The organism is Ekhidna sp. (assembly GCF_965228795.1).
In the GTDB taxonomy this organism is placed as follows: Bacteria; Bacteroidota; Bacteroidia; order Cytophagales; family Cyclobacteriaceae; genus Ekhidna.
The window spans coordinates 403,700-519,042 of the sequence record NZ_OZ245839.1 but is presented as its reverse complement, the minus strand read 5'-3'; the positions used below and the strand labels follow the sequence as shown (position 1 = coordinate 519,042).

Sequence of the window (115,343 nt, the reverse complement as noted above, 5' to 3'; positions counted from 1 at the left end):
ATAATTGTGTCCCTGACCGTGGTTATTTATAATTCGAAGAGACGATAAGTCCCGTGCATCTCCTTTTGAGCTGACCGGTACTGCACCTCTATCTGACATGATTCTTGCCAACGGGTCATCGAATTGTTCAAGACCAACATAATTAGTACTTACATCATCCAGGTAGTCTGTAAAAGCATATCGTAAACCAAGCTCAAGCGCTGCAGTAAATTGAGTGCCCGGAAGTCTCATTTGAGCACCTACTGCTACCGGAACCGCAAAAGAAATTGATTTATACGGTTCAACTATCCCTAAATTTTGACCTTCAGTACCTAGCGGTCGTAGCTTCACCCACTCACCCGCCTGTGGTGCTGCTGTGGTTGCATCGGTACCTTCACTTTGATAATCAAAGTCGGGTACCTTACCCATAGGTTCGTGATGGAAAACTGTACCTCCAATTGACAAATAGGCATTGAATGGCAGACGTGCGTTTGGTCCTCCATAATTTGGTATTAAAAATATTTGAAGGGCTAAGCGGAATTCTTTTATATCGTTTCTAAAACTGAGATTTCGGGCATATCGTGGAAATCCATCTTCCGATCCCGGGTCTGAGGCAAAATCATCTCCAAAAATTCGCACCCAATTCAGCTCTGCAGTTACTGCCATAGAGTGATGAAACTTATATCCACCTAACAAACCGAATCCGGGACGTGTAAATGAGATGTCCGTACTGGCTGCTTTATTCACAGGTGCTAAATCACCAAAGTAGTTTCCGGCGTTTATCTGAGCTCCAACGAAAATGTATGGTTCAAATCGTCCGTATCCACGAACACCACCCTTATAGTGTGATACCTTTCTATTGGTCTGTCTTCTTTTTTTGTATTTATTCCTGCGCTGAGCCTCAGCTTGATCAGCCAGACCTATCATCACGATAGAAAGAATAATTACTAGTAGGTTTCTGAGTTTCATAATTCACTCTTTATAACACAAAAATACGAGTTAGATTATTCTAATCGTATTTAAACTGAACAAAATAGCTGATTGTCAAAGCTTAAAACTATGCAATCCATTGTCTTTTTCATCCCATTTTTAGGATGATTCGACAAAAAGAACCTAAAAATTACATTTAATTTCTCTTATCAAAGCCCCATCCCAGCTTATTTCTAATGGTATCCGGAAAGTTTATTCCTTCAATACGAATCAATTTCGCTTTGAAGGGAGCCTTTTTTACAACGATATTTACGTCATTTTCAATGGTCTCGGATCTGGAATCAAGTGATATCAGAAAGCTTCGGTTTCTGGTTTCTATTTCAAATCGCAATTCTGAATCATCTGAAACTATCAATGGGCGCACATTCAAATTATGCGGACTTACTGGCGTGATAACAAAATCTTTTGAATCAGGCATCATTAATGGTCCTCCACAACTTAAAGAGTAGCCGGTGGAACCAGTTGGAGTTGCTACCATTAATCCATCCGCCCAATAGGTATTTAGGTATTGGTCATTGATGTAACACTTGACCATGATCATTGCAGAAGAATCCTTCCTTAAAATAGCGCATTCGTTGAGTGCATAGTTTTTGCCTTCAAATAGATCAAGGTTGGTTTCGAGAGAAATCAATGCTCTGCTCTCAATCTCATAATTTCCTTTGAATAATAAGTAGAGTGACTCCTTGATATATTCTTTAGCGATTGAAGCCAAAAAACCCAGTCGCCCCATGTTTATCCCGAGGATTGGTACTTCTGTCGCTCCTACCCAAAGCAATGTTTCCAGGAATGTACCATCTCCTCCAAGGCTGAAAACTGCTCGAAAGTCCGATGATATTTGATCAACGATTTTGTCACCTTTGATGAGCTTTTTGTTCCTTGATTTAAAGAGAGATGTAAACCAAATTTCAACACCTTCTATCTCCAGTCGGTCTATGATTTGAGTCAGGTATTTTTCAGAATCAGGCTCTAGCACAAGTCCATGCAAAGCAATTTTCTTTACGTCGCTCATGGATCCAAAAATTTCATTAAGAGTCCAAATCTATCTTTTTCATCAAATGAGTTGTCTTCTGTATTGAATGATGATGTCACTTTATAGCCACTTTTAGCTAAACCGGTAGCGATCTGATTGACATCCTGGTGATTAATTCGCAAAACGATCTCTATCAATGAGGGATCATCCTGGTCAGGCTTTACGTTGGCTCCCAGCAGGGTAGAGCCATTCATCTCAACAACGCGAGAGATTTCTGAAAGCGAGTAATCATTCAAGCTTGATTGCAATGTCACAATTGCCCCTACTGAATTAACAATTGCTGTTTTTGCAAATTCTCTCAAAATATCTGAGATAAGGACCACACCCAGGAATTTGTCTTCCCTAATGACAGCCACCATATCCATTCGATGCTCATTCTGCACTTTGAGTATGTCATAATAATGACTACTAGCAGCAATTAAACACGACTGTCCAATTAAGGGATACGCGCCTACCTCTGAATGAAAAATCTTTGAATCATATAATAATTCTTCAGACACGAACCCTAACAGTTTTTCACCCTCTACAACAGGCAGTTCTTTTACTCTGAATTCATCCATCCACTGCTTAGCACGCGCAATGTCATCGCTCGGCTTCAGTGGTGGTACCATATAATTTATGAGTTGCTCGGCAATCATTTTATTACATTTTGAGTGATATATGTATCCTTTTCTGGCAAATTATCCATTGAATCAATCAGGTCTCTAATGAACGGCAAAACCTGACTTAACCATTCAAATATTGTAGGACCTATATCTACAATATACGGAAAAATGATAGTATCGTCTGCATATCTTCTTTGGATTTCAAAACCTACAGATTCAAATACCCAAAAGACAATGCTTATTATAAAAGCCCATTTTACGACCCCTGCAAAAGCACCTACCAAATTGTTTAATGATCCAAAAATGGTCATATCGATCATGCTCTTTAAGGCCTTGGCTCCAGCTTTGATCGCCAGGCTTAGGAGAACAAACAATCCAATAAAAACCAACACTGCAGCTATCTCAAAATAGCTGCTCCCACCAAATAATCCTTTGGAAACAGGAATAGTTAGTTCTAAAGCCAGAAAAAGACCAATGAAAAACGCTGCAAATGAGCATACTTCTACAATAAATCCTCTGGTGTAACCCTTAAACGCACCAAGACCTAAGAGTGCCAGAATAATAATATCGAGTGTCTCCAAATTAGCTTAGCAGTTTTTTAGCTAACGTAGAAATCATTTTTCCGTCTGCTTTGCCGGCCAGTTTTTTTGTTGCAGCTCCCATCACTTTTCCCATATCCTGCGGACCCGAGGCTCCCACTTCTTCGATTACTTTTTTGACTTCAGCTTCTACCTCTTCTTCAGAAAGTTGCTTTGGAAGAAAGCTTTCAATTACAGCCAATTCAGACTTTTCCGTTGCAGCTAGATCATCTCTTCCCTGCTGTTCGAAAACTTCGATGGAGTCTTTTCGCTGCTTTGCAGCTTTTGTCAAGAGCTTCATTTCTGCATCTTCAGAAAGCTCTCCACCTCCTCCTTTTTCCGTTTCAGCTAATAGAATCTGGGATTTAACTGCCCGTAGTGCTCTCAGACGGTCTTTGTCTTTGTTGAGCATCGCTTGTTTTATTTCTGATTCAATTGTGGATTTTAAACTCATAATCATTGTTTTTAAATGAACAACTTTGCGAAGAAAAACATTCTTAAGCTATGACCCAACTAAGTGTAAATATCAACAAGTTCGCAACCCTTAGAAATGCAAGGGGTGGAGACAACCCAAACGTGGTTCAGGTGGCTAAGGATTGTGAGCGTTTTGGTGCTCAGGGAATCACTGTTCACCCCCGACCGGATGAAAGACACATTACTAAACAGGATGTTTATGACTTGAAGGATGTTGTCACAACCGAGTTTAATATTGAAGGATATCCTGATGATCGGTTTATGAAAATCATTGAAGAAGTACGGCCTGCACAGGCCACCCTGGTGCCCGATCCGCCAGATGTGCTGACCTCCAATGCCGGCTGGGATACAATCAAAAATGAGAAAATGTTGTCAGAAATCATCCGTCAGATCCAAAGCTGGGGAGTGAGAACTTCCATTTTCATTGAGCCGGAAAATAAACTGATGGATGGGGCTAAGAAGTGCGGTACTGATCGAGTGGAGTTGTACACAGAGATGTATGCTTCAGCTTATCATGCTGATAAAGAAAAAGCCATTGCTGATTATGCACAGTCATCTAAACATGCGCGTGAGATTGGTTTGGGGTTAAATGCCGGCCATGATCTGGACTTAAAAAACCTTAACTTTTTAAAGCTACAAATTCCGTATCTTGAAGAAGTTTCAATTGGACATGCACTGGTTTGTGATGCCATTTATTATGGATTGGAAAACACCATCCAGATGTATTTGCGAGAGTTGAACAAATAATTTTGCTAAACATTTTAGTAAAATGCTTATTTTTGATTGATGGAAATTTCTAGCTTGATTTTTTTAGTGGTGGGTTTAGCCATTGGGGTGCCAATGGGTTGGTTGGTCTATAGAGTAAAAGGTAACCGGAACGTTCCTGAAAGTGATGAATTGAAAATTCAGCTGAAGCTCGAAATGGAGCGCTCAAAGAAACTGTCTGAAGAGCTTCAGGAAATCAACCAAGAACTCAGACGAGAACGAGAAGAAGTTATCCATCTGAACAATCAGAACGCTACCTTAAAAGCCAATTATCAAAACCTTCAAACCAGACTTGAGGAGCAAAAAGGAGAGCTGGGTCAGCTTCAGGAAAAATTCACTACTGAGTTTAAGAATCTCGCAAATGAGATTTTCGAGGAGAAGAGTAAGAAGTTTACTGATCAGAATAAAACGAATCTACACGAACTCTTAAATCCGCTTGGTCAGAAACTAACGGAGTTTGAGAAAAAGGTAGAACAGACTAATAAGGAAAGTCTGGAAAGAAGTACGGCACTTCGAGAGCAGATCATCGGATTACGTGAGCTAAACGATCGAATGACCAAAGAGGCTGAGAACCTAACCAAAGCACTCAAGGGAGACGTAAAAATGCAGGGTAATTGGGGTGAGGTTATTTTGGAGCGAATACTTGAAAAATCCGGACTTGAGAAAGACCGGGAATACTTCGTTCAGGAGACACTTCACTCTGAAGCCGGCAGAAGATTACGACCTGATGTAATCATCAAATTACCTGACAACAAAAATCTGGTCATCGACGCGAAAATGTCTCTGGTTGCGTACGAGAAATTCATGAATGAGGAGGATGAGGCTAGAAAAGAACAACATCTGAAAGATCACATCCTATCTGTAAAAGCGCATGTAAAGGGACTGGCCGAGAAGAATTATCATCAGCTATTCGATGGTGGATCGTTGGATTATGTACTGATGTTTGTCCCAATTGAATCCGCTTTTTCATTAGTAGTTCAGCATGGCGGAGAGCTTTACAATGATGCACATGAAAAGAGCATTATTATCGTTAGTCCGGCCACTTTGGTTGCCACGCTTCGAACCGTTTCCAGCATTTGGAAGCATGAATATCAAAATAGAAATGCATTGGAGATTGCCAGACAGGGTGGGGCGCTTTATGATAAATTCAAAGCGTTTGTTGATGACCTGATAGAAGTTGGGAAGTCTCTGGATAAATCAAAACAGCAGTATGGTCAGGCCATGAACAAGCTGGTCGAAGGAAAAGACAACCTCATTCGAAAAACAGAACGACTCAAAGAGCTAGGCTCCAAGACCTCAAAATCGATGGATGAAAAACTCTTACATCGTGCTGGAGCCAAAGACGATGAGGACACTCCGGAGTTGTTTTAATCGTAAGTTTGCACTTTAATTTTTTGAGATGGAATTGACTTCAGACAATAAGCTGAAAAATATCATTGTGGTAGGTGATCGTGTATTGATCAAACCTGTAAAAGAGCCCCAAAAAACTTCCAGTGGGATTTACCTTCCTCCCGGGGTTCATGAAAAAGAAAAAGTACAAAGCGGATACATCGTAAAAGCCGGTCCGGGATATCCGATACCTCATGCTGTTGAAGAGGAAGAATGGAAACCTGAGGATGAAAAAATCAAATACATCCCTTTGCAAGCTAAAGAAGGTGATTTAGCAATTTTTCTTCAGAAAGGAGCTTTCGAGGTGCAATACAATCAGGAAAAATACTTCATCGTTCCACAATCTTCCATTCTGATGTTGGAACGGGAAGAAGACTTATTCGATTAATTGTAATTTCCTGCCATTTCTTAAGAGATTATTCGGTTAATTCTTACTTTTATAAAAGATTAACCGAATGAGAAGATGCGAATCCTAATTGGCCTTCTAATTCTATGTGCAACCTACCCGTTATCTGCTCAGGACGAAAAGCCATTTCAGGTATTGGTTGCCAAATATGCCAATATTTACGGTACACCTGTAGAACCACTTCAATACGTTGATGATGTAACTTCAATCGAGATAGCTGATGGTGGATTTGTAAGCCTGGTTCATGAAGGAGGAACCACATATGAACATACTGAAACAATTTTCACCTTCTACCTAAAACCGGAAAAGTTTAAGGATCGGAGTGAGCGTCCGATGTTGGATGTCTTGTATAAAGACAGTACCGTCTTTGACCCTACTAAAATAATTACCGTATTATATCCCCCTTTTGATCGGTCGGGTTATCTGGTTTGGAATGAAAATGATCCATTTGAAGTTTATTGGCACCTGTATGATGAGCCGGTTGTCAACTATGTACTATCCGTCAGTGATAACAATGGAAACAAAATTCAGGATTTCAGAACTCAACCATCACGCTACCAACTTAAGCCAGAAACTTATGGATTGAGTGACGGAATTTTCAACTTCAAAATCAGTAGCACATTTGCCGGAGAGACTATTGAATCCAAAAATTACACGGTCAAATTAGAACCCGGGAAGGTCTATGAAAAAAAAGCTGCTGACTTAATTATTAAAGCATTGGATTTGGAACTTAGTCCGGAGCTCGCCTTACCTGTCTGGCAAGAAGCATTGGAAATGCCAAATGGAAAATTCTATAAATCGCTATTCGTAAAGTTTTTGATTCGAAATGCTGATGCACTGACGGCTAATGGCCAAGATGTGCAGCAGCTTCTTTCGCAAAATAGGTAAGGATCATATCTGCCCCCGCTCTTTTAATAGAAAGTAGCGATTCCATCATTGCCCTATCAGCATCCAACCATCCTTTTTCTCCGGCTGCTTTTATCATGGCATATTCCCCGGAAACATTGTAGGCAGCAATCGGAATGTTAAAATTTGATTTCAATCGCTGAATGATATCCAGATAAGCAAGCGCAGGTTTCACCATTAACACATCGGCCCCCTCATTGAAATCAAGCTCCGCTTCGACAATTGCTTCATCACTGTTTGCCGGGTTCATTTGGTAGGTTTTCTTGTCGCCAAATTTTGGAGCTGAGTCCAAAGCATCCCTAAACGGACCATAAAATGCCGAGGCATATTTGGCAGTGTAGCTCATGATGCCTGTATTAGTATAGCCCTGTTCGTCCAATACATTTCTCAAATAGCCGACACGAAAATCCATCATGTCCGAAGGGCCGATCATATCCACTCCCGTCTCCGCCTGAGCCAGAGCCATCTGTCCTAAGATATCGAGCGTTTCATCATTGAGGATTTTGCCGTCCTCCACGATTCCATCATGGCCATCGCTACTGTATGGATCCATGGCCACATCAGTAATGATGAGTGCCTCCGGAAACTCTTTTTTGATTTTGGTGAGCGTCTTCAGGTAGAAAAAATCAGGGTCGTAGCTTTTGGTTGCTGTCTTGTCCTTATACTTCTCTTCCACGACAGGAAATACATCAAACCCTTTAATGCCCATTTTGAGACATGCTTCGATCTCTTTCAGCATCAGATCTTCAGAAAGTCGATAAATACCAGGCATGCTTTCAACCTCCGATTTCTTTTTAGTTCCCTCCAAAAGGAACAGTGGGAAGATGAAATCATTCGTAGTAAGTGTGGTTTCCTGCGCCAGGTCTCGGATTGCAGCAGATGCTCTGTTTCTTCTTGGTCTTCTCACCAGATAGCTTCTTTTAAGTTTTTCAAAATGGTACGATCCCGCGTTATTAACGTATGCTTTTTCTTGCTATGCACTTCAGCAGAGATCAGTAAATCAAAAGGATCCCTTGTCCAAGGAATGGTAAGAGCATTATACGTTAGTTCATCAATAGAGTATGGGCTTTTTAATATACCAATCCTATTTTCCATATCATGAAGGAGCCTTATAGCAGGCTTAGTAATCTTTCCTCTTTGATTAAGGTAATGAATTTCGACTCGTGATATTGTAGAATAGAAAAGATCATTTTCCCTAATCAAGCTCAGTGTCGAATCAGAAAATTTATCAAACTCCTCTTCATGGAGCCACAAAATTGCGTGAGTATCAAGGAAAATCATTGCTTGCCATCCAAAATATCAGGTTCTATCCATTCATTGATATCCCAAACTTTAATTTCAGCAAGATCATCAGAGTCACCTTTGATAATACCCTCTTTCTTAAGGTGACTAAGTTTTGATTTTTTGGATGATAACGGCTTAAGCAAAAATTTCTCTCCTTTTCGAGAAACCTCAATAGGCTTCCCAGTCCTTTGTACTTCGTCAAAGACTTTAAAGATGTTCTTTCTAAGTTCTGTTACAGTCATCATTACAAATGTACGCTTTATATTAAAAACGTACACTATTGAATTTTGATTCGCAAAATTTTGCCATCGGTACCGCTGGCATATCCAACTTTTCCTTTCATGCTGATCGCCCAATAGTTAGCTGAATCAAGTTTGATCCAGTTTTGACCCTTATCAACGGTGTAGTCTATACCGCTCGGACCACAGATAAAGGCAAAGATTTCATTGTCAGTTTTGGTGATTGCACTTCCATAAAAAGCGCCTACAGTTTGTGGTTGGCTGGCTAGCTCCCACGTACTTCCACCATCTGTGCTAAACGCACAATTATTTGTGTATTCGTTGGGTTTTAAGAGATCTCCACCCGTAACAACCCCAGAATCACCAACGAAGGAGACGGAGGTGTTTCCGGCAGCATCACCGGTCACTAATGGAGAGTCTACTTCCTTCCATGACTGACCATAATCTTCTGTGGTTAGGAATCTGCAGTTGCCTCCGGCACCTGTTGCTATCCAGGCTTTGCCATTATCACCGGTCGTGACACAAGTGCCACTGGCTGCAAAACCACCTTCGCCTTTGCCTGCTTTGGGCATGTTGGTTGAATCCGCTCTAATCCAGGATTTTCCTCCATCCGATGTAAGTAAAATGTAAGGATAGCTATCAATTGCATCGCCATAAGCAATCCCCCTTTGATCATCCCAAAAACCGATGCAATCAAGAAAGCCTAGCGAATCTTGCATCACAAAATTTTCTTCCCATTTATCTGGTGCGGTAAAAGTGAAAATCCTGGATAGGGGGCCTGATCCTGCACACATCAAGACAGCTTTGTTTTTATTAAACCCATGCACATCTCTAAATTGAAGTGAGTCACCTGTTGGGTGATTGAAAAGCTCCCAAGTATCACCGCCATCTTGTGTTCTGACGAATGTAGCGTCATGCCCACTAATCCAGGTAGTGTTTTCGTCTACGATGCTTATGGCTTGCAACAGCGACTTTGTTGGTGATTCTATGTTTACTATTTGTGGCTTAACCTCCTTTTTAGAACAGCTCACTATTACTAAAGAGATACTTATGAGCTTTAGAAATTTCACGCGTATGCTGGTTTAGTTTGAGTGGATTTTTGAATAGCTGCTACCCATTTTTCGAAGAGTCTTTGCTCGAGTGATAATACATAGTCTGCATGATTTTTCCAGTCACCAAAGAAGTCATCCATCTGTTGGATCATTTCCTCCAGATGCCCTTGCTCTTCTACAACAATCATCCGAACACTTATTTTGCTTTCATTTTCTCGCAGTACCTCTTCATAGATAGGGTACAATTCATCAGCGCGGACTTCAATCGCATACGTCACGAGGAGATAAGCTGCATATTTGAGTTCTTTACCAGAAAAACCAAGCTCATTTTTCAGATACCTACTTATAAAAGTGTCTAGTGCGTGTAAGTATTGGGCGCTTTGTACGGGGGCCAAAAGCTCATGAGATAGGTAGGTTTTACATCCTTCGAATCCGGTTTTTTTAATCTGGCTTTTTAGATAGTAGGCATGGCGTGCCTCTTCTGCGGCATGCTTCAACACAATTTCGTTTACCAAATGATCATGTTCGGAAGCGGAGATTTTTCTGGCTCCAGTATTCTCCATCATGGAGAGGGAGTTGAGCCATTTGGCATGTAGTTTGGGAGAGGATACTATTTGTTTGATGAGTTCTTTAAGATCCATATAGCTTGTTTTGAATTGATATTCAAAGCTAGTGAAGGAGAATGATTGAACAATTTACTTTAGTGTGAAAATAAGTGACTCTATAGGGTTTTGAAGAGCACAGCGATTTGAAGATTAGGTGATTGATTGATTTTAGATTGAAGATAATCATTTTTAACTCACCCCTGAATTTCTTCAGAAATTCCTTCCCCTCTCTAATATTAGAGAGGGGTTAGGGGAGAGTTGATAGGTTTGGCTTTCGAAGGGTATTACGGAGGAGGAAGGAGAGTGGCATCAATAAAGCTCCTTATTCACAAATGGAATGAGCGCCAAAATCACTGCCTGCTCGTAATACTCCGTCCTGCCCAGTAATCCGTTAGTAAGAGAACTGACTGCTCCTCCTTTTTGCTTGGAGTTGTGCTCTTCAAACACCTGATCATTGGCATGACCCAGCTCTACACCCTTAAGCACTAATTCCCTCACTTTTGGCGGAAGGAAAAACGAACTCGTTCGGGAATGGCCCGTTTGATCGTTTGATAAAATGACCACCCAGGCAAAGGCCTCCATACCGTCTTCGGTATCTTCAATTCCTCCCTCTATGCCTACCCAGAAACTTGCTCCCGGGTATTCGTTTTTAATGTGCTTCGCTCGATTTTTGGCCCCTTGTAACGTTTCCTCATTGGTCATGGGTTGGTCGGAGACACCAGAAGGTGCTGAATAACCAATGAACTCTAATGATACCTCAGGAAATACTTGACTAAACCCGTTTTGGGTGCTATTAATTTTGACAGGATTTTTAGAAGCGACAATGATTTTCATCGACCAATTTTTCCGTCGTTATCAATGTCCTGACCCACATGCTTTTCAAGCACGTGTAAGGTGTCCATTAGCAGTTTTCGTGTGCTATCAGCTCTTTTTCAAGCATGTCTACTCGCTCTTCCAACGAAGCTGACTTTACTTTCTGATTTTCAATTTGATCTTGCTGTATTAAGTCCCAAAAAAGTCCCATGTGATTGTTATTGATGTGAAAAGTTATTTCATGTTAGTCTATTCTAACTCAACGTTAATCAAATATATAAGACCTTCTGCTTCCGCTTTACACCTCTGCATCAACCGAATATATATGGTATTAAACTCCAATAGGTTCCTTAAGTGAAAACGATATTCAGTTGAATTTTTTAGTCGTTTGATATCAGTAGGAATCTGACATCCCTCATAATCCGGGCTTGTAGAATCTACAAAGAAGCCATCAAAAAATGAGGGGTCGATGGTTTTCAATTTCAACAGCATCCACTCATTGTAAATATGTTCCATTTCATCATGGTAATCGTAGGTATTCTCATAGAGATGCACCAATACATTTTTTAAGCTATCGTTACTTAAAATGCCAACACCATTAGACTTCAGCGTTTCAAAAGCCTCATCATTTGATACGAACGCAGTAAAAACATTTGTTGCTGCAAAATCAATGCAAAGAGAATCTACAATGGGGTCATCAGATTGGAGCCAGTTGAGGATCTTTTGCTGTGCCTTTACAGACTTCTGATGTTGAGAAATATTGTAGTTGAGATCACTGATATCTTTTTCCAGCCCTATTTTGACTTGTTCAAGGATGCTTCGTTCAAATATTCTTTCTTTTCGGTTTTCATTCCAACTGTTGAGAGCGAAAGCCCCAAGGATACCAATGGTGATGACCAAAATTTCAAGTAAATACTCAGCCCATTTTTCAGAGAGGGTGGTTAAGATGCGTTTCATTCCGAAGGATTTTCCATGCTTTCTAACACTTCTTTCCAATAAGGTGTCTCAGGATCCATCTCCACTATTTCCCTGACACGCTGGATTAATCTGGTGCTGTCTCCTCGACTTTCAATTGCATAAAGTTGATTGTACCATGCTGATCTTTTCTCTTCCATCGTGTTAGCCATCGCTTCAAATTGGAGAGCAACCTGCTCCAGCTCTTCATTTCTGTTTCCTTCTTTTAAAACTTCATATAAATCGGCTTTCTCGCTCATGTGAAACTTTTCCCTAAGAGAGGAATTTGCAATGCCATTGTAAGCCTTCATCATTTGCTCTACTGTCTCATTTTCAAAGACTGATCGAAGTGTGTCTATCAATAGCTTTTTCGGTTTAGATACCCGCTTTATTTCAATAGGATTAAAGGTTAATGTAGAGCCTCCGGGCAAGCCTCTGCTGTCCGATTTTCCATAAGCGATGGAGTCAGGCATTATGGCAACCACCTCATCACCTTCCTTCAATAAAGGGTACAATTCCAGGGCACCTTTGATCAGCGTAGTTCTTCCTTGAATAAATGTGAAAACTGAATCTTCACTTGTATCCGTTGACCAAAATACTGTATCTACATCATTAAGATACAATCGCATGTAGGCCTCAACCTTTGAGCCTTCTTCGATCGGTTTTCCTTCTCCTTTTTTCAGGTAATAATATTGAAGTCCGCTTCCTGTTTGAATGGTGTCAATGGGAATTAGAGCGCTTTCATTTTTTGATTGATTTTGACTACAGCCAATAGCAATGGCAACAATGACCAGGTAGCGAAGTTTCATGTTGGTTAGGTTTAAATGAAACTTTTAATATCGCATAATTTTATGACATCTGAGTAATCAAAGGATGTCTCACAGCACAAGTTATACTGAGATTCTTCCTTGGTCAGAAGGGCATCCTAATATTAATAAGACCTTTGAAAACAGCATCAATCCTAATCTCGTAATGCAAAATCTGTATCAGCTAGTGGACTAACGGCATTCCGACCGAAAAAACGCTTTATAATTTTTCAATAATTCCGATAGAACCTTCTGATATGTCCGACGGCCTGATCGTAAATAGGGCTGCAGAATTGTTCAAAGAGAAACTGTGGCGGAGGACTTGGTGCTTCTTTTAGATTAATCTTTGCAAGCTGTTCACGGCTCAAAGCTCTTTTGTCTCCATTAAAGCTAGCCCACTCGGATAGCCACTGGTACTCACCAGGCATCTTACGTTGAAGCAACACTTTATTGGTACGGGCATCATAAATCTTCATGTCCAGCAATCCGCGCGAATCCAGATATTTAGCATATTCTGTATACTCCGCTTCGACTGTCCCGTACACATCTTTTGTTTCCCCGTCCACATCAACGGTACCAACGACTACACTGTCTTGCTTTAATTGCCGTGTAGATTCTTTGACGTAAGTCTGGCCTACCACAAAATCGTCAAACTGTAACACAATGACATGATCCGGCTGATCAAGCCCTTCATTATTCGCTTCGACCGGACTATAAAACCTCACGAATTCATTGAAACCGCCTCTCTGCACAAACTCATAAAGCTGATTTTGGAAAAATTCATGACTTAGACCTAACGATCTTGAGTGCACTGGAATTTGATCAATGACCACTTTGAGCGTAGCATAATATCTTGCCTCCTCAATTTTTTGCGGAGTGTCTTTATAATTCGGTCTTAGTTGCTGCACCCGCTGAAAGTGCCCATAGGCATCAATAGCCGCTTCCCTGGTTCCTTTTTGTAGTTCCTCGATACCTGCATCGTATCGTTCATCAGCTGCTAATACAGCTGCTTGCTCAAATTCTGAACGATAATTCTGCACATTTGGCAAAATTTCAAGACATGCCGGACATCTCCAGATTTGTTCATACATCTGATTGAGTCTGGCATAAGATGACGTAATCATATCCCACTTAAATCTATCCTGAGAAGATTTTAATCGCTTGATGCGATTTAAATTAACCTTCTGTGCCATTGGGTATGCTTTTTTCAAAGTCTCCCGAGCCTTTTTATTACCGGGACTCTTTTGAAGCCTGTTTACAGCAGTGGAAACAGATGCTTCATAATTACCTTTTTCAAACTGTTTTTTTCCGCTTGAGCAGGCACTTAAAACAAGGATCAGAAAGAGAGGTATGAGATGCTTCATGGCTCAATAAGTTTTACAATGACTAAGTCAAAGATTACGCCATTATTAATATAAATCTATGAAATTGATCATATTGTGGATGAAATGATTTCGAAGGATAGATGCAGAAGTGTGCTTTGGAATGGTAGTAATGGTGATTATTTATAATGTTGTTCTGTCAGTGCCAAACGATAAAAATTGACAGCCTTAAGATTCATACTTTTTATTCTTGCCCTTCTTGGAATTTTTATTTCAGGAGCGCTCTTTTTCAGAAAGCCATGGCTGAGAAATCGTTCTATAGCACTTTTTATCACATTATATAGTTTTCAAATTCTTGAGTTCTTGTATGCCACCAGCGAAATTCTGGAGCTATATCCCCAGTTTGTTGGGTTGTATATTTTTCCAAGTGGTCTTTTATATGGACCCGTTTTTTACTTCCATGTCCGTTCTTTTGATGCGAGTAGAGATGGCCTCAAGGCGAAACACCTACTCCACTTTATCCCTTCAATATTGATGGTGGTTCTAATGAGAGATGTGTACCTGGAGTTTGATGGAAAAGCGCGACTGGAAATACTTACAAGTGAATTTTTCCCCCGATTCCTTTACTATAATTATTCCATCGCAATACATGTAAGCATCTATGCAATCATCTGTTTCATAACCATAAGAAAATTCTTCTCTTCACTTGAGATAACCAATAAAGTTTACTTGTCTGCAGTCTTTTGTATTTACATCGCCTGTGCATTGCTTTTTTCATTTTTTGTTGAATTTGCAAATAATTGGCGGGATTTCACCCCCTACTATTTTTGCGTTTCATTGTTCTTCCTGTTTATTGGCTTCCTGCTTTACAGCAATCCAAAATTCCTCACACAACTCGGGGGAAAGTATTTGTCATCAACACTGAGTAAAGCAGAGATGGAAATAATTGTAAATCGCGTAATAAACCTGTTTGAGACAGAGAAGATTTTTTTGAATAAAGACCTTAGCTTATCTGAAGTTGCTACATCCTTGGATATACCTTCTCACAAAATTTCTCAGACACTCTCCAGGCTGCTTAATACAAATTTCAACGAATTTTTAAATGACTTTAGAATCAAGTTTTCAGTAGGTCTGCTGTCAAACCCCAAGTACGACCATTACAAGATTGAAGCCATTGCGATAGATTCCGGATTCAATAATAAAGTCACATTCTACAAGGCATTTTCCCGCGTGCACAATGAAACCCCGGCATCATTTAGAAAATCCATAAAAAGAGTAAAGGAAAATTAAAGCTTACTTCTTGGTGTGTATTTGCGCTTTTTTAACGAGCACCATCCGCTAGATTAGCCACCTACTTTTCAAAAGAGCCCCTGTTTAGCACATTAAATTAAGTGTGAATATGAAGAGGATTAAGCGGGTTCATTTTGAGTTGTATCATAAGCAGGGGATAAATACTAATTATTTATCTCCTGTCTTTTTCATAAGCAATCACACTTTCATAAAACAGTAATGAAAATCAATCGAGCTCTTCCGTTAATCATTTTATTTATTGCACATCAGGTATCATCTGCGGCCCAAGAGACCAACCTTGACAGCTTGCTCCAAGTAGCTGTGCAAGCAAATGATCCAAATAGAGTTAGTGAGCTAATAGCCGCCGGTGCAAATCCGGACATGAAGTTCAGTTCCAGCCTGCAAGCTACCCCTTTGATGTATGCCAGCGGTTTCCAAGACGGGAAAATACTGGACCTATTAATTTCTTCCGGAGCATCACTGGATGAGGTAGATACCAATGGTGATCCTGCAATCAATTGGGCCACCTATTATGGTTACGTACAAAACATGAGAAAACTGATTGATGCAGGCGCAAACCTTCAAATCAAAAGTAAGCATGGCGATGCTTTGGATGTAGCTTTTAGACTCTGGCATACGGATTCGGTCATTAATGTTTTCAGGGGCTCTGTTCTTGATCAAGAAACTGCTGCCTCCACTCGGCAACTCATGGATTTAATCAGGGAAAAAAAATATGCTAAGGTTGAATCCATTATTGGTAAAGGAACAGATCCTAATGTTGCCGATGGGCTTGGGATGTCTGCGCCACATCATGGAGTAAGATCCGGCGACTTGAAAATGGTCAATTTGCTATTAGATCTAGGAGCAAATCCTAATGCATTGAATAAAGTAGGGCAATCTCCGCTTACAATTGCAGCAAGAAGTGGAAATTCAGATATCGTAAAAGCACTCTTAAACAATGGAGCAGACGTAAACAGAGCCGGTGAAAAATACCGGTTAACAGCATTAATAGGAGCTGCAGTAGGGGGCCACACAGAAATCATTAAACAACTGGTGGATGATGGTGCGCTTATCAACCAAAAAGACATCATCAATCAATCCACCGCACTTCATTGGTCCATTTTTTATCAAAACAACGAAACAGCCAAACTTCTTATTGAGCTTGGTGCCAGCTATTCCACAAAATGCCTGGAAGATCAATATACCGCCTACACATTGACCATCGCTTCGAATAATAAAGAACTAAAAAATTATATAGAGTCTCACCGGTCCAAGGACAATGAGCTTATTGATTCATGGAAAATGGATGAAATCCATTACATCTACGAAGACACCACGTACAAAGTGGATGTCCATCAAGGCAGTTTATTGATTGATGAAAAGCGATATAGCATCATGTACAATCCTTCCTGGGCTCCCCGAGTACCTTTCAAAAATCTATCGAAACCAACTGATAGTGAAATCCTAGCCGGATTCAAAAGTATCGTTTTTAACACGGGTCCATATGAGTTAACCGATGATAACGTAATGTTGGCTTTACCAGATATTGCCAAAGTTCCCGGCTTTGAGGGAGGTAAACAGTATTATAAATATCGGATCGATGGTGATAAACTATACTTTCGAATGTATGATGAAACCTACCCAAATGGTGAGAAGCCGGAGTGGTTTGGAAAAGTGGAAGTTCAGTTTATTCTTTCAAGTGAATAGCTGAAATTGTACTAAAGGTTATTCACAAAAGCGACTGATCAATCATGTTTGAATTAAGGGCAACTAAGTGCCAAGGAAAACATAGAGTTGAAAAAAGAAAATAAAAATTAAAATACAGGCAATTGAGAGTTTGGCATTAGGTGTTTGTTTTACAAAAAGAAATAAAATTCCCAACACCAAAACAAAAGGAATCAAGAACCCAAACATATCATAGAGCCCTAAAATCTGCTCGAAAAACACTTTTTGATCAGCAATCACGATTTCACAAGATCGAGGAAGATTAAAAATTTGTGTCGTCACCACAACACCAGAAGCAGCACTTTCAACCTTAGACGCAGATCCTTTGGCTACCAAAATGCTAACACGCTCAAAGGTGATTCTATCATAAGAGTAGTAACTCGTATTGCGAGATCGCTCATAGATGTGATCTAAAGCTATAATTCTTTGCTCATCCACTTTCTTAGGAAGTAGCCAATCAGTCAGTAGCAACACATTAAAAATGAACAGTGGGATAATGAAGAACCTGCACACACTGTTAAACTTTTTTACTAATTGAAGCTGATATAAAGCCTTTTCATAAGCAGCTCTTTTCTGTTGTTCACGAGCGGCCTTTCTCCACTTTTCGTAAGCAGATTCTTGAGTTTGGGCATAATGAGTCTGATGAGCCGACGGTGCAGTATGATGGTCCTTCTCTGAACGATAATCCAACAAATAATCGTAAGCCTTATCTATTTCAATGAATTTCTCCGTGGCATTCGGATCTTTTGATAAATCCGGATGGTACTTTTTTGAAAGCTTTCGATAGGCTTTCTTTATTTCAGTCTTGGAAGCACCTGCTTTCAATCCAAGCTTTGCCAGATAATGTTCTTTCATCCTATTGCTGCATCCATCCAAATAATTCCATCAGCCAGGCAACACCTAAGTGAATGAATATCCCTCCCCAGATATTTCGGCTATTGAAAGCAATAATCCCGAGGATATAACCTCCAAAAATTGAGCTTATCGTTTCTCCCATGGGTTTGCCAAAATGCAAAAAAGCATAGGTCACGACCATCGGCAAAACGGCATACCCTCCTAGCGTGCGATGAAAAGCAAAAATCAGAAACCCTCTAAATATCAATTCTACTGAAATGAAATTGCTGCCATAACACAGTTCATAAAATGCTACCAGCCAGCCTTCCGCAACATTTGGATTTGCATGCAAGTATAATTTTGCTCCGGAGGCTTTGTATCTCGGATAAAAATCCTGGATATCTCCTATAAACGATCCTATTCCAATGAATACAGCTGCAATGCCAAGCAAAATCAGGTACGGTTTAGGATCAAATTTTCTCCAACTCATTCCGTAAAAGTTCCTCAGCTCATCTTTCTCAAGAAATGGATACAGAATCATCATGGGAATAACCACCAGAATGAGACTAGATGCCCAATGCACGCACCGAATCACAAAGTGATACTCAAGTTTAGGCAGTGCCTTGAACCATTCATCAAATCCATAAAATGATCGGTCCAGTGCGAGCAATCCAAAACCGATTATGAACTTCACCCAGTAGCTTTTACTCGTCAGCCATGCTTGTTTCTTCCCGAAGGCATAAAGAATAAGGCATACAATAAAAAATGGGCTCCCATGAAACAGGAACATCCATAGCCATTTGATTGGCTGTCCGGTATAAGAATCGATTACTCCATCCTCAAAATCAAAACGATAATTTAATGCGATGCAAATGGTAGTAAATACCAAAATGGTCCCGTATAGTTTCCAATCAAAATGCGATCGTTGATATTCTTTGAGGTAGCGAAGAACTTGCTTCATTGAGACGGTTTATAAAAATGAAATCCTAAATTAGATATTCAAAACCAAAGCGAAAGCCCTTATGTGCTTAATCACATTTGCCTATAAAGCCCACCCTAAATACAAACTGATATTAGCCGCTAATAGGGACGAATTCTATGCACGACCAACAGCTATTGCTCATTGGTGGATTGACCACCCTGAAATTTTAGGAGGAAGAGACCTTGAGGCCAAGGGAACATGGATGGCGATAAATAAAAATGGTCGGTTCGCTGCTGTTACCAATTACCGCGACATTCAAAACATAAAAGCTGATGCTCAGTCCAGAGGAGACCTGCCGGTAAATTACCTCCTCGGTAAAGAAAAGCCCTCCACCTATTCCAGAAAGGTGCTGAACGAAGGGAATAAATACAATGGATTTAATCTTCTTACCATGGATCATGAGCTTGCGCATGTAAGTAACTATGACAAAGGCGTCAACCTTTTAGACCCGGGAATTTATGGCCTTAGCAATGCGCTATTGGATACTCCATGGCCTAAAGTTGAACGAGCCAAACGAAGCTTCGGCACCCTTATCAAGCAACCCTTTCGAATGGAGCAAATGATTGAAATGATGCAGGACACACAAACTGCACCTGACGATCAACTTCCTGAAACAGGTCTGGATTATGAAAGAGAAAAAGCCATTTCTGCAATGTGTATACAAACCCCCGATTATGGAACCTGCTGCACCACTGCATTAACCATAGATTATGACGGCAATGTCAAGTTCATGGAAAAAAGCTATCCGGTAGGCAATCGAAAAGAAGGGGCGGTATCGTTTGAATTTAGAATTGATTAGGAATGACTGCCGAGCACTTTAGCAAACTAGAACGAATGTACCTTTCAGCGAATGTTAACACTCAGCTTTTTGATACCACCACCGTACATATCACGCAAGGGAAGGCTGAAATTGGGCTTACTGTGGTCGCCAAATATTTTCACGCACTTGGAGCCATGCATGGTTCGGTATATTTCAAGCTACTGGATGATGCGGCTTTTTTTGCGGTAAATTCCGTGGTAGAAGATGCTTTTGTCTTGACAAAATCTTTTGAAATCCACTTCAAACGACCTGTTACTGACGGTCAAATTCTGGCCAAAGGAGAACTACTAATTGAGGATAATGGCTCCTATACTGCCAAATCAGAATTACTAAATGAAGCAGGAAAAGTAGTGGGTTATGGTCAGGGTATTTTTGTGAAAAGTAAGGTGAAATTATCTCCTGAAATTGGATATAAATGAAAGGAATAAAAAAATACTTCGGCCCCAGCACACTCGTAACTGCCGCATTTATTGGTCCTGGGACATTAACTGTATGCACGCTTAGTGGTGCCAACTTTGGGTATACGTTGCTTTGGGTACTGCTCTTCGCGACCATATCTACCATCATCTTACAGGAAATGACAGCCAGATTGGGATTGATCACCCAGAAGGGTCTTGGGGAAGCCATTCGGTCTCAAATTGAAAGCCCGGTAGCTAAAACATTCGCAATTGCCCTGGTTTTCACTGCCATTATTATTGGAAATGCCGCTTATGAGGCTGGAAATATTTCGGGAGCTGTTCTTGGCATATCGGGAATTTTTGGAGAAACTATTCCATGGGCATTGATCATCGGAGCAATCTCATTTGGCATTTTGTACATTGGAAAAGTGAAGATTATAGAGCAAATTCTTATTGCACTTGTGATCTTAATGAGCCTGGTTTTCTTAATCACAGCTGTGATGGTTCAGCCGGATTTTTCAGCCATTCTCAAAGGGGTTTTCGTCCCTTCTCTAACCGAGAAGAATCAATTGGCTATTCTAGGACTTATAGGAACCACCATTGTTCCGTACAACCTGTTTTTACATGCTTCTTCCGTCAGCCAAAAATGGACATCTGCAGATGACCTCAAAGATTTACAAATAGAAAATGGTATTGCAATTGGATTGGGAGGACTCATATCGATGGCTATTGTGATTACCAGTGCCGCTACCATTTTTGGAAAGGGAGTGAGTGGAATCAATGAGATGGCTATGCAGCTTGAACCGCTGCTAGGGAGCTGGGCCAAGTATTTTTTAGCGCTCGGACTTTTTGCAGCAGGTATTTCTTCAGCCATTACTGCCCCACTGGCTGCTGCCTATACTGCTAAGGGTATTTTCGGTTGGGATACCAGTTTTAAGAGTGGTAAGTTCCGAGTGATATGGATGTTTATTCTTGGTGTCGGAACACTTTTCTCACTGCTTGGATACAAACCAATTGAGGTCATTCAGGTGGCCCAGGTTGCGAATGGCATTCTTTTACCGGTCATTGTATTTTTCCTGATTTATCTCTGCAATAAAAAGGCATTACTCAGTTCATACATTAACAAAACCTGGCAAAATGGGCTGGCACTTTTAGTGATAGCCGTCAGTTTGGTCGTTAGCTTCCGAAGCTTGAACAGTGTGTTTGAGTTTATTTAGTATCAAACTGTATGTCACCCTGAACTCGTTTTTAGTGTCCATCAAGCTTATTTTTTTCCCGAATATGATGAAGATGCTGAAACAAGTTCAGCATGACCTTCACTTTTTTTAAATTGAAGCATGCTAACTATCGACCTAAACGCAGACCTGGGAGAACATCCCGGAACAAATCTGGATGAGCAAATCATGCCTTACATCTCTTCGTGTAATATCGCTTGCGGAGGACACATTGGGGATGAGCAGTCTGTACGACAAACAATCAGATTAGCATTACAACATAAAGTGGCAATTGGTGCACATCCCTCTTATCCGGACCGTGAAAACTTTGGAAGAAAAATTCTTCAAATACAACCAAGCGAGCTTGCTGAAAGCATTTCTCAACAGATTGAACTTGTAAATCGTATCTGCGAGGAAGAGGACGCAAATCTCCATCACATCAAACCTCATGGTGCATTGTATAATCATGCTGCGGCTGATACGTTCATCTCTGAATTGGTATTGGAAGTATTGAAAGAAACAGCACCAGGTATTTACTGGATGGGACTAGCCAATTCAATCACAGAAAGTGTAGCAAACAAACACAATCATCCTTTCATCGCAGAGGGTTTTGCGGATCGTAAATATGAGTCCGATGGGTCACTACGCTCACGCGCATTGGAAGGAGCGGTATTAAAGAAGCAACAGGTAATAGAACAAGTTGAGCAGCTCGCACTTCATCATAGAGTCATGGCAGACAATTGGCTTGAGATTAATGTCCAATCCATCTGCTTGCACAGTGATACAGAAGGAGCCGTAACTTTAGCCAAAGAAATTAACAATCACCTTGTCAACAAAGGAGTCCAAATCGCTGCAGTTTAACGAAGTTTCCTGGAAGGCATCTTACCTGGGAGAACAGGTGATATTATTGGAATGCCCCAAAGACACACCCATTGAAATTATCCACCGCAGTGTCCGTATTATTGAAGCGGAACTTCAGAATGGACTAAAAGATATTGTTCCGGCATATCACTCAATTGCCATATTTGGTGAATGCTCCATTGAAGATTTACAGGAAAGGTTGTCTGGAAAATCAAGTAAAGCAACTCATGAGAAACAATTCCGGAAGACCATCAAATTACCCATTTGCTATGAATTAGGTCTGGATTTGGATCGAGTGTCAAAACATACCGGCCTATCTGTAGAAGACATCATTGACATGCACCTAAAAGGCACTTATCGGTCCGTATTTATTGGATTCACACCCGGCTTTATATATGCTGACGGACTGAATCCTCAGATAGCATGTCCCCGGTTGGAGAATCCAAGACAAAAAATTCCGAATGGTTCTGTGGGCATTGCAGGCAATCAAACAGGTATTTATTCATTAGCCAGTCCGGGTGGATGGAACATCATCGGCCGAACGCCAAAAAAAATATTTGATGTTTCAAATGACCCGCCCATGTTAATCGATGTTGGAATGAGCTACAAGTTTTTTCGAATCACGAAAGAGGAGTTTGAGGCATGGGAAAAATAAGAATTACTAAAACAGGCCCTCTGACATCCATTCAAGACTTTGGCAGGTTTGGATTTCGAAGATATGGTATACCTCAGTCAGGAGCGATGGATAAAGAATTCATGATCGTCGCAAATCAACTAGCCGGTAATCCCAATGAGTTTCCTGTAATTGAATTTGCCATGAGTGGTATTGAATGCGAAGTGTTGGAAGATACATTCATCGCAACTGTAGGTGCAGATTTAATGGTGAACGATGAACGGTCAAAACCTAACCGACAGCTTAGAAAAGGAGATCAGGTAAAAATATCGGCCCCTGAGTACATGTATGGATACCTCGCATTAAGTGGGCTGCTATCCGCCAAACAAGACTTTGGAAGTTTTTCTACATATCAGCGTGCGGGATTTGGAGGAATAGAAGGTAGAAATATTCGCAAAGGAGATATGGTGACAACCAGCAAACATTCACCCATTTATAAAAATGGGGCTATCCCTAACCGTGGTGATTCAGGAGTAACAGAAATAAGAATCATGAAAGGGCCGGAATGGGAATTATTAAAAGAATTGCCAGCGTCAAAAGTTTTCCAAATAGATGCCTCAAGTGACAGGATGGGCGTTCGACTCAAAGGAGCAAACCTTGAGTGCGATTATCATGAGATTGCCTCATCTGCAGTGATCCCCGGTACCATTCAGTTACCACCTGATGGTCAACCGATCATTTTAATGAATGACTGCCAAACAACCGGTGGATATCCGCGAATTGGCAAAGTTGTTGATGAAGATTTGAGTAGAATTGCCCAAATCAGGGTTGGCAAGGAAGTAATTGTTAAAATGAAAGATGATTAGTTCAACGGATCGCCTAATTTCGAAAGCATGAAAATTCTGAGGGTGCTGTTTTTGTTCTGGTCTGTTAGTTCATTCTCTCAAACCCCTTGTGAAGATGGCAAAGCAGGAAGTTATGATTGTTTAGGAATCGATCTGCAATCCAGAGTTTCGGTTCTTGATTTGGGCGCAGAAGAATTGGATGGACGCTGGTTAAATGATATTTGGGGCTGGGTAGATCCAGAGACGAATCGAGAATATGCGCTGGTAGGAATGACCAATGGCACCTCATTTGTTAATATCTCCGATCCGGCCAACCCGGTTGTGTTGGGCGTCCTCATTGAGCACAATTCTCAAAACAGTTCGGCCAATCAAACCTTGCATGATGGAGCAAAGTCTGTTTGGCGTGACATCAAAGTATACCAAAACCACGCGTACATTGTGAGCGAAGATCCCGGTCATGGCTTGCAGGTGTTTGATCTGACTGAACTTAGAGATGTTGCTAGCCCATCAAAGGATAATCAATTCGCAGAAGCAGGACACTATGCCGGAATTGGAAAGGCACACAACATTGTGATCAATGAAGAAACAGGATTTGCTTACGCAGTTGGATTTAATACTAATGACGGAAGCACCTGCTCTGTCGGAGGTTTGCATATCATAGACCTATCGGATCCTAAAAACCCCACTTTTGCCGGCTGCTTTGATGATGATGGGTATACGCATGATGCCCAATGTGTGATTTATCAGGGACCCGATCCGGATCATCAGGGAAAAGAAATTTGCTTCAATTCCAATGAGGAAGATGTTGTAGTAGTAGACGTCACTAATAAAAACGACATCACACTTATTTCTAAAAACGGATATGAAGGGGCTCGATATGTGCATCAGGGCTGGCTCACACCGGATCATCGATATTTTTTATCGAATGATGAGCTTGACGAGGTTCAGCTTTCCCAAAAAACACGAACCTTCATCTGGGATATGGAAGACCTGGATGCTCCTAAATTCCTCGGCTATTATGAGCATGAGGACAATGCAATAGACCACAACCTGTATACATTGAATCAGTATGTATTTGAAGCCAATTATACGAAAGGATTGCGGGTACTGGATACTGCAGGCATTAGCAATGGTACACTAAAAGAAGTGGCTTATTTTGATACTTACGTATCTAATGATGCCACGACATTTGATGGTGCATGGAGCAATTATCCTTATTTCCCTTCCGGGAATATTGTGATCTGCGATATCACCAATGGGCTTTTTGTGTTGAAAATGCAATCGGTTTTTATTTCTGAGCAACCACAAGATGTAACAGCCTGTGTGGGTGAACACCTGGACATCCCTTTAGTGGCCTTTGGTGATGATCTATCCTATCAGTGGCAAATTAATGACGGGTCTGGATTTAAAAATATTGAGAATTTTGAACGATATAAAAACACTCAAACCACAACAATGCACGCCCATACATTGGAGCTATCTCAAAGTGGAAATCAATATAGATGCGTGGTTACTAAGGGTATGGATGAAGTAATCTCTCACCCAATAACACTTACAGTTATCGATAGCCCAAGAGCTGACTTCAGCTATAATATCACCAGCATTACCGGTGACATCACGTTTGAGAATAACTCTATAAATGCTGAAGAATTCGTCTGGAATTTTGGAGATGGTATGTTTTCATCAGTGGAAAACCCATCGCATTCATTTGCCGGAGATGGTATATTTGATGTGATGCTTATTGCATCAAACGAGTGCACAAGTGATACCACTATTCAGAGCCTGGAGCTGGTGGTTGCCGGCTTAGAGGAAGCACGTTTTGACACCTATCCTTCAGTAGTTAGAGAAAGCCTGACGATTGAAAGTCAACACTATGGATCTTTTGAAGTGCAGATTTATTCGATGCAGGGCAAACGGGTTCTATTCAAAAGCATTCAAAATAATCGCGCGCAACTTTCTATGAGCAATTTTCCCGAAGGGATGTATGTGTTGAATATAAAGGCTGGTAATACGTTGATTTCCAGAAAGTTTCTTGTAAGTCGATAAATACTGACAATTAGTTTCATCAACTAATCAAAAGCCTACACTTTCCAGTCGAATGACTCTTAAATGGCACTAAAAATTCCATTCTAGCTCTTCAGCATTCTTTTATTTCTGACAATCCTAATTGCAGCGCTTGATTTTGGTTTCATATCCTTTAGCCAATCAGCTTTTGAAACAGCCATAAATCCAAGATTTCATTGTGATTCATCGACAGTCTCTGAGCAAGAGATATGAAATTCTATTGAATAATTCGGGATAAATGAAATCCTACAAATCCAAAACATTCACCTTCTACGTAGGTTGACTAAGAACCCAAAAAATAAATTATTTTATGAAAAAATTGTATTATTTCTTTAGTCTAATAATTACCAGTGCTTTCTTGATAAGCTGTGGTGATGACGATGGTGTTACAGCCCCACTTCCAACGGGCAACACAACGGTATATGTTTTAGGAGAGTTGGATGTTGATGGTATTAGCGGTACAGCAGAGTTTGTTGAAAACGATGACAACTCGGTGACTGTGAACCTATCATTGAACGGAACGCCTGATGGTGGAACACACCCGGCACACATTCATTTCAATACAGCAGCAGAGGGCGGAGGCATTGCGGTCTCACTAGGAGCGGTAGATGGAACCACTGGTGAAAGTTCTGTTACATTTTCCACATTGGACGATGGAACATCGATCACTTACAATGAACTGTTAAATTTTGATGGATATATTAATGTGCACCTAAGTGCGGAAGAACTTGGAACGATCGTGGCACAAGGCGATATCGGTCAAAATGAACTGACCGGAACAAGTAAAGTCTTTGATCTTGAAGAACGAGCGGTTGCAGGAATCAGTGGTACAGTTACATTCAGTGAGCGTGTAAACGGCGAAGCATTAGCCGTAATTAGTCTGATGAACACACCAGATGGTGGATCACACCCTGCGCATATTCACATGAATACTGCTGCAGAAGGTGGAGGCATTGCCTATACATTTACCCCGGTAGATGGAACATCAGGAATGAGCAAATCGAATATTGCTTCCCTTGATGATGGTGCTGCTTTCGGTTACGATGATATTCTTGAGTATGATGGATACATCAATGTACACCTGAGTGCGGAAGAACTTGGAACGATCGTGGCACAAGGCGATATCGGTCAAAATGAACTGACCGGAACAAGTAAAGTCTATGACCTGGAAGAACGAGCAGTTGCAGGAATCAGTGGTACAGTTACATTCAGTGAGCGTGTAAATGGCGAAGCATTAGCCGTAATTAGTCTGATGAACACACCAGATGGCGGATCACACCCTGCGCATATTCACATGAATACTGCTGCAGAAGGTGGTGGTATTGCCTATACATTTACGCCGGTTGATGGAACATCAGGAATGAGTAAATCGAATCTTGCTGCCCTTGATGACGGAACATCTTTCGGTTACGATGATATCCTTGAATATGATGGATACATCAACGTACACCTGAGTGTAGACGAGCTTGCTACTATTGTAGCGCAAGGTGATATCGGTCAAAATGAATTGACCGGTGAGTCTATGACGTACACACTTAATGAAAAAGATGTAGCAGGGATCAGCGGTGACGTTGTTTTCTCTGAAAGAGTAAACGGCGAAGCGCTTGCTGTAATAACATTGACAGGAACTCCTGAAGGTGGCTCACATCCGGCACACATTCACATGAACAGCGCTGCAGAAGGTGGAGCCATTGCATATACTTTCACTCCGGTAGATGGAACCACCGGCATCAGCATGTCAAATATTGCAGCCTTGGATGATGAATCAGCCTTTGGATATTCTGACATCCTTGGATATGATGGATACATCAATGTGCACTTGAGCGCAGACGAACTTGCAACTATTGTAGCGCAAGGCGACATAGGTTCAAACGTCAATTAATTAGCATTAATAACAAGATTTAAAAGGGGTACCCAAACGGTACCTCTTTTTTTCTTACAATCTAGTCGCCCTACAACTTTGAGTGGTGGGACGACTTTCATGGTTGTTGGTGTTCTGTCAGCCACGATTCATGCCCTCACGAAACGAAAGCGATATTGGCTTGTGAAGACAGAAACCACGGCGGGGAGAGAATTGATTCCATCTTTCGGAAAGTTTGAAACTTTCCGAAAGCTTAGAGAGGCTTTGCCGAAGCATCCCACGATTTATAAGATCGCTTCGTTCCTCGCGATGACGATTATAATTTTTTTCTTCCCCACTACCTTGTTTTGCGACTACTATAACACCCCATCCCCTTGTGAAACGACGAAAGAGCGAGACTTGGGGATCTCAAAATGCTAAATCTTACTTTTAGGGCTTCCCGCTCCTATGCCTGCAGGCATAGGCAGGAATAAATCCGGGACATTCCTCTTTCCCACATTCTTTTTTTATCTTCAAGCGTTAATTACTAACCTTTTAAATATTCTGAAGAACATTCGCCGACACAATGCCTAAAACTTACCTAACCATTATTTGCTTTTTTGTAAATGGATTTCTCTTTTCCCAGGATACTTTAACTAAAGATTCTACTCATACACGTGAGACCAAACGATTAACAGAACAAGAAAGTAAACCTAAAATTGACCTGGACTCAATCGCAAGCCTATCTCGCCAGATCGAACTAAACACCCAACCATCCTATTTCAATGAACGAAACTGGGATGAGTGGGTGATTCTTATTCTTTCCTTAATTGCGGCAGTTGGTACATTTCTAACATGGCAGGGAACGCAACTGACAGCAAAATCTGTGGAAGAAGAGAATAGAAAAAAGCTGATTAAGTCAGACATTCAGGAGAAGATTCTAATAGATCTGATTAGGCATTTCTTTAGAAATAAAATTGTGCTTTGCGCCATGGAGCTGAAACTGCGCAAGGAAGGCTTTGGAAAATTTTATCCGTCAGAAGAGCACCTTTTAAAGCTTAAGGTTTTACCTGAAGATCAGCGATTTGATCGGTTTGATAATATACCCCAGCACTATAATGAGTTACATAAGCTTGAACTCATGTTTCGAAATTTCAACATAGAGGCTGATGTGTGCCTGGTCCACCTTATGGATCCAAAGATGCCTGAAGCAACCAAATTAAAAGATCTGGACACGCTCGAGTTTAAAATGGAATTTCTGACTCGAAAGATCTTAGACCTGATGAAGTCCTTGGGGTTCGATCACTCTACTAAAAGAATTAAAGAATTTTTACTGAAAGAATCCAACAGCTATAAGGATGATAAATCTGAGAAGGAACGAGCGAATATTGAAGTACCTCCAAGACGAGAAGAAAGAAGGTATTATGATGATGAGCTGGGACTAACCGAAATAGTAGATAATGATATCAAAATCGAATATCCAATAATCAAGCTTATTGGCTTTCATTAAATCAATTTGAAACTCAGGTTGCGCTACTCAATGAGCTTTGAAAATTTCAAGCTCCTCCGCCCCGGTTCGTGCCTTCACTGTGAAGATACAAACCACGGCGAAAAAAGTAAATAGTGCATTAAACCTAACTTTTGGAAGTTTGAAACTTTCCAAAAGCTGGTCGTTTCAAAATGTCTCTTTTTAATTCGGCCGAATCGAATGGGCTCATAAGAAAATGTAACACGCAATCATTGTTACAATTAACAGTGCCATAAACACATAGAGGAACAAATTACTCTCTTTATTTGATTTCATGATTTCACGGATTTTTGGACCAGCCTTTACATGGAGCCTAATAATGCTTGAATCTTCCCTGCTAGCATCTCAGCAGCCTTTTCATTCTTGCGAAACCACATTTCTGGTTCCACTAGCTCCAGTTCTGATATGGCCGGATTGCCGTCATTGTCATTAACAATATCCACCCTGGCGTAAATTGGCATGGTCTCGCATGCGTTCACGGCAGCAATCGCAAGGTCTTTTTCAGCCTTGGTAGGTTGGTAATCCTTCACTGTCCCCCCAAAATCATCCTGCACCCTAAAATCTCCCGGCTTGGCTACTTTGAGTACCGCATGGGTATATTCATCGCCAATTAGCATGAGAGACAATTCTCCTCTCTTGATGACGTCATCCTGAAAGGGCTGCAGCATCATGGATTCATCTTTGATGAGGTAGGCATATCGATCCTCATATGCTTCGAGTGTCTCTGGCGTAAGTTTAAAAGTGTCTTTTGCTGCTGCTGATATTGCTGGCTTTAAGACTGTATGCTGCCACCCCAACTCGTCATGCAACTCTTGAAGTGTCCGTTTGTCCCCCGGTTCTATAAAGTAGGTCTCAACGATATTTACTCCCTCGTCTCTTAAATCATTCAGGTAATGCTTATCCAGGTTCCAGATGATGGTGCCATAGTCGTTGACCAACTTGGTTTTCACTGATACTTCCATGAGCCAATCGCTGAATTCTGTAAACTTCTCGGCATAATCCCAGGTGGTTCGGAATACCGCGACCTTTGTTTGTGTCCAGTCAAACGAGGAGTCTGACCATGCCACTTTTCTGGCCTTTAACCCGAGCTTTTCCAATGCATCCAGAACCAACTGATCCTCTGTGATTACATTGTTTATGTACTCATTGGTTTTCTTGGGGTTGACGTACCGCTCATCGGTTAGAATAACAACATCATACATTGTCTAATTGGGATTTTAAAATGGCTAATCCTTCTTTAAAGCTAACAGGATCGTATCCTAATTCCCTTTTTGCTTTATCTAAAATAAATCCTGTTCTTGGCGGTCGTTTGGCAGGTTGAGTGAAAATAGACCCGTCTGCCTTTTCTATTAGCGATTTGTCCAAATCAAAAAAATCTGCAGTTGCCATAGCCATATCATACGGAGTAAGTAAATCCTCCCCTGATATATTCCAAACGCCTTCCGCTCTCTTCTCTGCAATAAGTGCACATCCTTTGGCCAGATCTTCAGCTAGGGTCGGTGTTCGCCACTGATCGTTTACTACCTTAATTAACTGTTTCTCCTCCAGGCTTTTCTTAACCCACAGAATAATGTTGGATCGACTCATGTCATGGACAATTCCATATACAAGCATGGTTCTGACAATCGCGTGTCTTAAACCACTGGCTTGTAAGAGCTTCTCAGATTCCAATTTACTCTCTGCATATTTGCTTAGTGGGTTAGGCGAATCATCTTCTTTGTATGGACCGTCTTCTCCATCAAATATGAAATCCGTGGATAGATGGATCAGGAAACTATCCGTTTGCTTGCAACCCTCTATAAGGTTTGCCACTGCATCTACATTTAGTTCTTGACAGGTGACAGGATCCAGCTCGCACTGATCCACATGGGTCATTGCAGCAGTATTGATCACCACATCCGGCTGATGCTTGGAAATGATTTTAGCAACTTCACTTGCGACAGTGACATCCATCTGCTCATACGTATATGATCCAAATGGATTTCGATTCGCTCCTCGAGCAGATGCAATTACATCTACATCTTCGTTGCTTTCATAAAGCTTCACCAACTTCTGGCCAAGCAAGCCATTCGCTCCTGTGATTAAAACTTTCATTATTCCTCAGAATCCGGATACTCGTAACCGTACTGTTCCGTCACTTCCTTTTTCTTCATCTCCACCACTTCCATGGTTAGAAATACATCTTCAACCGGGGCAGATTGCTCTCCGGTCGCAGGATTTCTTTTCGTTTTAACTTCAGCTATTTTATCAATTACTTCCAGTCCATCGATCACCTTGCCGAAAACAGTGTACTCACCATCTAATGGAGGATATCCTCCAATTCCATGATAAGCTTCCGGATATTCTGACGCGTCTACACTTAGATCAACTCCATACTTCTCCTCCACTAGCTCTTTATTGGCTATCGATAATGCAGTCATTCCTGCGTTATCTCTATTTCTGGCTAGCTCTTGAAATTCCTTTAACAAATCACTATAGGCAGTATCTTGAAGCAATTCACTCATTCGCTGATTCAATTGTCTTACATCGGTAGTCATAAACTCCCATGACATTCCATCGATAATGTAGAATTGAGAAGCGGAAGATTTTTTCTCTGGATTGTTCGCATCCCCCTGGCGTGCTGCAGCTAAGGCCCCTTTTACATGGTACAGACCATCTACAATTTCAGCAGGAATTCTATCACCTTCATCTTCTTGTACACCTTCTTTCTCAGCCACATTTCCTCCCTGTATCATAAAGTCCTCCACAATCCTGTGGAAGTTGGTACTATCGTACTTCCCGGACCTGGCCAGTTCCAAGAAGTTCTTTTTGTGCAGTGGAGTCTCATCGTAAAGAACCACCAGCATATCGCCATACTCCGTTTTGATTTTCACCAGATAGTCTTTGTTTTTATCACCACACCCTGCAAAAACGAGGACGATCAATAAGCTGAATAATATTTTTTTCATGTTCTTCTTTATTTCTAAAGTCGCAAAAGTATCAAAGGTGACTCAGACTACATGAAATCCGTGATTTGACATCCTTTTGAGTTATTTATTTAAAGCTGATTTGATATCATCAAGCACCTTTTTCCCGCCACTTTGCAAAATCTCTTCTGCCAGTGATGTGCCTAGTTCCTCAGGATCACTTCCATGCATCGTTCGCTGAATCAGCTCTTTTCCGTCCAGACTTGCTATTCCCCCCTTTAAAATGATCTGCCCATCAGATTCCATTTCCGCATGGCCAAAAACAGGAATGCTGCACCCTCCATCCATTCTTCTAAGGAATGCCCGTTCGGTTAACAGCATTTTTTCAGTTAGTGGGTGATTGGTTGCCATCTTGATCCTGGAGGCTACCTCTGAATCCATGTTGGCATGGATTTCAATTGCCACCGATCCCTGACCTACCGGTGGAATAAATCGCTCGGTATCGAACCAGTATTTGACCAGGTCGTCATAGTGCATCCGACGAACACCAGCATAAGCAAGTACCAACCCATCCATAATGCCGGACTTCATTTTTTCCAGCCTGGTTTGAAGATTACCCCTCACATCTACCGTGGTGATGTGTGGGTAGTAATGCTTAAGCATCGCTATCCTGCGTGTACTGGAAGTGCCGAGTATCAGTTTAGGGTCGTTAAGATCAACCTCTTTATCAGATACAATCACATCATCAGGTGATTCTCTTTCGCAGAATGAAAGCACACTGAATCCTTCCGGTAATTTTGACTGAAGGTCTTTTGCACTATGAACCGCTATATCAATCTGCCCTCTGCGAAGCATTGATTCCAGTTCTTCAGTGAACACCCCCTTGCTACCAATTTTGGAAAGCGCAACGTTTTGAATTTTGTCTCCTTTTGTTTCAATCGGTACCAACTGTGGTTGAAATCCGCCTGCATCCAATAGGTCAGCCACATAATTTGCCTGCCACATGGCCAGCTTACTTTTCCTTGTACCAATTTTAATAACCGTTCGCTCCATTCAATTCTGAGTCTTTTTTTCGTAGGATAAATTTTTTTGAGATACGTCTACAATGAATTTATTAGTCAAGACTTTTCTGCCTATCAAAAGAGGGTTTTTCATTTCGCTACGATCCGTAAGTGATATGGAAGCCATATAGTTTCTTCCAAATATTTTCATTCTGGTTTTAATGACGTAACGCTTTTGGGCTTTCCCATTCGAACTTTTTACAATCTTCTGCGCCCAGTCTTTGGTTGCATATTCTTTGTAGCCGCTATCGGTATGAAGGGTGAAGTAGAGCATTCCATCTTCCTCATGCACTTTCTTGCAGTGTAGTGAAGAACGGTAAGCTCCCGTATCAATTTTAGCATGAATATCCTGAACCCCAAGGTCAGGGAGATCTATCACATCTAATCTTCCGATTATTCGCTTTTCTCTTTTTTTAGCCATTCAATGCCCTAATGATATCCAGGGACAAATTTAAGTGAGTTATTCGAGGGTTCGAGTTTCGTTCCAAATGAATAAGTGATTCGTTTATTAGTGCATATACCTTTTCCAGCTTCTCCAATCCCAATTTATCTGAAAAGTTGCCAATGAAAGTACCTTCCGCTTCGCTTTGAACAGGAGGTTTTTGCCCGGATACATGTATAACTGCATTCCTAACCAGCGCAATTGCAAAATTCAAGGTGTTTTTTTGAGCTGCTTTACCTGACTTTGAAAATTCTTCGCTTCTCTGGACAAGTCCGACAAGGTTCTTTTTCCAGCATTCCACCATCCACTTTTGAAAGTCCTCGTATTCCTGTGACTCTCCTGCCTCTGCAAGGTGAAGCGCTAACCCGATTTTTCCTTCCGAAAGTTTTGAAACTTGCTCCGCTTTGGCTGGCTCAACTTCCTTACTTTCCAAATAAGCCTTTACCTCTTCGAAGGTATTTGGTGGTACGTTTACCAGCTGTGTTCTTGAAGTGATTGTTGCGAGAAGGTTGTCGTAATTATATGAAACCAACAGATAGAGGGTCTTCTCAGGTGGCTCTTCCAATATCTTGAGAATGGCGTTGGCTGAACTAGGGTTCATCAATTCAGGCACCCAAATGAGAAGAATCTTGTATCCTCCCTCAACTGACCGCATACTTACATTCTTAAGCATTTGACGGCTGTCCTCTCTACTTATAAGCAGGTTTTTGTTTTCCTGACCATACTTTCTGGTCCAGGATTCCAAATCACCAAAAGGCGTTTCAATGACGAACTCCCTAAACCGAGGGATGGCTTCCGCTATTACCTTATCGTACTTGCTTTCATTCGCAGAAATCTTAGGGAAGTGGAGATGGATATCCGGATGCACCAATTTTTTTATACGCACACAATTTGGACACGAGCCACAGCTATCTGCTTCTTGCTTATTCTCACACATCAAATAGCTGGCATACCCCAGCGCCATGGGCAGAACAGCAGTCCCGGGTCTGCCAGCGAAAAGTTGTGCATGTGCTACTTTGCCTCTTTTATGCGCAGAGATAAGCTGATTTTTTAACTCTTCTAGACCCGGTATTTCTGAAAACTGCATCGATTATTTCTTCTCCCAAACCCGATTTTCGGCGGTGATCTCAAAGATATGTGAAAGCATTGCTTTGTCTGCTTCCGAAAACGTTTTGTTTCTACGTTTCATCACCAATTCTGCAGTTTCAAATGCCTTTCTGGTTTGATAGGTGGTGAAGCCAGAAGAGCCACCCCACGCAAATGAAGGAATGATGGTTCGTGGAAAGCCATCACCAAAAATATTAGCCGACACACCTACCGTTGTTCCGGTATTAAACATGGTATTAATCCCACACTTGGAGTGATCCCCCATGATCAACCCACAGAACTGAAGCCCTGTGTCTTTAAATCTGCCTGATGCAAAATCCCACATTTTCACATTGGCGTAATTGTTTTTCAAATTGGAGTTATTCGTGTCGGCACCCAGATTGCACCACTCACCAATTACAGAATTTCCTAAAAACCCTTCATGGCCCTTATTGGAATACCCAAAAATGACGGAGTTTGACACTTCTCCACCGACTTTACAATGAGGACCTATTGTTGTGTCTCCTTTGATTTTTGCTCCCATATTAATGGTGGAATGATCACATAGTGCGAAGGGGCCTCTTATAAGCGCGCCTTCCTGAATCTCTGCGTTTTTACCTATGTAAATAGGTCCATTCTCAGCATTGAGAACGGCTGCTTTTACCCAGGCTCCTTCTTCAAGGAAAATTTGATCACCATATGTTTTGGTGTGAGTGTCATCAAGTGATTGGGATGTTCGCTCCTTTGTAAGGAGTTCAAAGTCATGTTTGATCTCCTCTCCATTCATACGAAAGATGTCCCATGGATGGACCACCTGCTTCACTTCAACTGCTATCGGCTTCCTTTCTCCAAGCTCAAAAGATTCGTCTGGCGCATAAAAGCCGGCTATCATTTGATCTTCGTAAATAAGGCCTTCATCTTGCTTCAACCCTTTAATAGCAGCTAGCAAATCAGATGTAGGCAATACATTTCCAAGGATAGTCAAGGATTTTTCCTGTGGTGGTTCAAACAACTGACCAAGATAATCCTGACTCCTAAAGGCGAGCTTTTCTGCCGATAGCGCCTTGCTCCATTTCTCATGGATTTTGAGTATTCCCACACGAGCCTCTGAAACGGGACGTGTATAGCTTATAGGAAGCATTTGCTTCCAGCTCTCTTCCGTATCAATGAAGGTAATTTGCATGGATCAAACTTAGCTTGTTTTGAGAAATGAGGATAAGAATAAGAAATCTTTTTAATAAATTGCACGTATTATTTTTATTAAAAAAACACGTATGACTACCAAGCTTACATTGACTGTAGATAAGGAAACGATCGAACAAGCAAAAAAATATGCTAAAGAGCAAGGGAGAAGTTTATCAAGTATTGTAGAAAACTACTTGAAGTTACTTTCTTCAAAAGATCGAAACATAAAGGAGTCATCTGATTCTAAGATTATCAAATCACTAAAAGGCTCTTTGAAATTGCCAAAAGATTTGGATTATAAAAAAGCACGCCAGGATAGCTTGATGAAAAAGTATTTGAATGACTAAAGTCTTGATTGATACTGATGTCCTGATTGATTTTTTGGCAGAAAGACAACCACATGCAGATTTTGCAGAGCAGATTTTCTTAGTTGCTGCACGAGAGGAAATTTGTTTGTTCACTACTGGAGATATTTTATCTAATGCATATTATGTCTTAAGAAAGATTTTTTCGCACAGTAAAATACTTGCAAAATTCTCTCAATTACTCCGCTATATGGAAGTCATTGACATTAACAAACAAGTGATCTTAAACGCTATAAGTTCTGGTTTTCGAGACTTTGAGGACGCTCTCCAAAATTATGCCGCAGAGCATTCGGGAGAAATAGACATTATCGTCACCCGAAATGTTAAAGACTACAAACACAGTTCAATTAGTGTCATGACACCTTTGGATTTTTCGAAATCGCTGTAAGAAGGCATAAAAAAAGTCTTCGAGTAAACCCGAAGACTTTTGAATCTCTTTAGGTACAGAATTACTTCTTCTTGTACTTTTTGTTGAATTTCTCCACTCGACCAGCAGTATCCAAGAAGATTTTCTTACCGGTGTAGAATGGGTGTGATGCAGAACTTACCTCTACTTTGATCACTGGGTATTCGTTTCCATCTTCCCATTTAATCGTCTCCTTAGACGTCATTGTTGATTTCGTCAAAAATTTGAAATCACTTGTGGTATCAAGAAAAACAACGTCGTTGTACTCAGGATGTATGTCTTTTTTCATGTGTCTTATATTTCTTTCAATTGTCACATGGAATTCGTGCATTTTCATGCACTCATTTCACTTCTCTCGTCCCTTTTTCAAAAAGGATGGCAAAGATAGGCATTATTTTATCTTCTTCAAACCCATTCATTCAACTAAAATCGAATATGTTTGATTTATGAGACAAACACTCTGGATTCTTAGTCTGCTCATTGCCAATATTTTATGGGCGCAATCTACAGATTTCACATTAGGACACCCGGCTTATCGCATCGTGGAGCTGGAAGAAATAAGAGCTTCTAAGAGCTTTAGTTCTACCGTTAAGCCTTTTTCCAGGTTGTCAGTGTATCATTTGATGGGAAATGAAGGCGGTCTATACCTGAATAAAGAGCTGAGGGATTATACTTCTGATTCCGTCAGATCGAGGACTCCTATCCTGGGAAGATTTTTTCAGTATCCAGCCGACTTTTATTATTACGAAGATGAAAGTTTGGAACTCCATGTAAATCCGGTGATGCATTTTTCCTTTGGAAAAGCGAATGATGCCATTGGGTCTACCTTTATTAATAGCAGAGGTGCGGAGATTAGAGGAAGAATTGACAAGAAGGTGGCATTCTATACCATGCTTACCGAGAATCAAGCCAAGTATCCCGAGTATGTAAACGATATAAGAGACAGCACTTTAGTTGTTCCTTATGAAGGATTCTGGAAGCAGTATGCTACCACAGGTGTAGACTTTTTTAGGGCGCAGGGGTATATCGATTTTGGACTATCAAAAAGCATTTCAGCACAGCTGGGATTCGGTAAGCACTTTGTTGGAAATGGGGTTCGTTCCCTTATCCTTTCCAACTACTCGAATAACTATCCTTATCTAAGGATCAATACATCCACTAAAGTTTTTGATTACACCAACATTTTCGCTGAGCAAATAGCCGGAGTAAGGGGCGGTAGTTTTGGGTTAGAAGGGACGGGAAGCTTCCAGAAAAAATACATGGCATTCCATCATCTCAACATGAAAATAAAGCCTAACCTACATATCGGCCTGTTTGAATCTGTCATGTATGGTGACTCTACCCAGGGCCTGAAATTAGAATATTTAAATCCGGTCATTTTCTATCGGGCGGTCGAACAGCAAGATGGCAGTGAGGACAATGCAATTATCGGTTTAGACTTCAAGTGGAACATTAAAAACCGGGTTTCTCTTTATGGCCAGCTGGTAATTGATGAAATGATCGTCAGTGAGGTGCTTGCCGGTAATGGTTGGTGGGGGAACAAGCAGGGATTTCAATTAGGAGCAAAGTATGTTGATCCTTTTGGGTTGGAGAATGCGATTGTACAAGGTGAAATTAACCGGGTACGCCCCTATATGTATGCACATGAAGATGGATTCACTAGCTACAGTCATTACAACCTTTCTCTCGCTCATCCCCTTGGTGCTAACTTCACTGAATACATTGGTAGATTAAATTATCGGCTCAATGATCAATGGAATTTTGAAGGAGTGCTAATGATGGCTACTTATGGAAATGACATAGGTGGTGTGAATTATGGACGAGACATTTTAAAGGACTATACAATTCGTCGACCGGACGGAAATGGTGGTAGTCTCGAATTTGGGAATTCGCACCTCCAGGGCAATCAAACGGATTTGATGATGGCATTTTTTAGGACATCATATATGTGGCGGCACAATGTTTTTATTGATGCAGATATTACAATTCGTAATGAGTCTGACACAAATGGGTATGTCGACCGATCCACTTCGGTGTTTGGATTGAGCTTCCGATGGAACGTGCCCTCACGAAAGTATTTATTCTAATAAGGTGATCGTTTTTTGAATTGGTTACATCAATAAATCCATCTGTTTAATCATATCCTTCTTTTAAAACTTCAAAAGTTTCCTAACTTTCAGCACGACTCTACTATTTATGAAAAGGTTTAAGCTCATTTTCCACGGCATCTATATTCTGATCTTTCTGGTCATCCTCTACTTTTCTGTGGATATTTTAATGAATACCGAGCAGTATCTCTCTAAGATCAAGCTCTCCTCGTACATTAAGTTTCCTAAGTACGTAATGAGCCTGTTCTTATTCGTCTCCGTACTTATGGCGGTAGAATATATTATGCAGCAAATGAGAATTCACAAACTCAAAAACGATATTGGAGAACTGAAAGGGGAAGTGACCGAACTAAAAGCCAAACTTTACGATAAATCCCAGGAAGCAACAGCAATCGCAGAAGAGATTTCCTTCGATGATGTGGACAAAGGAGATGAGGATGCGGATGAAGATGATGAGGATTAATTAGACATCCTTCACCCACAAAACAGTTAGGTTCTGCTGTAATTCCTATATTTAGGCGCTTAATTGAGAACCAACCTTTCTATGCTTGCTAAAACCTATGGAAGTGCCGTCTATGGCGTAGATGCTTACAAAATCACCGTTGAGGTTAATGTTGGTCAGGGTACCAAGTTTTTCATGGTAGGCTTACCGGATTCTGCGGTGAAAGAAAGTGAGCAACGGGTAGAATCAGCCATCAAGAACCTGGGCTATCGGATGCCACGACAAAAAGTGGTAGTAAATCTTGCTCCGGCAGACATTCGGAAAGAAGGCTCGGCTTACGACCTTCCCATTGCGCTTGGAATTTTAAAAGCATCTGAACAAATCATTGCAGAAAAACTAGAAGACTATGTGATCATGGGTGAGCTGGCGTTGGACGGGGACCTACGCCCGATAAAAGGGGCGTTACCGATTGCTATAGAAGCAAGAAAAAATGGCTTTAAAGGCTTCATCCTTCCAAAAGAAAATGCCTCTGAAGCAGCTATCGTAGATGGGCTGGATGTCATAGGAGTGAATAATATCAAAGAAGCCATTGATCACCTGGAAGGTGAAGTGGTGATTCAACCAACAGATTATGATACCCGGGATGTTTTCTTCAGTGAGCTAGATAACTATGCTTCTGATTTTGCAGACGTACAGGGGCAGGAAAACATCAAACGAGCAATGGAGATCGCTGCTGCCGGAGGACATAATGTAATTATGATTGGCCCACCGGGTGCTGGCAAGACCATGCTGGCTAAAAGACTTCCATCCATCCTGCCTCCATTGACATTGCACGAAGCATTAGAAACCACAAAAATTCATTCGGTGGCGGGGAAGCTTGGAACAGATGCCAAGCTAATTTCCAACCGACCATTTCGTCAGCCTCACCATACCATATCGGATGTGGCCCTCGTTGGCGGAGGGGGTATTCCACAGCCGGGAGAAATTTCCTTGGCTAATAATGGAGTGCTGTTTTTAGACGAACTTCCGGAATTTAAACGTACCGTACTGGAAGTAATGCGTCAGCCATTAGAAGAAAGAAAAGTAACGATCTCAAGAGCTAAAGTTTCATTGGACTACCCATCCAATTTTATGCTTATCGCCAGTATGAACCCTTGCCCGTGTGGCTACTATAACCACCCCGAAAAAGAGTGCGTTTGTGCGCCCGGTGTAGTGCAGCGATATCTCAATAAGATCAGCGGCCCACTGCTGGACCGGATCGATCTACATGTGGAGGTCACGCCAGTCTCCTTCGATCAAATGACAGAAACTCGCAAAACAGAATCCAGTTCTGAAATCCGAGAACGAGTGATTAAAGCCAGAGAAATCCAGGAACAACGTTTTAAAGATCAATCGGGAGTATTCAACAATGCCATGATGAGCTCTAACATGGTCAAAGATGTTTGTCAGATCAATGAAGCAGGAAAGACGCTGTTGAAAACTGCCATGGAACGCTTAGGGCTATCAGCAAGGGCTTATGACCGGATCTTACGTGTTTCAAGAACTATAGCCGATTTAGCAGGTAAAGATGAAATAGCCATCGAGCACCTGGCTGAAGCCATTCAATACAGAAGCCTGGACAGAGAAGGCTGGGCGGGGTAGTCAATATCCTTCCGTCATGAATTAACTATCCATATATAAATGTAAAAAAATGAAATAAATCTAACATACCATTAGCTTTAAATTAAAACCCATTCGTTAACTTTCATATATGAAACATCTTTCTCCACTTTTACTTTGGGCACTATTAGTTACTGGCTTTGGTTCCGGCTCATTGCTTATTTCCTGTAGCCCTGATGAAGTAGATACCACATGCATCGGAGCAGATACCCCATGTGAGGGTTTTTCCTGGAGCTTTGTTGATCCTGATACCTATGAAAACCTGATGGGGAAAGAAGGGCAGCCTATCCACCCAGACACTATTGTCATCCTTAACTTGAGCCAGGATACAATGTATCATGAATTGTTTAGCTATCAAGCCATTGATTGGTGGACAGTGCAATTTATACCAGGCCCTTATCAGGAGCTGAATTGCTTTAATCAATGTCTGCTGGATTCAGCATTCAGCAGGTACTATTATATCTATGTGGGCAATGATGATTGGGATACCGTAGAGGTTCATTTTCCTGCAAATACGAATAGGGCCACCGTCATGGAAGTATATTTCAATGACAAAGATGCTAGTGTTCCAACTGATAGACCCGATTGGACTATTGAATCCTCCTATTGGTTTCAAAAAGATTTTAACTAACCCATACTACTATGAAAACTCACTATCTAGCCTTTTCATTTCTTGCTATTCTTTGTTTTAACTCATACAGCCAGTGCAAAACGTACGGTTCAGATTCAGATAAGTTTATAGCCAACCCCTGGTATGGAAACAACCAGTACCTGACGGATTACCTGACTGACAGGGGTTACATTGGGGACGGATCAAATTATCGTACGTCCTGTCCTGGACCAAGATATCAACTACCGGTGCGTATGGTTGTTTTTAGAAATGGGAGCAACTCTTCTAGTAGTGCAATCAACCAAATCCAGGCAGAAAGTTATCTTCAGGGAGCTAACCAAATGTTTGAAGATGCGGGAACTGGTATCCATTTTTATTTAGAACAATTTGAATTTATCGCAGATAATCAGGCACACAGTGGCATAGATGGTCTACTTGATACCAGCAATGACCCCAACTTCTTTTCATCAATAGAGCTCTTCTTGCGAGATCGGGTAGATGGGATGATCAATATTTACTTTGTGAAAAATACCAGTTCTTCGGAGACCGCAACAGGCACGGCTACTGTTCCTTTTTCAAATCAAATTCCTGCCGAGTTTCCTGGTGCATTATGGTCATGCTGGGTAAAAACTCATAACGGGTCCTCGTTTAGAGGTGAAGATAATATAGTGAACACCTTGGCTCATGAACTTGGTCATGTATTGGGTAATGTTCATACGCACCACCCTGGCAGCCTCAGTATATTCAATCCAAACTTTGACTCAGATAATGCCGAGCAATCTGCTTGCTTTCAGGAAGTAGTAAGTAGAACGCAAACCACAAACTGCATTGGAAATCCAAGTGGGAAAAAATGTGAGGTGAATGGTGATGGACTCTGTGATACTGCCGCTGATCCTAACTCTGCAACTGAGCGGAGTGGAAGTGTACTATTAAAGGGTGTGTCAAACGCTCCTGGCTGTGTTTACTCCGTACCAAATTATGATAATAGATATAAACGAGACAGGAACAATGTGCTATGGAATCCACCAGTTCATAATATTATGTCTTATGCAAATAATACTTGTCAAGATGAATTTAGCAACGGACAGATAGCTATCATGTGGGATCGAATCGAGACAAGGTTTAAAGATTATTTTCAAGGAGATTTTACTGCACCGTCGCTAATCTGTACAAACGGAGGAACAGTAACCATAAACAATTCACCTCCTAACATGAATATATCATGGACTGCAACTCCATCATACCTTTTCCATTCTACAACTCGCTCTGGATTGGGGACATCAGCATTTGTAAAAGCAAAGGATAGTTCGGTAAGTGGTTGGGGAACCATCAGTTTTCACGAGGGGGATAATTGTGATTTTTTTAGTAGTTCGTATAAAGTTTGGATTGGAAAGCCTTCAATTCCATCTGATATAACAATAGTTAGTCCGCAATGGAACTCACAAAATCAAACTTGTCCAAATACGATCTTAGAATTAGTGGTCAATGATCAAAACAATCAAGCTAACATCACCAATTATAATTGGTCTATACAAGGCGCTTCACTCCTCTCGGGTCAGGGTACAGAGTCAGTTTTTGTTAAAATTCCTAATCACTTTGGTACTCGCTATTTAACATTTTCAGTAAGAGCTCAAAATTCATGCGGTTATTCTTCGTACAATTCTCTCTATGGTACATCCAATTCAAACTATGGAGGTTGCGGGGATGGTGGAGGTGGTCCTATGCTTCTAATGTATCCTAATCCGAGTAGTGGAGAATTCGATCTAAATTTCTCTAATCCAGATGAAATGGAAGATTATGTTAGAGTAACAAATACTACAGTTCAGGTCACTATTTCAGATTTAATGGGTGAAAAAGTATTTCATGGAGTCATAAATAAAAACGGATTGCATGTGAACCTTAAGAATTCTAAAAAGGGTATGTATTTAGTTACCTTAAGCGGAAAAGGTTTGGAGGAGAAGGCAACTCTTATTATCGAATAATTACTTTTTAGAGAGCAATTCGTTAAGATTCCTCCTAGGAATTACTTTTTTTGTAACTGTATCAATATTGCAGTATAGTTTACATTGTCTGATTAAGTCCCTTGATAATATCCAAATCCATCATTCGAAAATCAGCACTTCAGTTTCGGAACTTGTTATACAAGGAGGAGTATGAGGATAGAAATAAGGCCTTGCTAGATACCATACTACGTTTCATACAAAAGAAGCATGTAAGAACTATTCATACCTTTTTAGCAATCAAAAAGAATAGAGAACCGGATATATCCCTTTTATTCGAGAAGCTATGGTCGAAAAGTATAGTACTATTTGTTTCTAAAACTGATTTTAAATCTAAGCAGTTGCGTCACTATCGGCTTGATGATCAAACAATACTGGCCAATAACAAAATGGGAATCCCCGAACCTACCAATGCTGAAGAGGCTTCAATTGAAGATCTTGATATCATTTTAGTTCCTTTGCTGGTCAGTGACAAGGAGGGATATAGAATCGGCTATGGCGGTGGATACTATGATCGCCTCCTCAAGGAAACAAAAGCGCTAAAAGTTGGGTTATCCTTATCTCCTCCGGTGGATGAAATTTTGCAACGCGAGGATTGGGACATCCCATTGGATTATTTAATTACACCTTTTAAAATATATAATTATGGCTAAAATCACACTAGGAGGCACAGATACGACTACTATTGGAGACCTTCCTGCGGTTGGCACTGCTGCCCCTGACTTTACTCTGGTATCAAAAGACATGAAAGAAAAAACATTGGCTAGCTACCATGGTCAAAAAGTAATATTGAACATCTACCCAAGTATTGATACCGGGGTTTGTGCCATGTCCACAAAAAAATTCAATGAAGAGGCTTCTAAGCTGGAGAACACACGGATCATTTGTGTTTCAATGGATCTGCCTTTTGCCTTAAAGCGATACTGTGATGCAGAAGGAATTGACAATCTTGACAGTCTTTCAAACTTTCGTGATAGTGGAAGTTTTGGCAGACATTATGGCGTAGAAATCTTTGATGGGGCTTTTAAAGGATTAAATGCTCGTGCTATTGTGGTTATTGATGAAGCCGGGGTTGTTAAATACACCGAAATGGTTCCGGAAATTGGTCAGGAGCCGGATTATGAAAAAGCTTTGGCTGCCATTTAGGGAGTCAAAGCAACCATTCACCATCTTTTTGCATTAAGTAATTGTTATTTGCCGATTCTGACGAAACAATTTGGATAGTTGTGCGTCTTTCGAGAGGTCAATCACTTAAATAACCACTGTTTTGAAAAAACTTTTACTGCTATTAGCAGTCATTCCGCTATTTCTGACAGCACAGGAGAAATACACCATTAACGGATATGTAAAAGATGCCGCAAATGGGGAAGCCTTGATAGGGGCTACCGTGCTAATTAAAGAACTGGGAACCGGTAACATTACCAATGTTTATGGCTTTTATTCGATTACACTTCCGGCCGGAGACTACACCGTAGAATACCGATACATTGGTTTTGTTACACAAACCAGAACCCTCTCACTTTCTGAAAATACTAGGATAGACATAGAGTTGAGCGAAGAAGAAACTCAGCTGCAGGAAGTGGTGGTAACTGCACGACCGGAAGACGAAAATGTAACCTCCACTGAAATGAGTGTGGCAGAAATCGACATCCAGACTGTTCGAAAAATGCCGGCCATTTTAGGGGAAGTAGATATTATTAAAAGCTTGCAGCTTCTTCCGGGAGTATCTACGGTAGGTGAAGGAGCCTCCGGATTCAACGTTAGAGGGGGAAGTGTTGGGCAAAACCTCATTTTGCTGGATGAAGCACCGGTCTACAATTCATCTCACCTTTTGGGATTCTTTTCGGTTTTTAACCCCGATGCAGTTAAAGATTTAAAACTCTATAAAGGGGCTATTCCGGCTCAATATGGAGGGCGTCTTGCTTCCATTCTTGACATTCGAATGAAGGAAGGAAACAATAAGGAAGCGGAAGTGAACGGTGGGATTGGTACGATATTCAGCCGCCTGGCCATTGAAGCTCCGATCGTTAGGGAAAAATCTTCATTTATCATCGCAGGGCGCAGGTCCTATGCAGACATTTTAGCTCGCCCATTTGTACAGGAGTTGAGAGATGGTGCAGCATTAAACTTTTACGATCTCACATTGAAAACGAACTATCAATTTTCAGATAAAGACCAGATTTTCCTTTCCGGCTATTTTGGAAAAGACAATTTCATGTTTGATGCTGACCAGGGGTTTAGTTGGGGTAACCGAACTACTACTTTTAGATGGAACCACCTTTTCAATGACCGACTATTTTCAAACTTCACGGTGTTTTTTAGTGATTATGAATACGAACTGGCATTCGGAGACAATCCGAGGGATCGATTCGAATGGAACTCTGACATCAACACGCTCACTTTCAAACCCTCTTTTACTTACTTCATTGACCAAAGAAATGAACTGACTTTTGGAGGAGAAATCTTCAAATATGGATTTGAGCCTGCCCGGGCCAGAGGCATTAGTGACGGAGATGTGATTGATATAAGCGTACCTGATAAGCAGGCCATAGAGTCAGCAGTGTACATCAACAATGATCAAAAGCTCAATGACAAACTCTCGGTGCAGTATGGTTTGAGATTCTCATATTTCAACCTACTGGGCGATGGAAATAAATTCATCTTGGGGGATACCATCCCGGGAAGAAGAAGGCCGATTGAAGATGTGATTGAAGTAGACAAAGGTCAGTCCATTGCCAGTCATCATGGCTGGGAACCACGACTCTCATTCAGATACCAGCTTAATAAGACCACTTCGGTAAAGGCCAGCTACAATCGAATGCTTCAATACATTCACTTGATCTCAAACACTACTGCAGCCAATCCGCTGGATGTATGGACACCTAGCTCTAATAACCTGAAGCCTCAGATTGGTCAGCAGTGGGCAATGGGGCTCTTCAAGAATCTGCGAAACAATGACTATGAAACTTCTGTAGAATTATACTATCGAAAAACAGACAGACAGCTAGAGTACATTAATGGTGCTGATCTACTGATCAATGAAGCGTTAGAGTCAGACCTACTGGCGGGTGAAGGAAGGGCATACGGAATGGAGCTTTATGTCAAAAAGAACTCAGGAAGATTAAATGGCTGGGTAAGCTATACCCTTGGAAGAACCGAATTACAGACAGAGGGAATTAACCGAGGAGATTGGTATCCAACTCGATTTGATCAAACACACAATTTAAAAATTACCGGGTTTTATGAATTAAACGAACGTTGGTCATTATCCTCCACTTTTTCATACATCAGCGGAGCACCTACTACTTTCCCAACCAGCAGGTACGAGGTGCAGGGCATTACTATTCCACACAATGCCAATGACTCACGAAATAATGTGCGCCTCCCTGATTATCATCGATTAGATTTTTCCGCCACTCGCAAAGGCCGGGCTGTTCGCAGGGATGGTACCCCTAGAAAAAACAGAGACGAGCTCGTGTTTACCATTTACAACATTTACAATCGCGCCAATCCATTTTCCATCTACTTCTGGCAAGGTGAGGATCGGGTGGATCCCGGAGCATTGGCAGATACCAGAGCGACCCAGGTTTCAATCTTTGCTTCGTTTATTCCATCCATCACCTACAATTTCAAGTTCTAAGTCATGAAAAAGCTATTAATCATATTATCTGCTGTTATCATTCTCTCATGTGAGGACGATATTAATGTGCAACTAGCTGATGCAGAACCAGTGCTAGCATTTGATGCGTGGATCTACCGTAAGGCGGAGAAGCAAACCATCAGAATCACCAGAACCAATACATATTTTGATGGGTCCACACCGGCAGGTGTATCGGGGGCGTCAGTAGCCGTAGTTGATGCCGATGGAACGGTATTTCCATTCAACGAAGAATCCCCCGGTATATACAGCTGGCTACCAGCTAATGAGGCTGACTCTTTTGGAACGGTTGGGCAAACGTATTTTTTGGATGTCTTAATTGACGGCAAGCAATATGGGTCTGTTAGTAAAATGGGACGTGTTCCGGAAATAGACAGCATCACCTGGCGGTTTGAAGAAGGCTCTTTTGGTTCGGAAGACTTCTATGTCGCTGAGTTTTGGTCAAGAGATTTTGAGGGAGAAGGAGACGCCTATTGGATTAAAAGCTGGAAAAATGATACGTTGCTTAATAAGCCGAATGAAATTAATCTGTCATTTGATGGGGCATTCTCTCCTGGAGGCAATGCAGATGGATTAACGTTTATCCAGCCAATCAGAGATGGAATCACCCCCTTTGAAACAGATGAAAATGATGAGTTTATACCTCCATTTACCGGACCGGGTGAAGATAGTGTTTACGTAGAAATCAACTCAATCACGCCTGAGGCATGGTTCTTTTGGAATCAGGTCATCATCCAAACGGATCGACCTGGTGGCTTTGGAGAACTTTTCGCAACCCCACTTGCGAATGTAGAATCAAACATTCAAACCACTGATGAAGAACAAATCGTTGGTTTTTTCTGCGTGTCTGCTGTAAAGGGGCTTGGGAGAAGATTCACAGAATATGCGATTCGAGAAGTGCCTGAATAATATTTACATATCAGAAATCCAATCTCATTAGAGAGTTCGTAAGTATCACTAAACAATAATATACATCGCGTGTGATCGCGATTTATAGCTGGTTGGTGATAGATGCCCCGACGGTAAAACGTCGGGGTTTTCTCATTTAGACAAGCGTAACATTTGTTACGCTCACATTAAATTGATTACTCCAATTTTGAGGTAAAAAGAAATGAATTTTAAGAATATTGAAGTAAGTGAGTTTGAGCAACTGATGTCCACCCCGGATCATGTTGTTTTAGATGTAAGGTCTCCGCAAGAATTGGTGGAGGGCTCCATACCCGATCATGTGATGATCAACATGTTTGAGCCATCATTTATGCAAAAAATTGAAAAATTGGATAAGTCCAAAGCGTATCTTGTCTACTGTAGAAGTGGTAATCGAAGTGGACAAACCTGTGCAATGATGTCCAAAATGGGATTCCCTAAACTTTATAATCTGAATGGAGGCATTGGTGCCTGGAATCAGCATAAAGTCAAAGCAGATGAATAAGAAACCTTCATTATTTATTCCGATAGCTCTGGCCCTTACCTTAGGACTTGCCCCCTATTCCCCTGAGCCACATATATGGGGGAAAATTAAATGGGTGCTGGGAGGGGCTGAAGGCATGCAGCCCATGGACTGGTTTGATTTGATACTGCATGGTGCCCCCTGGATTTACTTGATTGTTGCTATGGTCAGAGAGTTTAAAAGAAAGTGAGTGGTTCTCTAAACTCACACTCTGTTAGAATTATAAATCATACTTCACCGTAAACAACCCGTACCGCTGCTGGATCGCGTAAGAAAATGTGCTGACGTGTACTTAGAGAATAAAACACATTCCTAATAAAATGTTAATGATTCCTAAAAACGGAATCTACTTATAAGACCTTTCGTATTTTACTGCTCAACAAAAGGTTCAGCATTTTGAAGAGACTAATCACCGTGATGTTGCTCATTCAGATATTTGGATGTGAGCAGCAATCATCTAATCACCCCGTCTTCAAATACTTTCCTCCTGAAAATGTATTTGAAGATGGCTATGTAAGCAAGTACTATTATCATTATTATCCTGACAATCCCGACAAACGAGCTGGTACGGAAATTCGGTACACGAAATATGTTAAGCTGGATGATACCCATTACCTGACTGAAAACTATAATGCAGGGTATGATTTGGTCAGCACCCGACATTATTTGGTTGAGGGAGATTCGATTGTTCTTGAAAAAGGATTTGGTATTAACGCTCGTGAAGTGACTGATACCACTGAAATGAAGGTACTTGACAATAACATCTCTGTCTGGGAAAGTGAAGCGAAAAGTCCATATCGGGTAAGCTATACTTTTGGAGATGAAGAATATATATACACAGAACACCAAGCTTCTGTAGCCGACACTGTTATTGATAATAACCCTGCCAAAGCATTTTACTCAATCTGGAATTATAAAAATGCAGTGTCTGATTCTATCGTATCAGAAGGCGAATCGACATCCTACTATGTTAAAGATTTAGGGTTTTTCGGTTCAATGATTATTGGATCGGATTATTCCAGACATATTGAATTAGTGGAGCAGATGTCGATTGAAGAGTTTGAAAAACGAGCCAACCACGGTGAACACCGCGTTGCATGGATCGATCCGGAGAATACCATAAGTGATGATTCAGATTTTAGCATTTGCGACCATGAAAGAAGGATCGCCGACTATTATAATTCTACTCCTTCAGGAGAATACATACATTCCAAGCGAGCCCTATTGGATACCGTTTTTTCCAACCTTGACAAGTCAAAGTTGTTCGATCAAAGTGGACGACTTGTTTTCCGTTTTGTGGTAAACTGCGAGGGTAGAGCTGGAAGGTTTATTGCGGAGGGGTATGACCTAGATTATCAAACAATGGAGTTTGATCCAGAGACAGTTGATCATCTATTTGGGATTCTCCAAAAACTGGAAGCTTGGAGACCTGTAGTGTTAAATGACAAACCGCGAGACGCATATTTCTACATCACATTTAATATTGAAAATGGTGAAATCATCGATATACTCCCTTAGTTTAATTTCTATATTTAGTCTGGTGTCTTGCTCCGAAAAGGAGTGGTACAAAAAGTCCTTTTCAGAAGAAGAAATGAAGCAACTAAGCCCACAACTTCGCGGTGGTCGAGGATACTATTATCAAGGTTCAGTTCCTGAGCAGTTTCAGCTGAAAGAAGCTTTTAAAATGGACTCCACCGATGCGGATCTATGGAGGGAATTTGGGACTGCCCGTGTCAAACGGGGTATACTGGATGAGATGTATCGCTACTATAATGAGGCCGTGAAACGAAAACCAGAGAAGTGGGCTGGGTTTAGGGGATACCTCTATCTCTACTTTTATCGTGATTATGAGCGAGCCATAGCAGATTTTAATTTGGGGGATGAAGCGAATGGTCAGGTAGATTATTCACAGGGACAAAGCCACGATTATATGCGGGGCATTAGTTACTATGGGCTTAAAGAGTATCAAACCTCACTTGACTATTTGGACCGCTACATCGATAAAGTTACAGAGGAGGAGGGTGAATCATGGGTGGATGTATATGCCATACTGTACAAAGGGCTTGCACTAATGCAACTTAATCGTTTGGATGAAGCTATGTCAGAATTCGATCGGGTCTTGAAGTACTATCCGAACCTGTCTGACTGCTTCTATCACAAAGCTCAAATCTATGTGGCTCGAGGACAATTTAATTTAGCTATGCAAGAATTGGATATGGCTGAGGAGTATTTCACAAAGGGGTATTTCCACCAACGTCCTTATGTAGAGGTACTTGAACAGATCTATTTGCAAGACATTCAAGATTTAAAAAAAGAGATTTCCAGCATTTAGTATTGCTGATATGAGCCGTTCATATATTTAAATCATCCTAAATGAGTGCTCATTCGTACACTACATATGGCTCAAATCATAAATACGGTTAAAGCTCATCGGAAAACAATTGCAGTTTCCATATTTATTGGTTTGCTGATAGCGACGATAGCTTTCGTTTCAAACTGGCTCATGCTTATCCATAGAGGAGAAGCACCAACTCCCCTGCAACTTATCGATATATCTTTTTATTTTTTTGTGCCTATAGTGACCTGGACCGTCCTCACAATCCTAATCATTCATATTGCTCCCAAGTGGAGTAAGCTTCAAAAGAACCTAAAGACATTTCTACCAATTTTAGTAGGAGCTGTACTATTAAGTCCACTCATCCGGATAATCGATATCTTGATTGATTTTAGTATTAAAAACCTACTTGGGATGATTGAAGCGAATCCCTTTAGTGTACTTGCAGATGTGTGGTTGGTGGTGATATCGTCTTCCCCGTCAGCATTTTTGAAATTGCTAATTATTGGCGCAATTGTATGCTATTTCATGTATGGTAGGTCCTTAAAAAAGTCGCTTACCATTCGGGCCGGCGATGGTACTTATCATGTGCTTAGAAAAAATTCGATTCTTTATTTAACATCCAGTGGCAACTACCTAAACATTCACACGTCTGATGGAACCCACCGTACACGCATGACCTTGAAGTCCCTTATTTCAGAGTTAGGAGAACCATTTATCCGTATTCACAAATCCACCATTGTTAACATCGAGCATATCAGTCAGTTGAGTCATTGGCGCAACGGGGAATACCTGGTTGTGATGTCTGACGGAAAGCCGCTCAGCTCTAGCAAGACCTACAAGGAATGCATTGACCAGATAAAACTGAACTTGAACGATAACAAATCGGTCATAATTGATCCCACTTCAGAAATAGTTCATCCCACAATGGCCTAATTGACATTCAAAATCTGAGATAATAGAGCATCTTTAAGAATAAAAGGATGGCTCTATTTAAAAAGATTTTATTGTTTCTGATGTCGGCTAATTATGCCAAAACTTTTATCTCTCATGGTTGGGAAAAGTTTGATGCAGAAGGATTTTGGTCTACCGCATTTATTGAGCGTTGGGGATATGGGCTCTATTTCATGTACTTCATTGGTGTTTTAGAGTTTCTCGGTGGAATCGGAATTCTATTGCCCAAAACAAATAAGTATGCAGCTTTCACACTAGCTGTAGTGATGCTCGGAGCGATCATCACCAGAACCGTTTTTGGAACCAGTCTGGATGATGTTATCTGGATAGGTTTTACAATGATTACACTTCTCTACATCTCATTGGAAAGAGGAATGGATGCTGAGCTAACACGGTTATATTCTAAGCTGAAAAAGAATTGAAGACCATACTGGTTCTAAATCCGAGATCACATTACCCAAAGGTCAATAGTGAATCAGCAAGTGCACGATCAGCAATGCGTGCAGCTGATTCTCCGGAGATCATTGCCGCATTGAGAGAACCATTGAGGTTATGGTCCCCTGCAATTGCTACTTTATCTGTAATCAAAGATTCTGTGTCATCCACTTCGTATTGAAGATTGTTTAGCTGAGGAAGGGCGCTAGTGATATGATAGTGATGCAAAAATTTAGCCTGACTTATCCCAAAATCTTTTTGTAGCTCGATGTGGACTTTTGCAATGAGCGCTTCCTTTGTATGATTGTGGGATCGAACAACCGTGACAGAAAGTAGCTCATCTGTTCCTCTGACTTCAGCATCGATACTGGTGGGAAAGAAAATGTTATTGATTAGTGATCCTTTGCGACTATTAAGGCCAATGATCGGTTTAGCTGTAGTTCTGTCTTTGACGGTGAAGTAAAGATTATCGCACGATTTCCAATTCAATGAAGAAACATAATTGGGCAGCATTTCGCTTGGGTCAGTAGCGATGATCGTAAAATCTGAGTCAAGGACCTCTCCATTTTTCAGAACAATGGATTCATTTTGCACCTTTTCAACCGGCGTTTTGAGTCGTATAGTTGTGCGGTTCAAGTTTCGTTCCAATTGATCAGGAATAGCCCCAATTCCTGCTTTCGGTATCAGTGCCCCTCCTTCTCCAAACAACTTATATACATACGTAAACATTCTACTGGAAGTGGCTAAATCAGGCTCTAAAAAGATTCCGCTAAAAAATGGTCGAAAGAAGTTTTGGATGACGCCATCACTAAAGCCAAATGCTTTTAAGTACTCATGCGTAGTTTGTTCTTCTTCATCAAACAATTCTTTCAATGAAGAATTTTCAAGCTTTTTCTTAAGTTGAAATATTTTCCACTTATCGGCAGTCGAAGCAACTGATGAAAAAAGCGTAGAAAAAAGCAAACTGCTGTCTCGCAAAGGATCACCAAAAATTGTTGAGGACCCTTCGGAAAAGATCATTGCACCGGGTATGAGTGATTGCAATTCCAACGTGTCATAGTTAAGGTATTTCTGAGCCATTGGATAGGCCTCCAGCAGCACTTGAAATCCACGGTCAAGCTGATAACCATCGATTATATCTGTCACCACACGACCACCAATTCGATCGGAAGCTTCCAGAATTACAGGGTTGTACCCTTTATCCTCCAGGTTTTTTGCAGCAATCAAACCGCTTACTCCAGCACCGATGATATAAATTCGAGCACCTTTTTCTTCTACATTCATATTCTATCAACCAAAAGCGCACATTTGTGTTTACACTCTAGCATGACTTCCGAAGAAATCACTGAAAATTTCCAGCTTCAAATTGATCTCCTTAAAAAGGAGAAAAAAGCAGACTATGCGCTTTACCAAGAGCGGATGATGAACACCTCGATTCTGGAACGAGAAAAAAATGGAGTTACCTGGTACCCAATCCAGACGGTACGGGACTTTATCAGCACAGGAGAGCGCATTACCATAGAAATAAGAAAGCAAAAGAATGTAAATCAGAAGCATGCGTTTCAGGTAGGTTCCGTCGTAGGTATTTTTTCAGGTTCAGAAGAAAAGGAAAAAGTACTTGGCGGAGTGATCAGTTACCTGAAAGACGAAATCATGCGAATCGCTTTAAATCAATCATTCCTGCCGGATTGGATCAACGAGGATAAATTAGGAGTCAACCTGCTTTTTGATGACGGGACTTACAGGGAAATGAACAAAGCATTGCATAAGGTCATGACCTCCAAAAACGACCGTTTAGCTGAACTTCGGGACTTGCTTTACGGGTTAAAAACGGCCGCATTCACTGATGGTCATACGTACGATTTACCAACACTTAACACCGTACAAAATCGTGCATTTTCAAAAATAGTTGACGCTGAAGATGTCGCTTTTGTACATGGACCACCAGGCACTGGTAAGACTACCACACTGGTCAAATGCATCAAAGAAACAGTACATAAGGAAAAGCAGGTGCTCGTATGTGCTCCAAGCAATGCAGCTGTAGACTTGCTGGTCGAACGATTGGTCGAAGAAGAGGTCAATGTTTTGCGTCTGGGTCATCCGGCACGACTAACTCCTGATGTTGTAGAAAACAGCCTGGATGTTCGAATAAGTAAACATCCAGATTTTGGCCGGCTCAGAGAAATGCGAAAACAATCGGAAGAGTACCGAGCTATGGCTGGAAAGTATAAACGTACCTTCGGACAAAAGGAGAAAAAGCAACGAGACCTTCTTTATAAAGAATCTAAGTCGCTAAAAAGAGAATCTCGCCACCTTGAAAATTACATTTCTGAGAACCTGGTGGATAAAGCACAGGTAATTGCCTGCACCCTTACAGGAAGTAGTCACTCCCTTATACAAGACAGGTTGTTTAAGACGGTTTTCATAGATGAAAGCTCACAGGCGATGGAAGCTGCAGCTTGGATTCCCATTCTTCGTTCACAACGAGTGATTATGTCCGGTGATCATTATCAACTTCCTCCAACGATCAAATCTTTTGAAGCAGCTAAAGCTGGACTTGAGGATACGCTATTTGCTAAAGGCCTACATTCACAGCCTGATGCTGTTGTAATGTTGGAGGTACAGTATCGCATGCATCCAAAAATTATGGGATTTTCGAGCCAACAGTTTTACCGTGGAAAACTTAAAGCAGATGAAAGCATTCTTCAACGACCGAACCCATTTGATAAAGTGATTGAGATGATTGATACTGCGGGTGCGGGATATGAAGAGCGGATCAAAGAGGAGACACTAAGCACGTACAATCTTGGTGAGGCAGACCTGCTGGTTCGGATAATGGAGCAAGACAACCTTGAGGATTTATCGGTTGGCGTTATCGCCCCATATAAGGCACAAGTAGAAGCACTCAAAAAACGTATCAGCCAGTCTGAATCTCTGACGCCTTACATGGAAAATATAACAATCAACAGTGTGGATGCCTTTCAAGGACAGGAGCGTGATGTTATCTACATTTCACTGGTGCGATCAAATACAGAAGGAATCATTGGGTTTCTTCAAGAATACCGAAGGCTGAATGTTGCGCTTACCAGGGCGCGCTATCGATTGGTGCTTGTTGGAGATTCCTCCACCCTGGGCGTTGATAAATTCTTTTTAAAACTCATCGAATATATCCAGTCCTGTGGGCATTATTCTTCCATATACGAACACCCGGAGTTGATGCAGTATTCCTGAGTACAAAATGAAGTGTCTTTATTTCAAGCCATTTTCAAAACCAATCGTCTCTTTTTCAGAATCAAAATTCCTATTACAAAAATGATCAGGTTTGTGGTATACAGCCAGAAGTTAACCTGGCTGATTATGTAGGACTCTATCCCGCCAATATTCATTGAGATTGTGATTGCTAAAAGTGTTCGAGCAATTGCATACACAATTAAGAGGATGCCCCAGGCCTTAATGAACCTTACCAATGATTGCTTTTTATAAAACCAAGAGTAGCCCATTCCTATCAGGAAAACAACTGCAATTGGTACTAGTACAAGATTTCCCAGTGTCATTAGATAAAATGCCTTCCAGGCAAGCATCGCAAGTGTGACGAATATCAACATCCAAATTTTAGTAGTGTCTAGTGCGATTTTCATAATGATTTATTTGTCTAGTGTTACCAATACTTCACTCATCAGCCTGGTCATCAAGGTCAAGAACTCAAAATCAACCGTCTCATAGGTATCTGTTGGTTTGTGAAGATGCTTCGTGATATCGCCAAACACCCCTACGGTAGGAAATACGCGTTGAAACGATTTGTTGTCGGATGATCCTCCACTTGTGATTCGTATCTCAACCTGAAGTTTTTTGGAAGCTTTCAAATAAATCTCCTTCATGTACTTATTCGATGTTTGTATGATAACTGCACCATCACCATCCTTATCCCATCCTGCAAGATCTGTTACATGAACTGAGTGAATGCCCCACTCCTTCTCTTCAATGAATTCAGCAAATGCCTTGCTACCCAATTCATTATCCTCCTCCTGATCAAAAAAGACGAAAATGTAATTGAATGGGAGGGCATCATGTGCTTTTAAAATCTTAGCGAGCGATGCAACCAAGGCGACACCTGAGGCATTGTCACCGGCACCCGGACTTCCGGGCTCTGCATCGTAATGGGCACCAATCACCACATAATCATTCTTAGGGTTTGACTCAAGGATGGCATAGATATTCGTTCCTCTCGCCGGGCCAAAAAACAGATCCGGAAAAATCATTGGATGAGAAGAAGTATAATCATGGGACTGTGATTCTAGGCCTAGTTCATCAAAGAACCCCCACAATATTTCGGAAGAAATTTTACGCCCTGAAGGAGTGCTTCTATCATTCAAAAATGAAGTACTCTCATAGGGAATCATACCGGTCAATACCTTGATGACATTCTCTTGAAATGGGTGCAATTCATTACTCTTTTTTTCGTGTTGGCCAGCTAACATAAAGACTGTTTGTAACAAGAAGCTGAATAGAATAGGTCTCATCGCTAATTTGTTTCTTGAATTGAAAAACCGAATCAATATTATCTGCTTTCATCAAGCTCCTAAAATTCTTTTGACCTATCAATCGATTATGGAATTGAATACCTTCACATCAGTGGTAAATGCTATTCATCACCCGTTAAACAATGTTTGTGCTTTCGGTAATCCTGTTTGTCAACTGTTCTTTGCCCAAAAGACATGAATATCTAATTTAGAAAGCGTGAGAGCAAGAAAATTTTTCAGAACCGGTGCTGTTCTCTTATTGATCATTTCTTCAATTATTACGATGGTTGAATTAAAGGGGCGACTGGAGAATGCAAGAGTGAGCGGATCCGAAGATATAGCCATTCTGAGGACATACTTTTGGATAGCAGTAGCTGTCTTAGTTTGCACCTTAGGGTATGTAGTGATTCAGTGGCTCTTTGTAAGGTGGAGAGAATACCGGGAGCTAAAGAATCAGCGAGTAGAAACCGAACTTCAATTACTAAAGAACAAAATCGATCCTCATTTTTTCTTTAACACCCTCAACAACCTCTACGGCCTGGCAAGAGAAAAGTCTGAGGACACACCTGAGGTCATTCTAAAACTTTCTGATATCATGAGGTACGTCATCTATGAGGGCGAAAATGAAAGAGTGCTCTTATCTGATGATGTCGAATATCTGGAAAAATACCTGGAACTTCACCGTATTCGACATCAACATATGACTAAACTAAATTTTCATAAAGAAGTGGATCAATGGGATATCGAAATCGCGCCACTTCTTCTGGTCATACTGGTAGAAAACGCAATAAAACATGGAATTGAACAGGTGGCTGAAAACACTTTAGATGCAAAACTTAGCGTTGCTAAAGGACAATTGTCATTCGAGGTTCGAAACAAACATGATTATGAGGAGATGTCTACAAAAGGTACGGGCTTGAAAAATCTAAAGAGGAGATTAGAACTTATCTATCCACAAAGACACAGCTTGGAGACCCAGATGAATGGTGATGAATTTCTTGCTAAACTTGAAATCAAATTAGTATGATATCATTTGCAATCATTGATGATGAACCCATTGCCCACAGAATAATCGAGGGATACTGTGAAGACCTCAAGCATTTAATGAAAGTAGGTAACTGCTACAATGCTGCTGAAGCAATAGAGGTCCTTCACCGAGAACAGGTCGATCTCATCTTCCTGGATATTAAGATGCCAAAAATGACCGGATTAGCATTTTTGAAGTCCATTTCAGATCCACCAAAGGTCATCATCACTACCGCATTCAAGGAACACGCGCTGGAAGGTTATGACCTGAATGTTGTTGATTATCTTCTCAAACCATTTTCGTTTGATCGGTTCATCAAGGCTGTAAACAAAATTCCAGCTCCGAAAACGGCACCACCTAACCCCAATAAAGCTTCAAGTCAGATATCAGTTAAGGTGGATAAGAAACAGCACATTATTCACCTCAATGACATCCTTTTTATAGAAGCTTTCGGCAACTATTGCAAGGTTCATTTGAAGGAAGAAACCCTAACGACCCATCAAAAAATTTCCTCATTCGAAAAAGAGTTACCAGCCGATTTCATGCGTGTGCACAAGTCATTTATAGTAGCCAAGCACAAAGTGGAGGAAATTGATGGAAACAGGCTTAAAGTCTCTGGAAACGAGGTGCCAATTGGTCAAACCTATCGAAGGATGGTTAAAGAGTGGTTGGATAATTTTTCGAAACTAAAATAGTGTTAGTATCAGGTAATAAGAAAAAGTTAGTCGAATGACTATAGTGAACAACTACACTACAAGCTTTAAAGTCTTGTATTTGATGTATGGGCTATCTTTATAGTAGAGTTTTAGAAAAAAGAAAGTGAGATACTTCAAGTGGCAATCTAAGGATCAATTGTTCTTGGTAGAAAAGTTTGTTGGAACTTTTACTCCAGAGTTCGTTGAACTCTCGGACAAATACTTACTTGATTACAACAAAAATCTTCTCGAATTAAACCTGATATCTGATGTCTCTGAAGCTTTTTTTCATAGTCTTAATCCACTCGAAGCAATCTCGATTGCCAATAAATTTCTAAAATCAGTGCCTGATAAACTTCAGGTAAAATTCATGCTTGTTGTGGGGACAGAAAAACGAAAAGATCAATCACTTATTCAATTATATGCCAAACAAATTGAACAGGACGAAAGGGTTTATTTTAAGACTTTTAATGAAATGAGTTCTTCCTTTAATTGGATCAAACTCGACCATGAAACTACTACTGAAATAAATGAAGAAATAAAACAGTGGAACAATCAGGAATTATGACGCAAACTGGCACCTCAACTCACTGCTTTTTCTCTCTTTTGAATGCCAATTTATCATCGACTGAGGCCTCCTCATCAAAATAGTAGCCCTCATAATCAAACGCCCTCAAATCATCCGGATTGGTGATTTGGTTTTCAATCATGAATCGGGACATCAACCCGCGAGCCTTCTTCGCATAAAATGAAATGATCTTGTACTTCCCATTCTTCAAATGCTTGAATTCAACATCAATTACTCGAGCAGGCATGTCCTTTTTATCAACCGACTTGAAATATTCGTTAGAAGCAAGATTTAATATGATGTCATCTCCCTGATCTTTCAAATCATCAACAAGTAAGTCCAGGATTTTACGATCCCAATATTCGTAGAGCGTACTGTAATCATCAAATGCAAGTTTTGTTCCCATCTCCAGCCGGTAAGGTTGAATGAGATCTAAAGGGCGAAGTAATCCATAAAGTCCTGACAGAATTCGGAAATGCTTTTGAGCAAACTCCATTTTCTTTTCATCAAATGTCTCTGCTTGCAGTCCTTGATATACATCTCCATTAAATGCAAGTGCAGCCGGTTTTGCATTTTCTTTGGAATGCTCAGAGTCAAACTCTTTGAAACGATGAACATTTAAACCTGCGAGCTGACGGCTGATACTCATCAGTTCTGAGACTTCATCTACAGATTTCTTTCGCATTACATTAATCAACTCATTGGTGCATTCCATCAACCGTGGCTGAGTAGTAGACGTGTCGTATTTCGTTTTGAAATCAAGATTCTTTGCCGGGGAAACAACTGCGATCATAATTCAATGCTTTTGTGATTTAACCAACTAAAATTAAAGATAGTTTAGGCAGTGCTCACTTTCAACGCTCACGCTTCATCAGTTTGTCGAAGAAATCTTGAAGTTGTTTTTTCCCTTCCGGTCTGGCCTCTAAATTATTGAGGAGTGAGAATGCTTCATCGTAATAACCGTTCATCTTTTGCTGAGTCAAGTCAAAAATGCCGATCTCTTCATAGATCGCTTTAACAGCCTCCACTTTTTCCTCCACATCAAAGTCCGAGGCAGACAGCCATTTTTCGAGCTCTTTTCTTTGAGATGAAGTGGCTAATTCGAGGGCTTTAATTAATAGGTATGTCTTCTTGTTCGAGGCAATATCACCTCCTACCTGCTTACCAAATTTGGCTTTATCTCCATACACATCCAGCAGGTCATCCATGAGTTGAAAGCCAATTCCCGCTTTCTCACCAATTGCATTCAGTTTAGCTAATTGGTCATCATCCATACCTGCCAGGAGTCCGCCGTACTCCAAGCTAAAACCGAGCAGCACCGCAGTTTTCAGTCGAATCATTTCGATATACTGATCCTCTGTCACCGTTTCAAATTCCTCGAAATTCATATCAAGCTGCTGCCCTTCGCAAACCTCCACTGCACACTTATTGAATTTTCGCACGGCTGTGGCCAGGGATTCTTGAGGTCCTGTAAGCAACTGATCATAGGCCTTCACCATCATCGTGTCTCCGCTGAGTATTGCAACTGTATTGTTCCATTTTTCGTGTACGGTTGGTTTGCCACGACGAATGGGAGCAAGGTCCATAATGTCGTCATGCATCAAAGTGAAGTTATGAAAAACCTCTACCGTCAGAGATGGCTCAATGATTGATTCCATATCTTCATTCTTCAATCCATACCCTAGCAAAACCAGCATTGGCCTGAGACGTTTCCCTCCCAGAGACAGGATATATCTTATCGGGTCGTACAGATTTTGAGGATGCTCACCAAGTGGTAAATTGGCAAGCGATGAGTCAATTTTTTCGAGCAGATCTTTCATTGGCTGCAAGATAAAACCACAAACGCATTCGGTTGTTTTATTCTTTCTCTAACTCGGTTCGATTCATTACTTCATTTTGGTGCTCGATGGATTCCTGGTGAATGGCATTGAGATAGCGAATCATAAAGTTTTTCGATAGCCCTTGCAGCTTTCCTGTTTCAGAGGCTTTTTCAATGATTTCTTCCCATCTATTGGTTTGAAGGATTGTAATTCCTTTTTCTCTTTTCACCAGACCGATTTCTTCGGCCACTTTCATTCGTTCGCCCAGGAGTTTAATCAAATCATCATCAATGAGATCTATCTGACTTCTGAGCATGGAAAGCTTCTGAGAAAGATCTGCATCTGAAATGTTGGGCCGCCTCACCACTAAATTGTCAATGATGATCTCCAAATCCTTTGGCGTCAACTGCTGATCTTTATCACTCAGTGCATGGGATGGATCAATGTGAGCTTCCAGCATGAGCCCATCAAAATCCATGTCCAGCGCCTGCTGCGAAACGGCATGAAGCAAATCCCTTTTTCCACAAATGTGGCTTGGATCACAAACCATGGGTATCTCCGGAAACCTTCGTTTCATCTCAATGGCAAGCTGCCATTTCGGATCGTTTCGGTAGACGCTGTTTCCATATTGGGCAAAGCCTCGATGAATTAGGCCCAATTTAGTAATGCCAGCACCATGTAATCGTTCCAATGCTCCCGTCCACAACTCAATGTCTGCATGAACCGGGTTTTTAATCATCACCGTTGCATCCGTACCCTTCAGCGCATCTGCTATCTCCTGAACCGAAAAGGGATTCACCGTGGTTCGAGCACCCACCCAGAGGATATCAACTCCTTGTTTCAGTGCCTCAAAAACATGATTGAAGTTCGCTACTTCTACTGCCGTGGGTAAACCTGTCGCTTCTTTCGCTTTTTTCAACCATTGCAGCCCTTCAGCTCCCACCCCTTCGAAACTATTGGGCCGGGTTCGGGGCTTCCAAATGCCTGCTCGCAGGATATCTACCTTCCCGGATTTTGCAATGGCAGTGCAGGTTTCAAGTACCTGCTCTTCGGTTTCCGCACTGCATGGACCGGAAATGATAACCGGTCGTTTTTCTTTAAAAATTCCTATCGGTGATGTCTTCATTTTGTTTCGTTTAGGCGGTTTAGTGTTTCATTCCACACGCTTTCCGGACTACAAAGTGAAAAGCGAATGTACCTTTTTCCATTGGATCCGAAAATGGAACCAGGTGGAACAAAGATTTTATATTGATCCAAAAGCATATCCGAAAATTGTTCAGCATCCATTTCAGTATCTGGAATTTTGCCCCAAACAAACATGCCCGAGGAGTTGGTATGATAGCTGCAGTTCAAAGCGTCCAGAATTTTATGCACCATTCGTTTTCTTACACGGTAAACTTCATTTAACGCATCAAACCAACTTTCATTAAGGGTCAGTGCTTTTATCGCGGCTTTTAGCATGGGCTTAAACTGACCGGAATCTACCTGACTCTTGAATGTTAAAACTGTTTCTATGAGCTCCTGGTTTCCTACCAGCATCCCCACCCGCCATCCTGCCATATTATGTGACTTGGACAAGCTGTTCAATTCAAGTACATGATCATCTGGAGAGCAGGTTGCCAGCATACTCATCGGACGATCAGTCAAAATGAAAGCATAGGGGTTGTCATTAATCAACACAATGTTGTGCTTCCGGGTGAACCGAATCAAATTCTCAAATAGCTCGGTTGAGCCTGCCGTTCCGGTGGGCATGTGCGGATAATTCACCCACATAATTTTTACCGAAGAAAGATCCATTTCTTCCAACGCATCAAAATCCGGTTGATATTGATTTTCCTCCTTCAAGTCATAATGAATAATGTCTGCTCCGGCCATTTTAGATGCTGTTTCGTACGCAGGGTATCCAGGATTTGGAATCAAAACACTGTCGCCATCATCCAGCAAGGACATACAGATATGCGTAATGCCTTCCTTAGAACCAATCAGAGGCAGAACCTCTCTATCTGGATCAAGTTGACAATCAAAGAACCGCTGATACCAGTTTGCTATGGCTGATCTAAGCTCTGGAAGCCCTTTATAGCTCTGATATTGGTGTGCACCATTTTCAAGAATGGCGCTATTAAATTCGGCAATCACGGAGGGATGCGGTGGAAGATCCGGACTTCCGATACCCAGGTTTAGCACCTCCGTTCCTTGCTTCCGAATGGCATCAATTTGTTGAAGCTTTTTGGAGAAATAGTATTCACCAATACCTCGTATTCGACGTGCTGAAACTACATTATTCATAAATTTTACCCTTTTTGTAAACCCCTAAATTTTCGATCACCTCAGACAGGCTTGCTAGTTCATAAAACACCTTTCGTTTTTGGCCAGGATCAGAGAATTCTAAATCCATGAAGAAACCATAGGTGCGTTCCCAACCCGAAACCGGATGTGATTGCAGCTTGCTAAGGTTAACCCCCAGATCGCTGACAGCCGTAAGCACTTTGGCTAAAGCCCCCGGCTCATGCTTAGTTTCCAAATAGATGGATGCTTTGTCTATTTCTTCCTCAGGCTGGTTTGATGCTTTGGTCAAAACGAGAAATCGTGTGAAGCTCTCCTTGTTTTCGATTCCGCTCTGAAGAATGGTTAGGTCATAGATTTTGGCTGCCAGGGAACTTGCTATAGCTGCCACCTGACTCAACTTGTTTTCTTTAATGTAGCATGCACTTCCTGCAGTATCGAAGGATTCAACTACCCTCAGCCTTTCATGATTGTCCAGAAAGTAGGAGCACTGACGAATCGCCATCTGATGAGATTGGATCTCTTTAAGCTCGGAAATACTAGTTCCATTGTAGGCCATCAGGTTCATTTTGACCTGAAGGATTACTTCTCCACAGATTGTCAATCCACTCTGACGAAGCAATGCATAATTGGGAATGATGCAGCCAGCTAACGAATTCTCTATAGCCATCAAACCAAAGTCAGCCTCGCTCTCAAACACCTGATTGACCACACCCCTGAACGTCTCGCATTCATTCAGCATAATTTGATCTCCGAAGTAATGGAGTGTAGCTTCATGGTGAAAACTTCCTTTTAATCCCTGGATTGCAATTCGTTTCATTGTCTTACCTTCTTCATTGGATGTCGGCCCTGCCGACAATAAAAAAGGCCTCCCTTTTGGGGAGGCCTCTGTAAAATTTCTTTACACCAGATATACTATAGCCACCCCATTATCCGCTTTGGATAAAAGAAATAGTAGCTAAAATAAAATGATACCTGTGCGTTCATACGTGAGTAAATAGAAGCGAGAAATTTTTTAAATGCAAGTCATAAAAGAAATTAATTTTGAATAAGTTGACTTCCTTAGAAATAAAATAAATTAATGAAGCAATCAAATACCAATGATATCGAAAAGCTAAAACGATCTGAATATGTTAAATCTTACCAAAATCTTGGCCAAGATAAGTACATAATGAGTATCGCAGAGGAAGGAATTGAGGATTACTTTGATCAGTTAGATGAATATCAAGTGAATTCTAGTTCCAATTTTTCAAGCCCCTTAATTGCCTGATCATGAAACTTTCTGAAATCCTCTTTTGAACCAAACCAACTTTGCACTTCTTTCCTCTTTAATCTGGTTAGTTTATCTGAAATCATGGCATGATAGCTACTATGTTCCCAGTCAGCGATAGATTTAGTAAATCCGTGATGCAGAGGATTATGATGGATATAGAAAATTACATTGGTCAAATAAGAATCATTCTCGATCTCCTTTGCCTTAAATGGTCGATTAAATAAAGATCCTCTCCTGTCATACATTTTGTTGTAAGCTTTTGCATAGCTGACAAATAGGTTGCTGAATTTTTTGGATAGGAAATCAGACAGGTTTTGAAAACCTGTCTGATCTAATTTCTCAAGATTTTCTTCATCCTTTATTCGAACCAAAAAGTGAAAATGATTCGGCATTAAGCAATAGGCATAAGAGTCTGCAATAGGTTCAATGTGGTGACTCCACTTTCGTAAAAAGAAATTGTAATTCTCATCATTTCGAAAGAGGTTCTCGCTTCCATTTGCATGATTGTAAATGTGATAAAACTTGCCTGCTTCCATCTTGCTTATTTAATCCTGACAGGTCTCAAAGACCTGTCAGGATTGAGTCAGTCAGAATTGAATCTTTTAAAAATCACAACTCCCAATCGGTGAGCCATCCGGTGCTTTGATCGGATCAGGGATTTTGAATTCATCAGGTTCTTCCAGAAATCGATCGATTTGGCTTACCACGTATTGATAGTACGTACCATCATCATTGGTACTTCTTCCAGTTCGGCCGGAAGCATAGGTCTTGATCGCCTTTATTTTTCCCAGTGCTTTTGCTCTTACCTCGCCATAAGCTCGATCATTTACCGCAAGTCCCATGAGTTGCTTCAGCATTTCCATTTCCACCACTTTCTGAATCGTTCGATCCTGAGCATTTGAGCTAGGGCTCATCCATACTGCAGTGGTTATTCGGTCCAACACCGCATCTACACCCGGCTGCTTTGCATCTCTTGCTTTGTAAGTCAGCAATCGATTGAATCTATCTGCATTGAAAATGAATCCGAATGGCAAGCTTGCTGCAGTCTCCACTGCTGCCAGGTAATCAAAAGCCGGTCCGGTTCGCGACTGGAAGGTCTCTCTTGATCTTCCATAACCAAATGCTCGTGGTGGAATTTGACCAAGCAATTCTTCTGGTAGCTTTAAACTCTCTGCTTTCACCGTATTCAGCAAAGCCTCAAGTGCCGCCATTTGCTCATCAGCTGAAAGCATCTCCGTTACTACCTGATCCCCACCTCTCACCGCATAGCTATAGTTTAGTCCACCAATCAATTTTGAAGTAGCATCTACCTGATATCGGTGAAACAAATACATTGGCACCAACACCTCCTCAATGGAGCTCATCGGGGTACCCGTTTTGATTGCCTTTGCTGAAAACTTATCAAGAATGGTTCTTCTGATTTTCATCATTCGGTTCAGTTCCACAGCTGCATTGGTGCCATTGTCCCACAGATGTGCTTCTGGGTGTAATCCACTCGCCGGACGAGCATCCTGATCGGTGATGTATCTCAAATCACTATCAAAGGCTTCATCAAGGATTGCGTTTAGCTTCTCTCCATTTTCCCCCTCAGGAAAATCGCTGTAACCATAAGTGATGGTCACTTTATCCCATGCACCAATCTTATCATCGTAAGCCTCACTTAAATCAATATTTCCCTGATCATCCATCTTCACGTACGGGTGCGGGTAATCCATTACTGAAGCACGATCGTTCACACTTGCGGCGAAATTGTGTGCCAGGCCAATCGTATGACCCACCTCATGTGCAGAAAGCTGACGCAACCTGGCCAAAGCCATTTCTGTCATGGCATTCGGTGTTTCATCCCCATTATCATAAGGCTGCAAAAGACCGGTTGCAATCAGAAAATCCTGGCGCACGCGTAACGAGCCCAGGCTAACATGCCCTTTGATCATCTCACCGGTTCGTGGGTCGGTGATCCCACTGCCATAACTCCATCCTCGTGTAGAGCGATGAACCCATTGTATCACGTTATATCGAACGTCCAATGGATGGGCTCCTTCCGGCATTACTTTCACCTGGAAGGCATCTTTGTATCCGGCTGCCTCAAACGCCTGGTTCCACCAGCTGGCTCCTTCTATCAAAGCGGAGCGAACCGGCTCTGGTGCGCCGCGATCAACATAGTAAATGATCGGCTCTACCGGTTCACCTATCTCTGCATTGGGATCTTTTTTCTCTAGTCGGTGACGAACAATAAATCGCTTCACCAGTGGTTCCTCAATTGGCGTGGCATAATCCTGGTAAGAAATATTGAAGAACCCACATCTTGGATCAAACACGCGAGGGGTATAATTATCATCCGGCAGCTCAATAAATGAATGGTGTGTACGAACGGTCACAGCATCCGGGGTAGGAGTCACAGATCGCAACCACCAGCCTGTGGCATCTCCGCTAAATGTTAATAGCGTTTCGAATTCTGTGTTTTTAGGAAAGTTGAAGGTCGCATCCATGTAGATGGCAGACCTGGATTTGTCTACTTTAAAGTTGCCTTGATTTGACCCCTTCAATCTCCCACTCACATCATGAGAATCCCTCAGCAACCAATCGGTGATGTCAATGAGATATGCACTTTCATTTTTGGTTTTGATTTCAAACCCACCAATCACTGAACTGGCAAAGGCTTCTGCCACCGATTTTACTTCATCCTGATTTTCGCTTACGGCACGATAATCATAATTCGGCTGGATAAGTAACAGTTTATTTCCATGTTTTTCAAACTTGACTACCCGTTCATTTCCTAACTGACCTCTGTCTAGCCCAATGTCGTTGGAGCCAATGCCTGCTGCTAATGAATTCACATACAGAAACTCCTGATTGACTTTATCTACCTCCAAAAACATTCGTCCAACTTCATCATCATAGTAATAATTGAAAAAGCCATCTTGCTTTTGCATGTCCAAAGTAAAATCCGCTATCGTGCCTGACTGAGAAGATGCAGAGGATGACGGTGTGTTTGCCGATTGGCAGCCAACCATGAATGAGACAAGAATGAAGGTTAGAAAAGTGTAGGTTCTCATTGTTGTATATTTATAAAGCTGTTCGATAATCAATCCATTAAAGTAAAGCATTGATCACCACAATCATAGTAGTAATTGTATCAATCTATGTTATCATTAATGTAGCGGCATATTTCTTACAGGAGAAGTTTTTATTCAAACCTGAAAAGCTTCCTCCTGATTTTGAATTCAAGTATGCTGAGCAAAATGTGCAAGAGCACAACCTCTACATTGGCGATGATGTTCGAATCAATGGGGTTCACTTTAGCGTGGATAAACCCAAAGGGGTGGTGATGTATTTGAAGGGGAATTCACGCTCAATAAAAGGATGGGGAAAGTTTGCCATTGATTTCAACCGTTTGGGGTTTGATGTGGTCATGGTGGATTATCGTGGGTTTGGAAAAAGCACAGGAAGAAGATCGGAAAAGGAAATCAAGGGAGATTTGCAAAAAGTGTATGACATCCTGAAAAGCAAAGTACCGGAAAAGTATGTCATCATCTATGGCCGTTCAATGGGCTCGGGGTTTGCGGCCAAGCTTGCCAGCAACAATGACCCCAAAATGCTGGTGCTGGAGTCTCCTTATTACAGCATGAAGAAAGTGGCCAAAAGATATATCCCATTTTTGCCCGCATCGCTCATTCTAAAGTTTCCACTAACCACTTACAAATGGATGAAATACGTGGATTGCCCCATTAAGATCATTCATGGCACCAAGGATAAACTAATCCCCTATAAGTCCAGCCTTGCACTGGCTGAGATCAACCCATCGTTGACACGGGTTTATTCTGTGATTGGCGGAGGACACAACAACCTGCATACGTTTGAGGAATACCACCGTATGCTTGAAGAGGCGCTGCATTCTGCTGAGCTGAAACCCATTGATCCTGAAAAATCCAGTTTAAATTTTAGTCGTAAGAAAAATTAAAATCGAGAAATTGTCTGCATTACGAATACTTGCCGTTGCGTTACTATGCATCTATGTGCTGATTGGGTTGGCGATATACCTACTCCAAGAAAGCCTGATCTTCTTACCGGAATCTTTGCCTGATGATTATGAATATTCTTTCGAAAAAGATTTTGAAGAGCATAATCTGAGGATGAAGGATGGGGCCATAATCAATGCACTATTTTTTAAACTACAGAACTCCAAAGGGTTGATTGTCTACTTTCATGGCAATGCCGGAAACCTGGACCGATGGGGAGAGGTGGCTGAACCTTTTGTTGATTTGGGGTATGAGGTCTTAATTACTGATTACCGTGGTTATGGAAAAAGCACAGGAATTCGATCAGAAAAAAAGATGTTGAACGACGCTCAAGAGATTTATGCATTTGCCAAAAAACTGGAGCGGGAAGAACGAATGGTTATCTTCGGTCGATCACTGGGTACCGCATTTGCCTCTTACTTATCGTCCAAAAACAATCCCAATAAACTTATATTAGAAACACCTTTTTTTAGCCTGACAGATGTTGCTAAGAAACTGTTTCCTATCTACCCAACGAAGCTGCTTCTCAACTATCGATTTGAAAACTTTAAATACCTAGAAAACTCCAATGCTCCCATCTCCATTTTCCATGGAAATGAAGACGAAATAGTCCCTTATGAATCGGGACAAAAGCTATATGAGACAGTTGAAGAACAGGCCACACTTTTTACGATAGATGGTGGACACCACAATGATCTGGCAGCTTTCGATAGTTATTGGGAACACATGAAAAGTGTCTTGATCGATGAGTGAATCCCTTTATTTTATCGCAGTTCTCCCTCCGGAAGAAATTCAGGATGAAATTACTCATCTTAAGCATGAGGTGGCAGAAAAATTTGATAGCAAGCACGCCTTGAGATCGCCTCCCCACATCACGCTGCACATGCCTTTCAAATGGAAGGATAAACGATATGAAGAGTTAGTAGATGTGATAAAAAACCTGAACAGTGACCTAATGCCATTTGAAGTCCGGCTTAAAAACTTTGACTTTTTCGAGCCACGAGTGGTGTTTGTGGATGTCGTGGAAAATGGTAGGCTGGAAGAGCTACAAAAGAAAGTGGTAGATGCTTGCAGAAAAGAGCTAAAGCTGGATAATGCTAATTATAAAAACAGACCATTTCACCCTCATGTCACCATTGGCTTTCGTGATTTGAAGAAGCGACTGTTTTATGAGGCGAAAAAGGAGTTTGAGGAAAGAAACTATGATTCTTCTTTTCAAGTGGATCAAATCACACTCTTAAAACATGATGGCAAGAAATGGAATACGATGGATTTATAACTAAATCACACTATATTCGTGTACACTAGAAAAGTGTACAATGAAAAACATAACGCTATCTGCAGACGAAAAGCTTATTGAAAAGGCACGAGAACGAGCCAGAAAGGAGCATACAACTTTGAACCAACGATTTAGGGAGTGGTTGGAAGATTATTCCAGAGTTCAGACTGAAAAAGACATTAAAGAACTATTGGAAAGTATGAGTACTGATATTGGAGGCCCATTTACACGCGATGAACTCAATAGAAGAAGGTAAAATTTTCATCGATACGAATATCTTTATCTATTCGGTAGATAATAGAGATCAAACAAAGAAAACATTTGCTCAAGAGCTTATTGACAAAGCTTTTAAGGGTCAACGTCTTACTATAAGTTTTCAAGTAGTTCAGGAATTCATTAACACAGCCATTCGATTAGGATTATCCAAACCTTTCAACTTAAATTCTTTCTGTCTTAATGTTTTGTTTCCTGTGTGGGAAATCTACCCAACCCGAGACCTCTATTTGAAAGCGATTGAAATTCAGGAGCGCTATCAGTATTCATTTTATGATTCGATGGTCATCGCTGCAGCACTGGAAGGAAACTGTAAGACGCTTTATTCAGAGGATTTACAGCATGATCAAAAAATTGAATCCTTAACGATCATCGATCCTTTTAAAACATGATATGGTGGTCTTATCTTACAAATAATTTGCACGATCAGGAGTTGCTATTATAGCTATCCCTGTAGCAATTTGAATAATTATTAATACAATTGTCTCCTGACGAACTTTTTTGATTCTAAATGCCAAGTGCAGTGGCAAATGCACCATTATTGCCAATAATGAAAAAACAATTTCATTGAAATAAGATTGCTCTCTAATTAAATAAATGTAGCACCCTGCTATACCAAGTGATGTAATCCACTGCGCTCGACTATCGTAATTCATTACGTCAAAATCATTATCAGCATTGTGAAGTTTGATTGGCTTGTATGTTGACCAATAGAAAAGAGCCAGGCAAACTACATATATAAGAAAGAGAACTATCATCACTCCCACTCAAAAACCTCAGTGTCCTCTCCAGCAAACAACCTCGCACTCTGCACATCGTCAAAAGCACGGAAGTGTACCAGATTTTCCTGGTCGCTCCAGACTTCATGTAGAATAGCGTTCCAGACCTTAACCTGTTTTAGCTTCTTCACTTTTTCAATCTCGATATAGCACCACATCACATCCTCCTCTATCTCCGCACCAATGTAGTTGAGCTCATATTCACGTCCTTTTTCATCCCACAATTTCATGCGATCCAGTAGGTATTTTTCAAGATTTGTATTGATGAAATCCCAGCTTCCTTCATCCATGATATCCAGCTTTTCATTGCCGGTAAAAGCCCTCAGTGCGAGTTCCAAATCATCCAAAAAAATACGTGTGCTGATCTGTATGGCTTTCTTATCTTCCTTGTATTTGATGTCGGAGACACTGACATGAAACGGATGAAAAACCGACTGAAAAAGAATGAGTGCAAGTGTAATCATTAGTCAAATCTAGACAAAGAGCATGCCTGGTTCCAATACCGTTCATCAAATCATACGATAAAGGAAAACAACACATCGTCAGCATGAATTATATTCGCTACCCCATGAGTGAATTTAGGCTGTACTATGGATTAGGTTTTGACCATATTCTGGATATAAACGGATATGATCACATCCTTTTTGTGGTTGTTTTATGTGCACTATATCAGTCAACTGATTGGAAAAAAGTGCTGATACTCGTTACCGCATTTACGATTGGTCATTCCATTACCTTGGCATTGGCCACCATGCGCATCATCAAGATCAATGCAGACCTGATTGAGTTTCTCATTCCTGTCACAATTTTGATTACAGCCATTTCCAATTTATTCACAAAAGAAGACCGAATCGCAGAGGGTAAAATCTGGAGAAATTACGGCTATGCTGGATTCTTCGGACTTATCCATGGATTAGGGTTTTCTAACTACCTCAGAGCACTTCTGGGAAAAGACGAGACAATTATCCTTCAGCTTTTTGCCTTTAATGTAGGATTAGAGATCGGTCAAATAATAGTTGTTGGATTATTCATGATCATTAGTTTCATTTTCGTCGGATTAGGTGGTGTGAGCAGAAAAGATTGGAAAATGATCATCTCTTCAGCAGTGGGAGGAATCGCCCTCATGCTTATGCTGGATACTAATTATTTAAACTGAAAGAACATTAATAACTAAACGTAACTATGAAGAATAGCATTCTACTAATCGTAACGTTTTTGGTTGCATCCATTGCAATTGGACAGGACCGAAAACAAAAAGACACAGAGTGGGAGCAAAAATTTGAGCAGCTTGGAACGCTGCTGCCTACTCCAAACGTGTACCGTACCGCATCCGGAGCTCCGGGACACCAGTACTGGCAGCAAAAAGCGGATTACAAAATGAAGATTGTGCTGGATGACAACAACCAGACAATCACCGGTAGTGAAACGATTACATACTATAACAACTCACCGGACGACCTGGAATACCTGTGGGTTCAATTGGATCAAAACATGCGAGCGCGTGATTCAGATTCACCATTGATCGGTCAGAGTAGCATGCGAGACACATTGAGTGCGTTTGCTGTTTTCAGACTGACGGGTGATGAAGCATATGACGGTGGATTTAAAATCAAATCAGTAAAAAGTGCCGGAAAGGACATGGCCTATATGATCAACAAAACCATGATGAGGCTTGATCTGGAAAAGCCGTTAAAATCAGGTGAAAACATGACCTTCAGCATCGACTGGATGTACAACATCAACAACCGTATGACGGATGGTGGGCGTTCCGGCCTTGAGTATTTCGAGGAAGAAGACAACTACTTATACACGATTGCACAGTTTTTCCCAAGAATGGCAGTCTATATCGACAATGAAGGCTGGCAAAACAAGCAGTTTTTAGGTAGAGGGGAGTTTGCCCTTACTTTCGGGGATTATGAGGTAGACCTTACCGTTCCTTCCGACTTCATTGTTGGGGCAACAGGAGTACTCCAAAACCCTAAAGAGGTGCTCACTGAAGAACAGATGGAGCGATTTGAGCAGGCCAAGAAAAGCTATGATGAGCCAGTGATCATCGTGACAGAAAAAGAGGCTAAGAAAAATGAGAAAACAAAAGCTACGGGCACTAAAACATGGAAATTCAAAGCAGAAAATGTAAGGGATTACGGTTTTTGTGCTTCCAGAAAATTCATCTGGGATGCAATGGCTGTAAAGCTTGAAAATGGAAGCGAGCCGCTTGCCATGTCTTACTACCCAAAAGAAGGAAATCCGCTCTGGGAAGAATGGTCGACTTATGCTGTTGCTCAAACGCTTAAGACGTATTCAAAATTTACCATCGATTACCCATATCCGGTTGCGATCTCCGTTCATACCGCATCGATAGGTATGGAGTACCCGATGATCTGCTTCAACTACGGAAGACCACAGCCCGACGGCAGTTACACAGACCGATTAAAGCATGGAATGATTTCGGTAATCATACATGAGGTTGGACATAACTTCTTCCCGATGATCATCAATTCAGATGAGCGTCAGTGGACATGGATGGATGAAGGCTTGAATACGTTTGTCCAGTATCTGACTGAGCAGGAATTTGCCGATAGCTACCTTGATTATGAGTATCCGTCCAGAAGAGGACCTGCTGCAAACATCGTCCCTTACATGAGTGGGGAGAGAGGCTTGGTTAGGCCAATCATGACCAACTCCGAGCAGATCAGACAATTTGGTAGTAATGCATACGCTAAGCCTGCTACCGCCTTGAACCTGCTAAGAACAACGGTAATGGGTCCGGAGCTATTTGACAAAGCCTTTAAAACTTATGCGCAGCGATGGGCATTCAAGCACCCTACTCCGGCAGACCTTTTCCGAACGATGGAAGATGCATCGGCTGTAGATCTGGATTGGTTCTGGAGAGGCTGGTTCTACGGCACTGACTATGTAGATGTGGACCTGGCAAATGTTCGATGGTTCCAAATGCAGACTGAAGAGAATGGACTGGAAACTAAAAACATCAAAGGAGCTGGACAGGGAATAGATGGTCAGAATGATGGAAAAAAAGATTTTGGAAGCGATCCGCAACCATTTGTATTCCAGGAGTGGAATGGCGGATTTGGAGAATACCGCCAATCAATGGATCAAAGTAAAATCAAGCAATCAGCTAAGGGCAAGAACTTCTACGAGCTTACATTGAAGAATCAGGGAGGGCTTGTAACACCGATCATCATCCAGTGGACTTATGTAGATGGAACCACTGAACTGGAGAAAATTCCAGCAGAAATCTGGAAGATGGATGAAAAAGAAGTGACAAAAGTCTTTATGAAAGACAAAGAAGTAGCTAAAATTGTGATTGATCCGAACGAAATGACTGCCGATGCTTACACAGACAATAATGTGTTCCCACGGACAGATGAAGGAGATCGATTTGAGCAGTTCAAAGAAGGACAAGACTAAACGAACACAACCAACCTAAACTATAAAGGGAGACCATCACGGTCTCCTTTTTTTATTTCTTATCTTTAGGACAAACATTTATTATATGAAATGAGCATGAAGGTTCAAAGGCGAAACTATACCACAGCCGGATGAATGTTTATCGCGAATTTCCTGTCTGCCGACAGGCAGGCATGTTTGCCATAAAAACAAACACTATAAACATGAAAAACCAGTTATTCTTCGTTCTATTAATCATCATTCTATCTGCTTGCTCTACCGGATCATCTTCATCCGAAAGTGCAGACTCTACCGCTATAGCTGATGGTGGTGAGTTTGTTGAATACAATAACCCTCCGGCTGAAGGGTTCAACCAGGAAGGGTCTGATTTATTAGCAACACTATTGGCTGATAAAACCATGCAAGCCATGGGTGGAAGAAAAGCATGGGATGACACCCGATACATCAAATGGAATTTCTTTGGCAGAAGGGATCATATATGGGACAAGTGGACAGGAAATGTCCGCATAGAAATTCCGAAGGATAATGTCACAATTTTGATGAATATCAATTCTCTGGAAGGAAAAGCCATGAGAGGAGAAAAAGTGATCACCGATTCACTTGACCACTATATGCAGCAGGGATACGAAATGTGGGTGAATGATGCTTATTGGTTAGTCATGCCATATAAGCTGAAAGATTCTGGTGTAACATTAAAATACTTGCGTGATGACACCACGCAAACAGGAGCACGAGCTGATGTAATTAGTCTGGCATTTGAAGACGTAGGAGTCACGCCGGAAAATGTATATGAGGTCTGGATAGATACAGACTCCAAACTTGTAACACAATGGGCCTACTACCCGGATTCAACATCTTTGGAACCACGTTTTATTACGCCCTGGGCTGATTATAAAAAGTATGGTGATATCCTGTTATCAGGAAACAGAGGGCGGAATTCATTGGAAAACATAGAAGTGCTTGATGAAGTGCCTGAGGGTACATTTACCGAATTTGATACAGCCGTACAATAACTCTATCCTTAGAATTATCTGATTCGCCGATTGTCGGTTTTGAAATTTCCGAATTAACTCATTTTAAGGTTAATTGCTGATACAACTATGTTTCCTGAGGCTGTCAAAATAGTATTTATGCAGTATGTGACACAAGCGCTACTAGCGCTGGTCATCATGCTCATTCTTAGAAAATTTTATAGACAGTATCAAAACGATTTTTACCTGCTGTGGTCATGGAGCTGGCTGGCTTTGTTTGTCAATATGTTTGGCTCGTGTATATCATTGGCCAATGCGTTTTTGTTACCCCTCGATCATCCGTTTAGGATTATTATTTCCATTATCACAGTAACTGCAAGTCTTTTGCAGATATTATGGCTTTATTCCGGTACACTGGAAATATCTCGCAATAGAAAACTTAACCGAAAGGTGGTTAAGGCTATTTCCTACTCCATCCTTCCCTTTGCGATACTACTCGTTTTCCTTTCGTTTAACGATCCAGATGCCGGGACATATCGAATTTTATATCGGGTAGGAATCAAATCGCTATTTGCCGGTATTGTATTCACTGCATGTGCCTTCATGCTGCTAAGAATGACCAGTACAGGGATAGGCATTCGGTTCATCATTTTTTCATTCCTATCCTATGGTTTGCTGCAAGGCAATTATTTTCTTGAAACTTTTCTTGAAGTCTATCAAGTGGATTACCCACTGGAAGTCCCTTATTTTGCGGGTGCAATCGATATATTTTTACAAGCATTGATGGGTCTTGGAATGATTATAAGTGTGCTGGAGGTAGAACAACATAACCTCAAAAAAGCTAATTCAGAACTCGACACCTTCCTTTATCGATCGTCCCATGATCTCCGTGCACCGCTTACTACTATTTCAGGGATTATATCTATCATTCGATCAATAGATGATCCGGATAAAAAGGAAGAATACTTTAATGCTATTCAAGACCGACTCATTCAGGCCGATAATGTAATTCGCGACATTATCACCCTTCGAAAAGGACAAAAAACTGAACTTCAAATTGATGAGGTGGACTTGGAAAAGGAGGTAAAGAAAGAATTTGAATCCCTAATTGACCCGAATAATGGCTCGCCGAAGCTCTCAATTGAGGCAGACGAAAAGACCCATATTCATACGGATGCTGCACGCTTACATACCATTTTGACAAATCTGCTTTCCAATGCCATCAAGTATCATCATGAGCCTGCAAAAGCGAAAATAAGTGTCTCTATTCACGGAACTGAAAAAGGGTTCAATGTGGTGCTTTCGGACAATGGGCCGGGCATTGACGAAAAACACCTGCCAAAAATCTTTGACATGTTTTATCGGGCACACAGATCATCCAGTGGTACCGGTTTGGGACTTTACCTGGTTAAGGACGCGCTTGAACACATGGGGGGTACAATCGAAGTAGCCTCAGAAAAAGGAAAGGGCACGACATTTAGAATGCATTTAATTGATCATACTGCAAACCATTCCTAGATAAATTCGATTATTGTATCAAATACAATACTTATGAAAGCAATTTGGAATGGCGAGGTAATCGCTGAAAGCGATGAAACGGTAGTAGTAGAAGGAAATCATTATTTTCCACCATCATCTATCAAAAAGGAATTTTTCAAGGAGACAGCCACTCACACACATTGCCCATGGAAAGGAGAGGCTAGTTATTACACGGTAGAGGTGAAAGGCGAAGAAAATAAGGATGCCGCCTGGTACTATCCCAATGCCAGTGAATTAGCTAAAAACATCGAAAACTATGTGGCTTTCTGGAATGGTGTGAAGGTGGAAAATTAACCTTTTCCGTTCTGTGGAAGCTTCGTTTTAGATCGCCTCAAGTCATAACCAATATAGAAGCTTCTAAGCACCAGCGTAAGAACCAATGGCACCAAAGACTGGTGAAGCGGCTGTGGTAATAGCATCCAAACGATGAGAAGTACGCAATACCAATAAGCGGTAACCTTAAAATACCTTCTAAAGAACTGTCGATATTTTTCTTTAGCAGCGAAAAATATGAATGGGAAATGGAAGGGAATCGCCCACAAGATGTTGAGGTTGGGTTGAGAAAGGTGCTCAGTGCCAAACCAGAGAAAAACCACCCACCAGCCGGCAAATCCAACAATCGAGAAAAGTAGTTTGTCAACCCATATAGATCGTTTTCCTGATTTCAGATTTCTATGAGTGATTAATCCAACAACAAAAAATAAAAGAACGAACGTGTTAAACGGTGTAAATAGCCCGTTTGAAAATTGTTCCTTTTTCGGCGTAAATGATTCTATTTCCTTTTTGACTAGTGAAACAGCAATGCTGTCTCGCGAAATTTTTGCTCCAGAGAATGCTAGGTAAACATAGTCAGGCAAAAACATGTATTGATAGGCGGACGCCTCTTTATCTATCTGTGTTCCCAAGCCAAGATCAATTGCAAAATCTCCCCAGGGCTGATATTCAAGATAATCATCCATTAAATCACGGATTGTTTTCCCCTCAGTCTTATAGCTGAAATCAAATTCGATACGTCCAAAATATAATTCCTCTGTGACGTCTCTAATTTTAGTGGCGCAGTTATCATATACATAGTTGTACAGATACTCCGCATTTTCAGGCTGAACATTGGTTTGTAGAAAATCGAAGAATCGTTGTTTTTCTTCGTAGGTCAAGTTCAAATACTGCTCTTTAATGAATCTGTTTTGACTTTTGTAGAATCGGAACACTCGATCGTATCGAGTTACACCTACTTTGTATTTGAGAAGGCCTTGAGCAAAATTTAGAAAGAAATTTTCCTGCTCAAAATCGTATAACCCATAGTTATAAAACCAATCAATTCTTCTTTCAGAATCTTTGATTCGTATTCCGCTATGTCCGAAAGCTGACCATACTTCGCCCTGATACGGACCAATAGTAATTACCGCGATCTCAGCCTCTTCAGAAAGTTGAATTTGAGCTTGAGAAAGCGAGAAGCTGAAAATAAGAAGGCTCAGAAATACGAATCTCATGATTCTAGTGTTTTACTTTGTTTGTAATGTTGATCAACCTGCACGATAGCATTTCATTAGCTTCAAAACTAACCCCAAAAAGGATATCCAATGCATGGAAAATCTGGAGGAGCTATCAGCAATCTCAAAAAACAGGCTCTGCCAAGATACAAGGATTGCCAATCAGCATGGCTATAGAACCTACAACAGCATGTAATTTGAGATGTCCGGAGTGTCCAAGTGGCTTACGATCCTTTACTCGTCCCACAGGAAAGCTAGACCCAGATCTTTTTGAAAAAATCATGCAGGATGTTAGCGACCACCTGCTTTACCTGACTTTTTATTTTCAAGGAGAACCATATCTTAATCCTCAGTTTTTGGATATGGTCAAAATAGCCTCCGATCATAAAATTTATACAACCACATCGACTAATGCCCATTTTCTGGATGATAAAAACGCCAAAAAAACAGTAGAAGGCGGTCTTAACCGTTTGATAATTTCCATCGATGGAGCTTCACAGGAAACCTACGAATCTTATCGAAAAGAAGGAGACCTCTCCAAAGTGTTAGAGGGAACTAAAAATATTTTGAAATGGCGAAAGCGTTTAAAATCAACTAGTCCTAAAGTAGTGTGGCAGTTCCTGGTAGTAAGGCCCAACGAGCACGAGATTCCAAAAATCAAGCGACTTGCAAAAGAATATGGAGTTGACAAAGTAGCTTTCAAAACAGCCCAGATCTACGATTACAAAAATGGAAGTGACCTTATACCAACCATTGATAAATACTCACGCTATAAGTCCAATGGGGACGGTACTTATTCCATTAAAAATCAGCTGGAAAACAAATGTTGGAAGATGTGGCAGTCCTGTGTCATAACCTGGGATGGACAGGTAATCCCGTGTTGTTTTGATAAAGATGCATCACACAGTATGGGAAACATAAGTAAGCAGTCTTTTAAAGAAGTATGGCATTCCAGACCTTATCAAAATTTCCGTGATGCGCTTTTGACATCCCGTTCAGAAATAGAAATTTGTAAAAACTGCACCGAAGGGCTGAAGGTTTGGGCAAGTTAACTTTTTTGTAATAACTTCGTAATTACATTTATGGAAGCTTCAATTATTCAAATCGGCAACTCAAAGGGACTAAGGCTTAATAAGCAACTCCTCGAACAATATCAAATTTCCGATAAGGTAGAAATGATTTTGGAAAAAGATCAGATTATTCTACGTCCCATTAAGAAGGTCAGAGAAGGATGGGAAGACGCTTTTAAAAAGATGGGCGCAAATTCTGATGATCAACAATTGATAGATGATGTGTTCGAAGACGAAGAATTCGAAGAATGGAAATAGATCAATACAGAGTTGTGCTTGTCAATTTAGACCCAACTATTGGTAGTGAAATAAACAAAACAAGACCATGTGTAATCATTTCACCTGATGAAATGAACAGAAACATCCGCACAATTACCATTGCTCCAATGACTACAAAATCAAAGGATTATCCAACCAGATTTAAGGTTCGACAAAACAGTAAAACAGGATGGATAGTGTTAGATCAAATCAGAACCATTGATAAGAAGAGAATTGTCAAAAGCTTTAAAAAGCTATCAGAGAAAGAGGTTTTACAAGTTAAACGGGTGATCAGAGAAACATTTGTAGATTAATCTTTTCACAAATCATTTGACTTCTCGACAAATCCACTTATTTCGCATTGCAATTCACACAACTCATGAAATTCGAACGAAATAACCGAACCGACGAAGAATTACTCACCATTCATCAAGCGTTGGTCACCCCACGGTTGATCGAGGAAAAAATGTTGATCCTCCTCCGCCAGGGAAAAATCAGCAAATGGTTTTCCGGCATTGGACAAGAAGCAATATCGGTAGGTGCAGCACTCGCCCTTGAAAAAGAAGAATACATTCTTCCGATGCACCGAAACCTTGGAGTATTCACTACTCGAGGAGTACCGTTCCAAAAGCTTTTCTCTCAGTTTCAAGGTAAGATGAATGGGTTTACCAAAGGAAGGGATAGAAGCTTCCACTTCGGAACCCAGGATTATAACATCGTTGGAATGATTTCTCACCTTGGTCCTCAGATGGGTATTGCTGACGGAATTGCCTTATCGCACCTACTAAGAAAAGAAGAAAAGGTAAGCCTTGTGTTTACAGGGGATGGTGGCACTAGTGAAGGAGATTTTCATGAGGCCGTGAATGTCGCTTCTGTTTGGAAGCTGCCTGTTGTTTTTGTAATCGAAAACAATGGTTACGGGCTTTCTACTCCTAGCCGTGAACAATTCAATTTCGATTCATTTGTAGTGAAAGGTCCAGCGTATGGTATGGAAGCCTATAGTGTAGAGGGTAACTCTATCCTAGAAGTGTTAAATGAGCTGGAGCCTTTGGTAGAAGATATTCGAAAAAATCCACGGCCAGTCATTTTCGAAGCAAAGACCTTCAGAATGAGAGGACACGAGGAAGCTTCAGGAACCAAATATGTTCCTAAAGAACTCATGGAGAAGTGGGCAAAGAAAGATCCGGTAAAAGGATATGAAAGCTTCCTGATCAAAGAAGGTGTTTGTACGAATGATGAAATAGGAGAGATCAGAAAGTCAATCCAGAAAGAGATCAATGAAGCAGTAAAAGAAGCTTTTGAAGAAGAAATAATTCATGCTGATACTGAGACAGAATTGGCTGATGTTTATTTCCCGTATGAACAAAAAGTAATAGCTCCGGCCGGTAAAAAAACTGTAAGCCGAAGATTTGTAGATGCTATATCTGACGGATTGAATGAAAGCATGGAGAAATTTCCTGATTTAGTTTTAATGGGTCAGGATATAGCAGACTATGGCGGTGTGTTTAAGATTACTGAGGGCTTCATTGAAAAATTTGGTAAAGAGCGAGTAAGAAATACCCCTCTTTGCGAATCCGCCATTATCGGTACCGGATTGGGTCTAAGCATTTCAGGAATGAAGGCGATGGTAGAAATGCAGTTTGCAGATTTTGTCACTGAGGGCTTCAATCAGATAATCAACAATCTTGCTAAAATTCATTATCGATGGGGGCAGAATGCTGATGTCGTGGTGAGGATGCCAACAGGAGCGGGTGTAGGGGCTGGTCCTTTCCACTCACAATCTAATGAAGCATGGTTTTTTCATACCCCTGGATTAAAAATAGTTTATCCTTCTAATCCTGAAGATGCTAAAGGGTTATTGAATGCTGCTATTGAAGACCCGAACCCATACCTATACTTTGAACATAAGGCACTTTATCGATCGCTTACTGAAGATATACCGGAAGGATATTACACAACCGAAATCGGTAAGGCCGCAATCTGTAAAGAAGGCTCAGATTTAACAATAGTAACTTATGGCATGGGCGTGCATTGGGCACTGCAATCAGCAAACCAATCAAAATACGCTATTGAAGTAGTGGACTTAAGAACACTCCTGCCATGGGATAAAGAAACCGTTAAAGCTTCTGTCCAGAAAACAGGAAGAGTGATTGTCCTTCATGAAGATTGCTTGACTGGAGGAATTGGAGCTGAAATATCTGCATGGATTTCAGAATATTGGTTTGAGTCTCTGGATGCACCTGTATATCGGTTAGCCAGTTTAGATACTCCAGTGCCATTTGCTGCGGATCTTGAGAAAAACTTTCTGCCAAATGAACGGCTAGAATCAACCATAAAAAAAGCACTTGAATACTAATCAAGTGCTTTTTTCAACTAGTAACGTCTACTTCAACGAATAATAATTCTGTAGCTCACTACATGTGATTTACTATCTTCTTTGTCATAAACATTAAGGATGTAAATGCCTTCTCTATATCCGGAGACATCTATTTCTTCATAGCCATCATAGCCACTTCGGATGTCTTTGGACCATAAGACATTTCCTTTCAAGTCTACCAGCTGTGCAGCTACTTCTTTATCTGTTAAATGTCTATAACTCAACTTGAGAATTTCGGATGTAGGATTTGGATAAACCTTCAGATTCTTGAAGTATTCGAAAATCAAACCAAGTACTCGCTTAATTTCAACTTCAATGCCATCTTCACTTGCAAAAGCCTCAAGCTTAAAGTCCGTGTCACTTATTCCTTGTTCACCAACTTCAAATTCCACAAATGATGATTCATCGAGAGGAATTCCTGGATACTCAACGAAGAATCTGTAACGTCCTTCCGGAAGGAATCCAAACTGGAACTCTCCATTCTCATCGGTCTCTCCGTAAGCTATTAGCTCCCACTCATCGTCATCCTGAGCTAAACGACCGCCTCTTCTTCTCTTCCTTAATCCACACTTTCTTTTCGCAGCTCTTCTTCGGGCATCTATTCGAGCATTTTCATCTCCAAAATCTTCCTCAATAACAACGAGCAATGTTCCATCTCCATCATCAGCAGTAAGCTCTCTTGGAATCAAGGTCATACTGACTTGGAATGCACTATCTTCTCTAAATAGAACAGTATCGGCCTCTACCCATTCGAAGGCATCCGCATAGTAAGTAGGCACATATTTCTCCCGATCTGAATCGATAGAAATCAGGTAATTCCCAAGGATCACATCCTGGAATGTAAAGGAGCTAGGCCTGTTCTTAGCTACAGAAAGTGTATCAAATCCCTGATCAACTTGTGTTGTCAGCAGTAAATAGCCATCGACATTATCAGGAATTAGTTCTCCTTCATTGTCATTTACATCGACAGAAAAATCTGCAACTGCAAACACAAACATGGAATCAACATCAAGTGTCAAGTCAGGCAAGCTATCATTTCCTACCTGCGCCTTGAACTTACCCATGTTTCCATAATCAATTGATAAGATCTGCAAAGACGAATCATTGTTAATGAAATCCTCACCGGTATCTATCTCTGTATCCACTCTGAACCACTTATGGTTGACGTATTTACCTTTTGCACTAATGGAAAGTGAGGTGTCATTGAAGACCCTGACGAGAAGCGAATCTGCTAATTCCTTTTCGTTAAATGAAAGTCTGGTTTTTTGAGGACTATAAGTAAAACTTGATAGTTCCCGTAGCTTCTCTAAATCATCAAACTCAAAGAGGTTATTGCTTACGTCAAGTTCATCTATTTCTCGCAATCTTGTGAGATCATCTACGTCTACCAGCGAATTGCCAGAAACATCTATTTTCCTTAGTGCCGTCATCAAAGGAGTGAAAGGGAATCGGCCTGTCAGGTTATTATCCGGAATAGCTATTTCAACAATTCGCTCATTTTCAATCGTGATGTAGTCCCAATCTTGCTTTCTGGTATCCTCGGTCCAATTGGATGTTACTGTCCAGTTTGTTCCACCCGTTGCATCCTCAATAATCGCTAAAGAATTAAAGTCATCCAATGTCGATTGCTTAATGGCGGTATTTACAGTAATCACATTACTTGTAGTAGGAGCATCCACTCCATTATCGTACGTTACTCGATAGTAGTATGTGCTTTCAAAATCCAGGTTGGAGACTTTAAGATGTGTTTCTGTTGTATTCTCTGTTTCAATTATGTTGGAGAAATCATCAGAATCCGAAACCTCCAACTCATAGTCGATCGCATCTACAACAGCACTCCAGTTTGCTCTAAAAGTTTTACTTGTAATCCGAGAAGCGTTTAATGCAACGATCGAGTTTGCAATGACCAACTCACCCGTACCTGAACCTACATTGCCAAGTGAATCTTCAGCTGTGGCAGTAATAACAACAGGGCTTTCCCCCTCTGTAATATCTGGAGAAATTGTTCCGGCAGGTATTGACCAGGTACTATCAGAGGCATTAATTTCTGGTGTAAAGTCACCTCTTCCAGCCACGTTAATAGTGATAGTTGCCGTAGTATCAGTTATGAAACCAGTAAGCTCTGGGCTTACAATAGAGGTACCAATGTTATCAACGAATACTTCCGGTGCGGTGGCATCTAACCTTAACTCATTTAATGTTGTGTCACTAGCTACACCAAATTGATTTTCCGCCAATACCACTACATCATATGTGCCGTCTTCTAATGGCGGCTGAATTAAACCCTCTGCAAGCGTCCATGTGCTGTCTGCAGTATTCAGAGCGGCGAGATAGTCATTATCCTCGACAATTACTGTCACTATAGCAGTTGTATCATTGACATTTCCTGAGAGCTCAGGACTTCTTATAGTGCTTACTAGTTCATTAATGCTCACAACTGGCGGACTTTGGTCAATTACCAGCATTGCAGTATCTACTCCAGTTCCTATTCCATTGGTCGCTCTTGCTATCACTTCATAGGTGCCATGGAAAAGTGAATCAATGGTAGCTGCAGGCAATGTCCATGTGCTATCCATGTTGTTGATTGCTGGATAAGTAACTCCTTGCACTACTACTTCGATAGTGGCTGAAGTGTCTGTTACAGAACCAAAAAGCTCCGGTTGATACTCCTGGGTCATTAATGACAATGAATCAAACGCAATCTCAGGCGCACTTAACTCCATGATCATTACCAATTGATTGGAAGAAACATTGTCTAACACAGTCGTTTGGCCCGATGGCCAGTTAACTACAACTGAATCGGCAAGAGCATTTCCTCCCATGCCAAAGTGCAGATAATTACTGGCTCCTGAATGAAGTCCACTGTTTGTCATGACGCTTCTGGAGTTTCGTAACCCACCTGCGTATACTGAAACTTCAGCACCTATGCCTGCTCGATTGGATTCAGTACCCTCCAATTTAACCTTCAGCCAATTATTGCCACTCCCTTTGTTTTCGTAAAGCATATTGGCTCTCAGGTTAAAGCTACTTGGTGAGTAGAGATCAAGGTAGCCATCATTGTCATAGTCAAAAACAGAAATGCCGTGTGCTGGAATTGTTCCTAGAAAGTTTTGATTGGTCAGCTGGGTGTATCCACTATTCGCATTATTTAAATAAACCTCGATGGTGTCAACCGGGCTTCCCTCATTAAATATTACATCCACATAGCCATCATTATTTACATCTGCAAGCGCACTACCTCTTCCTCTGTCACAAGCTTCTCCGAATAAATCGAAACAAGTAGCTCCTGTAAAGTTGCCCGTTCCATCATTTGTAAAGATGTAGCTGTCCTCGCCATTAAAGTATGATCGAATAAAAGCATCAACATCACCATCATTATCTAAGTCCTCAAATGATGCCCCCCATGGACCACTAAACGTTGTGGTAACTAAGGCATTGGTCGGCTGTTCTACGAAATTTCCGGACCCATCATTGAAGTACACTCCATTAATGTTCCCGGTAAAATACAAGTCTACTATTCCGTCTCCCGACAGGTCCACTAAAAAAGGCATTATGGTACCTCCGTTGGTAGTCAGGTCTACAACCATTGGTTGCTTAACTAAAGTGTCTGTTCCAACATTCAAATAAACAGACATAGTTTCGTTATTTACATTGGCAATTGCATCCAAAAGTCCATCGTTATTTACATCTCCCCAAGCAGCCCCAATAATTTGCTCTCCTAATGAAATAGGTGTAAATGTTCCATCTCCATTGTTTTTGTAGATAGCTGCAATCCCATCAGTGGATGTTGAAGCGAACTGAATGTCGCAAGCAAACAGATCCAGAAATCCATCATTATTGTAGTCCCCCCAGACAGAACCATAAGCTCCATGATCTTCTCCATTAGGAATTACTGAGGTAGTTCTATCAAAAGTGCCATCACCCAAATTACGATATAAATAGCTAGGAATATCTCCAAGATTAATTGTCCAGATATCATCTAAACCATCATTGTCATAATCACCAACAGACGCACCGTAGGAGGTGCCACTAAGCAAACCATCCTCGACAAAAAATTCATTCTCAATCCAGGCAAACTGGCTTTCCTGTTTTGTATAAACTGTAAAAAAGCCGGAGTTTAGTGTTAAACCAGGTACTGCAGGATTCGTGGCTTCCAAATAATAAACCCCCTCATCCGCTACACTCCAGGATGGAGCTGTTAGTGTAGGACCTGTTTCGCCAGGAATTGGTGTTGAATCCTTATACCATTGATAACTATTGTTGCCATTATAGTTTTGGATTTGAGTAATCAGAGTTCCTGAATCTCCAACTGCTAGTGCTGCCAAACTATCAGGACCCACCTGATCTTGAGGATGGAAGTTAATTCCAGGGATGGCGGAGTTTACATCCAAATCTTCGAATGTCAAATTATTACCCACCAGATTCAGCAAAGAGAGTCCGGTAAATGCAGTAAGATCTGGAAGGTCTTCAAGCTGATTGTTAGCTAAATCTATTTGATCAATTGAGCTTAAACCCGTCAGTTCTGGGGGAACACTGCTAATTTGATTCCCATTAAGGTTCAAATAAACAAGATTAGGTAAGCTGCCGATTTCTAAAGGAATCGTATCATTAAGTCCCATGTTATTTAAAATAAGAGAGTCCAATGCTATAGCACTTGCAATCTCAGATGGCAAAGGGCCATTTACCCCGAAATTCCCCTGTAAGTCAAGTGTCCTTAAAGCGGTCAAGTCACCAATAGCCGGTGGCAGTTGTCCGGAAAGGTTATTATTTGGAAGCCTAAGGCCAACCACTCTATCACCACTTACTTCTACTCCAAACCATGTATTTACCGGTCCTAATTTCCAGTTTGTTGAATCGTTCCAGTTACCTCCACCAAGTGAATCATAAATGGCCACTAAAGCTGATGAGTCTGCTGCCTGAACAAACATAGATACAGGATCTTGTGCTTGAATCTCATAATACAGAAGTGGCTGTGTAGCACCTGATCTAAGAGGTAGTAGAATTTCAGCGAAACCATTATTATCAAAATCTCCAATGGCTGAAGCAAATTGGCGATTGACAAAATTATTAGGAGAGCCTAATGCCGAGGAAGAATCCGGAGCAATTAGAACCAAATTAGGAATTTCATCAACTGTCAGCGTGCCATCATTCTCAATTAAAATAGCGTTAGTTCCGAATCCGGATATCACGATATCATCAAAACCATCGGTTTCATCTTTGACCACATCATAAGAAGCATTAAAGCTTGCAAACTGAACATCGAAAAAGTTAAAAGGAGCTGCCGGTATCTTAAATTTTAGGTCAACGTCCGAATCAACTGTTGCAGATCCATAATAAATAAACCCAAGATCTGATCCCTCATCTGTCAATGAGTTAGGATCAGTGTTTCTGTTTGGACCGACAAGAATATCATTTAACCCATCCCCATTAAAATCCCCGGTTTCCAAATTAATACCAAAAAACTGAACATTAAGGTCTCCGGATGGTCTCACTATCCCATGATCCGGGGTTGTAAATGAATTATCGTTTCTTCCAAGATAGACATAAACAGCTCCATTGCCTGTCGATGTGCCAAAGTCAACACTACGAGCAACATCTGCTATTGCAAAGTCATCAATATTATCCCCATTTATGTCTCCCAGAGCTTTACTTCTAAATCCAAATGAAAAAGCATTGCCCAATAATGTTGCTCCGGGAATAGTTACATTAAAATCACTGAGAACAATATCCGGATTCTGGCTAATCGTGGTATCTCCCAAATAAACATATCCTGAAGTTTCCTGTAATGCTAATACAATAAAATCGTCAAACCCATCATTATTAATGTCTCCAATTACATCAACAAAGCCAAACGTTTCGTTACCATCTATTGTATAGATATCTGACGCAGCAATGGTATGATCTGAATCAACTTCGAACGAACCACTTCCATGGTATACATCTATAAATCCCAGACCTCCTGATTGCTGTTGCGATAGAATAATATCAGAAATGCCATCGCCATTAACGTCTCCCGATCTAACATCTGAAAATGTATATCCAGCTACATTTTCAACTGTAAAGTCTGGTTCCGTTTTATGGGTTCCACCAAAATATATTCGTAGTTGATTGGATACAAGGACTCCATAATCAGGAAATCCATCGTCATTAATATCCCCGAGTTGATTTGACATCTGAAACGAGTCCTCAGTTCCAGGGATTGTGTCACTGATATTTAAGATGGTGAAAACTTCATTAACCTGATTAAAACCGGTGTTGAAAACTTCCTGTCTCACATTGAAAATACCAGAGACCAAAGTAAGTTCTGTAGCGATTGAACTAGTCACCTCTGCATAAAAATAGCCCTCCTGTCCTGTAATCATAAGCACCTCAGAAGTTTCTCCACCAACTGCTACACTATCTTGATACCACTGAATGGAATTGCTCGTGCCGGGAACCGAAGGAATCTGCATAGTTACCTGCTCAACTCCGTCATGAACTAACAGACTATCGGCAGAAAGAGGTTGCTGAGGGGAATAAATAATACCTGGCACAGAGATATTTGGCTCAATGTCCAGGAAATCCAATCGGTTATTGCTGACATTTACTGTAACTAAATTTGAAAGCCCACTTAAGTCAGGTATATCTGTAAAGTCATTACTTTGAATAAGAAGGGTATCCAAATTACTGAGTGAAGAAATTTCAACAGGCAACTGACCACTGAAGCTACTGTTCACCAGATTGATTTCTTCCAGATTAATCAAGTTACCAATGTCAGAAGAAATAGAACCATTCATTCCTGAGTTAAATGAAAAATCAAAGACTCTTAAGTTTGTTAAAGTATATATCTCGGCAGGAATTTCGCCGGAAAGCGAAAAGTTATTGCCCAACCTTAATATCTCCAGAGAAGTCAAGTTTCCAATTTCTGAGGGAATACTGCCAAGTAATCGAGTGCGATTTAAGTTAAGCTCGACCAGGTTTGTAAGGTTACCGATTTCAGCAGGTATAGAATCATTAAACTGGTTGCCTTCCAGATCTAAAACTTTAAGCTCCGTTAAGTCTCCGATTGCAGTGGGGAAAGGCCCAGTCAAACCATTACCAAATGGATCAAACCCTAAGTCCAGGCCAACCACTCTGCCTCCCTGAACGGTCACTCCAAACCATGTATCAACGGTACCTGTTTTCCAGTTTGTATTGGTAGACCAGCCGTCACCATTTGTCGAATCGTAAATCGCCACAAGGGCTAGTGAGTCTGAGGCTATAACAGCAGTTGCTTCCGGTTGGAACAATACCGCATCAGAGGTGAGATCAAATTCGGCAGCACTTCGTCCAGCAAAATTAAACCCCTGGAACCCTAGTGAATCTTCAATTCCCTGAGTAGTTACATCTGAATCTGGATCAGAAGGACATGACTGACAGTGAATCTCAATTTCATTGCTGCCTTGTTTCAGTTTGATCTGGAACGATACAAATATTGCCTCATCGAGGTGCGGTACATTGCTGAACTCAACAATGAATTCAGATCCCAAATTTTCATATTGAATAGTTCCTCCTTGAGAAGGATCTAAATCCTCCCAGTATCCGGCAACATATGCATTCGGATAAATCGAAAGTGGTATTTGTTGACCTCTACAGCAACCATCCACATTATCATCCGGATTTCCATCGGCATCCTGATCAGGACTTTGGAAAGAAATGAAACCATTACTACTGATATAGATGGAATTATAGGTTGCTCCAAAGAAATCAAAATCGAACCCTATTGGAATTGAAGTGGAGGTTACACTATCATCAGATAAGGTAACAGTTGTTGGTGTTGATAAAGTAGAGTACCCAAAAGTAGAGGTGGAAACATTATAAGTGAAAGGCGCAGCACTAGTGAACTGCTCTCGATTTATGTTGCTGTCAAGAATTGGGTTGTTTGTAGTGAGATCTGGGTCAGGAATAAGGTTCCCTGATAGATATACTTCACTCAGATTAGTGAGGGATGTCAGGTCAGGCAACCCGGTTAACAAATTGTCATTAATCACCAATGTTTCCAGGTTTGATAATCCCATAAATGATGCTGGAACTGCACCATCAAAACCATTCACTGATAAATCCAGGTATCTCAAGGAATCAAGTGCTCCAACTTCTGTGGGTATATTACCCGATAACGAATTGTTTCCAACTTCCAGAGTCTCTAGAAAAGAGAGCGTATTAATGGATGTAGGAATATTCCCCGTCAACTGATTATGATGAAGTGTTAGTTGTAGCAGTTTTGAAAAATTTGAGATACCCGCCGGGATCGTTCCTGTTAATTGATTTCGTCCAAGATTAAGGTCGCGCAAAGAATCAAGTGATAGTACATCTGTTGGAAATGCACCAGTTAATTGGTTGTCTCCAAAATCAAGGCTTTCCAAAAAAGCCAGTCCGGTTATTCCGCTAGGAACTGTGGTAAACTGATTCTCAGCTAAATCAAGTATTCTCAGGGACGATATATTGAATAATTCGACAGGAAGGGTACTCAATAGATTTCCATCCAGTTGCAAATCTGTTAAAGATGTTAACCCATCTATTACTGATGGTAGACTCGTAATCTGGTTGTATTCAAGCTCTAAAGTCGTCAAACTAATCAGGTTGGCAATTTCGTTTGGAAGGGTGGCAATCTGGTTTTGACTTGCACTTAAAAAACCTAAGCCACTCAGGTTACCTATCCCCGCTGGTAACGCAGTAAGTTGGTTATCCCCTAACTCCAGAACTGTAAGAGAAGTTAGGTTTCCGATATCATCGGGAATTGAAGTAATTTGATTTTCATTCAAATAAAGTTGCTGGAGGGCATCTAGATTTCCTATTTCAATTGGAACAGCACCGGTTAGGTTATTTGCACCTAAAGATAACGAAGTAACCCTTGAGCCATCAAAGCTCACTCCATCCCATGTATCAATGGTACCTGTATCAGGCCAGCCTGTATTATTTGCCCAGCCAGGTCCGCCTAAACTATCGTAGAGTGCTACAAGTGCCGTCGAATCAGCAGTACGGTTTTGAGAATAGGAAGCTGGTAAAACAATTAAAATTAGAAACAGTGATACAATGAGGGTAGATAATAGCGGTTTCATCATGTAAGCTTTTTGGTGAAAACTGGTTAAACAGCAGGCTTACCAGTGGCGCCTGGCACTTTTCAAGTTACAGGAGCTAATCACCAAATCAAATACCCATAAAGTGGTATTTTCACAAAATCATGAAATACTGCAAGAGAATAATGTGAATAGTTCAATTAAACACCGCAGAATTTTTCAACTCAACAAGCAGGTTTTTATTAAAAGACTGATTATCTACTACTTATCTAGCAAAATTCGGTAGCTAACTACTGTCCCCTCAGGATCAGACTCATCGTATAAGTGTAGCACATATACCCCTTTCGAATACTCAGACATATTAATTTCCAATGATCCGTCAAACCCACTCTGCACTTCACTAGACCACATGATTTGGCCAGACATATCTATGAGTTGCGCTGAAACATTTTTTGCTTTAAGGTGTCGATAACGCACTCTAACAATGTCTTTAGTCGGATTAGGATATACTTCCAGATCTTTGAAATAAGATAAAATCAATCCTAATACACGCTCGATTGCTACCTCAATCCCATCTTCATCTACAAATGCTTCCAGCTTAAATTCTGTATCGCTAATGCCTTGTTCTCCTACAACGAATTCGATTTCAGCTGATTCATCAAGTGGTATTCCCGGATATTCAACAAAGAACCTGTAAGTTCCTTCAGGCAAGAATCCAAATTTGAATTCTCCGTTTTCATCCGTTTCACCATAAGCAATCAGCTCAAACTCGTCATCCTCCTGACCTAAACGTCCCCCTCGCCTTCTCTTTCTTAATCCACACTTTCTTTTAGCAGCCCTTCTCCTGGCGTCTATTCTAGCATCTTCTTCGGGGAAATCTTCTTCAATCAGGACATCTAACACTCCGTCACCATCTTGTGGCCCCAATTCTTGTGGCTGCTCTGTCATTTGAACCTGAACAGAAGCTTCCGCTCTAAACTCCAATGTGTCAGCTACTGTCCACTCAAATTCATCACCAAAATAAGTGGCAATGAATAGCTCAGTATTGCTTGGATCAATACCACACAAGTAATCACCCAGTACCACATCCTGAAAAGTAAAAGTACTAGCTACATTATCTGCTCGCTCCAATGTATCAAAACCCTGCTGCCTGCGCACTGCTTCCATCAAATAGCCCGAAATTGGGTCGTTCAGTAATGCGCCAGACCCATCAACGATCGTCATACCCAAATCAGCAACAGCATATACTATCTGAGGGTCGACCTGAATGGTCAGATCAGGAAGTTGTGAATTGGTGACTTCTGCTGAAAACTCGCCCATGTTGTCATAATCTATCGAAAGTATGGTGAGTGCTGAATCCGCAATCGTAAAATCTGATCCTTGAGTAATGGCACTACCATTTCTATAAAAGACATAAGCATTGTTAGATCCACCGGTAGTTATAGCAATTGTTGTATCATTTAAATGAGGAACTTCAATAGGGTCACCACCTGTATCTTGGTTGAAGGTCAGGCTCGATTGCGGAGAATACGTCAAACTAGAAATCCCAATCAAAGGCTCAAGATCTTCAAATGTCAGCGAATTGGATGAAACATCAAGGTCAGAAATGGTAGTGGTACCAAAATCCATGAGTCCTGTTATTTCATTATCACTAATGTTCATAAAGGTAATCGCATCTAATCCTCCAATAGCATCTCCTGTAAAAGGATTAGGCATAGCACCAATCACTTCCCTACCACTGATATCTACTTGACTCACTCTCAGTCTTGAGCCGTCTAAGGTTATTCCATCCCAGTCTCTTAATCTTTCGGATTCCCAATTCACAGGGTCCACCCAATTAGAACCCTCAAGTGCTTCATAAATTTGTACTAAAGCTGTAGAATCAGCTATCGTCTCCTGATCAATTGAAGTTTTTACAGAAACAGTGTTGGAGTTAGCCGATGTTTCACTGGCTGTATTCACCAGCCTCACCCGATAATAGTAGCTTGTCGCAAAATCTAACCCACTAATAACAGCCGATGTGGAAGTAGTCTCAAAACTCTCAAACCCTGATAGGAAAGTTGAGAAATCGTTAGTCGATGATACATCTAGCTCATAGTTGAGCACATCTTCTCCTTGGCTCCATCTAGCAATGAATGAATTCGAGGTTATTGCAGTGGCAGATACAGCAAGCAGTGTTGAAGTAATAATTAGCTCATCATCTGTAGCATCAGTTCCTAAATTACTCAGCGAATCAGTAGCCGTGGCAATGACGGAATAAGTACTATCTACTAAACCGGGAGAGATGGTAGCAGCGGCTAACGTCCATGTATTGTCACCATTATTAATAGCGGTGTAATTACTTCCGTCTACGCTAACATCGATTGTAGCATCTGTGTCATCAATTGTTCCTGAAAGCTCAGGACTAGAAATAGAGGTTGCTAAAAAATCAACTGTTATTACAGGAGCTGTTCCATCTATTCGAAGTTCATTTGTCGTACTATCTGCCCCCTGGGTTCCTCCCACATCTGCCAATACCGCAACATCATACACACCATCTAAAAGATCAGGGGTTATCGTTCCTGCCGCTAATGTCCAGGTGCTATCACCATTGTTTATTGCACTATAGGTAGACCCATCAACCGTTACATCTACTGTTGCAGTAGGATTACTGATGGTTCCTGTAAGTGCCGGACTTCTGTTGTTGGTAGCGAGTGGATCAACGGATGTCAGAACGTTGATACTGAATATAGTCAACTCATTTGTTGTAAAATCATTTACCACACCTTCAACACCACGATCTGCCGATGCAGCAACATCATAAGTCCCCTCTGCCAGCGGAGGTGTGATCGTTCCAGCTGCTAGCGTCCAGGTATTATCTGAATTTACAGTAGCAGCGTAGGTAGTGCCATCAACTGTGACGTCAACTGTTGCTGCTGTATCAGTTACCATTCCTGTTAATTCAGGGGAAGTATCTGAAGTTGATAATGTATCAATCGTTACTTCCAGAATGTCAATGGTCAATTCATTGGTCGTGGTATCCGTTCCTACATTGCTGGCTGAGTCTGTGGCCTGAACCACCACATCATAGACACCATTTCTTAAAGCCGCAATTGTACCGGCATTCAATGTCCAAATACCGACTGATACAGAGGAAGCATTATAGGTGGATCCATCTACTGTAATTTCTACAGTCACACTGTCACTATCAACAGTTCCTGTTAGGGCAGGGCTTGTGTCAATAGTAAAAAGTGTATCGACAGTTACTACAGGTGCAGTAATGTCATAGATTACTTTAAAAGTCTCTGCTGTTGGAGAAGGAGTACCATCATCTTGGGCTGTGGCCGCACTATCCGCAATGTCCACTGTAATCAAACCCTCGGTGGTTAAATCGAGCAAGAAAGTGAAGGTAGAATCATTTACTGTAGTAAAAGAGCCTCCCTGTAGAGAGCCCCCGGTTGAAATTGTAATATCTGTTTGATCGAACCCATTTACAGCTTCGCCAAAGCTGACAGTCATATTTAATGGTGTTGTATTGGTTGGTATTGAATCTGCACTAGTTATTACTGGTGCTGCCATATTTACAACTTGAAAAGGCCTTGACTCTGTTAGCCCCCAATCTCCATCGGCATTTCGAGCTCTGAAGTGTATATGATAATTACCAATTCCCAGGGTATCTGTATTTAAGATAACCTCCTCATCTACCATTTGACCAGGTGAAGCAGCAACCAAGTTAGCAGCATTGCCAACCCCCGGATCTGTCCCAATGAAGTATTCGAATTCTGTTACATCGCTAATCGTACCCCCTTGATCTACAAAAACCATTCGAGTCTCCGTAGTGCCCCATGTACCATTCTCTGATCTGACCCGCATGCCTAAAACATGAAATCCGGGTAATAATCCATTCGTGTTTAAACCTTCTGTGAGTGAAATAGAATTAGCAGCTGGAATACCGGTAATTTGGGTGGCACTTCCGACTCCAGGGTCTTCATCAAAGAAATACTCAATTTGATCAACATTAATTACTCCTTGAGTTTGATCAACAAAAATCAATCGGGTCTCTGTAGTACCCCATGCACCACCAACAGCGCGTGCCCTCATTCCTAATGTGTGAAAACCAAACGAAAGGGTATCGGTGTTTAATGTTTCCGATGAAATAGAAATCATATTCCCTTGCGTAAAAGGTGTAACTAATGAGGCATTCCCAACACCTGGATCAATGTCAAAGAAGTATTCAATTTGATCGATTTCAACAATGGATCCTACATCCGACTGATCAACAAACACTAGTCTAGTTTCAGTGATTCCCCACTGTCCGGCCGCACGTAATGATGGGTCGATAAATAAGAACGGTCGCACAATTTGAGTGCCTGTGTCAAGCACGTTGTACTTAGGGTTGTTTGCGACATTTCTTGCTCTCACACCAAGTATATGAAAACCAGTTTGGAGGCCTGAGGTTGAAAGCAGCTCAACCAATGATATCGTCGAATCAGGAGTGGAAATAGTAATAGGTGTCGCACTTCCAAAACCAGGGTCTACGTCAAAGAAATATTCCATTTCAAATATCTCAGTTGTGTCTGGTTGAGCACTAACCAAATGGGATGCAAACAGTATTGCACTGGCTATAAATAGCTTTATAAGGTAATTATAACATCTCATAACGAGAGCCGATTAATTGCCTTCTGCTTCTATGGTGGCATTGGTATCAGTGCCTTCCTGAATAATTTCCGGTAGTCTTAAAACCTGAATAACTGGTAACGGAGTACCGGTTGGGCTATAAGGAATGGTGCCACCTGTCACTCCAATGTCATTTGTATCATTACCGGCACCTATTGCCGGTGATCCAGTATCCGGAGATGGATCGTATGTAAAATCCCAGTCATCTACAATTGGGACGTTCACTAATACCGGATCAACACCTTCCTGATTGGCTGAAGCAGTATTACCATTCCCTGTAGGAAATGCATTAATAGTAGCACCAAAGGTGATGTTATTATTAAATGTGCAATTAATTACTTCTCCGGTACGCGCGTCAGAAATTGGTTGTCTTCCCAAAAATATATTATTAGAGATAGTACTTGTTTGGACATTATTAAATGCAAAGTCATTGGTTGAGCCATTTCCGATAAATAAATTGTTCTTTACAATAGCATCAGTTACATTGATTGAACCATATCCTCCACTAGAGGTAGTGGAAGATCCCATGATAATGTTGTTAGTTATCACTACAGAGGTACTAAATATATCTGTATCATTCAGATTAATTGTATGCGTTGTACTCACTTGATTTTGTCCTAAAACACAGTTTCGAATGATGATATTACTAACTGTTGTTTCTCCACAGCATATATTCCCCTCTATTGAATTGACTTGACAATTTTCAATAAAGATATTTCCTAAAGAGCCGGTGGCAGAAGTTCCAATATTTAACACAGATATATCTAGGCCGGATAATCTGGTACCAAAAGTGCCAATATCAATAGTGACATTCGTAATGCTCGAAATGCCCGGTTGCTCCTTATTTGGATTATATCCTATGCCAAAGATGGTGAGACTATCCTTTGTTACGGTAAAGTCAGGATAAACAAACTGACTTGGGATGACATGGATAATATCACCAGGACTTGCGGCAGCTATCGCTGCAGTAACATCAGCAAAGATGTGGGTGCCTGTTGGAGCCGTTGGTCTGTTATCCGCGATCCAAATATTTTGGGTGTGAGCATTATATGCAATAAATACAATGCTGCATAGTGTGAGTAGTGATTTCATAAGTAGTGGAGGGTAGTTTCATTCTTAAGATAAAAATAAAAAATGACAGACCCTATGAAATACTTATGATTTCGACCGATACGGTATTATGTATGGATTAATTTAATTTTTAAAATTAAATATTCGGATTTTCGCAAGAAAAATTAACTATCAAACGCAATTTCAACCTTACTTACTCTCCAGCCTGAAAAGAATTTCCAGGCATTAATGTTCAATTCTCCTTTAACGTTTTCTCCTACACCAAACTCACTGGAAGAATTTCCCCAAAAACCAACCTGAGTAGTTGTTCTTGAAAACGGATAAATATCATATCCATCCGGAAATCTCTCATTGAAATAATCTTCAAACTCTTTTAGGGAGAAGGTGTGAGATTGGCCTCTTTCAATTACTGTGACATGCTCAATAAGCAACTCTTCCAAATCATCCGTATCTATACCCTCCGTAGCTTCATGCCACAACGCCTGATGAACCCTCAGAGTCACATTACTCATGTCTTCTTCCGTTCGATTACCCAAGCCAAATAAAAAGATCAGTAAAAGGGCAAGTGTAATGACCTGATACTTTTTCATAAAAACTTAAAACTTAAGACCAATGTCAATGGATAAAACGGTATTACGAACCTGAAGGTCTTCAAAACCAGCTGCAGCTTCATTCACCGTATTCACCAATCCTCTCTGATAAGAAAAGCCTCCGAAAAGTGTTGTGTTTATGCCGGCTCGATATTCAATTCCGGCACCAAGTATTACCGGAACATCAATAGGTGTAAATTTCTCAATTGTCGTATAGCTGGGATCTTCAGCCTCATCAAATACTTTGATTTCAAGTCCAGAACCAATTTGGATGTATGGCTTAACATCCGGTGCAATTTCGTTTGTGAAAAGTTTTAAACTCACCGGTATTTGTAAATACTGAAGTTTATACTCTTCCTCCACCGTGTTATCAGCGTTTCGAAAAGCAGCTCTTTTTGGTAAGTAAATAAGCCCTGTGCTTAAAAAGTATGTATCAGAAAGCGACTGATCAGCTATTAATCCCACTGAAAATTTCATCTGCGAGCCGTCATTTTCCACGGTTTGCGCATCATTTTTCGCACGATTGGCACTTACTACAGGTGCCAGCTTTAACCCAAGTTTTACCTGTGCCACTGATCCAAGGGATGCTAGTATTAAAAGTGAGAAAATAAACTGCTTCATTTACGTTGTATATTTTGAGTTTTTCAGTTCGATAAATGCAGAAGGTTCATTAAAACAATCGCTACCTAGCTACATTTGTCTTCAAAAATAGATAGTATGAGAGCAGTCCTCCTAATGATTTGTGTTGTTTTCTTGGCTTCATGTGCAAACCAGCAGTGCAGGGATTCTGTGGAACCTGAAACAGTGGTTTTAAGGGTTGAGCGACTGGAGCAAGAACTTTTTCAGAGTGAATCATCGAAAGAGGTGGAGGAGTTCCTAAAAGATCACTCAAATTTCTCTGAGCTTTTTCTGCATGCTGATCAGTATCCTGCTGATTCTATTTTGGCTAACCGTATGTTTGGTTTAATCCAAAACCCATCAATTGATACACTATACCGGGAAGCTATTCGTGCTTTTAAAGATTTTGATGAGGTGGTCAGAACCTTAGAAGATGGTCTGGGAAGACTTAAGGTTTACTATTCACAGGCGCCTTCACCCACAGTACAGACCTGCGTGACCGGACTTTACAATGACCTTTTCATTTCCAATGAACACATCATGATTGGAATGGACTTTTTCATTGGCCCTGATGCGACTTACAAACCACAGCAAATCCCATATTATATCCTTCAGCGATATACGACGGATCACCTGGCAGCCAGTATTTTACAATTCATCTCCAGTCAATACATCGCTACCAGTAGAGGTGATGCCATGCTTGCTGAAATGATTGATTATGGAAAATCGTACTACCTGCTAAGCAAAATTTTGCCTTGTACTCCTGGTCATGTTTTAATCGGTTACACTGAAGAAGAATGGACTGATATTTATGAAAACGACGAAATCATCTGGGCCAACTTTGTCCAAAATGAATGGCTATTCGAAACGGACCATACTATGAAGCAACGCTTTCTGGGAGAGCGACCTAATGTGTATGAAATTGGAGACAAATGCCCGGGACGAATCGGAAGGTGGGTTGGCTGGGAAATTGTGAATGCCTACGCAGAACAAACCGGAGCATCTGTTCAGCAAATCATGAAGGAGACCGACTTCAATAAAATCTTCACCGAATCGAAGTACAAACCATCCGGTAGCTAACCTTTTCTCCTCCTTGGAGCGGTTCGACACTCGAGGTTAGGGGTGGGTTAAGCCGTCAAAATATAAACTTCAGAATCGGTCACCTCAAACTTATATTCGTTATTGAGGATCTTTAATAGCTTAGTGATCTGAATATCCTTATCGTAGTATAGTTCTGCCAGCTTTCTCCCGTTTCGTTGATACATAGCCAGCAACTCCGGTGAAACTAAAAACACTTTGAGTTTTCTCACAAACTCCGTCGTGGAGTTAGGGTTGTGATAGAATCCACACTTATTCTTAGTCAGCAGATTTTTAATCCATCCCTCAAAATTGATGATAGTAAGTTTCCCTGCAGCAAGTGAGTCAAAAAATTTATTGGGACTCCCTGTCCCTAATACAGTGATGTCCTTAAAAGACACATAAACTGCATCACTTTTTGATAACAGATTCTTTACACACTTCTTACTTGAATGTGGATAAAAAGATACGTTTTTTAATCGCTTAGAAAGGCTTTTCAATCTTTTCAGCTCTGACCCGTATCCAATGATATTGAAATGAACCGGCAGGCTTGCATCTCGTGATTGTCTCGCCGCTTCTATGAAGTATTCAAGATGGTTGGCCTTCCCCAAAGCCCCACAATATGTTATCTGAAATTTGTTGCTTTCGCTAAAGTCACCAACACTGTATTCCGGCTCAAAGAATGAGCAATCAGCCATATTTGGGATTACATAAACTTTTGTGTTTGGACTGACTTTCTCAATGTAATTTCTGATTGCAGGTGATAATGCAATCACCTTATCGGCCTCAAAGTAAAATTTCTTTTCAAGGGAGTACAGCCATTTCTTCAGCCACTTGTTTTTTATCACTCCCATTTGCACAGGAGCCTCCGGCCATAAATCCCCTACCTCGAAATAGTAAGGTAGATTCAATTCTTTTTTTAGATAGGTCGCAATGAATCCGGTAGTCAGAGGTGTTGTCATTACATAAGCCAGATCATGTTTATGCAAAACCCGAGCTTCTTTTTTCGCAAGCCTCACAAAGTTCCAAAATGCTCGCAGACGCTTCGCAAAACCAAAACCATTGTCATAGGGGACCTGTAGATAATGCACTTCAATTCCATCAATCTGTTTTACTTCAAAGGGTCCGTTGTGAGCGGTGATCATGGTGACTTCATGACCGGCATCTATCAGACCTTTAGCCAGATAGTAGGATCGGATGGAGCCTCCTTCTTCAGGAGTTTTAAAATATTGGTGGACGTAGAGAATTTTCACCTCGCCTTAAAGTTGTAAGCTTCTTGTTAAAAATCAATGCGTATTTCGAAGAAAACACCGTAAGCATCGGCAACCATCAATAAATGGGTAGTGTCAGGCGATGTTCTTATCAAAATATTTACAAAAATGTGTGATCTCACATTTCTCACATTGGGGTTTTCGGGCCAGACAAACGTACCGTCCGTGGAGTATAAGCCAATGATGGGCACGTGAAATGTATTCTTCAGGGATGTGTTTGACTAGCTGCTTTTCTACTTCCAATGGGGTCTTGGCTGTTTGGGTGACCAGACCTAGGCGTTTAGATACTCGAAACACATGGGTGTCCACTGCCATCGCAGGCTGATTGTACAGCACAGAAACAATGACATTCGCCGTTTTCCGACCTACTCCTTGTAAAGAAGTGAGTTCTTTTATGGTAGTGGGAATTTCAGAATTGAAATCTTCAACCAGCTTTTTGCTTAAGGCAAGGAGGTGCTTCGTCTTATTGTTCGGATAGGACACGCTTCTGATGTAAGGAAACAATTCATCAAAGTGACTGGCTGCCATGTGCTCCGGTGTTGGAAAATCCCTGAACAAGGCAGGCGTAACTTTATTGATCCTTGCATCGGTGCACTGGGCGCTGAGCACCACTGCTACAAGTAGCTCAAACGGATTGGAGTATTGCAACTCGGTTTCCGGTTGGGGATAAGATTCTGAAAAGTATTTGACGAATGCTTCGTATCGCTCCTTCTTGGTCATCGCCTAAAATTAGGCAGACTTTGTCATGTTTTGCCTTTCTTACCCTTAATCCCTAAAGGGAAGGGCAATGGATCAATTTGGACTCCCTTTAGGGTAGGGGTAATCCAAATTGATTTCTAGACAAAGCAGTCCAGCTCTAGCTACTAACCGAAAGGTTTTTCGATGCATATAGAATCCTTGAAACAACATCGTTAGGCGCTTTAAATGTCACAGCATCCAAAGCAGATTTTGCTTCTTCCAATTCATCCAGTCTTGCTCGGAGTTCCATGTCAGCACACAGCGATTCTTTCATCTCCAATCGCTCGTCCTCATTTAGCTCGTCATATAGAAATCTTACTAAATCATTTTTTGTAAAGGTTTTTGTCATACGCGTTTTGGGTTTGCTCAAACTTTTTTCTCAAGTTTATCAAAGCATACCTCATCCTTCCTAGCGCCGTATTGATACTTACATCTGTCGCATCAGCAATTTCCTGGAAGCTCATCTTCATGTAGTGTCGCATAACCAACACCTCACGTTGTGAGTCCGGTAAATCTTTGATGTAGGCTTTCAGAAGGTTGTAGGTATCTTGTTTGATATGTTCTTCTTCAATAGACGACTCTGAGAAATCAAGTGTATTAAACACGCTACTTCCATCCTCCATCACGATCATCGGGTATCGCTTCGATTTTCTGAAGTGGTCTATAGACAGGTTATGAGCGATTCTTAGAATCCATGGAAGAAATTTTCCCTCCTCATTATACCTGCCGGATTTGATGGTACGAATTGCTTTTATGAACGCCTCCTGCATGAGGTCTTCGGCAGTGTACCTGTCTTTTACGATTAAATAAATAGTGGTAAAAACCCTGTCTTTATGACGATTGAGGAGTTCCTCAAATGCCTCTTCGTTTCCTCCAATGTAGAGGGATAGCAATTCGCTATCATTCAAACTTGTCTTATTCATGTAATTCACCTGTTTGTTAACGTAGAGGTCTATATCATATTGTGCTGTTTAGGGTTTGAAATATTTTAAGCGGACAAGAATATAAAAATTCAACAACTCGGAAAAGTCTGCACCTTATTTTTGCGCCACTCGAACCGAATTCCTTTGTTAGTGTTTCATAGACAGGCGTACCCCTAAAATGGTTGGAAAAATCGACAAATTAGATCCTAAAAAATACATCCTGATCAAAGGAGCACGGGTGAATAACCTAAAAAACCTGGATGTGGCAATCCCCCGAGATCAGCTTGTGGTGATCACAGGATTATCAGGTTCGGGAAAATCATCCCTTGCATTTGACACGCTATTTGCAGAAGGACAGAGAAAATATGTAGAAAGTCTAAGCTCTTACGCTCGTCAATTCCTGGGGCGCATGGAGAAACCGGAAGTGGATTACATCAAAGGAGTGGCTCCCGCGATTGCCATAGAGCAAAAAGTGTCTTCCAGAAATCCAAGATCTACGGTTGGTACTACTACCGAAATCTACGATTACCTCAAATTGCTGTTTGCCAGAATTGGCAACACCATTTCTCCGATATCAGGTAAGGCAGTAAAAAAAGATACAGTTACCGATGTGGTGGATTACATGCTTTCCCATGAAGAAGGGTCGAAGTTGATGATCACTACTCCATTAAAGAAAAAAGAGAAAAGATCTCTTACCAAGGAACTGGAAATCCTGATGAGCAAGGGCTACACCCGAATCATGATTGGTGATGAGGTGGCCTTCATTGAGGATGTGCTTAAGAACAAGGAAAAGCCAAAAGAGGCCGTTGAAATACTGATCGATCGAGCAGTGGTTCAAAACGATGAAGCAACTCAGTTTCGTTTGGCTGACTCTGTACAAACCGCATTCTTTGAGGGAGAGGGTGATTGCTTCGTCACCATCGTTGGCAAAGGCAAAAAGAAATTCTCCGATCGTTTTGAGCTGGACGGAATAATCTTCGAAGAGCCTTCTGTTAATTTCTTTAGCTTCAATAACCCCTATGGTGCCTGTAGAAAATGTGAAGGATTTGGCAGGGTGCTGGGAATCGATCCTGATTTGGTGATTCCAGATCGGAACTTGTCAGTTTACGAAGGCGCCATCGCACCTTGGAAAGGCGAAACCATGAAAAAGTGGGCCGAGCCTTTATTGCGAGATGGTATTCGCTTTGACTTTCCAATACATCGTCCGATTGCAGAACTCACGAAAGAACAATATGAGCTTCTCTGGACCGGTAATGAATATTTTGAGGGGTTGAATGCATTTTTCAAACACCTTGAGTCCAAGCTACACAAAATCCAGTATCGAGTTATGCTCTCACGCTATCGTGGAAAAACCACATGCCCTGATTGTCGAGGGACTAAGCTGAGAAAGGATGCCAGCTACGTCAAGGTTGCTGAAAAATCAATCACCGACCTGGTCTTGATGCCTGTAAAGAAACTTCGCCCGTTCTTTGATAGCATCAAGCTTAGCAAGCACGATGAAAAAATTGCTAAGCGTATCCTTGAAGAAATCAAAAACAGACTCTCCTATCTGGATCAGGTTGGGCTTGGATATTTAACACTCAACAGACTCACAAGTTCTCTTTCCGGAGGTGAGTTCCAGCGTATCAAATTGGCTACTTCTCTTGGTAGTGCTTTGGTTGGGTCCATGTATATTCTGGATGAACCTAGTATTGGTCTTCACCCGAGAGATACCGATCGATTAATCGACGTGTTGAAAACATTGAGGGACGTGGGGAATACTGTGATCGTGGTAGAGCACGAAGAGAAAGTAATGGAGGCTGCCGATCAGATCATTGATATTGGTCCGGATGCCGGAGTGTTTGGAGGAGAGCTTGTATTTCAGGGCAAGACCTCCGATATGAACGGAGAAACCAATTCATACACTTCAAAATACCTACAAGGAAAAGAAACGATTCCTGTTCCTGAAAGAAGAAGATCATGGCGATCCTCCGTTCAAATTGAAGGGGCTCGAGAAAATAACTTGAAGAATATTGACGTTGAAGTACCACTTGGTGTGCTTACGGTTGTTACGGGTGTAAGCGGATCTGGTAAGTCAACATTGGTACGGAAAATTCTACATCCTGCTATAGGAAAACAACTTGGTCAATTAGGAGAAGCCTCAGGTAAATTCACGAACCTGACAGGTAACTACAAAAAAATCTCACAGGTAGAATTTGTAGATCAGAACCCCATTGGCAAAAGCTCTCGTTCCAACCCGGTGACGTATGTGAAAGCGTATGATGCCATTCGCCAATTATTCTCCGATCTGCCACTTTCAAAAACCAACAATTTCAAGCCTGCTCATTTTTCGTTCAATGTAGATGGTGGACGGTGTGAGGTGTGTGAAGGAGAAGGCACGGTGAAAATCGAGATGCAGTTTATGGCTGACCTTCACTTAACTTGTGAAAACTGTGGCGGGAAGCGATTTAAAAAAGAAATTCTGGAAGTCAAATACAAGGACAAAAACATTGCAGATGTACTTGACCTTTCCGTGCAGCAGGCGCTTGAATTTTTTGAAGGCAATAATGCCATCACCAACAAGCTGCAACCCCTCTTTGACGTGGGACTTGGATATGTGAAACTTGGGCAGGGGTCAAACTCTCTAAGTGGTGGTGAAGCACAAAGAGTCAAGCTCGCCTCTTTTCTTTCAAAAGGAAGCAAGACTAACAATACTGATCACATCCTTTTCATTTTTGATGAACCAACTACCGGCCTTCATTTTCATGATATAAAGAAATTACTGGATGCGATCAACGCTTTGGTAGACGGAGGCAACTCTGTGGTAATAATCGAGCACAATACGGAAGTGATCAAGAATGCAGACTGGATCATTGACCTGGGTCCGGAAGGGGGCGAAGAGGGTGGTCATGTATGCTTTGCTGGATTGCCGGAAGATTTGGCGAAACTGAAGGACAACTATACTGCCCAGTATTTAAAAGAGAAGTTATAGGCTATTCCGCATCGATTAAGTACTTTCTCATTCGATGGTTGATGCTTCCGATATTCGGAGTATCGTTAGGATTGCTCTCAATGATGCCTGATAAGAAGCCAATAGCTTTTTCTTCAAAGCCTAGTGCCTTGGCAATCTTTTCGCTGAATTTGATTTCACTTAGCAGCACCTTCCCATCAATCTTCATCAGCTTTACTGTATAGATGAGTATATCTACTTTATCATCAAAGTCAAGGTCCTTGATCAACTTGCCTGTTTTATCAGCACTTTGAAGAAGCTCCTTTAGGTCTTTCATCGACAGGCCTTCCAGCTCAGCTAAATGTCGAATAAACTCTTTTTCAGAGCTATCAAACTCGCCATCTGCCTGGGCAATACCTACAAGGGCTCTAAATTTTACAACATCTTTCATGCAGTAACATAATGTTTTGAATGGTTACAAGATGATAAGAAAATATCATTTATCCCCCAGATCAATATCACTTATAGATGAGCAGGCAAAGTCCTTCGATTGATTCGTATGCCGTGTCCTTGCATGACTCCAAATGTGAGCGTGGTTCCTTATGCAACGAACTCTTTCATTTTACTTTGAATAATGTCCCAATTGGGAGGAACACTCTTGTCTTTGTGAACCATTTCAGACAAAAAGCCTATCGAATTTTGATCAAACCCAAGCATTATCGCCATCTTTTCACAGAACTTAATTTCGCTTAAGTATACCTTGCCATCGGCTTTCATGATCTTTACAAGATCTGCCAATATTTCAATCTTGCCGTCAAAGTCAAGATTGAATGCCATTGGTTTATCAATCTCTTTTCGCTCTAGCTCCTCTTGTATTAATTGATCTAAATCCGATTGCTCCAGTTGATGGTCCTGGGCAAGCTCCTGTAAAAGGATTTTTTCTTCGTCTTCGAACCTGTTGTCTATCAGAGCCATTCTGATCAGGGCCCGAAACTTTTCTGTCTTATTCATTTGAACGTGGTGGTCAGTTTTTCACAAATAGACCTCAATAATCAAACAGTTATAATTGTGGAGAGTCACAAAAAATGATAGGTTTTTTAACTAACCATTTCTTAGACGATCAATTGTCAAAATATTCACCAAGTTTCATCATACTCTCATCACTGACTTCCACATCGTACTTTACTTGGCCTCCTTCTATTAGAATTACTCGATCACACGATTCAGCAATGTTTTGAAGGTTGTGACTGGAAACAATTACACACCTGCCTTTTTCTTTTTGGGCACGAATTAGCTTCCTTAGTTTCGCCTGGGATGTCGGGTCTAAATGAGCAAAAGGCTCATCCATTATAATGTATTTGGGATCTCCGGCTAGTAGCGACAGGACACCAATCCGAACTTTAGTGCCCGTAGACAAGTCCCGAATGTATTTCTTGTTTTCGTCAATGTCTTTGTTTGAAAACTCTGCATATTCAGAAAGCAGTTGCTCTACATCAAACGGGGAGTTTTTCATCTTTAGGATAAAGCTCAAATACTCTTTGGGCCGAAGAAACTCAATCAAAAAAGACTCATCAATGAACGCATTCAAATGATTTTGCCAGTCTGCAGATACATTGACCGGCACATCCTCCACCGAAACATAGCCATCATCCGGTTTTAACAAATCAAGAACCGATTTAAAAAAAGTGGTTTTTCCTGCTCCATTGTTTCCAACAACCCCCACACATTCACCAGGATGTATTTCTAATGCTTCAATATCCAGTGCCTTTACACCTGCGAAAGACTTTTTTAGGTTTTGAATCTTTATCATGCTTTAAAACTTTGAGATAAGTGATATTTTTTTGATTGATACTTTTTTGCAATTAAGTCTGTGACTGGATGAAAAAGGCCTAATCCTAAAAGGCCTAATCCACCAAGAAATAGCACAGCATTTTCTCCAAGGAAGGCCTGGCCCAATCCATAAAGAAATAATGGTAGTAAAATGACTAGGAAACTACTTACAAAAATCGGTCCTGTCATCATTCCATTGTAGTTCATAAATGAATTCTCAGTAAGAATGATTTTAGTACTATTAAAGACTGATCGATACAGAACCACTGGAACTGTAACTCCAATATTGAATAGAAAAATAGCGATAAGATCTACCCAGCTCAATCCATTAATTAGTGTAGGAATAGAAGCGAAAACTAGTCCTACGATACACGCCCCCACATAAAACAAGTACCTGGTTTTAATAAAGTTTTTAGGAGAAATATTGGTGATTAAAAAATCAAAGTAACTTCCTTCCCATCCAAGAGAATACACTCCGTGCTGAATAATGAAAAAGCCCGTTGCAATAAAAAATATCATGGTGCTGATCATCCACTCGGTATCTCCATCAACCAGAAATGGCAAAACAAGCACACTTAATAGTCCAAGCAGTAGGTTGCTTCTTGTCCGTTTATTTCTTACTAATAGCGCCCACTCCAATTGAAACACCGGATTTTTAAAACTCAGCACAGGTAAAGCATCCAATAGCCCCAGGCTTTTCTTCTCATCATTTACCTCTCGTTTTTCAATCGACTCTATGATCTTGAAATAAGCTCCTAAAACAGCTACAACCAATGTTATTGATGGTAGAACCGGGTTCATGATTCGTACTTCCAGATCAAGAGATGGCAAGAAATAAATAACGACCATGATAAATAGAAGTACTCCAATTAAAGTCCCTTTCACCCATTTAGCAGAAAACTGCGCATTCAGTCCGATAAAATGGTTAGCAAACCACCATAATACGACTGTCATGCCTCCCTGCCATCCAAGCCATTCATTTGCCTTTGCCGCTACAACAAGCATGGAAATAAAAAGTACGAATGGCATAATTCCGAAAAGCGAAGTAAAAAGGTACTGCTGAGCTATCGCCTTGGATTGGTCACTCCATAGCACATAGTATTTTAGTTTTGGGAGTGGTCGGCGAAAAACCATTCGGATCGCCATATCTAAAAAAACATATGCTAAAAGGAATAAATGATAATTGATTTCAGCATATGCAAAATAACTGCTCAACTCCTCCGCATAGACATTCAGGATTTCGTATGAATAATACAGGGAGCTGCCAAAAATGAAAGACAGGGTTATAAAAGCGAAGATTTCTCCATCAAAGGAGGTACTCCTTACTATCGATTGATAATGATGCCTGATATAGAAAAGATTCATTCCAAAAGGTGTTAATGACGCACGGTTAGTATCATTGCAATCTAAAAACTTACACTGGGCATGAGAAAAAAAATTGTAGCTGGAAACTGGAAAATGAATTGCACCCTTCCGGAAGGGAAAAAATTGGCATCAGAAGTGATCAATATGGTTCAGGATGAGGTCAATAATGAGGTTGATGTGGTCTTGATTCCTCCATTCATCCATCTTACAGGCATTCAAAACCTAATCGGCTCAACAAAAAATATTTTCCTTGGCGCCCAGAATTGTCACCAAAATCAAAGCGGTGCATTTACCGGCGAAGTATCTGCAGCTATGCTTGTTTCCTGTGGGGCTTCCCATGTCATCCTCGGTCATAGTGAACGAAGGGAATACTTTGGAGAAACAGATGAGCTACTTGCTGAAAAAGTGAGTTTCGTATTGGACAATCAGCTCACTCCTATTTTTTGCTGCGGTGAAAAACTGGAGGTTCGTGAAGCAGGCGATCATGAAGAGTTGGTAGGCACCCAGGTAGACAAAGCATTATTTGGATTGTCAGAGGAGCAAATCAAAAAAGTAGTGATCGCATATGAACCAGTCTGGGCGATTGGTACCGGCAAAACCGCAAGTGCAGAGCAGGCCCAGGAAATGCATGCATTTATTCGCCAGCAAATTGCGAAAAAGTACTCTCAGCAAACAGCTGATTCCATTTCTATCTTATACGGAGGAAGCGTGAAGCCAGAAAATGCAAAAGAGATTTTCTCACAGCCGGATGTAGATGGCGGCTTGATAGGAGGTGCAAGTCTTAAATCAAGAGACTTTACCAACATTGTAAAAGCCTTTGATTGATGGATTTCGTCACCCTCAAAGTAACATGTGATCCAGTGCTTACGGATGTGCTCATCGCAGAGCTATTCGAAGCAGGTTTCGATTCTTTTCAAGAGTTTGATGATGGGTTTGAGGGGAGCTGTGAACAGTCTCGGTTTGATGAAGAAAAAGTTGAAATCCTTTTCAAAGAGTTTCCAAACGTCTCTTTTACCATAAAAGAACAAGAGAAAGTAAACTGGAACGAAGAGTGGGAAAAAAACTATAATCCCATAACGGTAGGCAATCGATGCATTGTGCGCGCATCCTTTCACACACCTCAACCGAATTTTGAGTACGAGATCATAGTCACTCCCAAAATGTCTTTTGGAACAGGCCATCATGCGACCACCTATCAGGTATTAGACTACCAAATGAATCTCGATCATGCCGGTAAAAAAGTACTTGACGTGGGTACCGGAACAGGTATTCTGGCTATAATGGCAGCAAAGCGTAGGGCAAATACGATTGTAGCCACTGACATTGATGATTGGTGCATAGAAAATAGTGAAGAGAATTTTGCGTTGAATAGTGTGCAAGACGTAACGTTAATCAAAGGCGAAATCAACGAAGTGAATCCGAGTGATTTTGATATTGTGATTGCTAATATCAATAAGAACGTGCTTTTGGATCAAATGAGTGATTATGCTGATAGACTTAAATCAGAGGGTCAGCTCATTTTAAGTGGATTTTATGAATCGGATATTGCCGATTTAGAAAGTGAAGCAAATAAAAGTGGACTATTTCGCATTCATTCAACAACCAGAGATAAGTGGGCAATGCTCGCTCTGGAGAAACGCTCCGTCTAAAACCGACGTTTATTTACGGTACAGTGGGGACTTATAAATATCTTTAACGCTTGATGCGTACGCTTTTAATTTCATTTTTGGCTTTAGTGCTGGTGATCAACTCAGCTGAGGCCCAGCGATATTCTGAGGATAAAACAGAATTTCGAACGCAGGTTATTGCCAAGCTTAAGTCGATTGGAACAGAATCGGCTAACAAAATCGCCTTCGACTTTCAGAATGCATGGGATGGCAAGTTCACCGATGCACAGCAGGACAAAGCACACAAGATCGCATTGACCATGCAGAAGAAAGGATACAAATTTTTTCCTTACTTCTATCACTACTTTACATACCTGGCCTATTCAGTCACTCAGGAAAATCTGCAAAGAGATCAGCTGGATAAAGTATTGGAAATAAACGAGCAGGTAGTCCAAACGCTTTCTAAGTCGGAATACAAAGACTTTCTCTTTGGATTAAATATCTATTTCGCCAGAAGGTACCTCAGTCTGGATAAAAACCTTGCCGTACAGGCGCCTGAAGGAAGTTATGAGTTTAAACTTTTGGATGACTACATCGCTATAGAGGAAGAACCAGAGGAAGAGCTTGTTGAAGAAGACACAGTGGAAATGATCACCGAAGATGAAATGCCGGTGATCGTAGAAGATGCGTCTGCAGATGATTGGGGCAATAGCTCCTGGGGAGATAATGATGATAGCTGGGGTAATAACGATTCATGGGGAAATGATGATAGCTGGGGAGATAGCGACGACTCTTGGGGGAATGATTCTTGGGGTGACTCTAATGATAGCTGGGGGGGAAACAATGATTCATGGGGCAGTGTCGAAGAAGAGGAGCCTGCCTATGAAGAGCCAAAGGCCGTAAGGCCGAGCTATGCACCATCTGTTCCAGACTATCTTAATCTTAAACAATATCAATACCTGCACCCGGAACCAGACGGTCCGGTAATTGAAATAAAGAACGCCCGATTGCTGATTGCCACACCTTATGATTCACTTCGAATCAAAAGTGTAAATGGGACATTTTTACTTAAAAACCGAACAATTGTTGGAGAGCAGGGATCAATCGAGTGGCCTGCTCAAAATGACAAATTTCGTGGTGCGATAGTCCAATTAAAGGATTTTCATCTTAAGAAAGACCGGTCTGACTTCTGGACTCCAAATGCTTCCCTGCAATTTGCGGGCCTCACCGGTGAGGGAGAAGTTGAGGGTGTTTTTGAATTCAAAAGTGTACCCAGACCCAAAAGAAAATTAAGTGGCTACCCTGTTTTTACTTCCAACAATGCAAACGTCACTGTAGATCTACCCGATGACAAACTCAGCTACACCGGTGGCATCCAGCTAAAAGGAAATAAGCTGTATGGGAAGAGTGTTTCCCGAGAGCCCGGTACTTTAAAAATTGCAGATGGAAATGGAAACACCATCGTTTTGAAATCAAAAAAGTTTGTTCTGGGGGATTCTCTCGTTTCAATGAATAGTGGATCATTCACACTTCTTCATGGTAGCGATTCTATTTTTCACAAATCTGTCCGGGCAAAATTTGATGTGACTACTCAAAAATTGATGGTCTTAAGAAATTCTACACTCACACCATACAAGTCTTCTTACTTTGACTTGAACATGAATGTAGATCTTATCACCTGGAACATAGAGAATGATTCCATTGGATTAGAAATAATGAATGGCAAAGATTTACTCCCAGCCACGTTTGAATCTGAAGACTTTTTTGACATGGTCAGGTATCGGAAAATCGGTCGGTTTCTGGATTTTCACCCGGTCAATGCTGCTGTTTTTTACTCTCGTAAGTATGGTGTGGAAGAATTCTATGTCGGGGAGCTGGCAATGGAGTATGGAATTGATGAGCGCTTTGCTCAAGGGGCAGGCAAAATTCTTTCTCAATATGGATTTGCAGATTATAACCCGGTGACCGGCAAGCTTAAGCTTTATCCAAAAGCTTTCCTGTTCTATGATGCATCAGCAAAAAAAGTAGATTTCGACAATTTGATGGTGCCTTCAAAAATCCAGAATGGTTCGAACGCTCACATTGTGCTGGACAGTGGTCAACTAAAAGTAAGAGGCGTTAGTCGTTTTTATATTACGACCGATTATAAAATTTATGCTGAGCCTGCTGATAGCACTATCACAATTCTAAAAGGCAGAGATCTGGAGTTTGACGGGATGGTCCATGCAGGGGATTTTCAATACAAAGGAGCTGGTCATGAGTTCGACTATGAGGAGTTTATCATCAATATGCCACAAATTGACTCGATGCGACTTACCGTTCCACTCAGAGATACGCTGGCCAGCGGTGGTTACGAACAAGTCGCTCTTAAAAATGAATTGACAGAAACCTCCGGTACGCTCCATATCAATAGCAGCGATAATAAATCCGGGAATAAAGAGAACAGACGCTATCCATTCTTTAATTCTGATAGCGAAGCAATCGTTTATTTTGATGGTAAAGAAGTTTTGAATGGCGCCTATGATAAGTCGGTGAAATTCATCATCCCTCCATTTGAAGTAGATAGCATAGAACGACAAGATGGAGAAAGCATCAGCTTTGAAGGTACTTTTAATTCCGGAGGGATATTCCCTACATTCCCCGAAACACTAAAAATTCAGGAAGACCGATCGTTAGGCTTTGTGCACAACATACCGGATGAAGGCTATAATTTGTATGGCACTGAGGCTAAAACCTATGAAGAAATCCGGCTCAGCAACAAGGGAATGAGAGGTTTTGGTCAAATTGACTTCTTGACAACTACGATTTACTCCGACGATTTTATTTACTACCCTGATTCGGTAACCACCGATGGTACTGGAGGAGTAATCTCACCAGGTGATTACAAAGGTGCCAGCTATCCGGAAGCAGTTCTAGGTGCTTATGACATGTATTGGCTTCCTCTAAAAGACAGCATGTATCTCAGGACTGTGGGCGAACCATTCAAGTTTTATAACTCAACAGCAGAGCTGGAAGGATTTGCAAACATTACGACTAATGGGGTTTATGGTGGAGGCACCATGTTGACTCGAGGTTCCAAATCAGTTTCTGATGACCTGAACTTTAAAGAGCTTGAATACGGAGCAAGACATGCTCAATTTGAAGTACTTACTGATAACCCGGAGAAGCCCGCGATGCAGGGAGACGATATTCGGCTGGACTTTGACCTGACTAATAATACCGCAACCATTAGGCCGGAGCGAGTAGGTGTGGCTGCCATCTCTTTTCCATATGCACAGATGAAAACCTCCATTACGGAGGCAGTTTGGGATCTGGAAGATTCGGTTGTAGTCATGACAAAACCTGAAAATATCCCTATTGAAGATTCCTACTTTTACACAACACGAGAAGATTTGGATTCATTGGCATTTAATGCTGAAAGAGCAATCTATGACATCAACACTCAGGAGCTCAATGTTCAGGGTATTCCATTCATAACAGTGGCAGATTCAAAAATTATCCCTGAAGGTAATGAGACAACTATTTTGGCTAATTCAGTACTCCAGGAATTTAAAAATGCGGAAATTATCATCGATACCTTGAATGGGTATCACTACCTCGATAGAGCCAATATTCGGGTAATCTCACGCTTAAAGTTTGAGGGCAATGCCTTCTATCAGCAAATTGTTGACAAAGACACCTTTGATATCCGATTTGACAGCTTTGAACTACAGGAGGTACCTGTGGGTGAGCCAAACAGAAAAGGAGAGTACGATAAACGATTGATGACTGTTTCCGGAGGTGAAGTTTTGGAAAATCAAAACCTGGTCATCTCACCCGGATTCTTTTATAAAGGTTCTGTTACCATGTACGCATCAAAACCGGCCCTGGAACTGGATGGATATGTGAAGCTCGACCTTTCAGACCCGGACTATAATCAATGGATCCAGTTTAAACGTGAAGAAGGTGAACGTGACGTTAAGCTTCCTTTTGATAATGCACTGTCCGAAAGTGGCGAAAGAGTTTCAGCTGGTATTCATATGAGTGTTCGAGATGAACTGTATACTACATTCGTTGAGACGAAGGCAAACGGATCAGATTTAGACTTCTTCAAGGCCAGCGGAATCCTCACTTATACGGACTCCATTCAGACCTACCGAATTGAAACACCATCCAAAACTTCCGGAGAGACCTACCAGGGTCACACCATGATCTACATGGACAGCTCGAAATCAATCGTCTTTGAAGGAAAAGCTAATTTCATCAATCCGGTTAATGACCAGATAAAAATTGAAGCATCCATTTTGGGTGTGGGCAATAAAGAAACGAATAAGTACACGGCTGATGCCATGTTTGCCATGGATTTCCCTGCTCCGACTGGGTCATTTGAAATTATGGCTGAGGATTTGACAGAAATCATTGAAAGAATTGGTCCTCCGCTCGCAAATGATATCTCACTAGAGCTTCTATTCAAGCTGGCCAACTTAACTAACGATGGTACTGCCAAGCTTTATGAGCAATCAAGTCTTAAAGATTACACCGCGCTTGTGTCTTCATCAAAGGACCTAATCCGCCCATTAATGATTTCCGGGGTAAAAATGAAGTGGAATAAAGATGAGAAAGCATGGCACAACACCACCAAGCTGGCGATTTCCCATATTTATGAAAATGATCTTAATGCTAAACTTGATGGGTTCTTGGAAATTAAAAAAGATGAGTCGGGAGCGGAAGTAGTTAATCTGTTTATTCAGGCAGCACCTGGTATCTGGTATTACATCGGATATACGTTTAATCAGCTGATTCTCTACTCGTCCAATACTGAATTCAATGACCTCATAAAAGAAAAGTCCAATGTGGAAAGCTCAAAGCCGGGTGAGTTAATCATCGCAGTTGGAGACACCAATGAAACACTCGGGTTTATCAATCGATTCAGGGAAACATACTTTGGAATCAAGGAACCTTATAACTTGATCTCCCCGGATGAGATAAACGTGGAAGATGAAAATTTTGACACCATCGAAGAAGATGAGGACGATGGGTTCGGGTTTGAGTGATTAGTTTTCTGGTAATGCAGGACCACATATTTTACCCTCCTCAAATCTCCATCTGAGACTATCATTTTGATTAGCAATGATGGCTTCACATTGCGCACGAGTTTTATCTCCAAAACATGCTTGTTGCCTGTCATTTTCATCATATCCTGCACACAAACCAACACCTTCATCGTCGCACGAAAAAAGTATTGCCATGATTCCGATGGAAAACAACTTTTTCACCATGTTAAGTTAGCTGTTTTTCTTTTCTAAGGCCTTTATGGAAAGCATTGGAACCTATGTTATGGAATGCAAGCTTTCCTGAATTAAGTTTGCCTCTCAAAATAACATCCCATGAGTGCCATAAACTATATCGAAGAACACAAAGAACAATTTCTAAATGAGCTTTTGGAACTGCTTAAAATTCCTTCCGTCAGTGCAGATAAAAAATTTGCAGGTGATGTAAGAAAAGCAGCAGAATACTTAAAGACGAAATTTGAAGAGCTTGACACACATGTGGAGATTTGTGAAACAGCGGGATACCCAATCGTTTATGCTGAACACATCAAAAACCCTAACCTTCCAACGGTACTTGTTTACGGTCACTACGATGTGCAGCCTGCAGACCCTTATGAATT

Annotated in this window: 108 protein-coding genes (2 of these 108 running past the window's edge); 56 read left to right on the top strand and 52 right to left on the bottom strand. The window is 41.1% G+C overall.

Features of this window, described 5'->3' with window-relative positions:
- The 5 genes from ACQK2H_RS02305 to ACQK2H_RS02285 all read right to left on the bottom strand — a co-directional run.
- Positions 1-948: the 5' portion of a hypothetical protein gene (locus ACQK2H_RS02305; RefSeq protein WP_425389863.1), read on the bottom strand. The gene continues 141 nt to the left of window position 1, outside the view; the window shows 948 of its 1,089 coding nt (coding positions 1-948); the start codon lies at positions 946-948; its stop codon lies off the left edge, out of view.
- 157 nt (positions 949-1,105) lie between these two features.
- Positions 1,106-1,978, bottom strand: coding sequence for an NAD kinase (locus ACQK2H_RS02300; RefSeq protein ID WP_425389862.1), 873 nt, complete (start codon positions 1,976-1,978; stop codon positions 1,106-1,108).
- Positions 1,975-2,610 carry a hypothetical protein gene (locus tag ACQK2H_RS02295; protein ID WP_425389861.1) on the bottom strand — a complete coding sequence of 212 codons (636 nt, stop codon included), beginning with the start codon at positions 2,608-2,610 and terminating at the stop codon, positions 1,975-1,977. Before ACQK2H_RS02295 ends, ACQK2H_RS02300 begins: the two co-directional genes overlap by 4 nt.
- A 23-nt stretch (positions 2,611-2,633) precedes the next feature.
- On the bottom strand, positions 2,634-3,185 hold the full coding sequence (locus ACQK2H_RS02290) for a CvpA family protein (protein ID WP_425389860.1): 552 nt from the start codon (positions 3,183-3,185) through the stop codon (positions 2,634-2,636).
- Position 3,186: 1 nt separating this feature from the next.
- Positions 3,187-3,636: a GatB/YqeY domain-containing protein gene (locus ACQK2H_RS02285; protein ID WP_425389859.1), complete on the bottom strand. Its 450-nt coding sequence runs from the start codon at positions 3,634-3,636 to the stop codon at positions 3,187-3,189.
- Between the two features lie 50 nt (positions 3,637-3,686).
- On the opposite strand from ACQK2H_RS02285, the gene ACQK2H_RS02280 reads away from it, so the two are divergent.
- From ACQK2H_RS02280 to ACQK2H_RS02265, 4 genes are all read left to right on the top strand, one after another.
- Positions 3,687-4,403, top strand: a complete 717-nt coding sequence (locus tag ACQK2H_RS02280) for a pyridoxine 5'-phosphate synthase (protein ID WP_425389858.1) — start codon at positions 3,687-3,689, stop codon at positions 4,401-4,403.
- 39 nt (positions 4,404-4,442) lie between these two features.
- Positions 4,443-5,792 carry a DNA recombination protein RmuC gene (gene rmuC / locus ACQK2H_RS02275; RefSeq protein ID WP_425389857.1) on the top strand — a complete coding sequence of 450 codons (1,350 nt, stop codon included), beginning with the start codon at positions 4,443-4,445 and terminating at the stop codon, positions 5,790-5,792.
- A gap of 28 nt (positions 5,793-5,820) precedes the next feature.
- Positions 5,821-6,198: a co-chaperone GroES gene (locus ACQK2H_RS02270; RefSeq protein WP_425389856.1), complete on the top strand. Its 378-nt coding sequence runs from the start codon at positions 5,821-5,823 to the stop codon at positions 6,196-6,198.
- Between the two features lie 75 nt (positions 6,199-6,273).
- Positions 6,274-7,104 (top strand): hypothetical protein, encoded by an 831-nt coding sequence (locus tag ACQK2H_RS02265; RefSeq protein WP_425389855.1) that lies wholly within the window; start codon positions 6,274-6,276, stop codon positions 7,102-7,104.
- Here ACQK2H_RS02265 and hemB read toward each other — a convergent pair.
- The 10 genes from hemB to ACQK2H_RS02215 all read right to left on the bottom strand — a co-directional run bounded on the left by hemB (position 7,061) and on the right by ACQK2H_RS02215 (position 14,239).
- Positions 7,061-8,032 (bottom strand): porphobilinogen synthase, encoded by a 972-nt coding sequence (hemB, locus tag ACQK2H_RS02260; protein WP_425393119.1) that lies wholly within the window; start codon positions 8,030-8,032, stop codon positions 7,061-7,063. The two genes, ACQK2H_RS02265 and hemB, sit on opposite strands and share 44 nt — an antisense overlap.
- A complete protein-coding gene (locus tag ACQK2H_RS02255; RefSeq protein ID WP_425389854.1) occupies positions 8,026-8,403 on the bottom strand; it encodes a type II toxin-antitoxin system VapC family toxin in 378 nt (125 codons plus the stop codon). Before ACQK2H_RS02255 ends, hemB begins: the two co-directional genes overlap by 7 nt.
- Positions 8,400-8,648, bottom strand: coding sequence for a type II toxin-antitoxin system prevent-host-death family antitoxin (locus tag ACQK2H_RS02250; protein ID WP_425389853.1), 249 nt, complete (start codon positions 8,646-8,648; stop codon positions 8,400-8,402). Before ACQK2H_RS02250 ends, ACQK2H_RS02255 begins: the two co-directional genes overlap by 4 nt.
- A gap of 35 nt (positions 8,649-8,683) precedes the next feature.
- Complete coding sequence (locus ACQK2H_RS02245) at positions 8,684-9,715, bottom strand: WD40/YVTN/BNR-like repeat-containing protein (protein ID WP_425389852.1); 1,032 nt, start codon at positions 9,713-9,715, stop codon at positions 8,684-8,686.
- Positions 9,712-10,338, bottom strand: coding sequence for a hypothetical protein (locus ACQK2H_RS02240; protein ID WP_425389851.1), 627 nt, complete (start codon positions 10,336-10,338; stop codon positions 9,712-9,714). Before ACQK2H_RS02240 ends, ACQK2H_RS02245 begins: the two co-directional genes overlap by 4 nt.
- 273 nt (positions 10,339-10,611) lie before the next feature.
- Positions 10,612-11,136 carry an inosine/xanthosine triphosphatase gene (gene yjjX / locus ACQK2H_RS02235; RefSeq protein ID WP_425389850.1) on the bottom strand — a complete coding sequence of 175 codons (525 nt, stop codon included), beginning with the start codon at positions 11,134-11,136 and terminating at the stop codon, positions 10,612-10,614.
- A 67-nt stretch (positions 11,137-11,203) separates the two neighbouring features.
- Complete coding sequence (locus ACQK2H_RS02230) at positions 11,204-11,326, bottom strand: hypothetical protein (RefSeq protein WP_425389849.1); 123 nt, start codon at positions 11,324-11,326, stop codon at positions 11,204-11,206.
- Between the two features lie 38 nt (positions 11,327-11,364).
- Positions 11,365-12,072: a DUF6090 family protein gene (locus ACQK2H_RS02225; RefSeq protein WP_425389848.1), complete on the bottom strand. Its 708-nt coding sequence runs from the start codon at positions 12,070-12,072 to the stop codon at positions 11,365-11,367.
- Complete coding sequence (locus ACQK2H_RS02220) at positions 12,069-12,878, bottom strand: FKBP-type peptidyl-prolyl cis-trans isomerase (protein WP_425389847.1); 810 nt, start codon at positions 12,876-12,878, stop codon at positions 12,069-12,071. Before ACQK2H_RS02220 ends, ACQK2H_RS02225 begins: the two co-directional genes overlap by 4 nt.
- Before the next feature lie 227 nt (positions 12,879-13,105).
- Complete coding sequence (locus ACQK2H_RS02215; protein WP_425389846.1) at positions 13,106-14,239, bottom strand: hypothetical protein; 1,134 nt, start codon at positions 14,237-14,239, stop codon at positions 13,106-13,108.
- A gap of 177 nt (positions 14,240-14,416) precedes the next feature.
- Between ACQK2H_RS02215 and ACQK2H_RS02210 the strand changes: the two genes are divergently transcribed.
- Together ACQK2H_RS02210 and ACQK2H_RS02205 are read left to right on the top strand one after the other, a co-directional pair.
- Complete coding sequence (locus ACQK2H_RS02210) at positions 14,417-15,487, top strand: helix-turn-helix domain-containing protein (protein ID WP_425389845.1); 1,071 nt, start codon at positions 14,417-14,419, stop codon at positions 15,485-15,487.
- Positions 15,488-15,706: 219 nt separating this feature from the next.
- Positions 15,707-17,194, top strand: a complete 1,488-nt coding sequence (locus ACQK2H_RS02205) for an ankyrin repeat domain-containing protein (RefSeq protein ID WP_425389844.1) — start codon at positions 15,707-15,709, stop codon at positions 17,192-17,194.
- 63 nt (positions 17,195-17,257) lie between these two features.
- Here the strand turns inward: ACQK2H_RS02205 and ACQK2H_RS02200 are convergent, their stop codons facing one another.
- Positions 17,258-18,067, bottom strand: a complete 810-nt coding sequence (locus ACQK2H_RS02200; protein WP_425389843.1) for a J domain-containing protein — start codon at positions 18,065-18,067, stop codon at positions 17,258-17,260.
- A 1-nt stretch (position 18,068) separates the two neighbouring features.
- Positions 18,069-19,007 carry a CPBP family intramembrane glutamic endopeptidase gene (locus ACQK2H_RS02195; protein WP_425389842.1) on the bottom strand — a complete coding sequence of 313 codons (939 nt, stop codon included), beginning with the start codon at positions 19,005-19,007 and terminating at the stop codon, positions 18,069-18,071.
- A 61-nt stretch (positions 19,008-19,068) separates the two neighbouring features.
- Between ACQK2H_RS02195 and ACQK2H_RS02190 the strand changes: the two genes are divergently transcribed.
- The 9 genes from ACQK2H_RS02190 (at position 19,069) to ACQK2H_RS02150 (ending at position 29,193) form a co-directional block, all read left to right on the top strand.
- Complete coding sequence (locus tag ACQK2H_RS02190; protein WP_425389841.1) at positions 19,069-19,827, top strand: NRDE family protein; 759 nt, start codon at positions 19,069-19,071, stop codon at positions 19,825-19,827.
- Positions 19,828-19,829: 2 nt separating this feature from the next.
- A complete protein-coding gene (locus tag ACQK2H_RS02185; RefSeq protein ID WP_425389840.1) occupies positions 19,830-20,267 on the top strand; it encodes a PaaI family thioesterase in 438 nt (145 codons plus the stop codon).
- Positions 20,264-21,463: an Nramp family divalent metal transporter gene (locus ACQK2H_RS02180; RefSeq protein ID WP_425389839.1), complete on the top strand. Its 1,200-nt coding sequence runs from the start codon at positions 20,264-20,266 to the stop codon at positions 21,461-21,463. Before ACQK2H_RS02185 ends, ACQK2H_RS02180 begins: the two co-directional genes overlap by 4 nt.
- 120 nt (positions 21,464-21,583) lie before the next feature.
- Positions 21,584-22,321: a 5-oxoprolinase subunit PxpA gene (gene pxpA, locus ACQK2H_RS02175; protein WP_425389838.1), complete on the top strand. Its 738-nt coding sequence runs from the start codon at positions 21,584-21,586 to the stop codon at positions 22,319-22,321.
- Entirely contained in the window at positions 22,287-22,976 is a 690-nt protein-coding gene (gene pxpB, locus ACQK2H_RS02170; RefSeq protein ID WP_425389837.1) for a 5-oxoprolinase subunit PxpB, read from the top strand. Before pxpA ends, pxpB begins: the two co-directional genes overlap by 35 nt.
- Positions 22,964-23,800 carry a biotin-dependent carboxyltransferase family protein gene (locus ACQK2H_RS02165; RefSeq protein WP_425389836.1) on the top strand — a complete coding sequence of 279 codons (837 nt, stop codon included), beginning with the start codon at positions 22,964-22,966 and terminating at the stop codon, positions 23,798-23,800. Before pxpB ends, ACQK2H_RS02165 begins: the two co-directional genes overlap by 13 nt.
- A 27-nt stretch (positions 23,801-23,827) precedes the next feature.
- Positions 23,828-25,825 (top strand): choice-of-anchor B family protein, encoded by a 1,998-nt coding sequence (locus ACQK2H_RS02160; protein WP_425389835.1) that lies wholly within the window; start codon positions 23,828-23,830, stop codon positions 25,823-25,825.
- A gap of 328 nt (positions 25,826-26,153) precedes the next feature.
- Positions 26,154-27,725, top strand: a complete 1,572-nt coding sequence (locus ACQK2H_RS02155) for a CHRD domain-containing protein (protein ID WP_425389834.1) — start codon at positions 26,154-26,156, stop codon at positions 27,723-27,725.
- Between the two features lie 544 nt (positions 27,726-28,269).
- Complete coding sequence (locus ACQK2H_RS02150) at positions 28,270-29,193, top strand: hypothetical protein (protein WP_425389833.1); 924 nt, start codon at positions 28,270-28,272, stop codon at positions 29,191-29,193.
- Positions 29,194-29,513: 320 nt separating this feature from the next.
- Here the strand turns inward: ACQK2H_RS02150 and ACQK2H_RS02145 are convergent, their stop codons facing one another.
- The 7 genes from ACQK2H_RS02145 to ACQK2H_RS02115 all read right to left on the bottom strand — a co-directional run bounded on the left by ACQK2H_RS02145 (position 29,514) and on the right by ACQK2H_RS02115 (position 35,889).
- Complete coding sequence (locus tag ACQK2H_RS02145) at positions 29,514-30,413, bottom strand: ATP-grasp domain-containing protein (protein WP_425389832.1); 900 nt, start codon at positions 30,411-30,413, stop codon at positions 29,514-29,516.
- A complete protein-coding gene (locus ACQK2H_RS02140) occupies positions 30,406-31,305 on the bottom strand; it encodes an SDR family oxidoreductase (RefSeq protein ID WP_425389831.1) in 900 nt (299 codons plus the stop codon). Before ACQK2H_RS02140 ends, ACQK2H_RS02145 begins: the two co-directional genes overlap by 8 nt.
- Positions 31,305-32,159: a peptidylprolyl isomerase gene (locus ACQK2H_RS02135; protein WP_425389830.1), complete on the bottom strand. Its 855-nt coding sequence runs from the start codon at positions 32,157-32,159 to the stop codon at positions 31,305-31,307. The genes ACQK2H_RS02140 and ACQK2H_RS02135 overlap by 1 nt, the downstream gene beginning before the upstream one ends.
- Positions 32,160-32,240: 81 nt before the next feature.
- The gene (hemC, locus tag ACQK2H_RS02130) at positions 32,241-33,170 is read right to left on the bottom strand and encodes a hydroxymethylbilane synthase (protein ID WP_425389829.1); all 930 of its coding nucleotides are present in this window, start codon (positions 33,168-33,170) and stop codon (positions 32,241-32,243) included.
- Positions 33,171-33,599 (bottom strand): ATP-dependent zinc protease, encoded by a 429-nt coding sequence (locus ACQK2H_RS02125; protein WP_425389828.1) that lies wholly within the window; start codon positions 33,597-33,599, stop codon positions 33,171-33,173. It lies immediately after the preceding gene.
- The gene (locus ACQK2H_RS02120; protein ID WP_425389827.1) at positions 33,592-34,707 is read right to left on the bottom strand and encodes an ATP-binding protein; all 1,116 of its coding nucleotides are present in this window, start codon (positions 34,705-34,707) and stop codon (positions 33,592-33,594) included. The genes ACQK2H_RS02125 and ACQK2H_RS02120 overlap by 8 nt, the downstream gene beginning before the upstream one ends.
- Positions 34,708-34,710: 3 nt before the next feature.
- Positions 34,711-35,889: a GlmU family protein gene (locus tag ACQK2H_RS02115; protein WP_425389826.1), complete on the bottom strand. Its 1,179-nt coding sequence runs from the start codon at positions 35,887-35,889 to the stop codon at positions 34,711-34,713.
- Positions 35,890-35,980: 91 nt separating this feature from the next.
- On the opposite strand from ACQK2H_RS02115, the gene ACQK2H_RS02110 reads away from it, so the two are divergent.
- Both ACQK2H_RS02110 and ACQK2H_RS02105 read left to right on the top strand, forming a co-directional pair.
- Entirely contained in the window at positions 35,981-36,238 is a 258-nt protein-coding gene (locus ACQK2H_RS02110; RefSeq protein ID WP_425389825.1) for a DUF6364 family protein, read from the top strand.
- On the top strand, positions 36,231-36,644 hold the full coding sequence (locus ACQK2H_RS02105) for a PIN domain-containing protein (RefSeq protein WP_425389824.1): 414 nt from the start codon (positions 36,231-36,233) through the stop codon (positions 36,642-36,644). Before ACQK2H_RS02110 ends, ACQK2H_RS02105 begins: the two co-directional genes overlap by 8 nt.
- A 61-nt stretch (positions 36,645-36,705) precedes the next feature.
- Here the strand turns inward: ACQK2H_RS02105 and ACQK2H_RS02100 are convergent, their stop codons facing one another.
- Positions 36,706-36,951, bottom strand: coding sequence for a type B 50S ribosomal protein L31 (locus ACQK2H_RS02100; protein WP_349566598.1), 246 nt, complete (start codon positions 36,949-36,951; stop codon positions 36,706-36,708).
- A 157-nt stretch (positions 36,952-37,108) separates the two neighbouring features.
- Here ACQK2H_RS02100 and ACQK2H_RS02095 point away from each other — a divergent pair, with 157 nt between their 5' ends.
- From ACQK2H_RS02095 to ACQK2H_RS02025, 15 genes are all read left to right on the top strand, one after another.
- Positions 37,109-38,749 (top strand): hypothetical protein, encoded by a 1,641-nt coding sequence (locus ACQK2H_RS02095; RefSeq protein WP_425389823.1) that lies wholly within the window; start codon positions 37,109-37,111, stop codon positions 38,747-38,749.
- 109 nt (positions 38,750-38,858) lie between these two features.
- On the top strand, positions 38,859-39,233 hold the full coding sequence (locus ACQK2H_RS02090; RefSeq protein ID WP_425389822.1) for a hypothetical protein: 375 nt from the start codon (positions 38,859-38,861) through the stop codon (positions 39,231-39,233).
- Between the two features lie 81 nt (positions 39,234-39,314).
- On the top strand, positions 39,315-40,853 hold the full coding sequence (locus ACQK2H_RS02085; protein WP_425389821.1) for a YifB family Mg chelatase-like AAA ATPase: 1,539 nt from the start codon (positions 39,315-39,317) through the stop codon (positions 40,851-40,853).
- 109 nt (positions 40,854-40,962) lie between these two features.
- Positions 40,963-41,502 (top strand): hypothetical protein, encoded by a 540-nt coding sequence (locus ACQK2H_RS02080; protein WP_425389820.1) that lies wholly within the window; start codon positions 40,963-40,965, stop codon positions 41,500-41,502.
- Between the two features lie 11 nt (positions 41,503-41,513).
- Positions 41,514-43,463, top strand: coding sequence for a T9SS type A sorting domain-containing protein (locus ACQK2H_RS02075; protein ID WP_425389819.1), 1,950 nt, complete (start codon positions 41,514-41,516; stop codon positions 43,461-43,463).
- Between the two features lie 101 nt (positions 43,464-43,564).
- Positions 43,565-44,134: a 5-formyltetrahydrofolate cyclo-ligase gene (locus ACQK2H_RS02070; RefSeq protein WP_425389818.1), complete on the top strand. Its 570-nt coding sequence runs from the start codon at positions 43,565-43,567 to the stop codon at positions 44,132-44,134.
- Positions 44,127-44,627: a thiol peroxidase gene (gene tpx / locus ACQK2H_RS02065; RefSeq protein WP_425389817.1), complete on the top strand. Its 501-nt coding sequence runs from the start codon at positions 44,127-44,129 to the stop codon at positions 44,625-44,627. Before ACQK2H_RS02070 ends, tpx begins: the two co-directional genes overlap by 8 nt.
- A gap of 121 nt (positions 44,628-44,748) precedes the next feature.
- Positions 44,749-47,121 (top strand): TonB-dependent receptor, encoded by a 2,373-nt coding sequence (locus ACQK2H_RS02060; protein WP_425389816.1) that lies wholly within the window; start codon positions 44,749-44,751, stop codon positions 47,119-47,121.
- Positions 47,122-47,124: 3 nt separating this feature from the next.
- The gene (locus ACQK2H_RS02055) at positions 47,125-48,048 is read left to right on the top strand and encodes a DUF4249 domain-containing protein (RefSeq protein ID WP_425389815.1); all 924 of its coding nucleotides are present in this window, start codon (positions 47,125-47,127) and stop codon (positions 48,046-48,048) included.
- A gap of 202 nt (positions 48,049-48,250) precedes the next feature.
- Entirely contained in the window at positions 48,251-48,571 is a 321-nt protein-coding gene (locus tag ACQK2H_RS02050) for a rhodanese-like domain-containing protein (protein ID WP_425389814.1), read from the top strand.
- The gene (locus ACQK2H_RS02045) at positions 48,564-48,779 is read left to right on the top strand and encodes a hypothetical protein (protein WP_425389813.1); all 216 of its coding nucleotides are present in this window, start codon (positions 48,564-48,566) and stop codon (positions 48,777-48,779) included. The genes ACQK2H_RS02050 and ACQK2H_RS02045 overlap by 8 nt, the downstream gene beginning before the upstream one ends.
- A 206-nt stretch (positions 48,780-48,985) precedes the next feature.
- Positions 48,986-50,107, top strand: coding sequence for a hypothetical protein (locus ACQK2H_RS02040; protein WP_425389812.1), 1,122 nt, complete (start codon positions 48,986-48,988; stop codon positions 50,105-50,107).
- 22 nt (positions 50,108-50,129) lie between these two features.
- Complete coding sequence (locus ACQK2H_RS02035) at positions 50,130-50,921, top strand: tetratricopeptide repeat protein (protein WP_425389811.1); 792 nt, start codon at positions 50,130-50,132, stop codon at positions 50,919-50,921.
- 66 nt (positions 50,922-50,987) lie between these two features.
- On the top strand, positions 50,988-51,860 hold the full coding sequence (locus ACQK2H_RS02030) for a LytTR family DNA-binding domain-containing protein (RefSeq protein WP_425389810.1): 873 nt from the start codon (positions 50,988-50,990) through the stop codon (positions 51,858-51,860).
- A 47-nt stretch (positions 51,861-51,907) separates the two neighbouring features.
- Entirely contained in the window at positions 51,908-52,300 is a 393-nt protein-coding gene (locus ACQK2H_RS02025) for a DoxX family protein (protein ID WP_425389809.1), read from the top strand.
- A 31-nt stretch (positions 52,301-52,331) separates the two neighbouring features.
- Here ACQK2H_RS02025 and ACQK2H_RS02020 read toward each other — a convergent pair whose 3' ends face one another.
- Positions 52,332-53,597: an NAD(P)/FAD-dependent oxidoreductase gene (locus ACQK2H_RS02020; RefSeq protein WP_425389808.1), complete on the bottom strand. Its 1,266-nt coding sequence runs from the start codon at positions 53,595-53,597 to the stop codon at positions 52,332-52,334.
- A 42-nt stretch (positions 53,598-53,639) separates the two neighbouring features.
- Between ACQK2H_RS02020 and ACQK2H_RS02015 the strand changes: the two genes are divergently transcribed.
- Positions 53,640-55,544 (top strand): AAA domain-containing protein, encoded by a 1,905-nt coding sequence (locus ACQK2H_RS02015; RefSeq protein ID WP_425389807.1) that lies wholly within the window; start codon positions 53,640-53,642, stop codon positions 55,542-55,544.
- Between the two features lie 23 nt (positions 55,545-55,567).
- Here ACQK2H_RS02015 and ACQK2H_RS02010 read toward each other — a convergent pair whose 3' ends face one another.
- Both ACQK2H_RS02010 and ACQK2H_RS02005 read right to left on the bottom strand, forming a co-directional pair.
- Positions 55,568-55,951 carry a hypothetical protein gene (locus ACQK2H_RS02010; protein ID WP_425389806.1) on the bottom strand — a complete coding sequence of 128 codons (384 nt, stop codon included), beginning with the start codon at positions 55,949-55,951 and terminating at the stop codon, positions 55,568-55,570.
- 6 nt (positions 55,952-55,957) lie between these two features.
- Entirely contained in the window at positions 55,958-56,791 is an 834-nt protein-coding gene (locus ACQK2H_RS02005; protein ID WP_425389805.1) for a M28 family metallopeptidase, read from the bottom strand.
- Between the two features lie 259 nt (positions 56,792-57,050).
- Between ACQK2H_RS02005 and ACQK2H_RS02000 the strand changes: the two genes are divergently transcribed.
- The 3 genes from ACQK2H_RS02000 (at position 57,051) to ACQK2H_RS01990 (ending at position 59,123) form a co-directional block, all read left to right on the top strand.
- On the top strand, positions 57,051-57,860 hold the full coding sequence (locus ACQK2H_RS02000; RefSeq protein ID WP_425389804.1) for a sensor histidine kinase: 810 nt from the start codon (positions 57,051-57,053) through the stop codon (positions 57,858-57,860).
- On the top strand, positions 57,857-58,555 hold the full coding sequence (locus tag ACQK2H_RS01995; protein WP_425389803.1) for a LytR/AlgR family response regulator transcription factor: 699 nt from the start codon (positions 57,857-57,859) through the stop codon (positions 58,553-58,555). Before ACQK2H_RS02000 ends, ACQK2H_RS01995 begins: the two co-directional genes overlap by 4 nt.
- A gap of 124 nt (positions 58,556-58,679) precedes the next feature.
- Complete coding sequence (locus ACQK2H_RS01990) at positions 58,680-59,123, top strand: hypothetical protein (protein WP_425389802.1); 444 nt, start codon at positions 58,680-58,682, stop codon at positions 59,121-59,123.
- 19 nt (positions 59,124-59,142) lie between these two features.
- Here ACQK2H_RS01990 and yaaA read toward each other — a convergent pair whose 3' ends face one another.
- From yaaA to ACQK2H_RS01955, 7 genes are all read right to left on the bottom strand, one after another.
- Positions 59,143-59,916: a peroxide stress protein YaaA gene (yaaA, locus tag ACQK2H_RS01985; RefSeq protein WP_425389801.1), complete on the bottom strand. Its 774-nt coding sequence runs from the start codon at positions 59,914-59,916 to the stop codon at positions 59,143-59,145.
- A gap of 61 nt (positions 59,917-59,977) precedes the next feature.
- On the bottom strand, positions 59,978-60,943 hold the full coding sequence (locus ACQK2H_RS01980) for a polyprenyl synthetase family protein (RefSeq protein ID WP_425389800.1): 966 nt from the start codon (positions 60,941-60,943) through the stop codon (positions 59,978-59,980).
- A gap of 37 nt (positions 60,944-60,980) precedes the next feature.
- Entirely contained in the window at positions 60,981-62,069 is a 1,089-nt protein-coding gene (locus ACQK2H_RS01975; protein WP_425389799.1) for a chorismate mutase, read from the bottom strand.
- The gene (locus ACQK2H_RS01970) at positions 62,066-63,229 is read right to left on the bottom strand and encodes a pyridoxal phosphate-dependent aminotransferase (RefSeq protein ID WP_425389798.1); all 1,164 of its coding nucleotides are present in this window, start codon (positions 63,227-63,229) and stop codon (positions 62,066-62,068) included. The genes ACQK2H_RS01975 and ACQK2H_RS01970 overlap by 4 nt, the downstream gene beginning before the upstream one ends.
- Positions 63,222-64,046, bottom strand: coding sequence for a prephenate dehydratase (locus tag ACQK2H_RS01965; RefSeq protein ID WP_425389797.1), 825 nt, complete (start codon positions 64,044-64,046; stop codon positions 63,222-63,224). The genes ACQK2H_RS01970 and ACQK2H_RS01965 overlap by 8 nt, the downstream gene beginning before the upstream one ends.
- A gap of 404 nt (positions 64,047-64,450) precedes the next feature.
- A complete protein-coding gene (locus tag ACQK2H_RS01960; protein ID WP_425389796.1) occupies positions 64,451-65,035 on the bottom strand; it encodes a transposase in 585 nt (194 codons plus the stop codon).
- A 66-nt stretch (positions 65,036-65,101) separates the two neighbouring features.
- Complete coding sequence (locus ACQK2H_RS01955) at positions 65,102-67,555, bottom strand: zinc-dependent metalloprotease (RefSeq protein ID WP_425389795.1); 2,454 nt, start codon at positions 67,553-67,555, stop codon at positions 65,102-65,104.
- Positions 67,556-67,605: 50 nt separating this feature from the next.
- On the opposite strand from ACQK2H_RS01955, the gene ACQK2H_RS01950 reads away from it, so the two are divergent.
- The 5 genes from ACQK2H_RS01950 to ACQK2H_RS01930 are packed head-to-tail and all read left to right on the top strand — an operon-like array spanning position 67,606 to position 70,462.
- Positions 67,606-68,460, top strand: a complete 855-nt coding sequence (locus ACQK2H_RS01950) for an alpha/beta hydrolase (RefSeq protein ID WP_425389794.1) — start codon at positions 67,606-67,608, stop codon at positions 68,458-68,460.
- Positions 68,461-68,470: 10 nt separating this feature from the next.
- A complete protein-coding gene (locus ACQK2H_RS01945; protein WP_425389793.1) occupies positions 68,471-69,271 on the top strand; it encodes an alpha/beta hydrolase in 801 nt (266 codons plus the stop codon).
- Positions 69,264-69,797 (top strand): RNA 2',3'-cyclic phosphodiesterase, encoded by a 534-nt coding sequence (thpR, locus tag ACQK2H_RS01940; protein WP_425389792.1) that lies wholly within the window; start codon positions 69,264-69,266, stop codon positions 69,795-69,797. Before ACQK2H_RS01945 ends, thpR begins: the two co-directional genes overlap by 8 nt.
- Positions 69,798-69,837: 40 nt before the next feature.
- Positions 69,838-70,053, top strand: coding sequence for a DUF6364 family protein (locus ACQK2H_RS01935; RefSeq protein WP_349565969.1), 216 nt, complete (start codon positions 69,838-69,840; stop codon positions 70,051-70,053).
- A complete protein-coding gene (locus ACQK2H_RS01930; RefSeq protein WP_425389791.1) occupies positions 70,031-70,462 on the top strand; it encodes a PIN domain-containing protein in 432 nt (143 codons plus the stop codon). Before ACQK2H_RS01935 ends, ACQK2H_RS01930 begins: the two co-directional genes overlap by 23 nt.
- A 15-nt stretch (positions 70,463-70,477) precedes the next feature.
- On the opposite strand, the gene ACQK2H_RS01925 is transcribed toward ACQK2H_RS01930, so the two are convergent.
- Positions 70,478-70,828, bottom strand: a complete 351-nt coding sequence (locus ACQK2H_RS01925) for a hypothetical protein (protein WP_425389790.1) — start codon at positions 70,826-70,828, stop codon at positions 70,478-70,480.
- The gene (locus ACQK2H_RS01920) at positions 70,828-71,313 is read right to left on the bottom strand and encodes a DUF6702 family protein (RefSeq protein ID WP_425389789.1); all 486 of its coding nucleotides are present in this window, start codon (positions 71,311-71,313) and stop codon (positions 70,828-70,830) included. The genes ACQK2H_RS01925 and ACQK2H_RS01920 overlap by 1 nt, the downstream gene beginning before the upstream one ends.
- 104 nt (positions 71,314-71,417) lie before the next feature.
- Between ACQK2H_RS01920 and ACQK2H_RS01915 the strand changes: the two genes are divergently transcribed.
- From ACQK2H_RS01915 to ACQK2H_RS01895, 5 genes are all read left to right on the top strand, one after another.
- Positions 71,418-72,005 (top strand): HupE/UreJ family protein, encoded by a 588-nt coding sequence (locus ACQK2H_RS01915; protein WP_425389788.1) that lies wholly within the window; start codon positions 71,418-71,420, stop codon positions 72,003-72,005.
- Between the two features lie 26 nt (positions 72,006-72,031).
- Positions 72,032-74,278, top strand: a complete 2,247-nt coding sequence (locus ACQK2H_RS01910; RefSeq protein ID WP_425389787.1) for a M1 family metallopeptidase — start codon at positions 72,032-72,034, stop codon at positions 74,276-74,278.
- 203 nt (positions 74,279-74,481) lie between these two features.
- On the top strand, positions 74,482-75,291 hold the full coding sequence (locus tag ACQK2H_RS01905; protein WP_425389786.1) for a hypothetical protein: 810 nt from the start codon (positions 74,482-74,484) through the stop codon (positions 75,289-75,291).
- 117 nt (positions 75,292-75,408) lie between these two features.
- Entirely contained in the window at positions 75,409-76,767 is a 1,359-nt protein-coding gene (locus ACQK2H_RS01900; RefSeq protein ID WP_425389785.1) for a sensor histidine kinase, read from the top strand.
- Between the two features lie 33 nt (positions 76,768-76,800).
- Positions 76,801-77,082 carry a DUF427 domain-containing protein gene (locus ACQK2H_RS01895; RefSeq protein ID WP_425389784.1) on the top strand — a complete coding sequence of 94 codons (282 nt, stop codon included), beginning with the start codon at positions 76,801-76,803 and terminating at the stop codon, positions 77,080-77,082.
- Here ACQK2H_RS01895 and ACQK2H_RS01890 read toward each other — a convergent pair.
- Entirely contained in the window at positions 77,079-78,278 is a 1,200-nt protein-coding gene (locus ACQK2H_RS01890) for a DUF4105 domain-containing protein (RefSeq protein WP_425389783.1), read from the bottom strand. The two genes, ACQK2H_RS01895 and ACQK2H_RS01890, sit on opposite strands and share 4 nt — an antisense overlap.
- Positions 78,279-78,304: 26 nt before the next feature.
- Here ACQK2H_RS01890 and ACQK2H_RS01885 point away from each other — a divergent pair, with 26 nt between their 5' ends.
- From ACQK2H_RS01885 to ACQK2H_RS01870, 4 genes are all read left to right on the top strand, one after another.
- On the top strand, positions 78,305-79,330 hold the full coding sequence (locus tag ACQK2H_RS01885) for an SPASM domain-containing protein (RefSeq protein ID WP_425389782.1): 1,026 nt from the start codon (positions 78,305-78,307) through the stop codon (positions 79,328-79,330).
- A 30-nt stretch (positions 79,331-79,360) separates the two neighbouring features.
- Positions 79,361-79,606, top strand: coding sequence for an AbrB/MazE/SpoVT family DNA-binding domain-containing protein (locus ACQK2H_RS01880; protein WP_425389781.1), 246 nt, complete (start codon positions 79,361-79,363; stop codon positions 79,604-79,606).
- Positions 79,597-79,920, top strand: coding sequence for a type II toxin-antitoxin system PemK/MazF family toxin (locus ACQK2H_RS01875; RefSeq protein WP_425389780.1), 324 nt, complete (start codon positions 79,597-79,599; stop codon positions 79,918-79,920). The genes ACQK2H_RS01880 and ACQK2H_RS01875 overlap by 10 nt, the downstream gene beginning before the upstream one ends.
- A 65-nt stretch (positions 79,921-79,985) precedes the next feature.
- The gene (locus ACQK2H_RS01870) at positions 79,986-81,962 is read left to right on the top strand and encodes an alpha-ketoacid dehydrogenase subunit alpha/beta (protein WP_425389779.1); all 1,977 of its coding nucleotides are present in this window, start codon (positions 79,986-79,988) and stop codon (positions 81,960-81,962) included.
- A 32-nt stretch (positions 81,963-81,994) separates the two neighbouring features.
- On the opposite strand, the gene ACQK2H_RS01865 is transcribed toward ACQK2H_RS01870, so the two are convergent.
- From ACQK2H_RS01865 to ACQK2H_RS01845, 5 genes are all read right to left on the bottom strand, one after another.
- The gene (locus tag ACQK2H_RS01865; protein WP_425389778.1) at positions 81,995-91,060 is read right to left on the bottom strand and encodes a leucine-rich repeat domain-containing protein; all 9,066 of its coding nucleotides are present in this window, start codon (positions 91,058-91,060) and stop codon (positions 81,995-81,997) included.
- 219 nt (positions 91,061-91,279) lie between these two features.
- Positions 91,280-95,656 (bottom strand): Ig-like domain-containing protein, encoded by a 4,377-nt coding sequence (locus ACQK2H_RS01860; protein ID WP_425389777.1) that lies wholly within the window; start codon positions 95,654-95,656, stop codon positions 91,280-91,282.
- A 12-nt stretch (positions 95,657-95,668) separates the two neighbouring features.
- Positions 95,669-96,766: a hypothetical protein gene (locus tag ACQK2H_RS01855; RefSeq protein WP_425389776.1), complete on the bottom strand. Its 1,098-nt coding sequence runs from the start codon at positions 96,764-96,766 to the stop codon at positions 95,669-95,671.
- Between the two features lie 143 nt (positions 96,767-96,909).
- Entirely contained in the window at positions 96,910-97,335 is a 426-nt protein-coding gene (locus ACQK2H_RS01850) for a hypothetical protein (protein WP_425389775.1), read from the bottom strand.
- 6 nt (positions 97,336-97,341) lie between these two features.
- Entirely contained in the window at positions 97,342-97,956 is a 615-nt protein-coding gene (locus ACQK2H_RS01845) for a porin family protein (protein WP_425389774.1), read from the bottom strand.
- Between the two features lie 96 nt (positions 97,957-98,052).
- Here ACQK2H_RS01845 and ACQK2H_RS01840 point away from each other — a divergent pair, with 96 nt between their 5' ends.
- Positions 98,053-99,033 carry a hypothetical protein gene (locus tag ACQK2H_RS01840; protein WP_425389773.1) on the top strand — a complete coding sequence of 327 codons (981 nt, stop codon included), beginning with the start codon at positions 98,053-98,055 and terminating at the stop codon, positions 99,031-99,033.
- Positions 99,034-99,080: 47 nt separating this feature from the next.
- On the opposite strand, the gene ACQK2H_RS01835 is transcribed toward ACQK2H_RS01840, so the two are convergent.
- The 4 genes from ACQK2H_RS01835 to ACQK2H_RS01820 all read right to left on the bottom strand — a co-directional run bounded on the left by ACQK2H_RS01835 (position 99,081) and on the right by ACQK2H_RS01820 (position 101,962).
- A complete protein-coding gene (locus tag ACQK2H_RS01835) occupies positions 99,081-100,283 on the bottom strand; it encodes a glycosyltransferase family 4 protein (protein ID WP_425389772.1) in 1,203 nt (400 codons plus the stop codon).
- Between the two features lie 93 nt (positions 100,284-100,376).
- Positions 100,377-101,021 (bottom strand): endonuclease III, encoded by a 645-nt coding sequence (gene nth, locus ACQK2H_RS01830; protein WP_425389771.1) that lies wholly within the window; start codon positions 101,019-101,021, stop codon positions 100,377-100,379.
- Positions 101,022-101,157: 136 nt separating this feature from the next.
- A complete protein-coding gene (locus tag ACQK2H_RS01825; protein WP_425389770.1) occupies positions 101,158-101,388 on the bottom strand; it encodes a hypothetical protein in 231 nt (76 codons plus the stop codon).
- The gene (locus tag ACQK2H_RS01820) at positions 101,363-101,962 is read right to left on the bottom strand and encodes an RNA polymerase sigma factor (protein WP_425389769.1); all 600 of its coding nucleotides are present in this window, start codon (positions 101,960-101,962) and stop codon (positions 101,363-101,365) included. Before ACQK2H_RS01820 ends, ACQK2H_RS01825 begins: the two co-directional genes overlap by 26 nt.
- A gap of 178 nt (positions 101,963-102,140) precedes the next feature.
- Between ACQK2H_RS01820 and uvrA the strand changes: the two genes are divergently transcribed.
- Entirely contained in the window at positions 102,141-104,933 is a 2,793-nt protein-coding gene (gene uvrA / locus ACQK2H_RS01815) for an excinuclease ABC subunit UvrA (protein ID WP_425389768.1), read from the top strand.
- Position 104,934: 1 nt separating this feature from the next.
- Here the strand turns inward: uvrA and ACQK2H_RS01810 are convergent, their stop codons facing one another.
- The 4 genes from ACQK2H_RS01810 to ACQK2H_RS01795 form a co-directional block, all read right to left on the bottom strand.
- Positions 104,935-105,342, bottom strand: coding sequence for a TerB family tellurite resistance protein (locus ACQK2H_RS01810; RefSeq protein WP_425389767.1), 408 nt, complete (start codon positions 105,340-105,342; stop codon positions 104,935-104,937).
- A gap of 149 nt (positions 105,343-105,491) precedes the next feature.
- Positions 105,492-105,902 (bottom strand): TerB family tellurite resistance protein, encoded by a 411-nt coding sequence (locus ACQK2H_RS01805; RefSeq protein WP_425389766.1) that lies wholly within the window; start codon positions 105,900-105,902, stop codon positions 105,492-105,494.
- A gap of 109 nt (positions 105,903-106,011) precedes the next feature.
- Positions 106,012-106,701 (bottom strand): ATP-binding cassette domain-containing protein, encoded by a 690-nt coding sequence (locus ACQK2H_RS01800; protein ID WP_425389765.1) that lies wholly within the window; start codon positions 106,699-106,701, stop codon positions 106,012-106,014.
- Positions 106,698-108,086 (bottom strand): DUF5687 family protein, encoded by a 1,389-nt coding sequence (locus ACQK2H_RS01795; protein WP_425389764.1) that lies wholly within the window; start codon positions 108,084-108,086, stop codon positions 106,698-106,700. The genes ACQK2H_RS01800 and ACQK2H_RS01795 overlap by 4 nt, the downstream gene beginning before the upstream one ends.
- Positions 108,087-108,146: 60 nt before the next feature.
- On the opposite strand from ACQK2H_RS01795, the gene tpiA reads away from it, so the two are divergent.
- The 3 genes from tpiA to ACQK2H_RS01780 are packed head-to-tail and all read left to right on the top strand — an operon-like array spanning position 108,147 to position 114,726.
- Positions 108,147-108,911 carry a triose-phosphate isomerase gene (gene tpiA, locus ACQK2H_RS01790; protein WP_425389763.1) on the top strand — a complete coding sequence of 255 codons (765 nt, stop codon included), beginning with the start codon at positions 108,147-108,149 and terminating at the stop codon, positions 108,909-108,911.
- Positions 108,911-109,735 (top strand): 50S ribosomal protein L11 methyltransferase, encoded by an 825-nt coding sequence (prmA, locus tag ACQK2H_RS01785; protein ID WP_425389762.1) that lies wholly within the window; start codon positions 108,911-108,913, stop codon positions 109,733-109,735. Before tpiA ends, prmA begins: the two co-directional genes overlap by 1 nt.
- 53 nt (positions 109,736-109,788) lie before the next feature.
- Complete coding sequence (locus tag ACQK2H_RS01780) at positions 109,789-114,726, top strand: hypothetical protein (protein WP_425389761.1); 4,938 nt, start codon at positions 109,789-109,791, stop codon at positions 114,724-114,726.
- Here the strand turns inward: ACQK2H_RS01780 and ACQK2H_RS01775 are convergent, their stop codons facing one another.
- Complete coding sequence (locus ACQK2H_RS01775; RefSeq protein WP_425389760.1) at positions 114,727-114,948, bottom strand: hypothetical protein; 222 nt, start codon at positions 114,946-114,948, stop codon at positions 114,727-114,729.
- A 111-nt stretch (positions 114,949-115,059) separates the two neighbouring features.
- Between ACQK2H_RS01775 and ACQK2H_RS01770 the strand changes: the two genes are divergently transcribed.
- Positions 115,060-115,343: the start of a dipeptidase gene (locus tag ACQK2H_RS01770; RefSeq protein WP_425389759.1), read on the top strand. The gene runs 1,084 nt beyond the window's last position; the window shows 284 of its 1,368 coding nt (coding positions 1-284); it begins with the start codon at positions 115,060-115,062; its stop codon lies beyond the right edge, outside the window.

Bases quoted from the DNA above. Each gene is read 5' to 3' on its own strand.
- ACQK2H_RS02300 (WP_425389862.1), bottom strand. From the start codon at position 1,978: ATGAGCGACGTAAAGAAAATTGCTTTGCATGGACTTGTGCTAGAGCCT.
- ACQK2H_RS02295 (WP_425389861.1), bottom strand. From the start codon at position 2,610: ATGGTACCACCACTGAAGCCGAGCGATGACATTGCGCGTGCTAAGCAG.
- ACQK2H_RS02285 (WP_425389859.1), bottom strand. From the start codon at position 3,636: ATGAGTTTAAAATCCACAATTGAATCAGAAATAAAACAAGCGATGCTC.
- ACQK2H_RS02280 (WP_425389858.1), top strand. From the start codon at position 3,687: ATGACCCAACTAAGTGTAAATATCAACAAGTTCGCAACCCTTAGAAAT.
- rmuC (WP_425389857.1), top strand. From the start codon at position 4,443: ATGGAAATTTCTAGCTTGATTTTTTTAGTGGTGGGTTTAGCCATTGGG.
- ACQK2H_RS02270 (WP_425389856.1), top strand. From the start codon at position 5,821: ATGGAATTGACTTCAGACAATAAGCTGAAAAATATCATTGTGGTAGGT.
- ACQK2H_RS02265 (WP_425389855.1), top strand. From the start codon at position 6,274: ATGCGAATCCTAATTGGCCTTCTAATTCTATGTGCAACCTACCCGTTA.
- ACQK2H_RS02255 (WP_425389854.1), bottom strand. From the start codon at position 8,403: ATGATTTTCCTTGATACTCACGCAATTTTGTGGCTCCATGAAGAGGAG.
- ACQK2H_RS02250 (WP_425389853.1), bottom strand. From the start codon at position 8,648: ATGACTGTAACAGAACTTAGAAAGAACATCTTTAAAGTCTTTGACGAA.
- ACQK2H_RS02240 (WP_425389851.1), bottom strand. From the start codon at position 10,338: ATGGATCTTAAAGAACTCATCAAACAAATAGTATCCTCTCCCAAACTA.
- yjjX (WP_425389850.1), bottom strand. From the start codon at position 11,136: ATGAAAATCATTGTCGCTTCTAAAAATCCTGTCAAAATTAATAGCACC.
- ACQK2H_RS02230 (WP_425389849.1), bottom strand. From the start codon at position 11,326: ATGGGACTTTTTTGGGACTTAATACAGCAAGATCAAATTGAAAATCAG.
- ACQK2H_RS02225 (WP_425389848.1), bottom strand. From the start codon at position 12,072: ATGAAACGCATCTTAACCACCCTCTCTGAAAAATGGGCTGAGTATTTA.
- ACQK2H_RS02220 (WP_425389847.1), bottom strand. From the start codon at position 12,878: ATGAAACTTCGCTACCTGGTCATTGTTGCCATTGCTATTGGCTGTAGT.
- ACQK2H_RS02215 (WP_425389846.1), bottom strand. From the start codon at position 14,239: ATGAAGCATCTCATACCTCTCTTTCTGATCCTTGTTTTAAGTGCCTGC.
- ACQK2H_RS02205 (WP_425389844.1), top strand. From the start codon at position 15,707: ATGAAAATCAATCGAGCTCTTCCGTTAATCATTTTATTTATTGCACAT.
- ACQK2H_RS02200 (WP_425389843.1), bottom strand. From the start codon at position 18,067: ATGAAAGAACATTATCTGGCAAAGCTTGGATTGAAAGCAGGTGCTTCC.
- ACQK2H_RS02195 (WP_425389842.1), bottom strand. From the start codon at position 19,007: ATGAAGCAAGTTCTTCGCTACCTCAAAGAATATCAACGATCGCATTTT.
- ACQK2H_RS02190 (WP_425389841.1), top strand. From the start codon at position 19,069: ATGTGCTTAATCACATTTGCCTATAAAGCCCACCCTAAATACAAACTG.
- ACQK2H_RS02185 (WP_425389840.1), top strand. From the start codon at position 19,830: ATGACTGCCGAGCACTTTAGCAAACTAGAACGAATGTACCTTTCAGCG.
- ACQK2H_RS02180 (WP_425389839.1), top strand. From the start codon at position 20,264: ATGAAAGGAATAAAAAAATACTTCGGCCCCAGCACACTCGTAACTGCC.
- pxpA (WP_425389838.1), top strand. From the start codon at position 21,584: ATGCTAACTATCGACCTAAACGCAGACCTGGGAGAACATCCCGGAACA.
- ACQK2H_RS02165 (WP_425389836.1), top strand. From the start codon at position 22,964: ATGGGAAAAATAAGAATTACTAAAACAGGCCCTCTGACATCCATTCAA.
- ACQK2H_RS02160 (WP_425389835.1), top strand. From the start codon at position 23,828: ATGAAAATTCTGAGGGTGCTGTTTTTGTTCTGGTCTGTTAGTTCATTC.
- ACQK2H_RS02155 (WP_425389834.1), top strand. From the start codon at position 26,154: ATGAAAAAATTGTATTATTTCTTTAGTCTAATAATTACCAGTGCTTTC.
- ACQK2H_RS02150 (WP_425389833.1), top strand. From the start codon at position 28,270: ATGCCTAAAACTTACCTAACCATTATTTGCTTTTTTGTAAATGGATTT.
- ACQK2H_RS02145 (WP_425389832.1), bottom strand. From the start codon at position 30,413: ATGTATGATGTTGTTATTCTAACCGATGAGCGGTACGTCAACCCCAAG.
- ACQK2H_RS02140 (WP_425389831.1), bottom strand. From the start codon at position 31,305: ATGAAAGTTTTAATCACAGGAGCGAATGGCTTGCTTGGCCAGAAGTTG.
- ACQK2H_RS02135 (WP_425389830.1), bottom strand. From the start codon at position 32,159: ATGAAAAAAATATTATTCAGCTTATTGATCGTCCTCGTTTTTGCAGGG.
- hemC (WP_425389829.1), bottom strand. From the start codon at position 33,170: ATGGAGCGAACGGTTATTAAAATTGGTACAAGGAAAAGTAAGCTGGCC.
- ACQK2H_RS02125 (WP_425389828.1), bottom strand. From the start codon at position 33,599: ATGGCTAAAAAAAGAGAAAAGCGAATAATCGGAAGATTAGATGTGATA.
- ACQK2H_RS02120 (WP_425389827.1), bottom strand. From the start codon at position 34,707: ATGCAGTTTTCAGAAATACCGGGTCTAGAAGAGTTAAAAAATCAGCTT.
- ACQK2H_RS02115 (WP_425389826.1), bottom strand. From the start codon at position 35,889: ATGCAAATTACCTTCATTGATACGGAAGAGAGCTGGAAGCAAATGCTT.
- ACQK2H_RS02110 (WP_425389825.1), top strand. From the start codon at position 35,981: ATGACTACCAAGCTTACATTGACTGTAGATAAGGAAACGATCGAACAA.
- ACQK2H_RS02105 (WP_425389824.1), top strand. From the start codon at position 36,231: ATGACTAAAGTCTTGATTGATACTGATGTCCTGATTGATTTTTTGGCA.
- ACQK2H_RS02100 (WP_349566598.1), bottom strand. From the start codon at position 36,951: ATGAAAAAAGACATACATCCTGAGTACAACGACGTTGTTTTTCTTGAT.
- ACQK2H_RS02095 (WP_425389823.1), top strand. From the start codon at position 37,109: ATGAGACAAACACTCTGGATTCTTAGTCTGCTCATTGCCAATATTTTA.
- ACQK2H_RS02090 (WP_425389822.1), top strand. From the start codon at position 38,859: ATGAAAAGGTTTAAGCTCATTTTCCACGGCATCTATATTCTGATCTTT.
- ACQK2H_RS02085 (WP_425389821.1), top strand. From the start codon at position 39,315: ATGCTTGCTAAAACCTATGGAAGTGCCGTCTATGGCGTAGATGCTTAC.
- ACQK2H_RS02080 (WP_425389820.1), top strand. From the start codon at position 40,963: ATGAAACATCTTTCTCCACTTTTACTTTGGGCACTATTAGTTACTGGC.
- ACQK2H_RS02075 (WP_425389819.1), top strand. From the start codon at position 41,514: ATGAAAACTCACTATCTAGCCTTTTCATTTCTTGCTATTCTTTGTTTT.
- tpx (WP_425389817.1), top strand. From the start codon at position 44,127: ATGGCTAAAATCACACTAGGAGGCACAGATACGACTACTATTGGAGAC.
- ACQK2H_RS02055 (WP_425389815.1), top strand. From the start codon at position 47,125: ATGAAAAAGCTATTAATCATATTATCTGCTGTTATCATTCTCTCATGT.
- ACQK2H_RS02050 (WP_425389814.1), top strand. From the start codon at position 48,251: ATGAATTTTAAGAATATTGAAGTAAGTGAGTTTGAGCAACTGATGTCC.
- ACQK2H_RS02045 (WP_425389813.1), top strand. From the start codon at position 48,564: ATGAATAAGAAACCTTCATTATTTATTCCGATAGCTCTGGCCCTTACC.
- ACQK2H_RS02030 (WP_425389810.1), top strand. From the start codon at position 50,988: ATGGCTCAAATCATAAATACGGTTAAAGCTCATCGGAAAACAATTGCA.
- ACQK2H_RS02025 (WP_425389809.1), top strand. From the start codon at position 51,908: ATGGCTCTATTTAAAAAGATTTTATTGTTTCTGATGTCGGCTAATTAT.
- ACQK2H_RS02020 (WP_425389808.1), bottom strand. From the start codon at position 53,597: ATGAATGTAGAAGAAAAAGGTGCTCGAATTTATATCATCGGTGCTGGA.
- ACQK2H_RS02015 (WP_425389807.1), top strand. From the start codon at position 53,640: ATGACTTCCGAAGAAATCACTGAAAATTTCCAGCTTCAAATTGATCTC.
- ACQK2H_RS02010 (WP_425389806.1), bottom strand. From the start codon at position 55,951: ATGAAAATCGCACTAGACACTACTAAAATTTGGATGTTGATATTCGTC.
- ACQK2H_RS02005 (WP_425389805.1), bottom strand. From the start codon at position 56,791: ATGTTAGCTGGCCAACACGAAAAAAAGAGTAATGAATTGCACCCATTT.
- ACQK2H_RS01995 (WP_425389803.1), top strand. From the start codon at position 57,857: ATGATATCATTTGCAATCATTGATGATGAACCCATTGCCCACAGAATA.
- yaaA (WP_425389801.1), bottom strand. From the start codon at position 59,916: ATGATCGCAGTTGTTTCCCCGGCAAAGAATCTTGATTTCAAAACGAAA.
- ACQK2H_RS01980 (WP_425389800.1), bottom strand. From the start codon at position 60,943: ATGAAAGATCTGCTCGAAAAAATTGACTCATCGCTTGCCAATTTACCA.
- ACQK2H_RS01975 (WP_425389799.1), bottom strand. From the start codon at position 62,069: ATGAAGACATCACCGATAGGAATTTTTAAAGAAAAACGACCGGTTATC.
- ACQK2H_RS01970 (WP_425389798.1), bottom strand. From the start codon at position 63,229: ATGAATAATGTAGTTTCAGCACGTCGAATACGAGGTATTGGTGAATAC.
- ACQK2H_RS01965 (WP_425389797.1), bottom strand. From the start codon at position 64,046: ATGAAACGAATTGCAATCCAGGGATTAAAAGGAAGTTTTCACCATGAA.
- ACQK2H_RS01960 (WP_425389796.1), bottom strand. From the start codon at position 65,035: ATGGAAGCAGGCAAGTTTTATCACATTTACAATCATGCAAATGGAAGC.
- ACQK2H_RS01955 (WP_425389795.1), bottom strand. From the start codon at position 67,555: ATGAGAACCTACACTTTTCTAACCTTCATTCTTGTCTCATTCATGGTT.
- thpR (WP_425389792.1), top strand. From the start codon at position 69,264: ATGAGTGAATCCCTTTATTTTATCGCAGTTCTCCCTCCGGAAGAAATT.
- ACQK2H_RS01935 (WP_349565969.1), top strand. From the start codon at position 69,838: ATGAAAAACATAACGCTATCTGCAGACGAAAAGCTTATTGAAAAGGCA.
- ACQK2H_RS01930 (WP_425389791.1), top strand. From the start codon at position 70,031: ATGAACTCAATAGAAGAAGGTAAAATTTTCATCGATACGAATATCTTT.
- ACQK2H_RS01925 (WP_425389790.1), bottom strand. From the start codon at position 70,828: ATGATAGTTCTCTTTCTTATATATGTAGTTTGCCTGGCTCTTTTCTAT.
- ACQK2H_RS01920 (WP_425389789.1), bottom strand. From the start codon at position 71,313: ATGATTACACTTGCACTCATTCTTTTTCAGTCGGTTTTTCATCCGTTT.
- ACQK2H_RS01915 (WP_425389788.1), top strand. From the start codon at position 71,418: ATGAGTGAATTTAGGCTGTACTATGGATTAGGTTTTGACCATATTCTG.
- ACQK2H_RS01910 (WP_425389787.1), top strand. From the start codon at position 72,032: ATGAAGAATAGCATTCTACTAATCGTAACGTTTTTGGTTGCATCCATT.
- ACQK2H_RS01905 (WP_425389786.1), top strand. From the start codon at position 74,482: ATGAAAAACCAGTTATTCTTCGTTCTATTAATCATCATTCTATCTGCT.
- ACQK2H_RS01900 (WP_425389785.1), top strand. From the start codon at position 75,409: ATGCAGTATGTGACACAAGCGCTACTAGCGCTGGTCATCATGCTCATT.
- ACQK2H_RS01895 (WP_425389784.1), top strand. From the start codon at position 76,801: ATGAAAGCAATTTGGAATGGCGAGGTAATCGCTGAAAGCGATGAAACG.
- ACQK2H_RS01890 (WP_425389783.1), bottom strand. From the start codon at position 78,278: ATGAGATTCGTATTTCTGAGCCTTCTTATTTTCAGCTTCTCGCTTTCT.
- ACQK2H_RS01885 (WP_425389782.1), top strand. From the start codon at position 78,305: ATGTTGATCAACCTGCACGATAGCATTTCATTAGCTTCAAAACTAACC.
- ACQK2H_RS01880 (WP_425389781.1), top strand. From the start codon at position 79,361: ATGGAAGCTTCAATTATTCAAATCGGCAACTCAAAGGGACTAAGGCTT.
- ACQK2H_RS01875 (WP_425389780.1), top strand. From the start codon at position 79,597: ATGGAAATAGATCAATACAGAGTTGTGCTTGTCAATTTAGACCCAACT.
- ACQK2H_RS01870 (WP_425389779.1), top strand. From the start codon at position 79,986: ATGAAATTCGAACGAAATAACCGAACCGACGAAGAATTACTCACCATT.
- ACQK2H_RS01865 (WP_425389778.1), bottom strand. From the start codon at position 91,060: ATGAAACCGCTATTATCTACCCTCATTGTATCACTGTTTCTAATTTTA.
- ACQK2H_RS01860 (WP_425389777.1), bottom strand. From the start codon at position 95,656: ATGAGATGTTATAATTACCTTATAAAGCTATTTATAGCCAGTGCAATA.
- ACQK2H_RS01855 (WP_425389776.1), bottom strand. From the start codon at position 96,766: ATGAAATCACTACTCACACTATGCAGCATTGTATTTATTGCATATAAT.
- ACQK2H_RS01850 (WP_425389775.1), bottom strand. From the start codon at position 97,335: ATGAAAAAGTATCAGGTCATTACACTTGCCCTTTTACTGATCTTTTTA.
- ACQK2H_RS01845 (WP_425389774.1), bottom strand. From the start codon at position 97,956: ATGAAGCAGTTTATTTTCTCACTTTTAATACTAGCATCCCTTGGATCA.
- ACQK2H_RS01840 (WP_425389773.1), top strand. From the start codon at position 98,053: ATGAGAGCAGTCCTCCTAATGATTTGTGTTGTTTTCTTGGCTTCATGT.
- nth (WP_425389771.1), bottom strand. From the start codon at position 101,021: ATGACCAAGAAGGAGCGATACGAAGCATTCGTCAAATACTTTTCAGAA.
- ACQK2H_RS01825 (WP_425389770.1), bottom strand. From the start codon at position 101,388: ATGACAAAAACCTTTACAAAAAATGATTTAGTAAGATTTCTATATGAC.
- ACQK2H_RS01820 (WP_425389769.1), bottom strand. From the start codon at position 101,962: ATGAATAAGACAAGTTTGAATGATAGCGAATTGCTATCCCTCTACATT.
- uvrA (WP_425389768.1), top strand. From the start codon at position 102,141: ATGGTTGGAAAAATCGACAAATTAGATCCTAAAAAATACATCCTGATC.
- ACQK2H_RS01810 (WP_425389767.1), bottom strand. From the start codon at position 105,342: ATGAAAGATGTTGTAAAATTTAGAGCCCTTGTAGGTATTGCCCAGGCA.
- ACQK2H_RS01805 (WP_425389766.1), bottom strand. From the start codon at position 105,902: ATGAATAAGACAGAAAAGTTTCGGGCCCTGATCAGAATGGCTCTGATA.
- ACQK2H_RS01800 (WP_425389765.1), bottom strand. From the start codon at position 106,701: ATGATAAAGATTCAAAACCTAAAAAAGTCTTTCGCAGGTGTAAAGGCA.
- ACQK2H_RS01795 (WP_425389764.1), bottom strand. From the start codon at position 108,086: ATGAATCTTTTCTATATCAGGCATCATTATCAATCGATAGTAAGGAGT.
- tpiA (WP_425389763.1), top strand. From the start codon at position 108,147: ATGAGAAAAAAAATTGTAGCTGGAAACTGGAAAATGAATTGCACCCTT.
- prmA (WP_425389762.1), top strand. From the start codon at position 108,911: ATGGATTTCGTCACCCTCAAAGTAACATGTGATCCAGTGCTTACGGAT.
- ACQK2H_RS01780 (WP_425389761.1), top strand. From the start codon at position 109,789: ATGCGTACGCTTTTAATTTCATTTTTGGCTTTAGTGCTGGTGATCAAC.